Annotated in this window: 80 protein-coding genes and 1 tRNA gene (2 of these 81 cut by a window edge); 32 read left to right on the forward strand and 49 right to left on the reverse strand. The window is 28.5% G+C overall.

Going from position 1 to position 115,343, the window contains the following annotated elements; translation table 4 throughout:
* The 3 genes in view from VBN07_RS01215 to VBN07_RS01225 are tightly spaced (at most 31 nt apart) and all read right to left on the reverse strand, a layout consistent with a single transcriptional unit that may run on beyond the window.
* Nucleotides 1-352, reverse strand: partial view of an RNA polymerase sigma factor gene (locus tag VBN07_RS01215; protein ID WP_323177507.1) — the beginning only. The gene continues 1,139 nt to the left of window position 1, outside the view; only the first 352 of its 1,491 coding nucleotides appear in the window; its start codon is at nt 350-352; its stop codon lies off the left edge, out of view.
* A gap of 3 nt (nt 353-355) precedes the next feature.
* Nucleotides 356-2,227 (reverse strand): DNA primase, encoded by a 1,872-nt coding sequence (dnaG, locus tag VBN07_RS01220; RefSeq protein WP_323177508.1) that lies wholly within the window; start codon nt 2,225-2,227, stop codon nt 356-358.
* 31 nt (nt 2,228-2,258) lie between these two features.
* On the reverse strand, nt 2,259-3,605 hold the full coding sequence (locus tag VBN07_RS01225; protein WP_323177509.1) for a glycine--tRNA ligase: 1,347 nt from the start codon (nt 3,603-3,605) through the stop codon (nt 2,259-2,261).
* 384 nt (nt 3,606-3,989) lie between these two features.
* Here VBN07_RS01225 and VBN07_RS01230 point away from each other — a divergent pair, with 384 nt between their 5' ends.
* From VBN07_RS01230 to VBN07_RS01250, 5 genes are all read left to right on the forward strand, one after another.
* On the forward strand, nt 3,990-5,228 hold the full coding sequence (locus VBN07_RS01230; protein ID WP_323177510.1) for an MAG3090 family protein: 1,239 nt from the start codon (nt 3,990-3,992) through the stop codon (nt 5,226-5,228).
* 97 nt (nt 5,229-5,325) lie between these two features.
* Nucleotides 5,326-6,336, forward strand: coding sequence for a glycosyltransferase (locus tag VBN07_RS01235; RefSeq protein ID WP_257089694.1), 1,011 nt, complete (start codon nt 5,326-5,328; stop codon nt 6,334-6,336).
* Nucleotides 6,337-6,501: 165 nt separating this feature from the next.
* On the forward strand, nt 6,502-7,137 hold the full coding sequence (locus VBN07_RS01240) for an RDD family protein (RefSeq protein WP_323177511.1): 636 nt from the start codon (nt 6,502-6,504) through the stop codon (nt 7,135-7,137).
* Nucleotides 7,128-9,335 carry an ATP-dependent helicase gene (locus VBN07_RS01245; protein WP_323177512.1) on the forward strand — a complete coding sequence of 736 codons (2,208 nt, stop codon included), beginning with the start codon at nt 7,128-7,130 and terminating at the stop codon, nt 9,333-9,335. The genes VBN07_RS01240 and VBN07_RS01245 overlap by 10 nt, the downstream gene beginning before the upstream one ends.
* Nucleotides 9,335-10,999 carry an MHO_4530 family protein gene (locus tag VBN07_RS01250; RefSeq protein WP_323177513.1) on the forward strand — a complete coding sequence of 555 codons (1,665 nt, stop codon included), beginning with the start codon at nt 9,335-9,337 and terminating at the stop codon, nt 10,997-10,999. Before VBN07_RS01245 ends, VBN07_RS01250 begins: the two co-directional genes overlap by 1 nt.
* 57 nt (nt 11,000-11,056) lie before the next feature.
* Here the strand turns inward: VBN07_RS01250 and VBN07_RS01255 are convergent, their stop codons facing one another.
* From VBN07_RS01255 to efp, 5 genes are read right to left on the reverse strand one after another with little or no spacing between them, the layout of a single operon-like run.
* Entirely contained in the window at nt 11,057-12,076 is a 1,020-nt protein-coding gene (locus VBN07_RS01255; protein ID WP_323177514.1) for a nicotinate phosphoribosyltransferase, read from the reverse strand.
* 51 nt (nt 12,077-12,127) lie between these two features.
* Nucleotides 12,128-13,114, reverse strand: a complete 987-nt coding sequence (locus tag VBN07_RS01260) for an MAGa3780 family membrane protein (RefSeq protein ID WP_323177515.1) — start codon at nt 13,112-13,114, stop codon at nt 12,128-12,130.
* 15 nt (nt 13,115-13,129) lie between these two features.
* Nucleotides 13,130-13,474: a hypothetical protein gene (locus VBN07_RS01265; RefSeq protein WP_323177516.1), complete on the reverse strand. Its 345-nt coding sequence runs from the start codon at nt 13,472-13,474 to the stop codon at nt 13,130-13,132.
* A complete protein-coding gene (locus tag VBN07_RS01270) occupies nt 13,474-13,782 on the reverse strand; it encodes an MMB_0454 family protein (RefSeq protein WP_257089681.1) in 309 nt (102 codons plus the stop codon). The genes VBN07_RS01265 and VBN07_RS01270 overlap by 1 nt, the downstream gene beginning before the upstream one ends.
* A complete protein-coding gene (gene efp, locus VBN07_RS01275) occupies nt 13,782-14,345 on the reverse strand; it encodes an elongation factor P (protein ID WP_323177517.1) in 564 nt (187 codons plus the stop codon). The genes VBN07_RS01270 and efp overlap by 1 nt, the downstream gene beginning before the upstream one ends.
* Nucleotides 14,346-14,622: 277 nt before the next feature.
* Between efp and rpsF the strand changes: the two genes are divergently transcribed.
* Genes rpsF through rpsR form a run of 3 tightly spaced genes read left to right on the forward strand, consistent with a single transcriptional unit; the run spans nt 14,623 to nt 15,876 of the window.
* A complete protein-coding gene (rpsF, locus tag VBN07_RS01280; protein WP_323177518.1) occupies nt 14,623-15,030 on the forward strand; it encodes a 30S ribosomal protein S6 in 408 nt (135 codons plus the stop codon).
* Between the two features lie 38 nt (nt 15,031-15,068).
* The gene (locus VBN07_RS01285; RefSeq protein ID WP_323177519.1) at nt 15,069-15,602 is read left to right on the forward strand and encodes a single-stranded DNA-binding protein; all 534 of its coding nucleotides are present in this window, start codon (nt 15,069-15,071) and stop codon (nt 15,600-15,602) included.
* Between the two features lie 10 nt (nt 15,603-15,612).
* Entirely contained in the window at nt 15,613-15,876 is a 264-nt protein-coding gene (gene rpsR, locus VBN07_RS01290) for a 30S ribosomal protein S18 (protein WP_257089673.1), read from the forward strand.
* Between the two features lie 84 nt (nt 15,877-15,960).
* On the opposite strand, the gene VBN07_RS01295 is transcribed toward rpsR, so the two are convergent.
* A complete protein-coding gene (locus VBN07_RS01295) occupies nt 15,961-16,818 on the reverse strand; it encodes a hypothetical protein (RefSeq protein ID WP_323177520.1) in 858 nt (285 codons plus the stop codon).
* A gap of 179 nt (nt 16,819-16,997) precedes the next feature.
* The gene (gene trmB / locus VBN07_RS01300) at nt 16,998-17,609 is read right to left on the reverse strand and encodes a tRNA (guanosine(46)-N7)-methyltransferase TrmB (RefSeq protein WP_323177521.1); all 612 of its coding nucleotides are present in this window, start codon (nt 17,607-17,609) and stop codon (nt 16,998-17,000) included.
* A 71-nt stretch (nt 17,610-17,680) separates the two neighbouring features.
* Here trmB and rsmD point away from each other — a divergent pair, with 71 nt between their 5' ends.
* Together rsmD and rlmD are read left to right on the forward strand one after the other, a co-directional pair.
* Nucleotides 17,681-18,223 carry a 16S rRNA (guanine(966)-N(2))-methyltransferase RsmD gene (gene rsmD, locus VBN07_RS01305; RefSeq protein WP_323177522.1) on the forward strand — a complete coding sequence of 181 codons (543 nt, stop codon included), beginning with the start codon at nt 17,681-17,683 and terminating at the stop codon, nt 18,221-18,223.
* Nucleotides 18,211-19,539: a 23S rRNA (uracil(1939)-C(5))-methyltransferase RlmD gene (rlmD, locus tag VBN07_RS01310; protein ID WP_323177523.1), complete on the forward strand. Its 1,329-nt coding sequence runs from the start codon at nt 18,211-18,213 to the stop codon at nt 19,537-19,539. Before rsmD ends, rlmD begins: the two co-directional genes overlap by 13 nt.
* 14 nt (nt 19,540-19,553) lie before the next feature.
* Here the strand turns inward: rlmD and VBN07_RS01315 are convergent, their stop codons facing one another.
* The 12 genes from VBN07_RS01315 to VBN07_RS01370 all read right to left on the reverse strand — a co-directional run bounded on the left by VBN07_RS01315 (nt 19,554) and on the right by VBN07_RS01370 (nt 30,235).
* The gene (locus VBN07_RS01315; RefSeq protein ID WP_323177524.1) at nt 19,554-20,348 is read right to left on the reverse strand and encodes a hypothetical protein; all 795 of its coding nucleotides are present in this window, start codon (nt 20,346-20,348) and stop codon (nt 19,554-19,556) included.
* Nucleotides 20,349-20,413: 65 nt separating this feature from the next.
* Nucleotides 20,414-21,226, reverse strand: a complete 813-nt coding sequence (pgsA, locus tag VBN07_RS01320) for a CDP-diacylglycerol--glycerol-3-phosphate 3-phosphatidyltransferase (protein ID WP_323177525.1) — start codon at nt 21,224-21,226, stop codon at nt 20,414-20,416.
* Nucleotides 21,198-21,770, reverse strand: coding sequence for an MHJ_0274 family protein (locus tag VBN07_RS01325; protein WP_323177526.1), 573 nt, complete (start codon nt 21,768-21,770; stop codon nt 21,198-21,200). The genes pgsA and VBN07_RS01325 overlap by 29 nt, the downstream gene beginning before the upstream one ends.
* A gap of 12 nt (nt 21,771-21,782) precedes the next feature.
* Nucleotides 21,783-22,115 carry a hypothetical protein gene (locus VBN07_RS01330; protein ID WP_257089647.1) on the reverse strand — a complete coding sequence of 111 codons (333 nt, stop codon included), beginning with the start codon at nt 22,113-22,115 and terminating at the stop codon, nt 21,783-21,785.
* Nucleotides 22,116-22,124: 9 nt separating this feature from the next.
* Nucleotides 22,125-23,594, reverse strand: coding sequence for a magnesium transporter (gene mgtE / locus VBN07_RS01335; protein WP_323177527.1), 1,470 nt, complete (start codon nt 23,592-23,594; stop codon nt 22,125-22,127).
* A 1-nt stretch (nt 23,595) separates the two neighbouring features.
* Entirely contained in the window at nt 23,596-24,186 is a 591-nt protein-coding gene (locus VBN07_RS01340) for a diadenylate cyclase (protein WP_257089643.1), read from the reverse strand.
* Nucleotides 24,186-24,425, reverse strand: coding sequence for a hypothetical protein (locus VBN07_RS01345; RefSeq protein WP_323176435.1), 240 nt, complete (start codon nt 24,423-24,425; stop codon nt 24,186-24,188). The genes VBN07_RS01340 and VBN07_RS01345 overlap by 1 nt, the downstream gene beginning before the upstream one ends.
* 265 nt (nt 24,426-24,690) lie before the next feature.
* Nucleotides 24,691-25,950, reverse strand: coding sequence for a cell division protein FtsZ (locus tag VBN07_RS01350; protein ID WP_323177528.1), 1,260 nt, complete (start codon nt 25,948-25,950; stop codon nt 24,691-24,693).
* Nucleotides 25,951-25,961: 11 nt separating this feature from the next.
* The gene (locus tag VBN07_RS01355) at nt 25,962-27,179 is read right to left on the reverse strand and encodes an MAG3720 family protein (protein WP_323177529.1); all 1,218 of its coding nucleotides are present in this window, start codon (nt 27,177-27,179) and stop codon (nt 25,962-25,964) included.
* A 10-nt stretch (nt 27,180-27,189) separates the two neighbouring features.
* Nucleotides 27,190-28,098, reverse strand: coding sequence for a 16S rRNA (cytosine(1402)-N(4))-methyltransferase RsmH (rsmH, locus tag VBN07_RS01360; RefSeq protein ID WP_323177530.1), 909 nt, complete (start codon nt 28,096-28,098; stop codon nt 27,190-27,192).
* Nucleotides 28,085-28,519 carry a cell division/cell wall cluster transcriptional repressor MraZ gene (locus tag VBN07_RS01365; protein ID WP_323177531.1) on the reverse strand — a complete coding sequence of 145 codons (435 nt, stop codon included), beginning with the start codon at nt 28,517-28,519 and terminating at the stop codon, nt 28,085-28,087. Before VBN07_RS01365 ends, rsmH begins: the two co-directional genes overlap by 14 nt.
* A gap of 504 nt (nt 28,520-29,023) precedes the next feature.
* The gene (locus tag VBN07_RS01370; protein ID WP_323177532.1) at nt 29,024-30,235 is read right to left on the reverse strand and encodes a hypothetical protein; all 1,212 of its coding nucleotides are present in this window, start codon (nt 30,233-30,235) and stop codon (nt 29,024-29,026) included.
* 168 nt (nt 30,236-30,403) lie between these two features.
* Between VBN07_RS01370 and VBN07_RS01375 the strand changes: the two genes are divergently transcribed.
* Both VBN07_RS01375 and VBN07_RS01380 read left to right on the forward strand, forming a co-directional pair.
* Nucleotides 30,404-31,591, forward strand: coding sequence for a phosphopentomutase (locus VBN07_RS01375; RefSeq protein ID WP_257089628.1), 1,188 nt, complete (start codon nt 30,404-30,406; stop codon nt 31,589-31,591).
* A gap of 438 nt (nt 31,592-32,029) precedes the next feature.
* The gene (locus tag VBN07_RS01380; RefSeq protein ID WP_257089626.1) at nt 32,030-32,380 is read left to right on the forward strand and encodes a hypothetical protein; all 351 of its coding nucleotides are present in this window, start codon (nt 32,030-32,032) and stop codon (nt 32,378-32,380) included.
* Between the two features lie 620 nt (nt 32,381-33,000).
* Here VBN07_RS01380 and VBN07_RS01385 read toward each other — a convergent pair.
* Nucleotides 33,001-33,324 carry a hypothetical protein gene (locus tag VBN07_RS01385; protein WP_323177533.1) on the reverse strand — a complete coding sequence of 108 codons (324 nt, stop codon included), beginning with the start codon at nt 33,322-33,324 and terminating at the stop codon, nt 33,001-33,003.
* A gap of 864 nt (nt 33,325-34,188) precedes the next feature.
* Nucleotides 34,189-35,046, reverse strand: coding sequence for an MAGa3780 family membrane protein (locus VBN07_RS01390; protein ID WP_323177534.1), 858 nt, complete (start codon nt 35,044-35,046; stop codon nt 34,189-34,191).
* A 130-nt stretch (nt 35,047-35,176) separates the two neighbouring features.
* On the opposite strand from VBN07_RS01390, the gene VBN07_RS01395 reads away from it, so the two are divergent.
* The 18 genes from VBN07_RS01395 to VBN07_RS01480 all read left to right on the forward strand — a co-directional run bounded on the left by VBN07_RS01395 (nt 35,177) and on the right by VBN07_RS01480 (nt 56,014).
* Nucleotides 35,177-35,253 (forward strand) — tRNA-Arg (locus tag VBN07_RS01395).
* Between the two features lie 109 nt (nt 35,254-35,362).
* Nucleotides 35,363-37,168, forward strand: a complete 1,806-nt coding sequence (locus VBN07_RS01400) for an ABC transporter ATP-binding protein (protein ID WP_323177535.1) — start codon at nt 35,363-35,365, stop codon at nt 37,166-37,168.
* Nucleotides 37,169-37,183: 15 nt separating this feature from the next.
* Nucleotides 37,184-39,061, forward strand: coding sequence for an ABC transporter ATP-binding protein (locus VBN07_RS01405; RefSeq protein ID WP_323177536.1), 1,878 nt, complete (start codon nt 37,184-37,186; stop codon nt 39,059-39,061).
* A 114-nt stretch (nt 39,062-39,175) separates the two neighbouring features.
* Nucleotides 39,176-39,853, forward strand: a complete 678-nt coding sequence (locus tag VBN07_RS01410) for a hypothetical protein (RefSeq protein WP_323177537.1) — start codon at nt 39,176-39,178, stop codon at nt 39,851-39,853.
* Between the two features lie 84 nt (nt 39,854-39,937).
* Complete coding sequence (locus VBN07_RS01415; RefSeq protein ID WP_323177538.1) at nt 39,938-40,228, forward strand: hypothetical protein; 291 nt, start codon at nt 39,938-39,940, stop codon at nt 40,226-40,228.
* A gap of 44 nt (nt 40,229-40,272) precedes the next feature.
* Nucleotides 40,273-40,542, forward strand: coding sequence for an HU family DNA-binding protein (locus VBN07_RS01420; protein WP_323177539.1), 270 nt, complete (start codon nt 40,273-40,275; stop codon nt 40,540-40,542).
* A 3-nt stretch (nt 40,543-40,545) separates the two neighbouring features.
* Nucleotides 40,546-40,857: a hypothetical protein gene (locus tag VBN07_RS01425; protein ID WP_323177540.1), complete on the forward strand. Its 312-nt coding sequence runs from the start codon at nt 40,546-40,548 to the stop codon at nt 40,855-40,857.
* Between the two features lie 11 nt (nt 40,858-40,868).
* Nucleotides 40,869-42,107: an Mbov_0396 family ICE element transmembrane protein gene (locus VBN07_RS01430; protein WP_323177541.1), complete on the forward strand. Its 1,239-nt coding sequence runs from the start codon at nt 40,869-40,871 to the stop codon at nt 42,105-42,107.
* Entirely contained in the window at nt 42,107-44,755 is a 2,649-nt protein-coding gene (locus VBN07_RS01435; protein WP_323177542.1) for an Mbov_0397 family ICE element conjugal transfer ATPase, read from the forward strand. Before VBN07_RS01430 ends, VBN07_RS01435 begins: the two co-directional genes overlap by 1 nt.
* Before the next feature lie 118 nt (nt 44,756-44,873).
* Nucleotides 44,874-49,430 (forward strand): Mbov_0399 family ICE element protein, encoded by a 4,557-nt coding sequence (locus tag VBN07_RS01440; RefSeq protein WP_323177543.1) that lies wholly within the window; start codon nt 44,874-44,876, stop codon nt 49,428-49,430.
* Nucleotides 49,431-49,441: 11 nt separating this feature from the next.
* Nucleotides 49,442-50,221, forward strand: coding sequence for a DNA methyltransferase (locus VBN07_RS01445; RefSeq protein ID WP_323177544.1), 780 nt, complete (start codon nt 49,442-49,444; stop codon nt 50,219-50,221).
* 113 nt (nt 50,222-50,334) lie between these two features.
* Nucleotides 50,335-50,535, forward strand: a complete 201-nt coding sequence (locus VBN07_RS01450) for a hypothetical protein (protein WP_323177545.1) — start codon at nt 50,335-50,337, stop codon at nt 50,533-50,535.
* 18 nt (nt 50,536-50,553) lie between these two features.
* Entirely contained in the window at nt 50,554-51,198 is a 645-nt protein-coding gene (locus VBN07_RS01455; protein ID WP_323177546.1) for a hypothetical protein, read from the forward strand.
* Nucleotides 51,199-51,226: 28 nt separating this feature from the next.
* Complete coding sequence (locus tag VBN07_RS01460) at nt 51,227-51,547, forward strand: hypothetical protein (protein WP_323177547.1); 321 nt, start codon at nt 51,227-51,229, stop codon at nt 51,545-51,547.
* 11 nt (nt 51,548-51,558) lie between these two features.
* A complete protein-coding gene (locus VBN07_RS01465) occupies nt 51,559-51,927 on the forward strand; it encodes a hypothetical protein (RefSeq protein ID WP_323177548.1) in 369 nt (122 codons plus the stop codon).
* A 127-nt stretch (nt 51,928-52,054) separates the two neighbouring features.
* Nucleotides 52,055-53,662: a hypothetical protein gene (locus VBN07_RS01470; RefSeq protein ID WP_323177549.1), complete on the forward strand. Its 1,608-nt coding sequence runs from the start codon at nt 52,055-52,057 to the stop codon at nt 53,660-53,662.
* Between the two features lie 108 nt (nt 53,663-53,770).
* Nucleotides 53,771-54,961: a hypothetical protein gene (locus tag VBN07_RS01475; RefSeq protein ID WP_323177550.1), complete on the forward strand. Its 1,191-nt coding sequence runs from the start codon at nt 53,771-53,773 to the stop codon at nt 54,959-54,961.
* A gap of 426 nt (nt 54,962-55,387) precedes the next feature.
* Complete coding sequence (locus VBN07_RS01480) at nt 55,388-56,014, forward strand: hypothetical protein (protein WP_323177551.1); 627 nt, start codon at nt 55,388-55,390, stop codon at nt 56,012-56,014.
* A 468-nt stretch (nt 56,015-56,482) separates the two neighbouring features.
* Here VBN07_RS01480 and VBN07_RS01485 read toward each other — a convergent pair whose 3' ends face one another.
* From VBN07_RS01485 to mip, 11 genes are all read right to left on the reverse strand, one after another.
* Nucleotides 56,483-57,700, reverse strand: coding sequence for an Mbov_0401 family ICE element transposase-like protein (locus tag VBN07_RS01485; RefSeq protein WP_323177552.1), 1,218 nt, complete (start codon nt 57,698-57,700; stop codon nt 56,483-56,485).
* 1,050 nt (nt 57,701-58,750) lie between these two features.
* Nucleotides 58,751-62,641, reverse strand: a complete 3,891-nt coding sequence (locus VBN07_RS01490) for a hypothetical protein (protein ID WP_323177553.1) — start codon at nt 62,639-62,641, stop codon at nt 58,751-58,753.
* Between the two features lie 124 nt (nt 62,642-62,765).
* Nucleotides 62,766-64,124 (reverse strand): MSC_0618 family F1-like ATPase beta subunit, encoded by a 1,359-nt coding sequence (locus tag VBN07_RS01495; RefSeq protein WP_323177554.1) that lies wholly within the window; start codon nt 64,122-64,124, stop codon nt 62,766-62,768.
* Nucleotides 64,124-65,671 carry an MSC_0619 family F1-like ATPase alpha subunit gene (locus tag VBN07_RS01500; protein ID WP_323177555.1) on the reverse strand — a complete coding sequence of 516 codons (1,548 nt, stop codon included), beginning with the start codon at nt 65,669-65,671 and terminating at the stop codon, nt 64,124-64,126. Before VBN07_RS01500 ends, VBN07_RS01495 begins: the two co-directional genes overlap by 1 nt.
* A gap of 9 nt (nt 65,672-65,680) precedes the next feature.
* Nucleotides 65,681-67,639 (reverse strand): MSC_0620 family F1-like ATPase-associated subunit, encoded by a 1,959-nt coding sequence (locus tag VBN07_RS01505; protein ID WP_323177557.1) that lies wholly within the window; start codon nt 67,637-67,639, stop codon nt 65,681-65,683.
* Nucleotides 67,630-68,088, reverse strand: a complete 459-nt coding sequence (locus VBN07_RS01510) for an MSC_0621 family F1-like ATPase epsilon subunit (protein ID WP_323177558.1) — start codon at nt 68,086-68,088, stop codon at nt 67,630-67,632. Before VBN07_RS01510 ends, VBN07_RS01505 begins: the two co-directional genes overlap by 10 nt.
* Nucleotides 68,088-68,972 carry an MSC_0622 family F1-like ATPase gamma subunit gene (locus VBN07_RS01515; RefSeq protein ID WP_323177559.1) on the reverse strand — a complete coding sequence of 295 codons (885 nt, stop codon included), beginning with the start codon at nt 68,970-68,972 and terminating at the stop codon, nt 68,088-68,090. Before VBN07_RS01515 ends, VBN07_RS01510 begins: the two co-directional genes overlap by 1 nt.
* Nucleotides 68,962-69,444, reverse strand: a complete 483-nt coding sequence (locus VBN07_RS01520; protein WP_323177560.1) for an MSC_0623 family F1-like ATPase-associated protein — start codon at nt 69,442-69,444, stop codon at nt 68,962-68,964. Before VBN07_RS01520 ends, VBN07_RS01515 begins: the two co-directional genes overlap by 11 nt.
* A gap of 21 nt (nt 69,445-69,465) precedes the next feature.
* Nucleotides 69,466-70,950: an MSC_0624 family F1-like ATPase-associated membrane protein gene (locus VBN07_RS01525; RefSeq protein WP_323177561.1), complete on the reverse strand. Its 1,485-nt coding sequence runs from the start codon at nt 70,948-70,950 to the stop codon at nt 69,466-69,468.
* Complete coding sequence (locus tag VBN07_RS01530; protein WP_323177562.1) at nt 70,928-73,240, reverse strand: putative immunoglobulin-blocking virulence protein; 2,313 nt, start codon at nt 73,238-73,240, stop codon at nt 70,928-70,930. The genes VBN07_RS01525 and VBN07_RS01530 overlap by 23 nt, the downstream gene beginning before the upstream one ends.
* Nucleotides 73,241-73,259: 19 nt before the next feature.
* Entirely contained in the window at nt 73,260-75,596 is a 2,337-nt protein-coding gene (gene mip, locus VBN07_RS01535; RefSeq protein ID WP_323177563.1) for an Ig-specific serine endopeptidase MIP, read from the reverse strand.
* Nucleotides 75,597-75,935: 339 nt separating this feature from the next.
* Between mip and VBN07_RS01540 the strand changes: the two genes are divergently transcribed.
* Complete coding sequence (locus VBN07_RS01540; protein WP_323177564.1) at nt 75,936-76,766, forward strand: MAGa7180 family putative nuclease; 831 nt, start codon at nt 75,936-75,938, stop codon at nt 76,764-76,766.
* Nucleotides 76,767-76,895: 129 nt separating this feature from the next.
* Here VBN07_RS01540 and VBN07_RS01545 read toward each other — a convergent pair whose 3' ends face one another.
* The 10 genes from VBN07_RS01545 to VBN07_RS01590 form a co-directional block, all read right to left on the reverse strand.
* Entirely contained in the window at nt 76,896-84,716 is a 7,821-nt protein-coding gene (locus VBN07_RS01545; RefSeq protein WP_323177565.1) for a hypothetical protein, read from the reverse strand.
* 424 nt (nt 84,717-85,140) lie between these two features.
* The gene (locus tag VBN07_RS01550; RefSeq protein ID WP_323177566.1) at nt 85,141-85,353 is read right to left on the reverse strand and encodes a hypothetical protein; all 213 of its coding nucleotides are present in this window, start codon (nt 85,351-85,353) and stop codon (nt 85,141-85,143) included.
* A 57-nt stretch (nt 85,354-85,410) separates the two neighbouring features.
* Nucleotides 85,411-87,519, reverse strand: coding sequence for a C1 family peptidase (locus VBN07_RS01555; RefSeq protein ID WP_323177567.1), 2,109 nt, complete (start codon nt 87,517-87,519; stop codon nt 85,411-85,413).
* Between the two features lie 452 nt (nt 87,520-87,971).
* Nucleotides 87,972-89,075, reverse strand: coding sequence for a variable surface lipoprotein (locus tag VBN07_RS01560; protein WP_323177568.1), 1,104 nt, complete (start codon nt 89,073-89,075; stop codon nt 87,972-87,974).
* Nucleotides 89,076-89,120: 45 nt separating this feature from the next.
* Nucleotides 89,121-90,446 carry an ABC transporter ATP-binding protein gene (locus VBN07_RS01565; protein WP_323177569.1) on the reverse strand — a complete coding sequence of 442 codons (1,326 nt, stop codon included), beginning with the start codon at nt 90,444-90,446 and terminating at the stop codon, nt 89,121-89,123.
* A gap of 3 nt (nt 90,447-90,449) precedes the next feature.
* Nucleotides 90,450-91,700, reverse strand: coding sequence for an ABC transporter ATP-binding protein (locus VBN07_RS01570; RefSeq protein WP_323177570.1), 1,251 nt, complete (start codon nt 91,698-91,700; stop codon nt 90,450-90,452).
* 9 nt (nt 91,701-91,709) lie between these two features.
* Complete coding sequence (locus tag VBN07_RS01575; protein ID WP_323177571.1) at nt 91,710-92,768, reverse strand: ABC transporter permease; 1,059 nt, start codon at nt 92,766-92,768, stop codon at nt 91,710-91,712.
* Nucleotides 92,768-93,817 carry an ABC transporter permease gene (locus VBN07_RS01580; protein WP_323177572.1) on the reverse strand — a complete coding sequence of 350 codons (1,050 nt, stop codon included), beginning with the start codon at nt 93,815-93,817 and terminating at the stop codon, nt 92,768-92,770. The genes VBN07_RS01575 and VBN07_RS01580 overlap by 1 nt, the downstream gene beginning before the upstream one ends.
* On the reverse strand, nt 93,817-96,873 hold the full coding sequence (locus VBN07_RS01585) for a hypothetical protein (RefSeq protein ID WP_323177573.1): 3,057 nt from the start codon (nt 96,871-96,873) through the stop codon (nt 93,817-93,819). Before VBN07_RS01585 ends, VBN07_RS01580 begins: the two co-directional genes overlap by 1 nt.
* 13 nt (nt 96,874-96,886) lie before the next feature.
* Complete coding sequence (locus VBN07_RS01590) at nt 96,887-102,415, reverse strand: PDxFFG protein (protein ID WP_323177574.1); 5,529 nt, start codon at nt 102,413-102,415, stop codon at nt 96,887-96,889.
* Nucleotides 102,416-102,578: 163 nt separating this feature from the next.
* On the opposite strand from VBN07_RS01590, the gene VBN07_RS01595 reads away from it, so the two are divergent.
* A complete protein-coding gene (locus VBN07_RS01595) occupies nt 102,579-104,837 on the forward strand; it encodes a hypothetical protein (protein ID WP_323177575.1) in 2,259 nt (752 codons plus the stop codon).
* A gap of 45 nt (nt 104,838-104,882) precedes the next feature.
* Here the strand turns inward: VBN07_RS01595 and VBN07_RS01600 are convergent, their stop codons facing one another.
* The 4 genes from VBN07_RS01600 to VBN07_RS01615 form a co-directional block, all read right to left on the reverse strand.
* Complete coding sequence (locus VBN07_RS01600; protein WP_323177576.1) at nt 104,883-108,155, reverse strand: hypothetical protein; 3,273 nt, start codon at nt 108,153-108,155, stop codon at nt 104,883-104,885.
* A gap of 145 nt (nt 108,156-108,300) precedes the next feature.
* Nucleotides 108,301-109,182 (reverse strand): translation elongation factor Ts, encoded by an 882-nt coding sequence (tsf, locus tag VBN07_RS01605; RefSeq protein ID WP_323177577.1) that lies wholly within the window; start codon nt 109,180-109,182, stop codon nt 108,301-108,303.
* A gap of 33 nt (nt 109,183-109,215) precedes the next feature.
* Entirely contained in the window at nt 109,216-110,037 is an 822-nt protein-coding gene (rpsB, locus tag VBN07_RS01610) for a 30S ribosomal protein S2 (RefSeq protein ID WP_323176468.1), read from the reverse strand.
* A 241-nt stretch (nt 110,038-110,278) separates the two neighbouring features.
* Nucleotides 110,279-115,343, reverse strand: partial view of an SGNH/GDSL hydrolase family protein gene (locus VBN07_RS01615; RefSeq protein WP_323177578.1) — the final stretch only. The gene runs 5,381 nt beyond the window's last position; the window shows 5,065 of its 10,446 coding nt (coding positions 5,382-10,446); the start codon falls outside the window, past its right edge — the gene reads right to left on this strand; the stop codon is at nt 110,279-110,281.

The following is a 115,343-nucleotide window of genomic DNA, read 5'->3' on the forward strand; positions in this document are numbered from 1 at the left end:
CAGAATCAAAGCCACCATCAAAGTCAGGCTCCTGGTCATCAAGGTCAGTTAATTTTTCGAAATCATAGTCATCTAGACTTTTTTCTTTTGTTTTCTTAGATTTTTTTGATTTTGCAGGTGCTACATCTTCAAAATCAGCTTCTGTATAGTCATCATTGTCACCAAAGTCAACATCATCAATAATAATATTGTTATCTTTTAATTCTGACATAAAATCATCAATAGTGTCTTCATCAATAGATAAACCTTTTGAGCTTAAGATATCAAAGACTTCTTCTTGAGTTAAGTAATCTTTGTGGTGCTTTTTAAGCTCTCTCTTCATATAATTAATAATCTCTTCAAATTTATACATAAATTATCTTCCTCTCTTCTTATCAGGTTTATTTGAGTTAAGTTTTTTCAAGTTATTTATTGTGTCAACAAGATATGGTGGCAATGCATCTCCCTTAGGTAAATCTGCAATTGTTTGTTGTATAAATGGTTCTTGTTCTACTATATATGAATTAAACGAAAGCATACTTGTCTCTGTAAAGAAAGTTGTTTCTTCATATAACTCATGTAAATAATTTTCAATAATTTCTGAATTAACTTCAGCTTCAGTCATTCCACAATTTTTAAGTAAATATTGCTTGAATATGTCTAAATAATTTTCATTTAAATATTGTGTGGTGTTTTTCATGACTTCTTTGTATAGTCTGCCAATTTGAGTTGGGTAGCTAAAAACAGCACCAATATGTTCAGTTTGTTTTAGGATATCCAAAATATGAGGGTTCATCATAGCTTGAGTTAAGATTTTCAATCTATTTTGAATACCTAAAGTAGTGAGCTTGCTGTAAAAATCTTTTTCATCAAACCTAACATTGTTAAGTGCTTGAACAAATCCATCATATGGATCAATAGGTGCATATAGGTCATTTGCAACAAATTCATCATACTTGGCTTGTTCTTGGATTTGTCTTTTAGGAACAATTTTTAGTTCGTAATTAAATTCTCTTTGTAATTGTGATTTTAAATATTGTTGTTCTTTTTCACTAAATAAATCAAGGTATTTATTAAGTTCAATGATAAACAAGTTAAAGTGATTAAAATCATAATTATCACTGCTGATTTGATGTTTGATTTTTAAACGATTGTAAAGAAAGTCAATAGCAGATATTTGTGAATTGTTAATCAAGTCAACTAAAGTTTGTGCACCATATTCATTTAAAATTTCGTCAGGGTCTTTTGAATAAGTGTTATTAATAATAGAAACATCAAAATTGTGTTCTAATAATCTACTTAAACTTCTAAATGTTGCTTCAATTCCTGCTTTATCATTATCAAGGAACATTAAAACTTTTGTGTTTTTAATAAGTGCTAAATGTTCTTTAGTAAGAGCAGTCCCCATAATTGCAACTACGTTTTCAATTCCTGCTTTATAACAAGCGATAACATCCATATAACCTTCAACAATTACAACTTGTTTTTTAGTTCTAATTGAATCTTTGGCATTATGGTAGTTATATAAAATTCTCGATTTATTAAATGCAACAGTTTCTGGAGAGTTAATGTATTTAGGCGAATTAGGATCATTGTTATTTAGTTTTCTTCCACTGAATCCAACAATGTGTCCGTGTTCATTAGCAATACCAAAAGTTACTCTATCCCAGAATAACTCGTGCATATCTGCATTAACTAATCCTGCTTGTTGCATTTGATGTGTTGAATAATTTAAATTAGTTAAATAATTAACCAAAACATTTTTAGGTGCATAACCAATGTTGAATTTTTCTCTAATTTGATTGTCAATTTTACGTTTAGCTAAATATTCTTTAGCAGCTTGATTGGTTAAATATTGAACTTTGTAAAATGAGTTAACAATGTCTAAAACATCAGTTATTTCAATTACTTCTTGAGAATAATTTATTGTTTCAGTTTGCTTATATTGTTCAAAATCAAGTTCAATATTTGCTCTTTTAGCTAAATATTCTAATGTATCTACATAAGAAATACTTTTGTATCTTTTCACAAACTCAATTACGTCACCAGCAGTTTCACAAACAAAGCATTTGAAAATTTGCTTAGCTTGAACAACACTTAAACTAGGTTTAGTATCTTGGTGAAAAGGACATAGTCCAACATAACTATTTCCCTTTTTATGTAATTGAATAAATTCAGAAATAACATCAACAATATCATTTGCATGCTTAATTTGATTTGTTATTTCAGAAGTTAATCTTGCTGACATTATTTCCTCCTTTAAATTAATTTAGTTAGTTTTATTTTTGAATAAATGAAATTACTTGGTCAATTGATACTCTAACTTGTTCCATAGTATCTCTGTTTCTTAAAGTAACCGCATTATCCTCTAATGTGTCATAGTCAATTGTTAAACATCAAGGTGTTCCAATTGCGTCTTGGCGACGGTATCTTTTTCCGATTGAACCAGCTTCATCATAAGTTACTGAAATTCCAGCAGCAACTAAATTGTTGAAAATTTCTTTTGATTTTTCATTTAACTTTTTAACAAGTGGCATAACAGCAACTTTGTAAGGTGCAATTTCGTAAGGGAAACGTAAAACAATTCTTGAATCATTATTTTCTAATTCTTCTACATCATAAGCACTTGTAATTACAGCTAACATTAAACGATCTAATCCGATGCTTGGTTCAATAACATATGGAATAACTTTTGTATTAGTTTCAGGATCTAAGTAATCAAGTGATTCTCCTGTTGCATTCATATGTGACTTAAGATCGTAATCTGTTCTGTTAGCAACCCCAAGTAATTCACCTCAACCAAAAGCAAAATTAAATTCAATATCGCTTGTTCCTGCTGAATAGTGAGCTAACTCTTCTGGATCGTGAGCTCTAACTCTGATTAAGTCTTTTGAAATTCCTAATTGTTGCACAAAGTTATAAGCTTTGTTTACATAGTAGTCAAATCATTGTTGTGCTTCTTCAGGTTTTGTGAAGAATTCAAGTTCCATTTGTTCAAATTCCCTTATTCTGAAAATGAAGTTTCCTGGCGTAACTTCATTTCTAAAGCTTTTTCCAACTTGTGCTACACCAAATGGTAATTTAGCTCTCATTGTTCTTTGAACGTTTTTGAAGTTAATAAAAATACCTTGTGCTGTTTCAGGTCTTAAGTAAACTTTTGATTTAGCACCCTCAACAACTCCTTGAGAAGTTTCGAACATTAAGTTAAATTTCTTAATGTCTGATCAATCTGTTTTATCTCCCTCATATTCTTTGATGTGCTCTCTTACAAAAACAACCATTTCATCAAAGCTCATTTTTTCAGGAATTAAATCAGGATTTACTTCTTGAATTAATTTGTCTGCTCTATATCTTTTTCCATTAACTTTGTTTTCGATTAAAGGGTCAGAGAAGTTAGAAACGTGACCACTTGTTACTCAAACTTGTGGGTTCATTAAAATTTTTGAGTCAATTAAGTAGTTGTTAGTTTCTTTGATAACAAATTCACGTTTTCAAGCTTGCTCAATGTTATCTTTTAAAAGTGAACCAAGCGGTCCATAATCTCAAGTATTTGACAATCCTCCATAAATTTCACTTCCTTGAAAAACAAATCCAGAGTTCTTCAAGTGATTAACAATATCATTCATTTTATTTTCTCTATTATTTAACATAATTGTAATTTTATCACTAAACGCTTAATAAAAAATTTATTTTTTATTATCATAATTTGATGAAATTCAAAGAAAAAGGCAAAAATTTTTGAATTTTGTTACACATTTGATTTTTACACTTTACTATTAAGTTCAAAATATGTTTACCCCTTACACACTATGGAAAACATCAAAAAAATAGCTATTTTTTCTTAATTTTTGTGAAAAAAAAGCAAAAAAATACCGTTTTTCCCTAAATTATAGGGTTAGAAGTAGACAAATATATCATCATTATTTATAAAAAGCATTTATAATTAAGAGGAACGAAAGTTTATTTTATATAACGTTATACAAAATTACTTATTTAAACAAAGGAGATATATGAAACGTTTACAATGTTTATATAGACCTAACAAGGATAAAAACTACCCTTGAGCTCTTAAACACCCAAAAGTTGAAAGTCCTTTAGCTCTATTCAAAACTCGTAAAGACGCTATGACCTGATTCTTATCATTAGGTTACGAGTGTGCAACTTGATTCCAAACAGATAAAAAAATCTGAGGGGGAATCGTTATCGAATTCAATGATAAAGATTCAAAAGGAAATATCGTTCCTGAATTCGAACTTAATGTTGATAAATTCGACGGTGGTTTAGATTACGAAGAAACAATAGAAGAATTAGCTATTGATCCAAAATCAATGAAACGTGATGACAAAACAGCTAAAAGAAACTTCAAAGAAGTAGTTGATTTCAAAATCATTAAAGATCACGAAACATACTTCCCAGCTGATGATGATTACGTTTACGAAAGAAAAAAATCTGCTAAAGACTTAGAAATTGAAAAATTACAAAACGAATTAAGCAAAAAAGAACAATTAGAAAAAGAAGTTAACGAACTTCAAGAAAAATTAGCTAACTCAGTTACAAAAGAAGTTTTAGTTGAAAAATTTGTAGAAAAAGATGTTGAAGTTTTACCAGTGTGTGAAGATAAAATTACAGAATATGCATACATTAGAGACTTAATGATTTCTGAACAAATCAAAGTATTAGCAATCTACGCTAGAAAACTTCGTTTAACAGCTGCTTCATTACCAGAAACATTAACATCAATAGAAGACATCAAACGTATTGAAACAAACTTTGAAAATGTTTTAAAAGCTGCTAAAGCTCTTAAAAAAGATGTTAAAGGAAATGAAGAATACAAAGAATTATTAGCTGCTATTGTTGCTACTATTTCTAAAGCAATGCAAGAATTTGCTGACAAAGTTAAAGGAAGCGAAGAAATCGAATTCAATGCTGAAACAGAAGTTTACTCAGTATGTGAATTAGTCGGAAACATTACTTTAGCACAAAAAACTTCATACGTATTATTCAACAACTTACACGTTGGATTTGTTAAAAAAGACAGCTACGACTACTCAATCTTCTTAGGTGAAGAAGCTCAAAGACAACACTTCTTAGTATTTGAATCTGTATTATCAGATGGTGTTGTTTCAGCTGAAGGCCAAGTCGTTACAACACGTTCAAGAGCTAGTCTTTTAGCAATTTTCTTAATTGTTTTAGGATACTCAATCTTAATCGTGTTAGCAATCTTATTAGGATTAGGATACATCATTTAGTTTTAATCGAATACGCAAGGCTTAAACGCCTTGTTTTTTTATTCTCTGAATGTGTTAAAATTTATATAAATATAAATTTAAGACAAGAAGGTGTAAGATGAGACTATCATTAATTTCATTAAAAAATAACTCAGTTGAAAAAGTAAGAGAATACTTAGAAAGATTAAAAGATCAAAGTGCACAAAACTTTGAAGTTATTCTTTGTTTAACTGAAAATTCAAAAGCAATTTTCAAAGTTGCTAAAGATTACTACCAATTTTTCGGTAACAGACTTATTATGATTTTCAACACAAAAAGCACTTCATATCAACACAATTTAATTAGTGCATTTAGAGTTGCGAAAGGTGAATTTATTACTGTTTTAAATTCAGATTCAACATTTAGAGATAGCTATGTTGAAAATATTTTAGAACAAGCACAACGTTGAAATGTTGATGTTTTAGAATTCAAACCGAAACTAATCGGTTCAGTTAGATTCAAACCAAAAGAAAGAGCTGAAATGAGCCAAATGTTTGATTTAACTAAAAATTCATTACCATTAGCGTATAGTTTCCCTTTCATCTTCAACAAAGTTTTCAAGAAATCGTTAATTAAAAAATTCATTAAATATAGACCTCAAATTTCAAACGATTCAATTATGTGTATTGAAGTTACATACAGTCTTTTAATGAATGCTAAAAAATATAAATACCTTGACTATAAGGTTAAAAGAGATTTTATTTCATCAGATATTTGACTGAACACACAAAATTATGTTAAATCATTTGACATAATTAAACAAATAGCAAAGAATCAGAATTTAAAGATTAATGAAGAATTAGAATATGCAAAATACTACTTCTTAAAATTGCTTCTTTCAGGTTTTTTAAAAGCAAACTACTTCTTCTATAAATTGTTCAATGTTCAAGATGATGAAGTTAGCGAAAAACGTAGTTCATTCCTAAATGATAAACACGCTGAAACAATTAAGAAAATCGAAGATACAGCAGATTTTCAAACATTTTTAACAACCAACTATTATGTTCTACTTGATAATGATGAAACTAAATTACTAAAAACTAAATTTTCTAAATTAAAGGCAGATAAATTATTAAAAGGGCTTGAATAATTAACTTTCCATATGGGCTTTCTCATATGGTTTTTTAATGCAAAAAGTCAAAAATGCGCCATAAAATTACTAAAAATTTTATTTATCAATAGATGTGCTAAAATTTATATATATTAAAAATATATATAAAGGAGAATTTACAATTCAAATTGTAATCAAGTACAAATGTATAAAAATGCATCTTTTTTCAAGAGGTTTTTTTTAAATGTCTTCGACAACTTTTTGTTTATAGCATTTTCTACAGTTATCTTCTTGATAATACTAGATCACGCTAATCAAACATTAACTCACAGAATTGTTTCTGTTGTCTTAGTTTGCGTTTGAATGAATGTTTATTTCTTGATTTTACCTTTATCACTAAAAGGCAAAACACTTGGAATGAAACTATTTAAACTCAAGCTCATAGACACAAATTCAAAACAGTTTAGTTATAAACTCATTTTCAAAAGAAACATAATAGGAATATTTATGTTGCAAGTTATATTCTTACTCACAATTATTCCAATGTGTCTTCAAAAAGAAATGACAATCAAGGAATTTGAAAAAACAAATGAATTTAAATCATCCAGTGCATTTATATCTGCACTAATGACTGCATGATTAGCAATTCACACAATAGGTTACACAATGTTAATTTTTTACAAGAAAAAACTAACATTAGTTGACTTAATGATTAATACAAGGATTGTTGAAGATAAGCAAATACAACAAGTGCTTGAAGAAGAAATTGTACTTTTACCTTTCTATAATAAAGGACGTAAATATCGTTACGTTAATAAGGAGGAGAATTTATGGGATTAATTAAACCTGATTTATTAAGTGACTTAAACGAACAGCAACGTGAAGCTGTTGAATATTTTGACTCACCTTTAAGAATTATCGCAGGTGCTGGTTCAGGTAAAACTAGAGTTCTTACAAGAAAAATAGCTTACTTAATTAATGACTTAGGTGTAAGCTACAAAAACATTTTAGCTTTAACATTTACAAATAAAGCTGCAAATGAAATGAAAGAACGTGTTTTACAATATTGTTCAAAATCAGTTGATAGCGATCAACTTAAAATCTCAACATTCCACTCATTTTGTGCAAAATTATTAAGAAGAAAAAGTAAATTAATTGGATTTAGAGAAAACTTTATTATTGTAGATGACCCTGACAAAATCCAAATACTTCAAGGTATTTATGAAAAAAGAGGAATCACATCTCACGATATTAGTTATAAAACAATGATTGAGTACATTTCTTGAGCTAAAAACTTCCAAATTCAATCAGGGCCTGAATTAGCGAAAATGCTAAACAAGTCACCTCAACACATCCTTGCAGTTGTATATCAAGATTACTTAAACGAATTAACTTCAAAAGGTGCTGTTGACTTTGATGACTTAATCATCTTTACAAAACTTTTATTCGATACACATCCTGAAGTAGTTGAAGAACTTAAGAAATTATTTGAATATATGCTTGTTGATGAGTTTCAAGATACATCAAAACTTCAATATGAAGTTATTAAAAAAATCATTGGTCCAAATACACACTTTACAATTGTTGGAGACCCTGACCAAACAATCTACAACTGACGTGGTGCTGATGTTAACTTAATCTTAGACTTTGATAAAGATTTTGAAAACGTTAAAACAATCGTGCTTGATACAAATTACAGATCAAGTAAGAAAATCTTAGATGCAGCTAACAATCTTATTATTCATAACTCAAACCGTGTTCATAAAAATTTAATTACAGAAAACGAAGAAGGTTTAGAAATTGAGTACTACCACGGATTCAATTCAGAAGCTGAAGCTAGATGAGTAGTTCAAAAAATTAATGAACTTAAAAAACAAAAACAACAATTAAAATCAATTGCAATCTTATATCGTGCAAACTACTTATCAAGACCAATTGAAGATGCACTTATTTCAGAAAACATTAACTACAAAATCTTTAATGGAATTAAATTCTTCCAACGTGCTGAAGTTAAAGATGCACTTGCATTCTTGAAGGTTTTAGCAAACCCTAAGGATGATATTTCATTCGAACGTGTTATTAATGTTCCTAATAGAGGAATTGGTCCTGCTACTCTTAAAAAACTTAAAGACCACGCAGAAAACATTCACGATAGTTTATTTAACATAATGATTAGAGATATTAAAATTCTACCTATCTCAAAAGAATTAATTGTTAAATCAATCTTCCCATTCTTATCAACTATTCGTAAATACCAAAAAGCTTTATCAACAAATAAAATAAGCTTAACTTTGAATAAATTCCTTGAAGAAATCAAATACTATGAACACATCGAAATGAATAAAAACCTTAGAGGGTCAGCTATTGATAACGTTAAGGAATTAATTAACTCAATTCAAAACTGGGAAAGCAACAATCCAGATAAGTCTGCTATTGACTACTTAAACGAAGTTGGGCTAACATCAATTGAAGATGAATATGATAACCTTTCTAACTACGTTTCACTTATGACAATTCACTCTGCTAAAGGATTAGAATTTGATAACGTTTTTGTTATCGGTATGTCTGAAGGAGTTTTTCCTAACAAGCGTGCTTTAGATAGAGAGAAAAATAAAAAACAATCATCATCTCCATTAATTGATAAATACAACGATACATTAGAAGATGAAAGACGTTTAGCTTATGTTGCAGTAACCAGAGCAAAACAACGTTTATTCCTAAGTGACTCACGTGGAAAACTTATTTCATCTGATATTGATAAGAAACCTTCAAGATTTATTGGAGAAATGGGAGTTGATATTTCAGACTTTATTATCAACTACCACGGAAGAAAATTTGATGATCCTACATTCTCACCTGATGATGAAATACCTACAAACAATAACATTGTAGTTGGAGACATTATTTCTCACGTTATGTTCGGTGAAGGTGAAGTTGTTGAAGTTAAAGGAACAGAAATTGTTATTGACTTCATTAAAGATAGAAAAATAAGAACCCTTAATAAAAATCACCCTTCAATCAAAGTAATCACAAGATAATGAATTTAACAGCTATTATTGTAATTTCAATAATCTCATTAATATTACTCTTTGTATTATTAATGGGATTTTGATTAATTATTTACTTATATTACATAAGATCAACAGCTGGAATAATTTTGTTTGAAATTGATTCAGTTAATAAAAAAGTTCTTAGATTTTCAAAAAGAAATCAAGCATTATCAACTTTATTTGATGCTAAAAAATTAGGTTTCAGAACATTTAATTTCATTACATTACAAACCTTTTTTAGCTTCCTTGATGAAGGAAGTAGAAAAAAACTAAATGAATTCTTTGACTTAGTTAGTGATTCAGTTAAAACTTCTTTTGAAATTAAACTGAATCCAGAATTTAACACATCAAACCTTACGTTATTTGAAAAAATAGCTTACTTGCTTGATAAATCAAATAAAAGACTTAATTCATCATATATTCTTAAAATCAAACCTATTGAAAATAAAAAATTCATTTGTACTATTAAGTGAGAAAAAAATCGACTTAAATACAAATTTAATCATCATAATTCAGAGCAATCATTAAAAGAATTCGAACAAAAAAACTTCAAAAGCAACAAACATTCTGTTTTAGCTTTTGCATTTAAACCTTACTTTATAAACAAAGAATTTGACAGCATCCAAATTAAATCAATTTTTGATAACTTAAACATTTCAATATCAAAAACACCTTTCTATATTATTGATGGAATTCTGTTTATTGTTAAGAATAAATTATCAAAATTTGGACACAAAAAGTATCTTAAAATGATTAATGAAATTAATGATAATAGGATGATTAATAAATTCTTCTTATGCGCTTCATTAATTAACGAAAATAAACTAAATAATAAAGCTGATAGACTTAAATTAATCAATAAAGTCAAATTTTCATTATTTAATTTAACGATTAATCCTAAAACAAAATCAACATATTCAAATATTCCTGCAACAATTACTCAAGATCCTAAATTCACAGAATTTGTTAAGAGATTAAATGAATATGTGCAATGAAACAATACTTTAAGTTCTAAAAATGCAACAATTAAGAGTACAAACATCTTTGTTTATGAAACTAAAAAAGCTTCAAACATTGTAATCAACTCATTGCAAAAAATAACTAAAGACGACGAAGACAAATATTGAACTGACTTCTTTCGAAAAATCCCACATTTAAATTACTTATATGAGAAAAAATGATACGACTTCATCACACAAAATACTGAAAAACTTGATGAAACCGGTAATGTTAAAAATATGCAGAGATTGATAAAAATATCTCAAGAGACATTTTTACAATCTAACTTCATTCTTGAAGAAAAGAAACCGATTTGTCTTATTTATGCATACAATAATACATTTGACACATATCATTTAAGACAAAAAATCAGTAACAACTACAAGAAAAAAATACCTACAGCTTTATACATTGACACCATTGATAAATCTCTTATCAATATCATCAACGATACAAAACTGCAAGCTATTGTAATTGGAGAAAAGATTTCAAAACAATTAAACAATACAAAGGTATTTTTAAACTGTTTTAATATTGTGAACTTAGCTACAAATAATAACATTAAGACTATTTATGAAGGTGCACCTGATTATTTAGACCCACTTACAATTAAAAAGGCTAATGTTAAAATTTCATATAAGAATGATAATTAAAATATCCTGATCAGGGATATTTTTTGTATAAAAAAATCAGCTTTTAAAGCTGATAAATTATTTATCTGACTTGTACACTATTAAATTAGGATTTTCTCTGTACCCTCTTCCTTCTTTAGCTTCAGGATTACCATTTAAAATAGTTGCGTCAGCTGAGAAAGAATTGTTAAGTTTGAAAATGCTTTGACCAACTCCATAATAGTCTACAGGGACATTTAATGATTCAAATAATTCTATTTTTTCTGCATTAAATCCGGATGAAACAACTATTTTGTAGTTAGTTGCTCCAGCTTTATCTAATGCTTCACGTAATCTTTTAATTTGTTCTGGATTAACTCCATATTGCTTTTCTTCATCATTATCAAACATATGGTCAATCATATTCTTTGAAGTGTCAATTCTAACACCTCAAACAAGATTTCCGAGTTCATTTCAAACTTTAAGAGATTCACTAATAATATTATTATGATAGTCTACAAGAGCTATAAGTTTATTTTTAGGGAAAAGCTTATGATAAGCCTTAGTTGCAGCGACTGTGTCACCTGCAAAACCTTGAATTAAAACGTGAGGCATACTTCCAAAAACATTTTCATCATTAACTTCGTTTTGATCTTTTTGAGCTAATGTAGAAACAGCTTTAATTCCACCAACTCTAACTGCATAACCATCCATTTCTTGATTAATGTAGTGGTCTGCTCTGTCTCCCATAAAGATGACTTGTTTATCTTTTGCAGCTTGCACGCAGTGGTAAGCATTTGTAGCAATTGATGTATTTCTAGCTAAAATACCATCAATCATACCTTCTCAAATGCCAAAATCTTGATAGTGTCCTTCTAATTGTAAAACAATATCTAAATTATTAATTTTTGAACCTTCAGGTAAGTATTTAATTGTGTATTTTGATGTGTCTGTTTGTTCTTCTAAAAGAGCAAGAACTTCATTAATTCCACATAAAATTGAGTTGTCTTTTCTTTGAAAAAATTGCATAACAATCTTATTGTTAGGTTTAAAGGTTTCTAAGATTTGTTTAGTTTTTTCAAAGTAAGATGCAATATAGGATTTTTTATCTTTGCGCATTTTTACCACCTGTATAATAAAACAAACTACAGCAAATAGTTTGTTGTTAAATTATTTTTGCTTATTAAGTTTTTGTTCTTTTCTTAGTTGTTTTACTTTTTGTTTTTTAACTTTGTATTCTTCTCTTTGTTTGTTTAATTGTAATTTTTTAAGTCTAATTGCTTCACGTACTTTTGGAGAAATAAAGTAAATTTTAGGAAGCGCTTTTTGACCTGGTTTTAGGATTCTGAGTACTTTTCTTAAGAAGAATCCTAAAGCAGGTGCTGAAAACATAGCAAAGAGTAAAAGCATAATATCTAATACTACAATAACTAATGTTGAATTACCTTTGTAGTTAAATGGATGTAAATATGAAACAACTGAATAAATAGCAACACCACGTTCTAATTCAGTTCCTCCAAATTGCATAAATTTATACCCAAATGCATAAATTGCAAATGTGAAAAATAAGTAAGCAATTGGATAAATCATAAAACTTCAAATTGACGCATTTGAAATTCTGATACGTTTTCTTTCTCATCCAACAAGAGTTAAAAGTCCCAAGAATGGAGCAGCACCGTGCATAATTGATGTTTTAACTCATTCAAAAGTTTGTGAGTCACTCATTAGTGTTGGATCAGTTGCTACACCACCTCAATAAACTGCGACTACAATAATAATGTAGACCATTGAAGCAAAGTAAAATCTTTGTGCTTTTTTAGATGTTCTATAAAAAGGATATAAGAACATTGTTACACCCATAAGCACATTAGACATAAATGTAAATCAGTAAGTTGATCCACCTCAGAAAAGTAAGGTTGCATTAGGGTAAATTAATTTTTGAAGTTTAGCACTATCAAGATTAGATTCATCTAATGCCCCTTTAACTTCTAAGAATGCTTTTTCAACTGCGATACTTCTGAAGTGTCATTCAAGTAAGGTTACAACTAAATAAGTAAGAATTAAAGTTAAACCTATTGAAAATGTAATTCAATCTTTTCAATCAAATAAATTAAATTTTGCTTTTAAAGCTTTAAAAGACTTTTTCAATCCAATCACGACACCTCCTTAAAGTTAAATTATTTTAAATGCAGCTAGTAGAATAATACTTATAATAACTAGAACAAAACTAATTCCACCAAGAACAAATCATTTTGAATATTTATTCATTAAATATTTTTTCTTTAGTCTATTGAACACAAATCTATTTTCAGGTAAATATTGATCTGGAATTTTGTCTGTTTCTAATTCCTTCAGTAATTTGTTTAATTGTAAAAAATATTCAACAGTGTATTTGTTTTTTTTCTCATATGACTTGACGTTTTGTTTTTTATTTAATTCAGCACGAACTTCGTTAATAAAAACTCTTCTGTATATTGCATAAGAGTTTTTATTCAAATCTTTATAAGTTCTTCTCATTAATAAAAATCTAATAACACTACTTGAACGTTTTTAGGTTTCTTATCAATTAAAGATTTCACACCATTTTCAATTTGTGTAATTAATTCTTTAATTGTTGAATATGGTTCTTTATTTTTTTGGTTTTTAATTTTAATATCTACATAAATTTCAACGTTTGAATGTTTATCGTCAAAACTTAATCTAATCGAGTTTGAAGCTTTAATATTTTTGTATGAACTAAGCGCAATGTTTACAACATCTAAAATTGCACTTTCTTGAACTATGTAATTTTGATTTGAATTGTAAGATACATTAATTCAATTCATTATTTATTTGCTTTTCCAACGTATTTTCCAGTTTCTGTTGAAACAGAAATAACGTCATTTTCTTTAATGAACATAGGTGTTTCTAATTCAAAACCAGTTTCCACAGTTACTTTTTTCTGAGGGTTTGTTGTTGTGTTACCTTTAACTGCATCAGGTGCTTCTGTCACTAATAAATCAACGTGAGCAGGTAATTCGATATCTAAAACTTCTGATTCAAATTTTCTAATTTGAACTTCTGAACCTTCTTTTAAGAAGTTTAATTCTCATTCAACTACTGTAACAGGAATTTCAACTTGTTCATATGTTTCATTATCCATTAAGATAACGTTTTCTCCATCTGAGTATAAGAAGTTCATTTTTCTTTTATCGATGTGAGCTGGTTTAACTTTATCACCACCTGTGTATGATTTTATGGTTGTTGAACCTGTTCTTAAGTTTTTAACTTTAGCTTTAACGTTTGCTTGTCCACGTCCTTGTTTTGAGTGTTGAGCATCTAAAACTACAAAAATTTCACCTTCGTCTTGGAAAGTAATACCTGGTTTAAATTCATTAACATTAATCATAAAATTCTCCTTAGTAAATTATTTGTTTAATTATATTAAATAATTAAAAAATTGCATTTAAATAGTTTAAAAATTCAAATTTTGCTTAATTTGACACAAAAAAACTAAAATTTACTAAATTAGCTAGTCTGCTAGGTGTAAAAAATATTTTTAAAAGTGTGTAATAGTCTTAAAAGTTTTTGGTTAGATTTTACACTCTTGTATAATATACAAGAGTATATAAAGATACTCCTTGGCTATAAGATTTTTAGCCCAGAAACGACCATAAGGAGAGAAAATGCAAAAATACGAAATTATGTCAATCGTTAGTCCAAAAGCAGACGTTCAAGTTTTAGTTGACTTATTAAACGAAGTTTTTGGAAAAGAAAACATTTCTAAAGTTGAAAAACTTGAAAGAAATGAATTAGCTTACGAAATCAACAAGTCAAAACACGGACAATACGTTTTAGCATTTGTTAATGCTAAAGGTTCAGACATTGCTGAATTTACACGTCGTTCAAATATTATTAAAGATATCTGAAGAGCTTTAGTAATTAATTTAGACACAGAAAAAGGTCTTAACGGAAAAGAATCTGTTAAAGAAACTAAAAAACCAGTACGTAGAACAAGAAAATCAACTGCATCAGCAGAAGAAAAAGTTTCAAAACCTCGTACAAGAACAGTTAAAGCAAAAGCATCTGAATAATTAAATGCTTAAAAGTTTAGTTATTCACAGGGGGTATTATGTTTAATAAAATTACAATAGTAGGCCGTATAACATCAGATAATGCGATAGCACATACATCACAAGGTGTTCCATACGTACGTTTCACAGTAGCAGTTAATAGAAGAAACTTTTCAGCACAACAAAATGAAGTTACTGACTTTATCCCGGTTGTTGCTTGAAGATCAAATGCCGAGTTCATAGCGAGATATTTGAATAAAGGGTCTCTTGTTTTAGTTGAAGGATCCTTACATTCAAATCAATATCACAGTAACCAAACAAACCAAATAGTAAGAACGTTAGACGTTACTGCAGATCAAATCGTCGCTCTAGAGTCAAAAAGTGTCAGAGAAGCTCGTGGTGGTTCTTTAAACGCAACTCCTTCTCCGGTGTCTGCGCCCCAAACGTATACTCCGACTTATAAAGCATCACAAAGTGTTGTGAATCGTAATACACCTGCGAATGCTACATTTGAAAATACTAATCCAAAAACCGGTGCTACTAAATTACACGATTTAGAAGATCTTTTCGCAGCACCTGAGGATTTAAATTAAGGAGATAAGAATGGCTTTTTACAAAAACAAAAAAGGTTTTATTAACAGAAGAAGATCATGTGAATTCTGTGATAACAAAATGACATATGTTGATTACAAAAACGTTGATTTATTACACAAATATGTAACAGCAACAGGACAAATTAAAGCTAAAGCTGCAACTGGAACATGTGCTAAACACCAAAGAAAAGTTGCTAACGCAATTAAAAGAGCACGTTTCATCGCTTTAATGCCTTACCACGTTGTTCGTCCACGTATTCAAAAATCAAACTAATTTATATACTATTACACCACTTGTGAAAACAGGTGGTTTTCTTTTTGCAAAAAAACAAAAACACCATTCCTGTGGTGCTTATGGTTAAATTGAATTGGATTGTCTCTTTATTTTTTTATTGCTTTTTTGTTCAATTTCATTAATGTAGTAAAAGTATATATCTTTATAAATCTCTTTATTGTGATTTCCTACAAATTCTTCAATGTCATCAAAGTTATACAAGAAATAACCTATATCTTCTGCTTTCTTATAAATAAGTCACGTATTAGTTATGTAAAAATACTTTTTCTTGGTTTTCTTTTTATTTTCAAAATTATTATCACTTACATCTACATCTCATGATGGAATTATTTTTAACTTCTCTAATTTGATATCAACTTTATTTTTTATTTTCAAATTGTTATCTTTTTTGAATAACTCACATTCATAAGTTCAATTTATATCTTTAAAATTATTGGTTATTTGTTTTAAAAAATCATTTCAATAACTAGAATATTTTATGAATAAATAACGTTTTCTAGAGAAACTGAAAGAAGTTCCAAGTGATATAGATGATACAACAAACCATACAAGAGGAAATGGAAAACCGATACCTGCCTCCTCTTTTTTAAGAAAATTACTAGGAGGATAGATTCATGCAAAAAAGAATGATAAAGAGATTAGAAAATAAATTAAGCTAAAAAATGAAAGAATTGACAATGATGTTTCATATCTTTTGTATAAGGTTTTTAATGCTATAAAACCATCTAAATACTTTTTATTAATTGTTGCATTATTGCGATTTCAATATTTTAATTGCTTTCACTTGTAGTTTTCAACTTTGCTAAAATTTCTACCTATCGGTAAATAGAAACAGTAAAATAAAATCAGAGAAGATAGAGTTAATAAAACCCCAATAACAATTCATAGAATAAAAATTATTCAAATCCCTGTAGAATTCATTGTCATTAACCTTGATTAAAAATGTAATTTTCTTTTTTATTTGCTGTTCTTCTATTATTCTTCATCAATACCTCTAATTCACTTTAAATTACTTATGTATTTAAATTATAAAACTAAAAAGCTTACTTTAATAAAATAATAAAAAATGAATACTATTATAGTATTCATAATTTTAAACATTATTTATTTGGCTTAGCGATTAAGAAATTAATGTTTTTGCCAAGTGAAGATCATTTTTGCTCATATCCTGTTTGAACATTAGTTTCATTATACTTTGATGAATGTAAATCAGTTGTCATATCAATGATATCTCAATTATTTTCATTCAATGATTCTATTGAAAATTCAAATAACTTATCATTATCAGTTTTAAAGTATAAGCAACCTTTTTCAGATAATAATTGTTTATATTGATCTAAAAATGTTTTGTATGTTAATCTTCTTTTTTCGTGAGCTTTTTTAGGTCACGGATCTGAAAAAGTTAATCAAATTGTGTCTATTTTACCTGTAAATAATTCAGTTAAATTATTTGCGTCTTTAGTGATAATGAAAAGATTTTTTAAATTAAGTTCATTAATCTTCTTAAGAATTTTATTAGCTACTGTTAGGTATTTTTCAAAAGCATAATATGTAATATCAGGATTTTGAAGAGCTAATTGAGCAATCATTTCACCTTTACCTGCTCCGATTTCCAAAACATCGTTTTCTTTTAAGTTAACTGGAAATTCTTTAATTAAAAAGTCAGAATTTACTAAATTTGCTTCAGCATTTTTATCATATCTCAATCTCATGGTTTTATTATAATGTATAATTTAAAAATCACTATATGAATAGTTAAAAAGAATTTTTATAAGGAGCTAAAATGAGAATAATAGCAGGTAAATTACGTCACTTAATAATAGAACAACCAGATTCGAAATTCACTAGACCTACAGGAGATAAAGTCAGAGAAGCTGTATTTTCATCAATTCAATTTGAAATTGAAGAAACAACTTGTTTAGACTTGTTTTCAGGTTCAGGAGCTTGAGCAATTGAAGCTATCAGCAGAGGCGCTAGACATGTTGATGCAGTCGAAAAACAAAAGCAAGTTTTTACTGTTACTAAATCAAATGTCGCTAAAACTAAAGCAGATAATCAAATAAGTTTATTCAATGATGATGCTTTACATTTTTTAAATAAAACAAATAAAACTTATGATTTTATCTTTATCGATGCTCCATTTGCTGAATATGAATTAGTTAATAATTCACTTTTAACAATTTCACAAAGAAGTTTACTAAATGAAAATGGTGAAATTATTTTAGAAACTGACAAACCTAATTTAATTGTCTTACCTGACAATTTACAAGTTTATAAAGAAAAACAATATGGAAAGGTACATATCTTAAAAATATGTCTAAAATAAACAAATATACCTTACACCAAGAGTTAAAAGTTAGATGCAGTGAAATTAGTTACGAAGGTTATGGTGTTTATAGAGATGAAAATAACTTCCCTATTTTCATTAGTGATTTATTACCTAATGAAGAAGCGATTGTGAAAATAACAAACTTATATAAAAATTATGCATTTGGTTCTGTTGTTCAATATTTAACACTTTCTGATGATAGAAACTCTGAATTTCAATGAACTCCATCGTCTCCATTAGTCACTTTAAAATATCCGGCTCAAATCGAATTTAAAAACAACTATTTCTATAACTTGCTTAAAAGAAACTTACAAAACATAAATGTAGATGAAATTTATTCTCAATTTACTCAATCTCCAATTCAATTTCAATATAGAAATAAAGTCTCTTATAAATTAAGTGTCCAAAATAATCAGTTAACTATCAATGAAATTAATCAAAAGTCTAATGAAATAACAGATGCTAATAATTTATTTTTAGTTAAATCAATAATAAAAGAAACAATTAGTCAAATTTTAGACATAATTAAAACATTTCTTGAAAATACTAACAAACTAAAGAACTTGAAAATGTTTGAAAAAATTACATTAAGAGCAAATTCACAAAATCAAGTTGATGTTTGTTTATCAATTCACTCTGATTATGATTTACCTGCTAAATTAATCAAATTGCTTAATGAAATTACACAAGTTGTTTCATTAAGTATCAACAAAAAGCATAGTTTACAAGTCTTATTTGAAAAAGAGCAATTCAAAATGCAGTTGAATGATAAAGAGTATATTTGTAGCATTCAATCATTCTTTCAAGTGAATGATATTGTTGCATCGATGATGTTTCATAAGATAAAAGAGTATGTAAATAGCAAAAACAATGTTAAAACTATTCTAGATGCATATTGTGGAGTTGGTACAATTGGTCAAATTGTTACAAACAAAAATAATTATGTATATGGTTCAGACATTGTTTCGAGTGCAATTGAAAATGCAAATAATAACAAACTTTTAAACTCTGTTAGTGGTGAATATAAAACAATGTCTTCTGATGTTTATTTCACTAAGAATGTTTCTAATTTAGAGGATAGCATTTTAATTCTAGACCCACCACGTAGTGGAATAAGTAAAGAATTCATCAATTGAATAATTGCAAAACAAATCAAAAATATTGTTTATATGTCTTGTGATGTTAAGACATTAATAAGAGATTTACAATTAATTTTAGAAGCTAATTCTTATAAAATAACTTACATTCAAGGTTTCGATATGTTTCCTAACACACCACATATTGAAGCACTTGTTTTTATCGAAAAAAAATAGTCTTGCGACTATTTTTATTTTGCGATTACATATATTCCTGAAAGTATCATTGAAATCAAAATATATGTTGAAGCAACTATTCCTGTATACAATAAGTTTTTGTGTCAATTCTTTTTATTTGTGTGTAATGAAGCAAAGAATGAACCAGCACAAACATAAATGTTTGTCGGGAATGAAAATTCATTAAAGACTAATGAATAACCTAAAAGGGCTACATAAGTTGTTAATCCAGCTATTGTATCAGCCATAACATATGAGTTTAAGTTTTCCGTTATTGTATGTTGAATGACGAATAAGACTGATGCAAATATTATTATTTGTGTTACATCTTTAAGAGTTGAATAAGTCTTTATTGAACTCTTATTCATATTCGAAACTTGGAGTTTTTTATATTTTCTTGATATTAATCCTCAAACGTTTCCTGAAACAATTGAAGCAAGCATGTGTGCTAAAAATAGCAAGAATAAGTTAAGAAATAATATTGTTTGATTATTTAAGTTTTTGTTAAATAAGTAAATAAAAACATAAAAAAGAGATACAACTGGATTTATAACTGGAGGAACATTTTTACTAATGTCGTTGTATAAATCGTTTTCAAATTGGTAAACAAGCCCTCTAAGAATAAAGTATGAAAACAATCCTGCAGTAAATGTAGCTAAACCATATGTAAATGAAAATATAAATTTTAATTTAGCATATTTTTTACCTACATAAGTTAGTAGCAGTGACATGGTTGATAAAAATGTAACTGCTAAAAACTCTGCAACAAATAGTTCTCATAAAAATTTCTTTGTTAATATAAATTCCACCGTAAATCCTTAATATGTTCACTGATATTTAATTTAAGTTTTATTTAAATTAAATTATTGTTTATTTACTTCTTTTTTGATTTTTCAATTTGTTCTGGTTGTTTTTCTTCAACCACTTTTGTTTGTGTAGTTTTAACTGTTTCTGTTGTTGTAACTAATTTAACAGCTTTAAATGCTTTTCTTACATAGAAAATTCCTGAAAGAATTGCAAATACTAAAGCTACGTAAATTGGGATGTTTAAAATGTATCTAACAATTTGTTGGTGTGATGTTGCATTTAATGTTGCATAATGCAATCCAACTGTAACAGTTAATGTGATTGTAAGTCCAATAGCTAAAACAAATGTTTTAATTTTTCCTCATTTACCTGCTGATACATCGTATCCTTTTGATGCTAAAAATACTCTAACACCATCTACAATAATATCTCTTAATAAGAAAAGTGCCATAGCTCAGAAAGGTAAAACATTAATTACAGCTAAATAAACAAGTGTTAAGTTAACCATTAGTTTATCTGCAATTGGATCTCAAACTTTCCCAAACACAGATACTAAATTACGTTTTCTTGCAATTGCTCCATCAAAGTAGTCTGTGACCATAGCTCCAATAAAAATTGCAAGGATTAATAAATTAATAATTGTAAGTGCAATTTTGTATCCTAGAACGCTACCTGAATTCTGTAAATTTTCTAATGCAAAATATGATGCACCACCTTGCCCAGTTCCTAAGTAAATTAATAAAATGCTAATTGACATTAATAGAAGCATTGGAACAACTAAAATAATTCTAATTAATGTAAGCAAGTTTGGTAAACTGATTTTTTTCTTTTCTTTTACAACTTTTACTTTTTTAATTTTCTTTTCCTTCGTTGAATTCATTTTTAAAAATCTCCTCTATTTTGCTGTGTAATTCATCTTCTTCTTTATAAATTTGATTAATTGAGGCTTCATTGTATTTTTTAACTTCTGCAAAAGCTTTTTCTTGATTTGTGCCAAAGTATTCTAAAACATTAGGGATTTTTTTAGCTCATAAGTTTGAGTTGCAATCTCTAAGTTGTTCTAAGTTTTTAACAAAAATTTCGTGAGCAGGGTTTTTGAATAAGAATTCTCTAAATTCAGGTGATTTAAACACTTTAACAAGAATATTTCTAGTGTTATTGTTAATTTCTGACATTGTGTATTCACCAATTGATGGTACAAATTCATCGTGTTTTACTTTGTTAAGTTTGATTAATTTGTTAATCATAACGTTAAGTTCATAAACATACACAATTGCTTCTTGTGTAAATTCAAAGTGCGCTTGTCTTTGTTTTTTCTTTGCAATTTTATCCTTAATGAACTGGTATAAGATGTATGATGCTAAAGCAAGTAAAACAACACCAAGGATAACTCAAATTGCTATATTTAATTTATTATCAGGCATAACATCTCCTTTCTATTTTGTAGTTATTTTTAATTTTCATTTAGGTTCTTTTGCTACTACGTATTCTTTGATTAAATCTTCTAATTCTTCAGGTGTAAAAGTTCTTCCTTCTAACATCGATTGATGTAAGAAGTTTCCATATCCTCTGTAGTCAAATGAATTAGCTGGTTGATATAGTACGTATGAAATTTTTCCACCAGTTGATAATGTTCTTGAAATTTCAATGTCTACATCCTTTAGTTCTTCTTTGATTAATTTTAAGTTTTCATTTGCTTCTTTTTTAGCATTCACATAGTTTTCTGCTAATAAAACGATTTTTTCAATATCAATTGTTTCGTGTTGCATAAATTCTCCTTAAATTCAATGAGCACTGTGCGCTATGAAAAGAACTAAAATGTTAAGACCGAAGAAAATCAATGTTGATAAAGCATCTGATAATGTCGCTAAAATTGGAGCAGACATAACAGCTGGGTCTTTTTTAAATTTAATAGCTACAAGAGGAATAATTGTTCCTAAGAATTTAGCAAAGATAACTACAAAAAATAGTGATAATGAGCTTGCTAAAATAACAAATGAAAGAACTCCTCAACTTGCTGTTTTGCCATCACTTTCTCTAAATGATGGAATTGCAAAGTAAATATAAAGTCTGGCTACATTGACTACGAACATAATCGCACCAATAATAGCACCAATAGATACTTCACGACCAACTACTTTTCACATATCTTTAGTTCCAATTTCACCTAAAGATGCTGCACGAGTAATTGTTGTGGAAGATTGAGAACCTGCGTTTCCAGCAGCCCCTGAAATAATCGGAATAAGTCCAACTAAGATAGCAGAAGAAATTGCAACATTAATTCCGTTAACAAATCCTTCTGAAACGTCAGTGAATTTTTGAATAATAAATTGAGATAAAGTAGCTGAAATCATTAAGATAATTAATCATAAAACACGAGATTTAACAATTTGCATAATTGTTGTTTTAAGATAACTTTCTTCAGCAGCTTCAGGGTTAATCCCGGCAAGCTTATACATATCCTCTGTTGCTGAATCTTGAATAACATCAATAACATCGTCAGCTGTAATCATACCGATAAGGTATCCATCAGCTGTAGTTACTGGAAGTGTTGATCTATCGTGGTCAGCAAATATGTTAGCTGCATTTTCTTTTTTATCATTTGGATGAACTGTTGTAACAACGTTGTAAAGTTCATCTAAAGTTTCTTTTTCGTCATCTGCAAAGACTAATTCTTCTAGCGTGATGTCTCCAAGTAATTTCTTTTGGTCATCTACAACATAGAAGTTGTGTGTAAGTTCAATGTTGCTTCTATAGTCTTTTTTGATTTTTGAAATAGCCTTTTTAACTGTTCAATCAGATTTAAGAACAGACATATCAACGCTCATAATACTTCCGATGCTATCGTCATCGTAAGATAAAATGTTATTTAATTTTTGTCTTTTTTCTGCATCTGTTTTAGACAAAATGTATTTTGTAATGTTAGCTGGTAATTCTTCAAGAACGTCGGCTAACTCGTCAGTTTGAAGTTCTTGTAAAACTTCCATACCTCAATCTTGAGTGAATGATTGAGCTAAATTAACTTTTGTATCATCATCTAAATAAGCAAAGACGTCAGCAGCATCTTCAGTTTTAAGCACCCTTAAAATGTAAAGTTGCTCATTGATCGTTAATTCACCAAGTGCCTCAGCAAAGTCTGCAAGAGGATATTTTTCAAGCAACAATCTAACGTCTTTAATTTTTTTAGCAGCAATGAGAGTTTTTAAATTTTGTATTAACTCTAATTTTTGTTCTTCTGTGAAGTTCATATTACTCACTTAAGTACTTAATTAAATCTTCTTGGAAATGATCTAATTCAGTATCTATCATTGCTCCGTTTTTGATGATTTTAATTTGTCCATTTTCTTCTGAAACTACAATTGTAGTTGCATCTGATTGTTCAGAAATTCCCAAAGCAGCTCTATGTCTTGAGCCATAATTAGCTTCAAAACTTCTTTTTGTTATTTTGTAAAATGTAGCTGCATAGTAGATTTTGTTATCTCTAATAACCACAGCACCATCGTGCAATGGAGATGTTTTATTAAAAATCGAAATAAGCAAACTGCTTGAAATGTTTGCGTTAACAACAACACCATCAGTTCTTAAGTTATCAATGTTGTCATTGTTTTCAATCGTAATAAGAGCACCAATTTTGTTTTTTGATAAGTAATCAACTGTTTCTCTTAATTGGTTAATTAAACGAATTTGACTACTTTTTCCTAATTTTTCATATTTTGATTTTCTGATTTTATTTCCAACAAATGTAGAAATCATTGGTTTTAAGAAGTAACCCAAAAGTCCTAGGATTGCTATAAAAGTTAAGCAGCCTATAACTAATGAAATGATTGCAACAACATTCATTATGCACCTTTAACAAAATATGCGATTAGGATGATTAGCACCATTACAAGTAATGTGAAAACTATTCCAAGAATGTTAAAAGTCAAATCTTTTTTGTATCAAGGAAGAGCTTTTTGTGATTTTTTGTGTTCTAAAGCTTCTTTTTCTGCTTGCGCTTTAACACGAGCGTTATTTATCTCATTTTTTCTAAATTCAACTAAGTCAATGAATTTTCTTTTTTCTTTAGTTTTCTTATCCATATTGACTCCTTTTGTATATTTACTTTTTTAATTTATATAATTTTAAATTGTTTTTTTTAAAAATAAAATTTTTAAACTAGTTAAATAAGCATTACAGAAAGTAGTTTTAGTTAATTGACAAATTAATTTTTGATTTTGATATCAACTAAATTAGCTAATTTTAAATTATGCAATTGCAAAAATTGCATAAAAAAACAGTTCTTTAGAACTGTGAAAAATTAGCATATTTTTGTGATTAAAATATTCTTCAAAGACATCGATTATTTTAATTAAATCATACCTTTGTTTTTGAATCATCTACTTCATTTTCGTTTGGAATATTGAAGTAGTTTAATAATTCTATAGAAGGATTTTCTTTTGATGTATCTGCAGCATCTTCTTCAACTTTAAGAATTTCTGTATCTTGAGTTTGTAACTTGATTTCTTGTTCAATAATAGCTTGGGCATCTTCAAGAATAATTGTGTCTTGTCTGATGTCTTCTAGCTCATTGATTTGTTCTATAACTTCAACTTTTTCTTCTTGCACATAGATGTTTTTGTTAACTTGCTCATCTTCACCTGAACCAATTACAGTGATTTTGAAAAATCCTGCATTGTGTGGTGTATTGATAATTTCTTGACCTATTTTGATAGCTTCTGATTCATTAGCTTCATCGATGTTTAGTTTTTTGTAAACACCCATAATTGCTTCTTGAATTTGAGCTGATGTCGTATTCTGGTCATATTGCAAGTTAATTAATAATCTCGAAGGTGCAAATAATGGATAATCATAATAGTTTGGTTCAAAAAGCTTGTTAAGCGCTTTTGAAACTTTTGATTCTCCTGAACCTTGTGTAACGTTAATGATTGATTTACCTGAATTTGTCAATGCATTTTTAAAATCAGCAAAGTCAATGTTGATAAATCCTACTTTGTTTAAAATGTCATTAATTGCAACTACAATATTTTTTAAACTTACGTTAGCTAATCTGTATAAGTCTGCACTCGGAACTGATGGGTTCAATTCTGAAATTTTTTGGTTTGATAAAACTAAATATGCGTCTGTATTTTGTTTAAGATTTTCAATACCATTTGTAGCTATTTTATTTCTTGCTTTACCTTCATATGCGAATGGTGTAGAAATGATACCTAATACTAATGCACCTTGCTCCTTGGCAATTTGAGCAATTAATGGTGCTGCTCCAGTACCTGTTCCACCACCAAATCCAGCAGTTACTATTACAATTTTTGAACCGCTTAATTTTTCTTTAATATCTTCAATACTTTCTTTAGCAAGTTCTAATCCAAGTTCTGGATTTGAACCGGCACCAAAACCATTGTTACTTTTTCCAAGAGTTAATTTATTTTCGCATTTACTGTATTCTAATGCTTGAGAATCTGTGTTTGCAGCTATGTAATTGATGTTTGGCAAATTTTCATCAATCATCATATTTACTGCATTATTTCCTGCACCACCAACGCCAATGATGGTGATTTTAAAGTTCTCTCATTTTTTATATGGACTATTTTGGGTTAATTGATCCATTTTTTAACTCCTTATTTATGGTTAAAAAGGTTTGTAAAGATTCTTGCAAAGATATTTCTTTTTGATCTTGAATAATCTATTCTACTAATAATAGTGTTGTTTCGATCCTTTTCAATAAGCATATTGTTACTTTGTAAAATAGCTTGCTGAATTAATTTGTTTTCTAAAGTAAATAAAGTAAAAACGTTGTCAGCTAATAAATTTTGAACACGTAGCTGATTGAAATTGTTGCTAAATGATTCTTTTAAATCATTTGCGATAAATTCATTTTCTGAATTTACAATTAAGCTTTTTAAGTTTGGTAAATCTAAATGTTTTCTATTTAGATTGTAAAAATCTAAAACTAAGTTTGATAAGTGTTTTTTAAATTCATTGTATTTTGCTACAACAAATTTGTAAACTTCAGCATCTTCATCAAATCCATTTGAAAATTCATCTAATCTTGTGTGGTAATCAATCATATTGGCAACTAGTTGATTATTTACCTTAAGATGATTTGCTAATTTATTAACTAAGTAATTTAATGAAATATTGTCATATTTTTTGTAGTTGAAAATTTTTCCATTTTTAACAACAAAAAGTGATAAATAATTTTTGTTTAAGTCTACAGCAATGCTTTGAACAGCTGTATCTGTAATTTTACTTGCAACTAATTGTGACTTAAGATAGAAAGTAACTCTTAAGTTTGTTCCTGAATAAGGTTTAGTGAACATTTCTTTTAATGTTTCTAAGTTTGTTCTATCTAAACCTGTGTCAAATAATGAAAATACCTGACTAATTTTTGTGTACTCTCTATCTGTAGGTACATTTGCATATTCTTTGCTAATATCACCTTTAACTGTTGTTCAGTTAATTGTTGGTGAAGAAATGAAATTCTCTAAGTTTGAGAATTTAATGTGTTTTTGCATTAAGTTTTCAAGTGATTTTTCAACCTCTGAAGAGTTAATTAGATTGTTGTTATTATCTAATTGGTTGATAAATCTTGAAAATGATAAGTTTTCAAATAAATTGTCATCAAAAATTACATTTAGCTCTAGCTCACTATCATTTACAACTGTTTTTGTTGCTACAGCAGATTGCTGATATCACGCATCAAAAGTTATAATGTCAAATGAGTTATATTCTGAAGTACGACTTAAAACATTGAAGTAATTATCATTTTGATATTTAACAAGTACAAATTCTGCATTTGTATCTGTTATATGATAGTTTGCTATGTACTTGCTCATAATTACTCCTTTATTTTAATTTTTTAATAATTCTTAGTTTTGCACTTCTTGATCTATTGTTTTCTTCAATTTCTTGTCTAGAAGCTTTGATTGATTTAGTTATAAATTCTTTTTGTTCTTGAATTGGCATTTTTGATGGTATTTTAGATTTGGAAACTTCTGCAAATGCATTTTTTACCATTTTATCTTCGATAGAATGGAATGTAATAATGCTTAAAGTTCCATTTGTATCTAACATACCAAGTGCATTTTCAAGTAATTGTTTTAATGAATCAAGTTCATTGTTAACTTCAATTCTGATTGCTTGAAAAATTGCTTTAGCTGGATTTTTTTCTCTAAGTAATGCGGCTGGATATGCACTTTTTATGACATTAACTAACTCTAATGTAGTATTAATTGGACGATTATTACAAATGGCCTTCGCAACTTTTTTATTAAGTTTTACATCAGCGTATTTTCATAATATATCAGCCAATTTATCTTCATCATAGTAGTTAACTACATAATAAGCATCAAGTTCTTGCGCTTGATTCATACGCATATCAAGTTTTGCATCCTTGTTATATGAGAATCCACGTTCTGCTTGATCGATTTGTGGTGATGAAATTCCTAAGTCAGCAATAATTCCATTGACTTTAAAGATATTTTGTTCGTGTAATTTTGAAACAAAATCTTTAAAGTCACTTTTAATAAGTGTGAAATCATTACTTATTTTTTCAAGTCTTACTTTTGATTGTTCTAAAGCGTAATCATCTTTATCAAAAGCATATAAGTGACCTGTTGTAAGTTTTTTTAATATCTCCGATGAGTGACCACCCATTCCTACAGTTAAATCAACATAAATTCCATCTGGTTTTATATCCAGTGAATCTACTGTTTCGTTTAATAGAACTGAATAATGTAATTTACTTTGTTCCATGACCTGAAAGGGTTTGAGCGATATTTGCTATATCATCAAGAGAGTATTGATAGTTGAATTCATCGTATTTTTCTTTTGATCATAGTTCAGCAATTGAACCTACACCAATGAAAATAACTTCTTTTTTGATGGATAGTTTCTCAATGATAATTTTTGGTAATGAGATACGGTTTTGATTATCAAGGTCGATTTCGTAAGTGTTTCCTAAAATGTATCTTGCAAGAATACGTGCATTTCTATCAAAACGATTATTTTCTTCAATCATTCTGATGTAAGCTTTGTATTCTTCGATTGATCTAATTTCAGCATTACCATCAAAACCGATGGTAACAAAAACTTTCGAACCGAGTTCATCTCTGAAGACCGGTGGAATGACCACACGGTTCTTATCATCTATGTTTCTTGAGTATTCGCCGTACATATTTACCACTTCCTCCCACTATCCACCATAATTCTACACCAAATTACACAAGCATTCAAAAAATATTTATTTTTTTACCAAAATTTTTTAGATTTTTCATAAATGTGAAAAATTCAAAAAAATCAGACTTACCAAAATCTGATTTTTTTGAATTTTTGATAGTTTTTATGGAAAAAGTGCTCTTTTTCCATTTTTTACTAATTTAATAAATTAAATTAATTAAGCAAAATTGATGAAAATTAGTCAAAATTTGCAAATATTTGAAAAATTAGTGGGAGGAATTTTAAGAAAAAAATATTCAGCTTAATAATAAGTCGTGATTTTCATGGAAAATTGAAAAAAATTCTGATAATTTGCTCGATTTTTCTCAATGAATTTAACTTGCTTTAAATGAATCATAAATAACTCTTTGAAAAAGTTTAAAAAAGAAAGTTTAAGGTCGTATTTTTTAATTTTTGATAAAAAAACCTGCGCAATAAAATTGTGCAGGACTTTGAATTATTATTAATTTGTTGGAGCAGTTAATTCGTTTGAAGATGAGTTTGCAGCTTGTTGCTTTTTACGTTCCTCTTCTTCTCTTTTTGCTACTAATTCATTGATTTTGTTATCTAAGTAATTATCTATTTGATGAACATATTCATTAGTTTCAAAATCAATTCTACCGTCATAGTATGCAGTTAAATCAATCTCTTTAAGTGAAACTTTAGATAATTGAACACTCATTTCCCTATATGTATCTAAAGGTTTTTTGATGATATTATCCTTAATCATATTTGTATGTTCACCATCTAACAACTCGTTAAATTCATATGTCTTATAGAATGAAGAATAAATTTTTCTAACAATATCATTAATTGAATAATTTACAACTGCGATCATATTTAAGTTGTAGTTCAAAATGAATTTAATCTTTTCAATTATAGGTGCATATTCAGCCTCTTTTGGATTATTAATTAATGAAGCCGAATATAAATTAGCTTGACTTAATAACATATTGTTATATTCATTGAATTTTTCCTGTTCATCTTTCTTTTGTAAGTCTTTAAGAATTTTGTGTGAATATTTCTTTTGCTTGATTTCTTCGTTAATTCGATCAAATTGAGCTTTGTTTTCAGGATTATTAGGAAAAACTGCATCAATGTTCTCTTGATTATTTAAAAATTTAGAAACAACATAAAGGTTATTTGCAATGTTATTAATTAACTCTGTTGCTTTTGAACTTTGGATATTTGTATTTACATATTCATTTATTAAATCACTAACTTCAGTAACATAGTTTCATTCTCTTGGATTTATACCGTAAATATATAAATAAAGTCCTAGAACAGGAAATTCATCAGAACTTGCTAAAGTTGGTTCTTTTCTAAAAAGATCTGCTTGTGTATTAACTTGATTAATTTTAGCTTTAATTGTAGCTGTTCATTTTTCATATTCAATAGCAGCGAATGTTTCGCCTTCATCTCTTTTTTTAGCTAATCTTTCTTTAACAACTTTATATGAATCATTTGCATTTTGCACAGCTTTTAATAAGTAGAATAACTCAGTTTGGTTTTCATTATTTACTTTATTTTCAAGATATTTTGTAAGTTCATCAAATCTAGAAACTTGATATTCAAAGTCATCTACTGAACCACAAGAAACTGATGCAACAATAGGAAAAGCAACAACTGGAGTTGCTAATAATGATAAAAATAATTTATTTCTCTTTTTTAACATAATTTTAAATTGTATATTATTTGAAATTTAATTTAAATAAATTAAAGTTTTGATCGCTTATATTAAAAACATGATTTAAGTAAAATAAATTAGATAAATAAAATTAAAAAAAGGAATAAAATATAAGCATATTTCATTATTACAGTTTTTTATATAAGGAGATTAAATATGGCTAAATTTAAACGTGTTTTTATGATTGTTACAGATGGTTTAGGAATCGGACCAGATAAAGATCAAAAACGTTTTGGAGATGATGGTGCAAACTCAATTAGATCTGCATCAATGGTTGATGAATTTAAAATTGACACTTGAAGAAAATTAGGTATTGGAAACATTACAGACTTAAATGGTGACTACAGACAAAAAAACCAAATGGGTTATGTTGCTAAAATCCAAGAAGTTTCAAATGCTAAAGATACATTAGCAGGACACTGAGAAATGATGGGAATTAAAACTTTAGTTCCATTTCCTACATTTGCAGAAAACGGATTCCCACAAGAATTAATCGACGAATTATCAAAAGCATTTGATGGACGTCCAATTGTCGGAAACAAAGCTGCATCAGGAACAGATATTATTAATGAATTAGCACATGAAGAAAAAGAACGTGGAGCAATCATTGTTTATACATCAAATGACTCAGTTCTTCAAATTTGTGCTCATGAAGAATGAACAGGTTTAGATAACTTATACAAATATGCAAAAGCTGCACGTGAAATTTGTTCATCACGTCCAGAATGAAACGTAGGTAGAATTATTGCTCGTCCATACATTGGAGAAGAGGGTAACTACACAAGAACATTCAACAGACATGACTACGCAAACCAACCACGTGAAATGATTTTAAATGAATTACAAAAAGCAGGTGTTGAAGTTATTTCTATCGGTAAAATTAACGACATTTTCGTTGGACAAGGTATCTCAAGACACATTCCATCCGGTTCAGATGAAAAAGGAATGGATGCTACAATTGAATTAGCTATGCAAGATGGAGAAAATCAATTTATCTTCACAAACTTAGTTCAATTCGACTCACACTTTGGACACAGAAGAAATGTTCGTGGATACGCACAAAACATTGCTGACTTAGACGTTAAATTAGGAAAATTAATCAACGTTCTTAAAGAAGATGATTTATTAATCATGACAAGTGACCACGGAAACGACCCTCTTTACCCTGGATTCAACCACACAAGAGAATACTTACCACTTACAGTTTACTCTAAATCATTCAAATCACCAAAAGTGTTACCAGTTCTTGAAGGATTAGGAACAACAGGAAACATTGTCGCTAGAAACTTTGGTGTTGATATTGTTACTGAAACAGGTGAAGATATTTTCGACAAATTGGTATAGTATTTATTCAACTCATCAAGCTTATGCTTGATGTTTTTTTATTTCAAAATTTATCTAAAATACAAAGAAATATGTAAATTTTTCACACTAAATTGCAGTTTTTTATGTTTTTCTTTCCATTTTTTTTTTTTTTTTAGAATAAGGGTTAGAAAGGGTGAAATTATTTAGTTCATAAGACCAAAAAATACACAAGAATATAACATTCCATTCTCCACAACTCAATTATTCATTTTGTTTAGATTTAAAAAAAATGATTTTCATTAAACGCCCATCTAATTAATTAATCTATCAATTATTAATTATTAAAGTTAATCTTAACTAATTGAATATAAATATTTTTCTAAGTTTCACAAGTAATCAATTGAGCTAAAATAATTTCATTCTTTCTAAATGTCAATATTTAAATTTAAAAATTACACAAAAGGATTAAAAATAAATATGCAAAAGAAATTTTTATCATTACCTATATTAGTATTATCAATTTTAAATAGCATTTTAATCTTTGTTTTAATCGGATTAGCTGCAGCAGCAGCAGTAGCCGCAGGTGCAGCAACTAGTGTTGGTGCTGATGCAGCCGCTGCTGGAGTTGTTGGTGCCGGTGTAGGTACGATTCTTGTTTCACTTTTAATGAGTGGAGTTAGTTTAGCTGTATTTATTATGCAAATCATTGCTACTATTAGAATTAAGAGCGAAAATACAACAATTATGGTTTTATATATCGTTGGATTTTTCTTCCCAATTTGTACTATAATTGCAGCAAGTATGGCTATTTACAAAAAATTATACTAATATTAAATTTATAAAATCAAATATAAAAATAGAGAATAATACAAAAGTTCTCTATTTTTAATCTGACTGTTTTCAAAGTTAGAAAATCCTCAATTAAAAACTAAGTAATTGATTCAAATTGGTGTAATTTAATAGCGAAAAATGTAAATTTTTCACATTTTTTCACATTAAATCAAAGTTTTTTAACTTTTTCTTTTCTTTTTTTTTTTTTTTTTAGAATAAGAAGTGGGAGGAATAAAACTATTAAAAAATAATATCCTAATATGTATCATAATACCAAGATTTTTTCCATTTTATTACTTACAGTAAATTACCATTTATCTTTGTTAATATTTCATTGAATCATTTTATAACGATAGTGCTATCTAACAATAACAGTAATTAAAAAATAACAACTTCATTATAAATTGCATAATGTAATGTTTCAAAAAGTCACTTCCAACATCCAATAATCAGTGATTTCTTTCACTTGTGTATGATTATTAAATTCAATATTTATTATAATTTAAAGATAGATGCATGTGATTTAGTTCAATGTTTTAAATAGTTCAATAATAAACAATTAGTTTTACTCCTTCAAAATCTAAAAGTTTTGATTTAAGCAAACTTTATAAAAAGGATTACTTCAATATGCAAAAGAAATTTTTATCAGTTCCAATATTAGTTTTATCAATTTTAACAATGGTGTTTGCTTCAATATATTTTATAGCAGCTTCTTTAACTCCCATATTATTAAACGAAGTTTCTAAAGATAAAGAAGAGGTAGCAATCATTGCCGTAATTATTAGCATCATAAGTCTTATGCCTGCTATGGGATTAGGGTTTGCTCTATTTATTACATGCATTGTGGGTGCAGTTAGAATCTCTAAATGTAATAAAGCTACGATGATCTTATATATTATAGGTCTATGTTTACCAGCTCTTTTAATACTTCTTTCTTTCATCGGTTCAATTATAGCCATTGCTAAAAAACAATATTAATATAAAAATTTATAAACTTAATATCAAAAATTGAGAACAATAAAATGTTCTCTATTTTTGTTTCATTTTTTTCTATAAATGATCTGATCATTATTAATGAATTAGGATGTTGCGAATTTTTCTATGTTTTATATATGAAATTTTAACCATTTTATAAATAACAAAAATACTTATGACATAACCTTGCATTTACTAATATAGACAAAAAACAGTATATAAATTCAAAAATGATGGTGCTATTACTATGACAATTGATGAATTAATTAACAAAGATCAAATTTTGCATCAAAAATAAAAACAGTTACTGATTTTATAGTAAGGATAATACCAACATTTAGATTTACAAAAGATGTAGATGTATCAACAAAAATTAACCCAGAAGACATTAATATAGACACAGATATTTCAATTTATCAAAGTAATGATTCATTACCAGAAGTTCAAAAATTCTACAATATCTCATATAAAGCTACAAAAGAAGATATAGATGGAGATGGTGAAAATGCATTTTATATCTATACAACACTTACATCTAAAGAAGATACAAGAATAAAACTTGTACTAATACTCACCACAGTAATTAGTGATTATGTGGAATAACAATATATTAAAAAGAGAAACAAAAAATAAAGTGTAAGAATTGTACATTATTGTCGAATTGTAAAGTGAGTCAAAATAAGGTGCACTTCTTTTTTAATCTAGTTTTTTACTTAATGTACAAAATACATCAAAAACAATTGAAATTCATCTATTTTTTTCTTTTATCACTTAATGCAAGCCTCAAAAATAAAAACACCACATATAAATTTGTGATGTTTCGGATGCTGTTAACGTCTAATTCAATCTACTTTGTCAGTTGTTTTAGTTGCGAATTTAATTCTCAATACTTTCGCTCATAAATAACCGATTGATGGAGTTAAAACAAATCCTACTCCAAAAATAACAAAGTTTAACAGACACACAATCGCTACATTTCCTCCTTTATAAAATAAAGGTTCACGGAAGTTTAAGAAACCATATATAGTCATATCAAGTTCTTTTGTCAATCTATTTCCGTTCTTAAGCTCAACATCTTTAAATTGATCATAAATTGGTGTTGACATGAAGAATGTAATTAAAGCAAAGAAGTAGTAACATAACATTGTTATAATACTTAAATAAACAGTTTTCTTTGAAATTTGAATTTCTTTACGATTTATGATTAAAATCACAAATCCTAAAATTGGTGACACTGCGTGAATTATGAACGTGTTAAAAAAGTAAAGTGGTTTAAATTCTTTTAATTCAGGTACAAAGATTAATGTTCAATATATTAAGAATGTAATTGAAATGTAAATAATTGACAAGAAGAAAGTTTGTTGTGCTTTATGATTTTTCATTTTTAATGCAAATATAACTGCAGATATTGCTAAAAATGTATTACTAAGTCACGTAAATGTCAAATTAACTCTTCAAAATGATTGAAGCATTTTGTAACCGTGAATACTTGATCTATTTAGGAGTTCAGATTTAGCTTCATCTGATAAAGTTATTAATTCTTGTGAAATTTTTGTTGAAGTTAAATGTCAGTTTATTAGTGTTGCTAATATGATGACAAATACAATACCAATTGCTAAAAAGAATGATATTTTTTGTCTTGTTGTTAGAGAAGAAAAATTCTCTTTTGTTGTTTTAATTATTTTCATAGTTTCATTATATAAAAATAAGAAAGACAACTTAGATTTATTTTTGTCTTTCTTATAATCTTAATTTGATAAATAAAATTAAATTTTTATTCTTTGAATTAACAAAAATAATGTAAAATAGTTTTAGCGTGGTCGCGTAGCTCAGCTGGATAGAGCACGAGCCTTCTAAGCTTGTGGTCGGAGGTTCGAATCCTCTCGTGATCGCCATTTTTTTTATACCTTTTTTTGACCCTTATAAATAATTGAAGATATAAAAATTAAAAATATATATAATGTATGCATTATATATAAGACAAATTAATGAAAGGAGTAAGTTATGTATAAGATGTTCAAAATTTTGCCATTTAACATTAAAATGAGATTTTTCATTGGTATCATCATTGTTATTTTAAATGTTGCTTGCACAATGATTTTGCCAATTGTGCTTAGTCAATTCTTACCTTTACTTACAAAAGGTAGTCAAGAAATATACACAATTACAATTTTTAAGAACTTACAATTGTATGAATCATCAAGCTGAACTAATGCATTTGTATTCTTATTAATTTCAATCTTAGTATTACTTGCACTTACAGCAATAACTGCTATAGCTTCAACTATGATAATCATCGGAGCTGGCGAGAGAGCTTCGAATTTTTATAGAAATGCTTTATTTGCTAAATATCAAAAACTTAGTCTCAAAGATATTTCTAATTTAACAACCGAAAGTTTAATAACAAGAATCAATGATGATGTTGCTGTCTTTTGAGATTTCTTAGTCGGTGCATCAACGTCACTTGTTAAAGCACCATTATTTATTATTGTTGGATTAGTATTTGCTTTTGCAACAGATTTAGAATTCACTTACTCGATTTTAGCCGTTATACCTTTACTTCTTTTTGTTATGGTATTTATATTCATTAAGGTAAACCCTAAACTTAAACAAAACAGAAAAAATCTTGATGCAATTACAAAAGAAGTTGACGAAACTGTAAATGGTGCTAGATTTATAAAAGCAAATAATTTACAAGAACAACAAAAAAGAAAATTCAATCACGCTAATAATCAATGAGTAAAAACTGAAAAGAATATTTTTAAATTCTTTGCAATCGGAACACCTGCATTCTTTGGAATTGTTAACTTTATTGTTGTCTTAATTTACGCAATAGGAAAAGTTAAATTAGACCAAAACCCAAGCATTGATGGTGAGTTTATCGCAAAGATTAATGTGTTCATCGAATATGAATTTGTTATAGCTGGTGGAATTATTTTATTCTCACAATTCTTAGGTTCTATGTTTAGAGCAAAAATTAGTTCAGGTAGAATAGTTCAAGTTTTAGATGCTAAATATGATGATTTATTTGTTCCAAATGGAAAAATAATTTCACAAACTAATGATGTAACTGATTATTCGGTTGAGTTTAAAAATGTTAACTTCAAATACTTTGATACAGCTGAAGATTATGCAATTAAAAACATTAACTTCAAAATTCCAGGTGGTAAAACTTTAGGAATTATCGGACCAACTGGTTCAGGTAAAAGTACAATTGTTAACTTACTTGTTAACAATATGAAATACATTCAAGAAAACGGAAATATCTTAATTAATGGTATTGAAGTCAGAGACATCAACACACATAACTTACACAAGAACGTAGCTATTGTTTACCAAGATGCGCTTTTATATTCAGGAACAATTAAATCAAACGTTTTATTTGCTAAACCTAATGCAACTAATGAAGAACTTCAAAAAGCTCTTGCGACATCTTGTGCAAGAAACTTTATTCAGACATTCGAGGATAGAGAAAATCACAAAGTCGAACAAAAAGGCAAAAACTTAAGTGGTGGTCAAAAGCAAAGAATCTCAATTGCAAGAAGTTTAATTATTGACCCCAAAATCTTAATTTTAGATGACTCAACTTCTGCTCTTGATAACTTAACCACAAAGCAACTTATTAAAAATATTAAAGAAAATTACTCTTGTACAACAATTATTATTTCTCAGAAAATTAACTCAATCAAGCATGCTGATAATATTTTAGTTCTTGAAAATGGAAAAATTCTTGACCAAGGAACTCACGAACAATTACTTAATTCTTGTCAATGATATAAAGATGTAGCAACTAACCAATTAGATCAATAGAAAGGAGGAGTAAATATGTCTGATTTAAGAGGAGAACAAAAAGAAATAGCTCAAGATTTACAAGCTAATGAGCAAGTTAAAGTGTTTAAAACACTTAAACAATTACTTTCGTACTTTTGTAGAAGTAAAAAAATATTATTTGTTGCTCTTTTATTTTCATTACTCAACTCTATTTTCTATATCATTGGTAGTTTCTTAATTGGAATAATCATACAAATCTTCTTTGAACCTTATCTTAATTCACAAACAACTTACCCTGATAAATTTAATTTAACCAACTTTATATTAATGCTATCTGCACTTACACTTACGTTTATCTTGTACGGTATTTGTAGATATGTAGAACAAAGGTTATATATCAAACTATCTTTTGAAGCTGGTGCAACGCTTAGAAAAGAACTGCTTGAAAAGATATTAAAAATGCCTGTTAGTTTTTATGATAAAAACAAAACAGGAGACTTGATATCAACTTTAATTGTTGATGTTAACAATACGGCTAACTCATTATTCCAAATGATGACACAAGTTGTAACAAGTATATTCAACATTTGTATAACAATTATTGTACTTATGTTAGTTTCATCACTTCTTACATTAATTGTTTTACCTGTTACACTGATTTTATTTGGATTAGTTTTCTTACTAATTAAAAAATCACAACCTTACTTTGTTAAAGTACAAAACTCATTTGGGAGACTTAACGCTTTTGTTGAAGAAATGTTAACAAATACAAAAGTAACTAACTCATTTGATAGACAAGCATACGTTTATAGTGAACTTGAAAAAATCACATATGATATTAGAAAAAGTGCTTACAAAGGTGATGTAATTGCTAAATCATTTGATATCTGATATACACTTATAGCAAACTTTGTTATCTTGCTTATCTCAGGTCTTGCTGCAATCTTTTATTTCAAACAAATATCTGTTTGAAACTTAATCGGACTTGGAGTTGACCAAAACGGAAATGCAACACCTGCATTTATTATCTTATTTATTTCGCTTAACTGAAACTTTATGGGACCTTTCCAAAACATCTTATCAAGTGCATTTAATGCACAAATTGGAATTGCATCTTCATCAAGAATTTTCAAACTTTTAGAAATTGCTGAACCTGATACATCAAATCAAATAATTGATATTAACTCAATTAAAGGACACGTTCAATTTGATAATGTATATTTCAAATACAATCCAGACAAGCTAGAATATCAACTAAAAGCAGCTTCATTCGATATTAAACCAGGTCAAGTTGTTGCGATTGTCGGTCCAACTGGTGCTGGTAAAACTACAATCATTTCTCTTTTATCTAAATATTATGATTACACTAAGGGTTCGATTAAAATTGATGGAAATGAACTTAGAAACATCAAAACAGATAAATTAAGAGATCATATGACAATTGTGCTTCAAGATTCGTTCTTATTTAATGAATCAATTAAAGATAACCTTAAAATGACGAATCCAAATGCAACTGATGAACAAATTATTCAAGCTGCCGAAATGACACATGCCCATCATTTTATTATGAATATGCCTCAAGGTTATGATACAATGATCGAAAACAATGGTGCTAACTTGTCACAAGGTCAAAGACAACTCCTTTCATTGACTAGAGCAATTCTTTCGAATAAAAACTTACTTATTTTAGATGAGGCCACTTCAAACATTGATTCAGCAACAGAACAAATCGTTCAAAAAGCTATGTGAGAGTTAATGAAAAATAAAACAACATTTGTTATTGCCCACCGTTTAAGCACAATTAAAAATGCTGATGTTATTATAGTTGTTAATAATGGACTTATTATTGAAAAAGGAACTCACAAAGAGTTATTAGATAAAAAAGGTTTCTACCATCAATTATATACATCACAATTTGAATTCGAAAATTAAGACAAATTCGCAAGCTAGAAGCTTGCTTTTTTTATGCGATTGATTAAGCTTAAAAAAGTTTAAAGTGGTGCTTATCAGTCAAAGGTTTTTATATTGCTCTATATAAGGAGAATTATGAGAACTTTTAAGATACCTAATGAAATAATGATTTGATTTGGAAGAAAAGAAAGTGCTTTTAACATTTACATCAATTTAATTAAACTCTTACTCACAAAGAAAGTGTCTGTAGTTAAAGCATATTTGTTTAAAAAGGAACTTAAAATTCCTAGAACAAGTTTCTATAGAGCTTTAAATGTCTTACAAGGCAAAGGACTAATAGAGTTTAAAGATGGTAATGTTTCATTAAAAAACACTTTTAATAACTCAAAAAGGTATTTTAGATTATCTAAAAAGTCTAATTTTTCAGCAATAACAAAATCAGAACCAAAGAAATTAGTTTTAGAAACTGCTTTGAATACATTTTTGCTAAATAAAGTTAATAGAACAAAAGTAAGTGTCGAAAATAAATGTAATGAACTAATACATTGAAACAATCGTAATACAAAATGTAGCTCTGAATGCTTACAGAGAACAAAAGTTTCAACGTACAAAATGACCTTTACTTACAATATTTTCAAATATTTAAACTTAAGTAAAAAGTTTATTTATAGATTTATCAAGCAAATTAAGGAAAGTTTTAATTCACTACAAACATCTATTAACTCTAAATTCAAAAGATTATCAATCAATAAGCAGTTAAAAACATATCAAATTTGAACTGTTAAGACAGCTTCTGCTAATTGCTTTGCTTAATTAGGTATCTAATTTAGTTTTTCATATTCAAATATATATACAAATAAGCACTTATTAGTTTTATAACGCAAAAGGAGTACAAAAATGTTTAACCTTACATATGTTGGTATCTCTTTAGTAGCTATTCTTGTTTTGATTGGAATATTTTTACTAGTTAGCTTCTTATTGAAGAAAAGACAAAGAAAAGATAGTCCAGAAAATTATTTAGCATCTCTTAAAAAAGAATTAATCATCAAAGTAGCTAAAAATATAGATGAAAACTATATGGACTTAATCAGAGACATTGAAGAATGCTCTTCAGTTGATGAAGCTTTCGAAATGAAAAAGACAATTAAAGAAGCTATCAAAGAACAAAGAAAACAAAAACAATCTTAAAAATAAACATTTAAAAGTAAGTGTTTATTTAAAAAGGAGACAAAATGTCTAAAGAATTAATAAAAAAATTAGCAAATAAAACATCAAAAAGTCATAAATTTACAAAAATGTTTGTAAAAGAATTTATTGAATTGCTCAAAGAAGAATTAAAGGAAAATCACAGAGTAAATTTACCAGGTTTTGGAACATTTAAATCATTACCACAATGATACGGTCCGAACTTTCCTTTACCAAATTGAGAAAAAGTGGAGTATCAGAAGATTTGTTTTAAAGCATCTAAAGGTTTCAAAAAATATATTAACGAACAGGAATAATATATGTTTTATTTAGAAAAAACACAAAGTTCTTCAGGTTCAGACCAATTAAAATCTCTATCAGATAATTTCATTAATACAGCAATGCCTATCTTACAAATAGCATTCATCTTATGTACTCTTGCTATTATGGTTGCTTTCGCATGATTTGCTATTCGGTTTGCTTTAGGTGTTAATGTTGAGAAAAACAAAAAATTAATGAAATACTCTGCTATTGGTCTATTCTTACTTTGGTTTACATTTGTGATTTTATTACCATTAATTTTTGCTACAGCATCAGGGACATCAATAACTTTAGACCCATCGGCCAGTTAAGTTAGAAACTAATGCTTAATGCTGTTTTAAAATGAATTACAGATACAATTATTACTCCAATTGCTTTTGCTTTTTTTAGTGTTGGTTGAGTAATATTTGTAGCTTTACCATTCTCTGCTGCTGAAATAATACAGGATATATCAAACTTTTTTGGTTTTAGTCTTGTTAGACAATTGTTCTTTGGTAAAGCAGACTTAAGTTCTGGTCAAATTCCACCTTTACCTTGAATGTTTGTTATTGTCCTAACATTTTCAATCTTTGTAAGTATTTTCTTACTTATTTATGGAATTTTCAAAGGGTCTTTATCACTAACACCTGATGGTAAAAGTAAATTAAGACCTGTAATTGGAAATGCGATTAAATCAGTTTTGATTTTATTAGCAATACCTATTTTATATGCTGCTTCAATCATCTTATTAGAAGTATCTTATGAAATGATTTCCAGAATCTTTGTTCAGGACAATGGTTTAAGTGAATTACAAAATGTATTCATTGCTTTAAAACCCAAAAACATTTCAGCTAATGAATGAAACAATCTTGTTGCTAGTCATTTATGAGATGTAGGAGCTATTTATAGTAGCTATAAGGAATTTAACTTTGGAGACGGTGCTTTAACAGTGCTTATGTTTGGGTCAATTTCAATTGTTATTCTTTTAGCAGTCTTAAAAATAACTATAGAAGTTGGAGTAAAAAGTATCTTAATTTATTTCAACATGTTAATTGCTCCTGCTCCTTTACTTTACTCACTTAAAGATGAAGGAAAAGCATTTAAAACATTCACTAGACAAACAATGTTAAATATTGGAGCAATCTTTGCTTTACAGTTCTTATTCAAATTTATGCTCTTATATTTCATTGCTATTTCACAAATTGACTTATCGACAAACATTAACATTGGTAATTCTCCATTTATTCAAACAGTTGTTAATTTCATTCTTAAGATGTGTTTATTAACTGCTGGTATCTATGGTATTTACAATCTGATGAAGAAAATAGACAGTATGGCTGGTTCAGCAGTAAGTAGCATGGTATCTGGTGCTAAATTAGCAGCTGGTGTAGCAACTGGAAACCCAGCAGCAATTTCATCAAGCTTAAATGAAATGAAAGCTAATAGTCAACAAGGACAAGCGGCAACTGCTGATTTAAAATCACAAAATGAGCAGTTATCGACACCGACTTATACTAACTATACCAAGGAGTTTAAAGATAAAAACAGCAATAATAACTCATTACCGAAAAGGAAGTTTTAATGAAGAGATGACAGACCAAAAAATTCAAAGAAAGTTCAAAGTTATTATTCTTTAAAAACCTTACATTCATAGACGTTAGTGTCTTTATAGTTATCTTTATTGTCTCATCATTAATCTCATTTTATGGTCTAGGAGAAATTAATAAATTCATTAAGTTAGGTGTTTTTGCCGGAATTACTTTACTTTGTTCATTTGTGCTAATTAAAAGTCCAAAACATGGAGTAAGGTATTATGTGGTCTTATGAAGATTAATTGTCTATTTAACATCAAAAAAGAAATATAACAAAAGCACAATTAGTGCTCTGATACCATATAGACTAGTCAAAAACAAAGACTATATAGCTAACAAAGAAGGAAGTACAGTCTTTAGTGTCTTACAAATTTTCGGAAAAGACATTACACAAGAAAGTGCTAAAGAGCAAGAAATTTACTTTAAGAAATTAACTGAATTGCTTAATAAAGTCGAAACTAAAATCAGTATTGTTAAATTACCAAGAAAATCTGACTTAAAAACAAATTTAGAGGACTTACAACAAAAACATTCACAAAATAATAGTCAAAACTTAAATCAATTATTTGAAGAATACAAAGAAGCAATCAATACTGCTAACACAGAAACAACTGTCGATACATACTTTATTGTAGTGTATGCTGGAAGTGAAAATGACTTATACTCTGAAATTCAAAAACTCAAAAATGAGCTTACTAACTGTAAATTAAGATATAAGCAACTTAATCAAGACCAAATTATTGCTTTATTAAATGAAATCTTTGTTTATGATGAAAACTTTTCAATGGAGCAAATAGCAAACAATAATAACTTACTATCATTCAAAAACTTAAATTTCAAAAAAGACCATTTTGTGATTGATGGTAATTATTATTCAGTCCAAACAATAATGGAGTTTCCATCATTACTCAATAATAACTATGTTCAAAAGACTTTTGATAGTCCAAGTGTTATTATTTGAAACTTAAGCAAAATTCCATCTGATGAGTTAGCTAAATTGGTTCATAAAAACTATATAAGCTCACATTTAAATATTTCAGAGCAAAAGAATAAATTGCTAAATTCTAAAAAACAAAATGATATAGCAGCTCAAGAAGAGCTTTCAGAAATAGCATCATTAGAAAATGAAAATGTATTTAAAAGCTCTATTATGATGCTCTCTAAAGCAACTAATAAACACTATTTAGACAAGATTAAGTCTATCAATATAAAAAATTTAAAAAGCTGAAATGCTAAAATAGACAACCTGATTTATAGACAATATGAAGCTTTAGGAAATGTGTTTTTTAGAAGCAAAGACATTTTAAAAGAACATCACGAACAAGTCGCATCGAATGTTGCTTACGCATGACCTTTTCTTTATGAAGAATACAATGATAAGAATTTCTTTTTAGTCGGTATTAATTCTTACAATCAAAAACCTGTTTTTATTAACCAAAAACTCAAAACAATGAATAGAACAAACCACAATATGTTTATTCTAGGAGAAACAGGAGCAGGTAAAAGTAGTTTCACTCAAAAATTGATTTTAGACAAATTAGCACAAGGAGACCAAGTTTTCATTATTGACCCACAAGGTGAATATACAGATTTTGTTAAGAAATTAGGTGGTATTTCTCTTAATTTAGGAGCTAATGGGGAAAGTAAAATCAACCCTTTACAAATCAGACATTTATTTAACCCTGATTTTAGCTCTGAATCTAAAGATACACCACTTACAATGTCTAATTCAGACTTATTACACTTACACGAAGATTTCTTTAAGCAATGAATTTGTACCTTATACCCTAGATTAACTGATAAAGATACTGTGTTTATCATTGCTGCTTTACATAAAGTTTATAAGAAATGAAACTTTATTAATAGCAATGAAGATATAGCTAATTTACCAGCTAATAAATACCCTTTAATGAAAGATTTAATTGATGCTCTTTATGAGCAATTAGTTGAATATGAGCAAAATGAAAAGATATCAGACTTACAAATCAAAGAATGATATTTACTGCTCGAAATCATCAAAACTGACTTTATAGATGGTAAATATGCTGAAAGATACAACAGCTATTCAACAATGAAGTTAGATGAGCAAATCATCAGTTTCAATGTTAGCTCATTGATGAACCAAGAAAGCACAACATTCAACTCATCATTCTACTTATTCCTTTCATACATCAAAGGGAAGATATCACAACAACATCATAAGGACAATATGATTTGAATTGTGATAGATGAAGCGCATAAATTCATTGATAGTAAAAAAGAAATAACTTTAGATTTCATCTATAGCACTATTAAGGAGATTAGAAAGTACAAAGGTGGTGTTATTATCACAACACAAAACCCTGAAGACTTTGCTAAAACAGAAAACCTTAAAGAGCAAGGAAAAGCAATAATGAGTGCTTGTCAGTATGCTGTGTTATTCAGACTTAAAGCAGCACAAATTCAAATTATGAATATCTTTTTCAGTTTAGAAAATGGACTGAGCAAAAATGAAGAAAACTCGATTTTAGCAGCTCATAGGGGACAATGTCTATACAAACTTTCTCCTGATGAAAAAGTATTCATAACAGTAAATTATTCACAAACAGAAAAAGACTTAATTTGAAAGGAAAAAACTTTAATCACACAAACAAATTAAACAATATTAGTCAATGCTTTTTAGCATTGATTTATGAAACAACTGGAGTTTTAATTTAAGTTCAATTCTTAAATGTTTCACCACAATATAACAAATAACAAAAAACAAAGGAGTTGCGATGAAGAAAACACCACTAATTTTGCTTTCGTCAAGTGTTTTAATACCAATCATACCTTTTACCATATCTGCTAGCACAAATATAAGTAGTGCTGTAGATAATAACACACAAATTGTTAATTCGAGAATTCTAATTCCTTTGGAATTAACAGGAAATTTCACTGAAAATTCTATAGATGATGTTTTATTGGAATGAGAAGATGATTTTATTGAAAAGACATATTTAGCAACAGAAATAGACAACTTAACTGATTTAAAAAGTATGTTAAATCGTTTTAGAGATAAACCTGTATCAGAAAAAGATTTTAATAACTACATATTCAAACCAGAGATATCAATTCATTATAACTACAACTATGACCCTGTAATGAATGTTAACACAGGAATTATTGATTTATGAAAAGAAGAAGAAAGAAGTTTTAAGGTAGAAGCTAAAGCTCAAAAGATTTTATCCTTTACAAAATTAGACATATTCAAGACCAATAAATTTGTTAGAAATCTTGAGTTTTATGATTTTCAAAGACCATCTCTTATAAATCGATGAGATAAAGGTTCTAAATATGAAGGTATTGAACCATATAAACATTATGTTGAAATAAAGTTTAAAGTAAGATATCAAACATTAACTGCTGCAGAATTACTTGATTGAGCTAAAGAACAGGTGAATGAAGAGCTTAAAAAGGAAAATCAATCATTATCAAGATTTAGATTAGAAAGTCAATCTGGAGAAACAAAACCATTCGGAATGGAAACTAAACCTTTCAACTCTGAACAAAGAGTAGAAAGCAATAAATCTATATGAGATAGATTTGAAAACACAATCAAAGCTAAATTTCAAGCTTTGAAAACTAAACCAGATAACTTTACCATTACTTTTGCTCCAGATAAAAGATATTCTAATAGACGAAAAATTACTTATAGATACACAAATGAGCATAGAAACATAACAACAGTGGAAGATAGCATACAAGTTGATGTTATAACAAGCTCATTGATTTCTAATGCTATTGAAGCAAGATTAAAAATCACACCAGGAGCTTATATTGATAAGTCATTTCCTAAAGACTATACACCTATTCCAGAAGAAAAAGTGGTAGATAATCTTTATGAAACATTCCCTGTATTGACTTTTTTAGCTAACCCAGATAATAATGAAATCTTATACATTAATGACCAAGAAGTACCTGTCTTAAATAACCAATATAGATATGAATTTAAAGACCTTAAAGCATCAACTATAGGAGAAACTAAATTAAGAGCATTAGAGACAGCTAAAGCTAATTTACAAAAGTTTAATGACCAAGTCGCTAAACATAATCTTAATAATGAGCAATTGTCTCAATCAGACAAGAAAAGACAAAAGCAACTAGAAGATGAACTCCAAAGAGCACAAAATGCTTATGATAGATTAAACACATACAAAATAGAAATTAAAGCATTTGATGAAACTAACCAAACAACCAGAATTGTATATTCAAAAGAAATTCAAATTCTTTCACAATTAGACCAAAAGTTTGAAGCTAAATTCTATGCGTGAAACCCTGAAGAAAACTCAAATCAAAAGGAATTATTAGAAAGATGACTTAAAGACCCTAAGGGTAATTATATTTTAGATAGCTCTAATAATAGAATTCCTAATCCTAAATATAACCCAAATATTAATGCTAAAACAGGGTCAAACATTGAGCTAGTAGTATTAGAAAAATACTCAACTCCAGGGTCAAAACACCCATGAGCTTACTTCACTGATGGATTTTTCAACTTACAAGACCCCTTAACACCTGAAGGTGTGTATAAAGAAAGAAATTGAACATCAGATAAAAGTGGTGTTAATAGCATCATAGCAGAAGCACAAGTAGTCTATGGTGGAGTGAAGTTTGATATATCAGATAACATCACTAACTTATCAGTCTATAAATTAGAAGATGGAGAATGAATATATGATGAAGAAATTGATATTGATTGAGATGATAAATTAAGCTTTTTTAAACAAGAAAATAACGTCTTTTCACAAAAAGGAGTGTGGTTGTTTTCAGTCAAATCAAATACAGGTCTAGCTAAATACAAAGTCTTTAACATCAAAGAACCCGACGCTAGAAATGAAGCTGTAAATGATGAAGTTTTCTCAAAATTAGTATCACATTCGAGAAACTTTTGAGAGCACAGTATGGGAAAACACTTAAGTGCTTACTTAAGACTTAAATACAACTATAGTATTGAGAATATTAAAAACTTAAGCTATAGTGAAGTTATGAACTATTGAAAAGAGTACTTTTCAAATATTTATAACAAATACAAAATTCCTGTAGCTGAAGTGAGATTTTTAGAAAGTAGAGTTAAAAACTTTATTAGTACTCACTATTCTCCAGAAGTTATAGTAGCTAATATTAAGAAACACAAGCAAGATAATTCATACCCATTATTACCTAACTATTCAAGGTCTGAATTACAAGAATACTTACAAATAGTTTCTGAATTAGACACAAGCTATGAAAAAGAAGTCAGCGAGATATGAGTTAAGTACATTACTAAACTAATGGATTTTGTACTAATCTCGTACCCTGAATATTTCCAAAAGAAAGTTTTACCAGCAGATGTTCAAGAATATAACATTACTGAAAAAATCAAGTTAGCTTTTATGGTAATTAATGAATTATCTATCATTGATTTTAATGATACTGTCTTTACAGTCGAAGAGTTTTGAAATTCAATTGATTTTTACAAAATAGTACCTGAATTATTAGGAAACAATCTTAAGAACTATTTAATTAAAAATAAAATCACTGAAAGATTTGATGGTATTGAGAATACCTTATGAGACCCACAGAAACACTTTTTCTATGATATTAAGGGTAAAAACATTTATAACCAATTATTTATTGAGTATGCTGCTATTGAAAAAGTAGAAAACTCAGAAACAAAATATAAACTAACTCTCAATTTCAAAGTGAAAGACAATAAAAGAGATACAACAATCATTGAGTTTGATACTGATGCTTACTTAAAACATAATAAAAGCACCAGAACGAACCCATTTGTAATCACATTAGAATATGACCTTTCAGAAGACATATCAGGAGCTAAAACATCATTAGCTTTATTATTAAATAACAAAGAATTAGAAGACTATTTGAAAATCAATCAAATAGATGAAAACTCATTTAACAGCGAAACAAAAATAAATGAATTTAAACAATCATTGCTAAATCAAGAATATGCTTTCTTTAATGATGAAGTTTATAAATATGCTAACTTACTTAACTTTAGCATTAAACCTGTATTTATAGCGTCTGCTCCAAGAACAAAACGAATCAATATTAACTTTGAGCTCAAGGATGAATACAAAGAGCAATACGAGCTTTTAAACTCAACAATTTCGCTTAAATACAATTTAGATGAAGCACCAACAATCAATAAGAAATATGCTCCTTTTCATTTAAATGTTGAGCATTTAGAAGACTATTTAATAGCAAATAAAATCACAGAAAGCACATTTGATACACCAGAGAAACAAACTGATTTTAGATTGCTATTAAACAATCCAAGAATGAATTTCTTTACAGAACAAAGTTATGAATATGTTTTAGTAAGTAGTTTTAAAATTGAAGCTAAAGACCCACAAAACCCTAACATTAAGACTTTAACTTTAAAATATGACTTACAACCAGACAAACAAAAAGACTATAGATTATTACCATCTATTCAAAGAATTCATTACAACATCAATGAAGAAAGAGAGTTTATTAATGAATATAACATTAATGGTATTGAGAACATCAAAGTTATTCCACACATTGATATTGAAGGTGAAACTGATTTAAATGTAGCAAGAAACTTTATTAAAGACAAAATAGTTGAAGCTAACCCAACAGTAGATAAAAACATCTTATTTATCTCTGATACTGATATTCGAAGAGTTATAGCTAACAAAAACATATCAACAGTTATTAAAGTTAGAAACAAAAGTAGTTTAAACTCTAACTCATATAAAGAAATACAAGTATTTAACACTGTAGATGAAGAGTTAGCAAAGATTACAAACACTAATTTAACTCAAATCTATATTGAACCCTTAAATCTTAAGGGTATCACAACAAAAAGTCAGTTAAAAAACACAATTATCGATTATTTAAATGCTAAATTAGCTAAACATCATATTATCTTTGAAAGAATGCTCAAGTTTGAAAACGAGCTATACCTAAATTCATTATTAAGACCTAACAATATCAATAGATTATCTTTTAAGTTTTTACCAAAAGTCAAAAAACTAACAGATCATCTATCTGTGATTGTATCTAATGATTTAACAGGAATTACCACAGTAGATGAATATAATCCTAATTTAGATATCTCTAAACCTAAAAGTAATGCTGGATTTTCTGATAAAGAAACAATTTTTGGTGAAGTTGAAAATGATGAAGATGAAAACATCATAGAAACAGTAGAACAAGAACAAAATAGCACACAAATTTGACTTACAGCTATTTTGTGTGTAGCAACAATTCTTACATTCGGTGCTGTCGGTATTTGATGAATTAGAAAAAGAAGAATTAGATAAAGGAAACTTACATGAAGCAAACAAAACAAAAACTAATTGTGTGAGCTTTATATGATGATGCTGAAAGCTCATATAAAAATGCTATTGCTAATCATTGAGATGATGAACTCTATGATTTACAAGTCCATAGTATAGGAATTAACCCTATTTGTTTTCCAGAGAGCAATAAGTATTTCTATCACAGAATTGATTTATCACTTATCAACTCTAATTTAATCAAACAACTCAAGCAATTACCTAAACCAGACATCATATTAGCATCTCCACCCTGTGAGAGCTGGTCTGGTGCTGATTGTAATGGAAAGATGTTTAAAAGCATAGATAACAATGGTAATTGAGTTATTAAAAACTCTAAATTCTATGATGAATATAACCAAAACTGCCACCCTGTTAAAAGAAGATTTTTCGAACAAAAAGAAAAAACCAGAATCAATGGAGAAGCAACTATAGGAGCAACAATTAAAATCATCAAAACTTTTAAACCTAAAGTTTGAGTTATCGAAAACCCTACAAGGTCAAAGATTTGAGATTTCCAAAGAAATCATTGAAACTTTGAAGGTTATGAGAATAAATCAACTTATAGCTCTTATGATGATAACTTTTCACTTAAACCAACTATCTTTAAGTCAAATATAAAGTTTGCTTTAAGGAATAATACAGAGAAAACTAAAGCAAAAAGTAAGCATATGTCTGGGTCATATTCACAAAGAAGCAAAATACCACATCAATTAGTAATCGAGATGCTTAAACATATAACTAATTGAATAAGAGAGCACAACAATAACGATTAAACAAAGGAGTAAAAAATGAAAGAAATAAAACACAAAACAGATTTCCTATATGAATACGAACCAATTTTTGAAGCATATAAAAAATTAACAAAATCAGAAAAGAAAGACTAAATATGACTCAAATGGTGCTATTTAAACTAGCAGAACAAGCAAAGGAAATCAAGAGCTTAAGACGTCAACTAGAGCACAAGAAAAAGCAATTATCTAAAGCAAAAGATGCTCTTAAATTTATTGCTACTTTATATAACAAGAATAATCAAGAAGATTTAAATAAATTGTTAGCAATCATTGCTGATGAATACAAGAATTCTTAATGAAATTTAAAGGAAAAAATGAATAACATAACAAAAACACAAAGTGATTTTTACAAATTATCAAGTTTCTTTGCTTCTAAATTAGGTGAACTTATCAATTTACCATCTGTTAAATTCTATAATGCTTATCTACAAATGAATGATAGAGATAAACAAATGTTTATTGAAAAATTAGAATGACTCTATAAAAACATCAAAAAAGCACTAAAAATTGAAGTGTTTTATGATGTTATAACAACATTAATAGCAGATAGTTTTAAATTACATGAATATGAACCTGCTTATCAATGAGTTAATTGAATTTATAGAACTATTAGAAATGCTGAAAAAGAAATTCCATACATAGGAGATAAGTTATTAAAAGAATGAATGGAAGAAAATTTGATTTTTGATAGAGATATGTATTTTGAAAGAATAACCAAAGACATTGAAGAAAACAAAGAACAGAGTAAATATCGACCTATTTATTCAAAGGTACAAGCAACACAATCTAAATATATTCATGTGTTTTTATATACCAATAAAGTTTCACCAATTGCTAATTCCAAACAGGAATTACTCAGAGAACACTTTTATAAGTATTTTGAATTAGAATACAAAAATATTATTACTAAATACTGAAGAAAGTGAATTCCACCAGTTTTTACTGAAATAAAAACATAAATAACAAAAAAACAAAGGAAGATAAATAATGAAAAAACAAATTCAAACACGATTTACACATTCATATGAATTAACTAAATACTTTGTAAATCTATTTTATGAAGATGAAGAATTCCAAGACTTTTTACATGAATATGGTGTCTATCATTCAATGGAATTATCAGAAATAGTTGATGAAGATTTAAAACAAAACGGTATAGGAAGTAGATATTATGGAGAATCAGAAGACATTGTTAGAGAAGATGATTGATTATTCTACGAAACTGAAATTATTGTAAGCAAATTCAAATGAGATGATTACCAATTTTACTTAAATAGATATGCTGAATACATCGATGAAAAAGAATAAGGAGATGAATAATGAAACAACTAATACAAACAGAATTTAAATCTAAAAATGAATTAATTGATTACTTTGTAAATCTATTCCAAGAAGACGAAGATTTCCAAACATTTTTAAGAGAAATGGGTGTCTATCATTCATATGAATTATGAGACATTGTTGATGAAGATTTGAAGAGAAACGGTCTAGAAAGTAGATATATCGGTACAACAGAAGATTTTGTTAAATATGATATTACCTTATTCTATGAAACTGATATCAATATCAAGTTATTCAAAGAAGAAGATTACCAATTTTATTTAAATAGATATGCTGAATTTCTTAAAGTATGAGAAAAAACTGAACAAGAAATTGACCTTTTAGAAAAACTTACATTAGCTAATTAGATAATAAAAAAATTTTAAAAAGAGATAAATTTAATTTAGATACAGCACCTTAAAAAGGTGTAAAATAAAAATATAGCTGAACTTTATTTTTTATGAATTAAAAAATCTCTTTTAGAAAGAAACACTTATGAAAAAGATAAATAAATTTATAAAAAGTATAAGTTTAGGAGCAATTGCTGTGCTCCCTTTTTTCACAGTTTCTTGTCTAGACAAGATTATTAAAGGAGTTATTCCACAACCATACAAAGGTGGTGGTGGAAATTACTTTGATAACTACAAATCAAGACCAAAAACTGATGTAGAAAAAGCTATATTAGCATCAGCATATGGTAATTACGACCTAAGATATTCTATTAATAACAGTGATGCTCCACAAATTGAACCAACAAAGTTTGAAGATATCGGGAAATTCACTGATTATCACTTTAGATTACCTGAATTAATGTATGAATTTACAAAAGTAAACGGTATTTTAGATTATCAAACTTTCATTAGAGATGAAATTACTAATAGATTGTATGAAGATGTAAGTGCTGCTACATCAACATCAAATGCTTTCTTCTATGAAGGAAGTTATAAATCTATTTGAGAAACTAAACCAGCTAAATTAGCAGAATTTGAAGATTTAATTAAAAATCATATTCTTAAAGACCAGTCAGTAGAGCAAAGGAATGATAACTATAAATATCATTTAAGTTATGATATTTACTTTGCTAATCAAGAAAGACAATTTATGAAGAGCGACGAAATCTTTATGAATGAAGATTTGAACAATTTAGCTGAAACAGGAAAAATAGATGATGATGAAAATGATGGTGTCCAACATTTTGCTGTTAATTTCTATGCTTCCATTTTAGGAGATTGATATAGAGAACTCTTATTTAGAGACTATATCAAAGCATTAGATAATTATGCTCAATTAAGAACATGACTTTATAAAAACTTAATTCTAAAGCTAAATGATGAAACTAAATCAGCTGAAGAACAGTTAAAAGAAGTGTTTTTAGATAAAGAAAATACTAAAGAAGACATGAAATGGTATTTAAATAAAGCAATTTCAGCAACATTAGAATTCTTACACCCGGCATATTACCCAGACTTAAACTTTGGAGACCCTGAATTTCTTAAATTAATTGGTTTCACTGATTATTTTGAAGAAACACGGGTAAAGTCTTGAGATGATGAAACATACAATTTAAAATATCGAAACAAAAGAGTTTTAGTACCTTTCTGAACTAATGAGAAATATACTAATTTAGATGCTGCTAAACTTTGAGATGAAGCTTATAAATTCTTAAATATTCTATTTGCTTTCTATGTACTTGTAAATGATAACAATGAGAAAATACAACAACAATTTGAAGCAATATTTAAAAAAGCAGATGGTAAAGTATCTGATAGCAGTGGAAAAAGATTTGATAAAAAATCATTTGACTGCTTTGGAGATAAAACTTTTGCTAACAATGATGGTACAGTTTTATATCAAAATTGAAATAACTTACTATCTTTCTTTAATAGAAAAGAAAACTATTATGCTATTGAAGTTTATGAAACATCATCATCTGACAAAGTTAATTGAACAATGACTAAAGAAGAAGCTATTGATGTTATTAATTCATACTTTAATCAAAACATTTCAAACAGTAATTTAAAGGACATCTTGGGTCTTAAATATAGCAGTTTTGATACAAAACCACTAGACACATTGACTGATGAAAGTGAAGAACAAGAATAAAATGAAAAAACACTGATTTAAGTTATTGTGTTATATTGGTGGAACAATTGCTATCATCGGCTCTACAACTTATGCCGTTATCAGAAATAGTGTGAATAAGGAGTAAAAATGAGATTAAAACATTTAGCAATATTCGGGTCTCTTGTTATAGCACCACTCATCACTTTTTCTCTCACATCTGCTTGTGAAAAGAAAGATGAACCAAAAGACCCTAAACCAATTGACTCACAACCTACTACTGAACCTATTACACCAAAAGACCCTGAACCAATCTCTCCAACTCCAGAACCATCAAAACCAGTTTCTAAACAATATGAATATGGTAATTTCAATTGAGAATACAAACCTGATGGATTCGAAGCCACAACACAGAATACTGGAGAAAATTTCTTATATCATCTCAATTTACCATTAATTCTTTGAAAATATAAGCAGCAAAGTGGTGGAGCATATGACTTTGTCCCTTATATGATGTCTCAACCTGAAAATAGAAGAATTTATGCAGCAGTCCAGTTTCCTGAATTTACAGACAGTAGCACAAGATACAAATGATTAGAATTTATTGAAAAATTAGAAGACTCAGTTTACTTATATTCTTCTCATTTAACCAAATTATCAAAATGATTTACAGATGAAACTAAATCTCTTGAAGAACAATTAGAAAATGTTGTGTTATTCAAAGGAGGCGATTATAATAAGTTTGATTGAATACCTGAAGCAGTCCTTAATAATATAGATTGAGATAATGATTGATTATTCAAAACAAAAGACCCAGAGCAAATGATACCTTATGGTGGTGTAGAATTAACTGAAGATAAGAAAACAGCATCTTATATTCCTGATGAATACAAAGAAAAATACAAAGATACATTAATTTACCCTTTCTATTCTCCAGAAGAAGTGCCAAACTTATATACAGCTAAAATATGAGAAAAGCTTTATGATTTACATAGACTTTTCAAAGCTCTATCAGTATTGAAACCAAATAAATCTGAAAGAAATAAAGAAGAAAGATATGATATGTATTTCCACTCTCCATACGGTCACATCTATTCATATCTAGATAGAGATGTCTATGAAAATGGAGAAGTGGTGTATCATACAACTGATAAGTATGCACCATACACTTTATCTAAATCAGAAGCTGTTAAAATCATAGACGAATGATTTAACACAGAACATGTCTATGATAAAGAAACCGGTGCTACAACCACATACAAAGAGATGTTTAATATTAGATATTCAACAATAGCTAAAGAAGAAACATCAGTAGAGAGCACAGCAGACAATTCAAATTAAAATTAATACAGAAAAACCATCTACATATTCAGTTATGTAGATTTTTTCTTTTCTTTGTATCTGGACATACTCCTAATTGACCCAGAAATACCCTTAAAACTCACGGAAACTGTTTTTGAATACATTAGGTTTCGTATTTGAGTTAGACATTTTAAACATAAATTGAAATAGGGAAATCAAGCAGTTAATTCTACTTAGTTTTTGCGTAAAAATTATTTTTTTAAAAAAGGAAAAATTAAAACTTTTGTAAAAAAATATTTTTATAATAAGCGGAAAAAATATGCTAAAATATAAACGAGTGAATAAATCACTTATACGAAAGCCGTCATAACAAGCGACCTTATCCAGGCGTATTAAAATAATAATAGGTGTATTTCTTATTGTGCCTAGCGGTTATGCGTAGGGCGCTATTTTTTTATTAAAATTATGAAAAAATTAGACACAGAATTTTATAAATTAATATCTATTTTTAATTCCATTTTTAAAACTTTTGAAAATGAAAACAAAAAACTTAATTTTCATTTATCAAATAATAAATTGTTTTATATAAATAGGGAAAATATCTATCACATAATTGGAATGCATTATATTTCTAATGCATTAGGTTATTCTAAAAAACAAGATAACATTAAGAAAATTAGAAGATTTATTGATGATATTTTAAATCAAAAACTTAATTATTATAAATTACAACAATCATTTAGAAAAAATATCAAATCACTAATTACAGCAAAATATTTAAAGAATAATCCTAATGCTTTTTTTAAATTAATTGTAGAAAGAATAGAAACATTCGTTGAAATTTGCACAAAAGATTTTGAAAACGAAGAAGAAATAATGATAGGCAAATTACCAAATGAAGATATAACATATCTTTGTGTTAAGAAATTTTCCAAAGATCTCTATGGTACTATTGGGTTTAAAAAAATTACTCGTAATGGTTATTATTATGATACTTATATCTCTCAAACAATAAAAACAATTAATAAAAAACATATGACTTTTGAAATAGAAAAATTTAAATATAGAACTTTTAACCTTAAAACCAAGTAGCAATTTCTGCTTGGTTTTTTCATTTTTTCCAGTTTTAAATAGTCCAAATTTCCGTTTTTCTTTTATTCATATTATCGTAAAAATATAAAAAGAATTCGTTTTTATAGTGGGTAAAAATGAATACAGAAAACCATCTACATATTCAGTTATGTAGATTTTTTCTTTTCATTGTATCTGGATATACCCCTAATTGACCCAGAAATACCCTTAAAACTCACAGAATTCTTTTTGAATAGAAAACCATATGGAAAAGATTTCTGCTCTTTTAAACACATTTAAAACACAAATTTCAAAAAGAGCACAACAAAATACACCTACACACATAAAAGATGTAGATTTTTTAAGAAATTTTGTTTTTTATACACTTTTTAAGTGTCTTTACATAGATAAAAGCTTTTTAAGAATATATTTTTTCTTCTAAAAGATTGAATTTGAAATTATTTTTATTCTTCAATATTTACTTTGCTGTTAATTTGTTTCTATTTTTTCAATGAATTTCTCATCTGGTTCTTCATCGATGAAACCAAAACTTAAATTTTCATTTGAATTGAATAGTCAAATTTTTTTAAGAGTATCAATTGAAAATATTGTGAATTTTCTTGTTGTATATCTTTTTACAACATGACTAATTCATGTTTCAGCATGAGACCCAATGTAATACTTATTGTCTTTGTTTGTAGCAATTGAATTGTTCTTCAGATAAATTGCTAAACTTCTTAGTTCCTTTTGTTTTCTTTCCGATAACAAGTGATTGTATTTTTGAATTTGTTTGACTAATTCAAGGGATTTATCAAGTTCGAATTTATCAGTATATTGCTTATAAGTTTTATAGAAATTGATATTTAGTATCTTTTCTATAGGTCTTAATTCATCCAAATTCCTTTTATAAGTTTTTGTATTACAAAACAGAGTTTCATAACCTTTTTTCATCAAATGGTAATGGTCTATGATGTAATCAGCATTTAAATGTTGTGCTAAACTTTTGATTCATTTAGCACCATCTCCAGAAACTAAAATCTTCATATTGTCTTTACCATACACTTCTTTGATTTTGTCTTTGATGTAAATAGACCAAGATTTCATATCTTTTTTAGCATTTTTCTTACCAATTGCTGGTGTAATCTCTAAAATAGAGTGTTTCCCGAGAATTTTGCTATTTTCATCTTTACCAAGATGTAGCATAATAGATCTAATATTCTGTGTCTCAATTGTTCTTTTTTGTATTCTAGTTTTCAAAAATGAATCATCAGCATTGATATAGACAACTTCTTTGTCTTTAGCTAATTCTTTATGAATAACAGGTTTAATTTGATTTCTTAATTTCTTTATAGTTAAGAAAACAGACCCTTTGCTAAAGGTGTTTTTGAAATATTCAACAATGTTTTTAGCTGAAAACTCCCTTAAGTATTGATTAACGATTTTTTCTTTAAGTTGAATACTTACTCTTTGTCTTTTGTTTTCTCTTAAATAGTCGTTTTCAAATTGAGAAACAATTTTCTTACCATTAACAAACTTATAATATTTGGTTATAAAGACTTCTAAAATTCCAAATTCGGTAATTAGTTTTCTTCTAACTTTTGAATGTACAAATCACTTATTTTGTTTTCTTTCAGATGAAATTTTGTATTCAAAATCAGCTCTTTCTATGTTCTTTTTAAGTAAGTTTAAAATTAATCCACTCTTCATATTACTCCTAAAAGTGATTAAAACGCATAATCATCAAATTAATATTTGTTTTACAAAAAAATTATTTTGATAACTACTTAAAACTGTATATAATAATTTTAAGACAAGAAATTTCTATATTCAATCTGAATATTAAAATGTTTAAGGGTATAACAATTTCAGATGGAATAGGACAATTTTTGTGAAATCATTTTGAAGGGTAAAGACAATTTTTACCTTATTTTGTGTTTTTATTTTTTTAAATTTAAACTTTTTAGTGTATTTTTTTATTTTGATTTTTGAATTTCCATTTAATAGACATTTAAATACAGATTCAATCTGTCTTAAAAAGTCTCTAATTGACCCAGAAATGCCCCTAAAACTAACAGAAACTGTTTCAGGGTAGTATTCTTCATCTTCCTGATTTCTGTGCTTTAAAATGCGTTTAAAATCAATAGCAATTTTTGATGAGTTTAATGAAATTAGTTGATTTCATCACTCCAAATGTGTGATTTTGTATGAAACATTCAATGCTTTTTTAACACAAGTCCCACATATGTCCTGTAGATATAAATATTAAAATATTTAAGGGTATATATATTAGATATATATGTAATATATAACTAATATAGAGTATATAGTTAGAGTAAGTAATTAAATAGTCTATTTACTTTAATAAGTATGTATGTGATTTAATTACTTAACTTTATAAGTTTAGTGTTGATTTGTTTGAAATTTTGATATACTCAAATTAAGTGAGTAAAATTCTTTAAAACAGAAAAAGTTAAAAAATGTGTGGTTTTTCAATACTTTTTTGTATGTTTTCAGAAAAAAATTAAAAAATTTACTTGACTTGCTCTTAAAAATATGTTAGAATTATTTTGAGCAATATTCAGACTGAATAATTCTGATATATACCACTTATAAGTTTCTACTACAATAAAGAATGACCATATCTTTGATATGGTTTTTTCTTTTTTTGTAAAAAAATCACAAGCAAAAGCCTGTGATTGAATCATAAAAGGGGAATATTACAACTTCTTAATGAAGTTGGTTATTTTCTATACCTAATTATCCTATTGCTACTTTCGAACCAGCTGTATAGACTAAAACGTATTTTCTATCTGATTCTGGAATATCTCATTTATTTAATACAAAGATTGGAAGGATATGACTTTGCGTTCCATCTAATGTAGAAGCATTTCAAATGAGATTATCATTTACATAAAGTTTAAGTCTTAAATCTCCATAGTAACTTGCATTAATTGGGAAGTAACCATTAAAATTGTAAGCTTTTGCAGTTTTTGAAAAGTCTCCTAAGTTATTTGAAATAACTGATGGTAATGTATTTCCTGGAATACTTGGATGTCAAGAACGTGAATTATCTAAATCAAATTCAAGTCTAATTTTGTCTCCAGTTACAAAATCAATGTGTCTTGCAGTTGATGAGTCAATTAATTGTTCAAAGAATGCTCCACCAATGTTTGCAAAATCTCTTGTTGAAGAGTTTTTAGACGCAGTTGCGTTTAAAACAAATGTAAATGAGTTGTCTTCTGTAAATGTTTTTGTGAAGACTGATGTATTTTTATCAATATTAAACTTATCACTTGTTATATTTGTTTTAACAAATGCTTGAAGCAATGCAACTCATAAAGCGTTTTGATAATTGAATGCTGTGCCGTCAGAAATCTTGTAATTTCAAGCACCGTTTGCATAGCTGTTAATTACATTATTTAATCAGTTTTTATTCACATTATTTGTTCCATCTTGTAAAAATCTTTCTTTATATTTGATTTCATATTTTCTAGGAAATAATCAATAATCATCAAGTGAATTAGGAACAATAGTTGAAGCAGCAGGTGTTAAATCAGGAACTACACCTGTTTTAACTCAATAGTTTGCTATTGGGCTTTTATCTTCTTTAACAAATGTTGTTGCTAAATAAGGATAGTTTCCTTGGTTATTTAAAATTTCTAATTTAAGAAGCCTCTCTTCATTGTCATCGTGATTATATTCAAATGTAACAACTTCATTATCATAATCAATTGAACTTTTATCTAATCTAATGTAAGGATCATTATTGCGTCCTCTTAAACGAGTTTTGTATTGAAGTGTGATTAGACCTGAATCAAATAAAGGTTTTAAATCACGGATTGAAAGAGTTTGATATTTAGATGTGTTATCAATAGATAACAATTTGAATGATCCTTCAAATATTTTTCTAGGACCAATTACATAATCTGCATATCCATCATCAGCATTATTTAGACAATTCAATACTAAATATGTTGCATATTGCATGTTTGTTGTTAAGTAATTTAGTAAATTACCTTTATCAATTCTTTCATCAATATTAGCTTTAATTTGTTTAATTTCATCTAATCTAGAAATAAAGAATTCAACCTTATCTGTGTCATGCTCAAATTTGTATGATAAGTTTTCTTTATCAGCCAAGAAATCTTTTAAGTAGTACTTAGAATTATCTGGATTGTTAGAGATTTGAACAATTTGCTCAAATGCATCATTAACTTTTTCTGTTGCAATTGTATTAGCAACATTAAGGATATTTTCTACTTCATTTTTAAGAGTTTTTAATTCATCTAATGATTTATTTTCATAATCATCTAAAGTAGATAAATCAAAGTTTGTAATTTGATCTGAACCAAATAATGTTTCATTTTGTTTTACTTTATTTAATAAATTTAAATTTTCTCTTATGTATGCAACATAATCATCTTTACTTTCAGCAGATTGAGCAGCATTAACAATTATGTTTGCGACTTTATCAAATTTATTTCACTCACCACTTAATTCAAATAAGTATTTAGAATCTAATTTATTTCTGATTAACTCAATTAAATTATCTTTTGTATCTTGAGCAGTAGCTTGAATATCAAAATTATCAATTTGATCACTTGTATTGTTTTGAACAATATTAATTAAAACTATATAACTTTGTCGAGATATAACTACATCAACTTCATTATTTTGAATTTGGTCAATTGTTACTGATTGAATAACCTCTTTATTAGAATTGATTAAGACATATGAGTTAGGAACTAAATTACTTTCAATAGTAATTGAGTTTTCATCCATATTAATTTTTTGAGTAGTTGATGAAACTAAATTATTTTCTAAATCTTTGAAATTAATTGTTATCGTTTTTCTATTTTCAATAATATCAAGATTTATTGATGTAGCTCAAGGTTCAATTCCTGAAACAGATTTAATTTTTACATCTGTAGGTAATTGTTGAGTAATAAGGTCTTTAATTTTTCTTTCATCGTCTTGATAATTAACATCAATGTTAAAGTTATTAATATCTTGTCTGTGTGATTCATTATTAGCTATCACAACTTGCACACTATAGTTTTGAGGTAAAACTTTAACATCAACAGTATCATTTTCAATTTGATTTATTGTTATGCTATCTACAACCTGTTTATTTGAATTTGTTAATACATAACCATCTGGAATTAATGAATTTGAAACTGTAATTGAAGTTTCATTCACATTAATTTTTTGAGTTGTAATTTCTACAATATCGTTGTTTAAATCCTTAAAGTTAATTGTTATTGTTTTTCTATTTTCGACAATTTCAATTTGAATTTCTGAAGCTCAAGGAGTTACTCCTGAAATTGATGAAACTTTAACGTCACTTGGTAATTTTTGTTTAATAAAATCACTAATTTTTGTTTCATCATCTAGATAATTAACTTGAATTTCAAAATCTTGAATATCTTGTTTATGAGACTCGTTTTTGACTATTTTAACTTGTGCATTATAGTTTTTAGGAAGAACCAAAACATTAACTGAATTATCTACTATTTGGTCTACGACTTCACTTTCAATTGCTTCTTTATTCGAATTAACTAAAACATAAGAATCAGGAACAATATTGCTGTAGACAGTTAATTGATTCTCATCCATATTTATTCTTTGTGTTGTTGTACCAATAACAGAACCATTAGCATCAACAAAATTAATTGTTACATTTTTTCTGTTTTCAACGATATTAACATTAAATGTCTCAACTCAAGGTTTAACATCACTAATTGAACTAACTTTGACATCTACAGGAAGATGTTGCTCTATTAATTCTTTGACTCTGGTTTCATCATCTTGATAGTTAACTAAAATATTAAAGTCAGAAATATCATCTCTATGAGAGTTATTTTGATCAATATGAACTCTAACTTCATAGTTTTTAGGGAGCACAGTTAAGTTAATAGTATTATTTGTAATTTCATTCACTGTAACACTATCCAAGATTTGTTTGTTTGAATCAACTAGAACATAATCATTAGGAACTGAATCTGAACTTATAACAATTGAATTTTGTTTAGCAGGAATTCTTTCCTCTCTTTTTTTAATAACACCATGTGAATCATTAAAGTAAATTGTTATAGTTTTTCTATTTTCAACAATTTTAATTTGAATTTCTGAAGTTCAAGGAGTTACACCTGAAATTGATGAAACTTTAACGTCACTTGGTAATTTTTGTTTAATAAGTTCACTAATTCTTGTTTCGTCATCTTGATAATTAACTTGAATTTCGAAATCTTTAATATCTTGTCAGTCATGGTCGAATTCATTTCTTGCTATTGAAACTTGTACATCATAATTTTTAGGTCATATTTTAATAAATTCATTTGATATTGGAGCTTCATCTCTTATCAACTTATCAACCACTCCCCCGTATTTATTCAATAAAACATAGTTTTCCGGATCAGGATTAGTGATTTCTCATTTACCATTGATTTTTTTTGCAATACTCTTAAGAGTTTCAGGTTCTTCATCCCTGGTATAAGCGTTTCTTAATATCACTTTTACAGTTTCTTCAGTTTTATTTGTGTATTTTAGACCAAAATACACAGCAGGTGCAGTTACTGCTCCAAGTACTCCTGTGAATGCTAAAAGTATAATAATCTTTTTATTTCTTTTTGAAGTTTTACTAGTCATAAATTTGTCCTTTTTATTATTTTTAAATATACTAAATTAACACTTTTATATTATTAAAAAAATAAAATAAATTTTGAGCTTGAAATCAACAAAAAAGCAAGCTAAAAGTAGCTTGCAAATTTGATTATTTTTTAAGGTCGTTTACTGAACCAATGTAAGCGAATTTTTCTGGATTTACATCAATAAATTCACCATTAATAATTCTAACAACTGAATCTACAGTTTGATCTAAAGGTACAAAAACCCCTTTTCTTAATGTGAAATGTTCAGTCATAAAGAAGTTTTGTGAGAAGAAGTTTTGTAACTGTAATGCTTTTTTAACGATTGTTTTTGATTCGTCATCTAACTCATCAAATCCTAAAATAAGCATAACATCTTCAATTTCCTTATATCTTTGTAAGATGTATTTTGTGTCTAAAATAGCTTGATAGTGTTTTGAACCAATAATTTCAGGATTTACGTTGTTTGATGAAGAAACCAACGGATCAAAAGCAGGGAAAATGTTTTTAGCACTAATTTCACGTGAAAGCACAAGTGAAGAGTTTAAGTGGTTAAATACAGCGACAGCTGATGGGTCAGATAAATCATCCATTGGTAAGAAGACTGTTTGAAATGATGTAATTGAACCATTTTCATTTGTATAAAGTCTTTCTTCAGCTTGTGAAATTTCAGTGTTTAAAGTTGCTTGATATCCTCCAATTGATGGTTTTTTATCAAGAGATGCAGCAACTTCATTTCCAGCTTGTAAGAAACGGAAAATGTTGTCAATGAATAATAAAACGTTTTCTTTATTGTTGTCTCTTAAGTATTCAGCAGCAGTAATTCCAACTGGTACAATACTCATTCTTGAACCTGGGTTTTCATTCATTCTTGAAATGTACATTGTTGAGTTTTGCATTAAGTTAGATTCAGTTAAATCATTGTATAACTCAATAGCTTCTCTTGAACGTTCTCCTGAACCAATGAAGATAGCTGATGTATTAGTTTTTTGTTTTGATAGGTTGAAAATAATTTCCTTCATTAAAACAGTTTTACCAACTCCAGCTCCACCAAAGATACCGATTTTATCTCCATCTAAAATAGGAACGAAAAAGTCGATAGCTTTAATACCTGTTGTTAAAAGCTGTGCTCTTTTTTCGTAGTTTGTATTTGTTACAATTGTTGAATCCATTTCAACTGTTTTTGTAACTTTTGTTTGAGGTGAGCTTAAGTTATTTCCAAGCACATCGTAAATGTGTCCTTTTGCTTCATTTCCAACAGGAACCATAAATGAATGGTTTAATTTTTCAATCTTATCATTGATTGACAAGTTATCTTTTAAGTCTACGATAACTGCTAATAAAGTATTTTCATTAAGAATTCTTTTAACTAATAAATATGAACCATTATCACTTTTAAGAAGCGAATTAATAGCTGGTAACTTTTCATTTTTGAATTGAATTTCAATTACGTCACTTCATAATTTTGTTATTTTAGCGCTCATTATTTACTTCCTTTTAATTCATTTTTAATTTTGTTGTGAATTTGTTCCATTAGTTTTTCATCAGTAGTTAAGAATTCTTTAGCAGTAGGTAATTGTCATTGTAGATTGAATTTATTTGAATATTTGTTAAGTAAGAATGCAAAGTAGTTTTTAACTAATTCAGGATCTTTAGTTGTATCGTTAATTAAATCTTCAACAACTTTCTTGCAAGTTGCATTAGATTTTTCGTATTCAATAATGAATTTGATTGCTTGATTAATTTGTGAATCAGATAAGTTATTTAATAAGTTTCATTGAATGATACGTGAAATTAAGTAAATGTCTTTTTCATCGTATGATGAAACACCTTTTTGATTAAACATTTTTTCAATTTGGATCCCTCCTAACATAAGTGAATTAATGTCATCATTAAGGTCGTATTTAACAGCAAGTAGTTTAGCTTGTTTTTTGAATGATCTGTATAACTTACCAACAATTTTTGCGCTTTGGTTCATTAATTTGTTTTGAACTCCACCACCAATACGTGAAACTGATAAGTTAACATCGATAGCTGGATATTTGTTAAGTGCAAATAATTCTGAGTTTGTAACAATTTGACCATCTGTAATTGAAATAACGTTTGATGCAATTAAAGATGTAATGTCGTTATCAACTGTTTGAATAATTGGAAGAGCAGTAATTGATTTTCTATTATGGAATTTACCACTTCTTTCAAGTAATCTAGCGTGTGCATAGAACATATCACCAGGGAATGCTTCTTTACCAACTGGTTTGTTGATTAATAAAGCAATTTCTCTAAAAATGTTTGCATGTTTTGTTAAGTCATCAAACACAATTAAAACATCATCTTCATAAGATACATTCTCAGCGTGAGCCATAGCAATATATGGAGCTAAATATTGTTCATATGGTTTATCACTGCTTGCAGTTAAGATGATTGTGTATTCATCAGCACCATGTTCTTTAAGTAAATTGTAAACATTTGCAATTTCGCTTTGTTTTTGTCCAATTGCAACATAAATACATTTAACATTTTTATCTTTTTGGTTAATGATTGTGTTTAAAGCAATAAATGTTTTACCAGTTTTTCTATCACCAATAATAAGTTCTCTTTGTCCTTTTCCAACAGGAATAAGCAAGTCAATTACTGAGTAACCTGTTTTTAATTGCTCATCAAGAGGCATATAAGACATTAAGTTGTTATTAACATTAAAGATTTCTGAAGTTTGCTCATAGAATTCAAATTTTTCTTTAGTAACTTCAGGGAATAAAATGTCACCGTTAATGTCAACGATTTTTCCGAAGTAGTTTTTTGCAGTTTTAACTTTTGTATCAACTTTAGCTCTAATTACTTCTGTACCAATTTTATATTCTTCAGGATTTTGTTTAATTAAACAAAAAGCACGATCTTCTGTTCCTGAAATCACCATCAATAAAGCATCTTTGTTATCTTTTAAATGGTAAATTTCATTTTGTTTGTAATTTGTTTGGCCACTTATTTCAACAACATAGTCATAAATGGCTGATATGTATAATTTATTTTCCATGTTCTTCCTTTACTTTAAATTAGCTTTCTTTTTGTTTAAAGTGCTAATGATTATTGTTCCAATTAATAAAAGTGTAATAAGTGTACCGATTGTAATTAAAACAATGTTTGTGTTTTTTGTTGATTGTAAATTTTCTTTAAGAATCAATTCATTGTAAGCTTTTTGGTATTGTGCTCTGATGTTTTCACTTTCATTAGTGATGTCTTTATTTCGAGTTACGATACCTAAATTAATGAATTGTTTTTGAACTTGTTCTAACTTTACGTTGAAAGTTTGAAATTGTTGATTTTTAAATGTGCTTACTTGTTCAATTCTGTCTAAGTCTAAAATTAAGTCTCTTAAAGTTGATAGCGCTTCGTTAACATCGCTAAATGTGAAATTAAAAGAATTTAAGTTAGCTTCAATAACTGATTTAATTTCAGGTACTGAAATTTGTTTTGAAAACTCGCTATATAAGTCTTTATATGCAGTTGTCAATAAATTAAAGTAGGTTCTTCCTTTAATTGTTTGTGCGTGAATAGAGTTAGTGAATGCATCTTTTGAGTCTTCTGATAATGATAAGTTGATTAAATCACCTTTATCATTTTTAAAAGTTACATCCTTGTAGTATTCAACTGCATCATTTATGATGTTTGAGAATTGTTGATTGTTAATAATTTTTACTGCAACAAAGATTTGGTCAAAGACAATTTCTTGAAGTCTTCTATTTCCAAGTTTTTCAAAAACTAAATCTTTGGTAATTCCAAGTGCATCATAGTAACCTAACATCGAAGATTCGATTGCATTATTTACAACTTGCATTGATTGAGCATATTGTGCATCTGAATATCTAGTCACTTCACGTTCATAAGATGTTTGTTTCTCATCTGATGTATTTGTTAAAGTAATTGATGCAATTAACTTACCACCTTCTTCTCTTAAGCCTGTAACGTTGTATTTAAGTAATTTTAATAATGGATTAAAGAAGAAAACTGCTTCATTATTGAATTTAGCATTTTGTGAATTTACTAAACTAATTAATTCTGCATTTGAAGTGTTGATGTAGTCACCTGTAAGTATTGGAGAAAGTCTAGGAACGTTTTCTTCAGCAACTGAAACTACAATTGGGTCTTCTTCAATTTTTTCTTCAGGCAAGATTGGAAGAGTTGGTTCTTCAACTTCATTGAATTCTTTGTTTTTCTCAATGTCGAATTTCATAGTTCTCTTATTAAGAACTGATAAGAAATAAGCATCCCAAGTTTCAAAACCTTTAGGTACATTTAAATCTAATTTTGCATTGTCATCTAAGACTTTGAAAACTTCTTCATCTTTTGCATATTTTGGAAAGTCTTCTTTTTCTAAAAGAATATCTCTTCAAGATGAAGATAGCGATTCAATATAGCTATTTATTTGGTTTAAAATCGCACTTTGAGTAAGTTGATTATTAATTACTTTTGCGTCTTCAGGAATGGCAACTTTTCCTTCTGTGTCTATAGCACTTACTTTTTCATAGTTATCTGGTGTAGCTTCACCAATCATAACTGGTCCAAAATCATTTTTAAAGTAAGTAATATCTCCTAATTTGTAAGTTTCATTTGTGAGTAAATTAGGGAAAATGATGTTAAATCCATTTTCAATTGGATTTGAAACTATTTGATCTTTTTGAGCCTTTAAATAATTTACAAACTTTTTATAGTAAGTAATTCTTTTTAAATGTTCAATATTTGGTTCTGCTAAATTTTGCTTTTCATAATCTGCTACTTCTAATTCAAGCTTTTTAATATACTCTTCAAGAACTAATGGTAATTTTTCACTGAAAATGTTTTTTTGCATTTCTTTTGTTTCAGGAAAATTGGCAACAGGTTCTTTTTCTGTTTCAGTTGTATCGCTTGCTGTTTCGTTTTCAGTTGTAGTTGCTGAAATAACCAAAAGCGGTAATACTAATGAAGAAGAAATAGCTCCTAATTTAAGTCATCTTCTTATTTTCATAAATCCTCGTTTTCAAATAATGAAAAGTAAATTTGAGCTTTAAGCTTGAATGCTTTTCTTTTTAGTTTTTCTAATCTGTTGATTAAATCAATGTCATTAGAAGCATATAAAGCAAATTTTGTTTTTAGCAGTTCTTTTTTAATTTCTTTGTATTTTTTATTTAATGAATGTAATTGGGTTTTATTTTTGTCATCTTGGGCAAAAGTATCAAATGAATTATTGTAGAAAAGGACAATTTGATTTTCATTACTTTGGACAAATAATGAATCAAATATTAAAAAGTATTCTTTTGAATTTGTTTTAAGTGAGCATAAAACTTTTTTGTGACTTGAGATTGTATTTTTCTCAACTTTTTGTCAACTATCTTTTAACTGATGATTGATTTTTAATTCAGAAATCTTAAGATGTCTTTTAACATTTTTAGCTGATACTAAAGTTAAATCGATCATTAGTTACCCTTTCTGATTTCGTGTAATAAGTCTTTTTTCTTGCTAAGCATTGAGATTTGTTCAATTTCTTTTTCTCTTTTAACTTTTAAGAATTGTCTTTTTTGGAATTTAATTTTTTCTTCTAAATCATTAAGAGTACTATTTTGAGCAACTAACTTATATTTTTCATAAATCAAAGCTGACTCAGTTAAAAGTGAAGAAATAGCAAAGTTTAAGTAAGACTCAGTTTCTGAATCGATAAACTCATTTAAATCTTGTGAGATTTTATGAGTGTTGATATTTGAGTTCAATAATTGACTGTTTTGATGGTGTTTAAGTGTGAAATTATTCATATTTACAGGAAGAAGTTGAATATGTTTTTCTTTAATCTTTGTTGAGTTAATTACAAAGTTTAAGTTTGCATAATCATTAATTTTGAAGTTGTTAATAATGATTTTTGGAAGTAGTTCATTTAAGTAATCAACTTCATTTTTCTCGAAGCTAAATAAGATATTAAATCCGTTGTCACTAGCAAACTTAATTGCTTTTTGACCGATAGCAATAATACTATCGTTAGATTTATTGATAGCTTGGAGCAAGTACTTTTCATGTTTTTGATATGAGTTAGTACTATATTTTTCTTCTTCTGTAATGTAAATTCAAAGTGTTTTTAATCCACCTAAAGTAAGCAAGTCACTTTTTTTATTAAGAGCAAAATCATTGATTGAATATTTATTAATAATTTGCTCAATTATGAATTTTGAATAGTTAGCTCTATCTAAACAGTAACCAATTTGTTTAGATAGTCTAAGTAAGTTAACTAAAGTAATATTTTTCTTTGATTCAACGATTTTATAAATCTTTTTAAGAGAATTATATTTTGATTCAATGGTTTTACTGTTCATTAATGATTCCAGGACCTATAAATAATTTATAAACATTGTTTTCTTTTAATAAAAGAACACTCGGTATAAATTCGATAATGTAATTCTCTTCAATTAGTTTATTTATGTATCCATTAAAGTCTGAGTTCAATTGTGAAACAGAGCTTCTAAGTATTGTATCTGATACAGAAACATTTTGTTTTTGTTCAGTTTTAGGAATTTGATCATATAAACTAAATTTTGAATCAATAGTTCAGGTGATAACAAATTTATCTAATAAAAGATTATTTTTTCTGCTAATTCATTTTTGAATACTATCTGTTAAAGGCTTTAAATCTTTTTCAGTTAAGTTGTATTCAATTAAAAATGAATTTCAGAAACTTTCATTTGAAACATAAGTCGGTTTGCTTTTAAATCTTTCAAAGTCAGCAAATAATTTTGATTGATAAACTTTTGCTTTTTCTAAGTATGCTAAAAGCTCTTTATTTTTCATTTTATTTTTCTTAAACATAAATTATTTACCTCTCTTTGTAAAGTGTTTTCTTTTTTCATAAAACAAAGCAAATATCTTGATAAATCCAGTATATGCTATAGATGAAAGTGCAAATAGAATATAAAGCATAATTGTGACTAGTGTAAAAATTGTCACTATATCTCAATTCTTTGTAAGCACTAATAATGCTCAGTTATCATTACTTAATGTAGCGTGTAAGGAAATGCTAAACACTAATGAAATTGTTAGAGAAACTAACATAGCTAAAAGCATTGCATTTTCTAAATTATTTAATTTATTAGCTTTATTGTATTTAACTAATCCAAAGTTAATTACAAATAAAACAAAGAATAACAAGTTAATAATTAATCTGTGAAAGTAGTTTAATTGAGTGTTTGCAACTAATAAAACAAATAATGAAACTAACTCTAAAATTACAAATGCTGTTTTGTTTGTTAATAATTGATTTTTGAATTTTGTAAATCTACTTGCAATTACAAGTCCATTTAAGATTACAACTAACGCAATGAACACAGCAAATAAAGCAACTTTTATGGTTGTATCTTCGCTAATATCGATTGGTTTGTAAGCATATTTTGCAAGTGTGTAAATCGCAAAGAACATTACAGGTAAGATGAATGTAAGAATTAATTTTGTAAGTGATGCAAATAAGCTGTTTCTATAAACCACACTTGATAAGTTAGAAATGTTTGAGTAAACTTTTAAACTTAGAAGTAAGATAAGTGCAAAAACTAATCCAAAAATAGATAAGTTTTTGTAAAGTGCATTTTCACTGAAAATTCTAGTTAGTTTATTAATGTAAACGTTGTTCACAAAAATACCAACAATTCTTTGTGTTTCAATGCTTCCATCTTTTGATTTTGAAACTTGAACGTTATTAACCATTAAAACAAGCATTGTTAATCCAATTCCGAGTAAAACGTATTTGGTTATAGTATAGCTTCAATCTAAAACTAATTTCTTGATGTTAATTGAAAAACTTCTTGATTTTTTAACTTGTGTATATACATCAAAAGTTAAATCAATAACTAAAAGTGGTATAAGTAAAAATGAGTTATAAATTAATCATTTTGAAGAAGTATCTTTTGTAGTAGTTATAAAAGTAAAAGTATAAAATCCAAATGTAATAAGTGCATAAGTAATGTATGCAACATATCAGTAGATGTAACTTGAAAACTTCAAGTTATTTTTGTTTATGACAAAATAACTTTTAGTCATAGCGATAATAATTAGCAATGATAATAAAGTTAAGTTGAATAAAACAAAGAAGTTAATACTTGAGTTTATTTTGAAACTTCTATCAAACAGAATCGAATAATCAATTCCTGTTTGATCGCCTTTGTTAATAAAGTAATTGAAAACAATTCCGATTGAGCTTATTAACAAGAATGAAAGTACAAGTGAAATTAATTTAAGAACATTTTCTTTACTTCAGTTTAACTGTAATAAATTGGTTTTACTATTAACTGAATGAGATTTCTGCATCGCCACCTCCACTTGGATCAAAGTTAGCTGATTTAACTACTGCTGTTTTACCAAATTTAGTAAATGCTTGTGAGCGATTTAATCTGTCAGCCATTGTTTGGTTATCTACGTAAATTGTTCTAAATACATTCTTACCTGATTCAATTAATCCGTATAATTCTGGACCTCAGTTATCGTCTAAGTCACGTGCATTACCTTGAATGTATAATGTGTTAACTTCTACAGGACTAACAAAATGTAATTTAGGTCTTTCAGGCCCTTTGATAAGCATTGCAGATCATTGTTGAGCTGCTAACGTGTCAGCATTAACTGTGAATGTATTTGTGTTATTGTAAAGAGTTAAGTTTTTGAATACTCTATTGTGGAAACGCATTCCTTCAAGACTTCTGATGTTTTTGTTTAATGAGAAATCAAGTCAAGTAGGTCAAGAACCATCTCCGAATTCTCCTTGGAAAATTCTTTCATTGTATCTATCTTTGAAAGCAATATCAAGACCTTCGTTAATTTCTGCTAATGTATCATCTTTATCAAATCTAAGTCTGTTAAATACAATTGAACCTGGCATATTCGTGTTATCTTGCATAGCTGCAAATGTGTAGTCAAATGTAATATTTTTTACACCACGTAATGCAATAGGGTCAATTCCTCAATCTTTACTTAATAAGTCATTTGAACTGTAAAGATCTAATTCTTGGATTCTCTTATCTTTAAGTGCAATAAGTGAAGTTGTATCTTTACCTTCAAAGAATAAAGTTAATTTTTGAATTGATTCAGGAAGTTGTCTTAAAATGTGTCTAAATTCTTGACGTTTGTCTTTAAGACCCATATTTTTAATTACAAGTACATCAATTTGTTTGTTAGCTTTTTTAACTTTATCTAAAAAGCTTAAGAATGAATTGTAACCTTTTGTGTTAGCTGCATCAAGAATTGCCATAACTTTGTTTGTTTTGACTTTTTCTTTTGCAATAGCACTTTCTGGTTTGTATTCATAAATTTCAATCCCTTTATCAGCACCTGCTCCATATCTTGAATATTCAGAAGTTTTATTTTGTTTAGAGAACCCTTCATATTCAAAGTTTCTAATTTGTTTTGAATTTCTGTGATATTGTGATTCGTAAGCAAAATATGAATTTTTATGTCTTGCTATGTATTCATTACGAACAACATTATCTTCTAAGTTAACATGTGCAAAGCTACCAAATCCTGTGTCACCTCAATGGAAACCTGGGACCATACCTTTGTTAAGGTAACTTTCAAGTTCTCTATTTATAGTTTCAAGCGATATCTTAAATGCGTATGCTTGTTGAGGATCTTTAAGTAATTTAAAAAGATATGAGAAATCTGCGTTATCTCCATAATTAGTTTGAGGATTGTTATTAGCAATCTTAATGATACTCTTGTTTAAAAGCTCTTTATCAGCTTCTGTTAAATCATTTGGATTTTTGTCAAATATGCTTTTAATAACAGAAAGATTTTCTCTAATTTCTCTTTTCATTTCCTCTTTGACTTTTGTAACTTTGTCAATAGGTTTAGGTTTCATTGTTGCAAAATCTAAATCTTTTGCAGCTTCTGGGTTAGCGTAACCTTCGATTGCATTTGAAGGTTCTGTAGACGGATCTGGCTCAGGTTCAGGTTCCGGTTCTGGTTCTGGAGGAGTCACTATAATTGGTTGTTCAATAATAGGATCTGTAGGTTGCTCAGGTTCTGGTTCTGGATTTTTAGGTTGTTCTGTATAAACGCCATCATCTGCTTTATCAGGATCTTCTGGTTCAGGTTCCTTTGGTTGCTCTGGCTTTGGAGCAGGATTTGGGTCAGGTTGTGGATCAGGCGCAGGTGTTGGGGTTACAGGTTCTGGATTAGTTGGTTCTGGATCAGGTGCAGGAGTAGGATCAATAGGTTCAGGTTCTACTGGATCTGAGTTTGCTGGTTCAGGGTCAGGTACTGGTTGTTCTGGATCTGGCTCTGGATTAACAGGTTGCTCTGGTTCAGTAACAGGATTTGTTGTTTCTGGTTCTACTGGTTTTGGATTTTCAACAGCTGGTTTTTCTGGTTCGATTTTGACTTTAATTTTTAAGTTATTATCTTTGTTTGAAGAATTTTTATCACTATACAAAACATCATTTTCATTGATGACTGTAGCGATTCCACGTGACTGAGTAATAACTCCTAAGTCTTTTGTTTTTGGTTTAGCATTATCACTAATTGTTTTAGCTGCAACAACACCTACAACAGCTAGCGCAGAAACGGCACCAATATTGATTATTAATTTTTTTCTTTTAGCTTTAATCATAATTAATACCTTTCTTTAATTATTTGTTGAATTTGTATTCTTCAGGAATTAAATTTGCCCCTTGTTTGAATAAGTAAGTTTGAATGTTTGGATATAACTCTTGTAATGCTTCACGGTATGATGATCTTTGATTTTCTCCCCCACCGTAAATTAAGTCATATTGTTCTAATTTATATTTACCATAGAAACCATCGTAAGTTTCACCTTCAGATCTGAATGCTTGAGTTAAGGCAGTTAATGACACACCTGTGGAGTCAGCTGTTGCATAGTTGATTCCAACAATTTCATTATCAATTGTTCTAACTGATGAACCTGATGCACCAAATAAAGGTTGTCAAGCTCCTATTGAGTAACCTAATCCGTAGCTTAAGTATCTATCTCCTGTGTAAGTTGAAGCAGAATCTCTAATTACACCAAATTTGTAACCTTCGTTTTTTCTTGAATTAATTAATGGAGAAACGATTGTGATGTCAAATACACCAGGCATATCAATGAAATTTCTTACGCTTAGTGATTTGTTTCATCCACTTCCGTATTCTTTTGTGAATACTTTTTTATCAACTTGTTGACCTTCTGCAACATAGACAGGTTTGTTAGTTCAAATACTTTGACTAAATCCTGAGTCAATAATTGCAACTTCAGATGGTTCTAACATCTTACGGATAAATAAGTGGTCAGTTTTAGCATCTGGAAATGCAACTGAAATTAAGTTGATTTTTGATTTTGGAATACTTGCAGTTTTATCATTTGTTAATCTAACATTAGGTATCATTGTTTTTTCATCTTGTTGATATGTAGCTTTTAAGCTCTTTGTAGCAAACTTGAATTTTTCATTTTCATTTCAGTTTGCAAAATTGCTTGTAGCTAATTTAGCTAATTCGGCAGCCGAACTAACTGATTTCCGTTCACCAAATGTGTCTTGTGGATCTCCAATAATTTTGTTATATTCATATGTATTATCTGAATTACTAAAATCAAATTCAAGAACAGCAAAATCAGCTGCTTCTTCCAATTCAGATAATGGTGAGTTTGGGTCTACGTAATCTCTTGGACTAGTTTTTAAAAAGTCAAGACCAGCATAAACTAGTTTAACTTGTGATGGTTTGAAACTAAATACATCAACTGTTGGTTGAAGTTCATTAACTCTTAATCATTGGTCAATTGGAGTTTCATCGTTAAAGTGGAATAACTGGATATTTACAGTCTCACCTATTACACCTTGTTTAAGTCAGTTTTTAGCTTCATTATATTTTGCTAATCATTTTGGACTTCATTCTTCAACTTCAATTCTTTTGGCTTCTGCATATAAAGGTGGTAAGTCATTTTCTCTAACTGCTAGAGCTTGTTTTTCATATCTATCAGCTTCTGCTTGATTACCTGCAGATAAAGCTATATATTTTTTATCTTCATATGACTTGATTTCATCGTCTTTAGCTTTAATTTTTGCATTAACTTCTTCCATTAATTTGTTGTATTCTGCGTCAGCATCTTTAACCACCTTTGTGTATTTATTGTAGCTATCTGCTTCTGCTTGTAAATCATTAATGTGTTTGAATCTTGATTGACTTGATGCATTTGCAGTTGATGCAGCAAATGCTTGAATAACGTGAATATTTGTCCCGATATATCATTTTGTTGGATATCCATTTTCATCAAGTTTGTAATCTAAAATTCAAGCAGAACCATTGTACATTCTGTTTTGTTCTATTAATGGGTTAGTGTTACTAAGTTTGATTGCATAAGATTGAAGAGCAGTTTTCTTGTACATTTCATTAGCTAAATATCTAGGTAACCCTCTGTTTAAAGGAACTGAATCTCAGTAAGCTGCTTTTGTGTCATCTCTTAATGGGTTTAATGATAAAGTTCCATCAGCATTTACAACAGAGAAGTTTCTAACAACAGCACTTTCAAATGAAGGTTGACCTGCCGCTTGAGCTTTTCGATCATATTCTTCAATTTGCTCTGGTGTTAATTTTAAGTTAGCAGCTAATTTTGATGAATAATCACCACGGTAATCTTTAAGTGCTTTTACATACCCTTGTAAATCAAGAACATTTTTTTCTGATTCTGAAAGCTTTTTATATGCTGCAGGATCGGTTTTGTAGAGCTCAGGCATACCTGGAATATTTAATCCAACACCTGGATTTGTAGGTCTTGTAGGAATTTCAGGTTCTACAATAACTTTAGGACCCTCATTACCACCGCTATCTTTTGGTCTTTCAGGATCCTCATTTTTAGGATTTGATGGATTTTCAGGTTGTGGTTTTGTTTGTCCACAAGAAATACCTAAAGATGAAATTGAAACGATTGATCCAAATGTTCCAAGCAACATTAATTTAAGTTTATTTTTTTTCATAATTTACTCCATTTTTGTTTAGCATCACTTGAAATTAAAACTAATTTTAAATCCAAAAATAAATATATAACCAATATATATATATATATATATATATATTGATGCTAACATCAAATTATAACACTTTACAATTTAATTGATTAATAAATTTATTATTTTTATGTAAATTATTCAGATATTTATAATTTATAACTTAATAATAACACATTTGAAATTCATTTATGAATTTAAAGTATATTTTTTAGACCGATTTGGACTTGTTTTATAGAAAACAAAAATTTATTAAAGAACTTATAAAATAACTTGATTTTAAGTAAAAAAATAATTTAAAATAAGAATATGGCTAGACAATATTACAACAAAAGAGATTATGAGATTGATTGAGAGAATAGTGTTATTGTTTTAAAAGATCATATGATTAAGCAACTTAAATCTGATAATAAGTTTTTAAAATACAAAAAAATCGGAGGAAGCACCGTTTCTGAGATTTTAATTAAAGATGCATTTAAGAACGAATTTAATGCATTTTGTCACATTGCGCACTTAAAATTACCAGTGTTATCGCAAAAATACATTAATGCAGGAACTATTTTAGAACCTAAAATATTTGATTTCTTAAGAAAGATGCATCCTAATGTACTGATTGAAAACTTTGTTGCTGCTGATTATGAATATAACTATTTCAAAGACAAAGATGATGTTATTATGGGAGTTCCTGATGGATACATTCCTTCAACAAATATGATTCTTGAAATTAAAACAGCACAAGATAAAAAATATGAACTTTGAGGTGACAAGGATGTTGACCCTTCATATAGAAAACAAGCGCAACTTTATTCATATTTAAAAGGTGCTAGTCATTATTCAATTATTGCTTTATTTTTAAGAGATGATTTGGGAGATTATTTAAACCCTGAAAATGTGGATATTAATCAAAGAAGGATGAAATCTTACACATTCCCAGTTAATAGAGCAGATGTTGAAGATGATATTAAAAAAGTTAAACAATGATACTATCATTACACAAATACAAATAAATCCCCTAAATTTGATCCCTTAATTAACAAAGATCAACTTGAATACTTACAATGTGAAACATTTGAAGAATGAGAAAAACTTTTAAACAAATGAAAACAAGAAGGTAAAGCAGATTTTAATGTAAAAGCTTAGCAAAAACTTATTAACCAGATAATGGTTAATATTTTTTTACACCTTTGTCAAGGTGTTTTAGTATTTTTGACTAATAAAAAAACAAAAAACTCACACCGCTTAAAATGTAAGTTTAATGTTTATGAATTTCTATTTTCTTCTAAAAATTCTCTTGAATAAAAATCCTAAACCTGTAGCAATTCCAACGATTGGTGGAACTATTACTCCATAAATTCAACCAGGAGCACCTTGTTTTTTACCTTCTTCAACTTTTGTAGGTTCTTCAGGTTTATTATCAACAGGTTTTAATGATTCATTTAATTTTTGAGCTTTTTCTAATACTTCTTTAACTTTTTGAACAGTTACTTGTCCATTAGCTTCAGAAACAAATTGTTGTTTTTGCTCACTTGTTAAGTTGCTTAACTTATTAATTTCTGCATTTACATCTGTTTTAGATGTAGCTAAATTAGCATCACCATTTAATGATTTTTTAGCTTCCACGACAGCATTAATTTTTTCGTTTAAGTCTTGCATACTATTTTTAAAGTTTAATTTATTACTTAATTCACTAGTTTTTGCTAATGCATTATCTAATGCTGCTTTTTTAGCTACATCAGCTTCTGTATAGTTAGGTGTAGATTTAACTTTTTGTGTCTCATTAAACACCTCTAATGCATTATTAACATCTGTTGCATTTGCAAGAATGTTTTCAACAACAACAACTGATTCTTGTGAATTCACTGATTCTTTAGCTTTTGTTTTTTGTTTATCTGTCAAGTTAGTTAAATTATCTATAGCATCATTAGCTTTAGCTTTTGCTGCTGATAATTTTATGTCACCATCTAGACTATTAAGGGTATCTCTTAATGCGTCTAATTTCTCATTAAGATTTTCAACTGATGTACTAAGGTCATCTTTAGTTTTAAGTTCTTGTAAAGCATCAAATGCATTTGTGAATGCAACTTGTTTTTCCTGTGAAGCTTGTGTATATTGAGATTTATTTTTTACATCTTCAGCATTCTTAACAACATCAAGTGCGCTGTTAATTGCTTTAGCATTATTTTTAATGTCATCAATCTTAGAAACTTCATTTAAGTTGTTTACTTCGTTTTTCGCAGTGTCTTTTTGAGTATCTGATAAGTTTGAAGCAGCTTCGATAGCAGCAAGCGCTTCTTCTTTAGCTGTTTTTAATCTATCAGCACCATCAAGAGCATCGTGAGTTAATTTTAATGTATCTAACTTGTTATCTAAGTTAGCATATGATTCTTCAAAGTCAAGCATTGTTGTTAAATCGTTTAAAGTAGTAACTGCATCATCGAATGCGCCTTGGTTTGAAGCTTGTGTGTATTTGATTTCTGATTCAACTTCTCTAGCAGATTCCACTTTAGCAATTGCTGCATCAATGCTTGATGCATTTGAAACCACTTTATCAATTCTTGTCTTATCTGATTTAGCTTTCACTAATTCAATAGCTTTTTTCTTTTGAGCTTCTGATAAATTAGGTAATGAGTTAATTTTAGCTATAGCATCTTCTTTTTGAACTTCAAGTAATTTTTCTTCAACTTTAGCAATTGATGTTTTAGCTTCAATTTCATTTTTAGCAGCATCTTTTTGAACTGGTGTTAAGTTTTCAAGTGCTTCGATAGCTTCTTTAGCTTTTGCTTTAGCATCAGCTAATCCATCTTTGCCATTCAATAAACCTTTAGTTTCAGATACAACTTGTAATTTAGCATCTAACTCTGCAAACGGAGTTTCAAAGTCTGTGTAGCTTGATAATCCATCTAATGCAGTTACAGCATTATCAAAGTTTGTTTTAACATCATCTGATGCTTGTTTGTATTGAACTTCTTCTTTTACTGCAACTTCGTCATTAAGTGTTTTAATTCCACTATTGACTTTTTCTGCATTAGCTGCAATCGTATCGATTTGTTCTTTAGTTGTTTTTGAATTAATTAGAGCTTTAGCAGCTGTTTTTTGTTCGTCTGATAAGTTTGTTAATTGATCAATTTTATTTTTAGCATCTTGTTTTTGAGCTTCTAATAATTTGTCAGCGACATTAGTGATAGTTGTTTGTTTTTCAACTTCAGCTTTAGCATCTCTCTTCTCATCATCTGATAAGTTAGGTAATGCATCAATAGCAGCTTTAGTAGTAGCTTTTGCAGTATCTAAGTTTTGCTGACCATCAAGTGAACTAATTGCGTTTTTAAGTTCTTCTGTTTTGTTTGTGATTTGATCAATTTGACTTGTTCTAAAATCCATAATAGATTCAACACCTTCTAAGTTATCAAATGCTGTTTGAGCAGCTTGTTTTTTACCTGAATTAGCTTCTGTAAATTGTAGTTTTGATTTAACATCATTAAATCTTTGAATTTGTTCAATAGCAGCATCAACATTCGTTGCGTTTGTTACAATGTCTTTTGCTCCTTGAACTGTTGTAGCAGTATCGATTTGACCATTTGCTTTTCTAATTTGGTCAGGACTTAAGTGTGTTAATTCAGTTAATTTAGCTTTAGCACCAGCTTGTGCTTTTTCTAAGTTGGTTTGACCATCAAGAGCATCAATAGCATTATTAAGAGAATTTGTGTCCTCTACAATATTTGCAATCGATTGGCTAAAGTCAGTTGTTCCTTTGATTGCATCAATCTTTGCTTTTGCAGCATCAAATTCTGTTTTTTTATCTGTAGGTGTTATTGATGCCTCTGTGTAGTTAGGTTTTATTTCTTCTGCGTTTGCATTTTCAAGAGCTTGTAAAGCATTATTAAGTTCTTTAGCACGTTCAACAATAGCGTTAACTTTTTCAATTGTGTCAATAGCTTCTGAATCAATTAAATTGTTAGCAGCTTCTTTTTGTGAATCATTTGATAATTTATTTAATGCTTCAATAACTTCTTTAGCTTCTGCTTTAGCATCAGCTAATTTTGTGTCACCATCAAGTGCATCAATAGCATTTTTAAGTGCTTCTTTCTTAGCGACAATATCAACAACATATGGACTTGTGAAGTTCTCATATGTTTTTGTATCTTCTAATGGTGTAAGTGCATTATTTGCGGCTTCTTGTAAGCTTTCTTCTGCTTGTGTGTATTTAGGTTTTGGATCTTCTTTAAGTTTGTTTAATGTATAGACTTGTTCAATTGTAGCATCAACATTTGTAACGTTGGCAATAATGTTTTCAACACCTTTAACTGTTGTAGCAGCATTGATTAATCTTTCAGCAGCAGTAACTTGGTTAGCACTTAAGTGTGTTAAAGTAAGTAATTTAGCTTTAGCATCTGATTTAGCTGTATCTAAATTTGTTCTTCCATCTAAATGTTTAATTGCATTTTTAAGAGTATTAATTTTATTGTCAATATCTTGAATAGCAACAGTGTTGAAATCTAAAACATCTTGTACGCCATTAAGTGCAATAACTGCATTGGTTAAATCATTTAATTTTTCTTCGCTTGCTTCTCTAAACTCAATTGTGTCTTCAGCTTTTTTAGCTAATTTTAATTGTTCAATAGCTTTATCGATATTTGTTACATTTGTAATAACAGTTTCAACTTGTTTTGATGTCGCTGCTTGATCAATTTGATTGAAAGCATTAATGAATTGGTCATCTGATATATAGATTAAATCACCTAATTTTTGTTTCGCTAATTCTTTAGCATCATCTAAGTTTTTTACTCCATCAAGTGCTCTATCAGCATTTGATAATCTATTACCAATAGAATCTAAATTAACATAATCTTTTGTAAACTCCATTGCATTTTCATAAACTTCAGCATCTTTTTTAGCTTCATTAAATTCTTTTTGAGCACCTTCTGATGCAGATGAATATCTGATTGTCCTAATTGATTTATTTGCAACTTTTAAAGCTCCTAAAACAAAATCAATATCTTCAGCATTATATGCAATTTTTTGTACCATATCTGGTTCTGTAGCTAATTTAACTTGCTCTTTGGCTTTTAATTTTTGTTCTGTACCTAAATTCTCTAAATCATCAATCGCTGTTATTGCACGTTTTTTTATTTCAATAAGCTTGCTGTCACCGTTTAATCGTGTTTCTGCATCTGACAATGTAACTAGTTTGTTATCTAAATAAGAATCAACATTATTAAAGTTATCTACTGTTCTTAAGTTTTCTAATGCACTAATAGCATTATCAAATGCTCTTTGTCTATCTATATCAGAAAGTTTGTAATTTGATGTTTCTTTAACTTCGATTGCTTTGTCCAATTTATCAATTGCACCATTAATTTTAGTTACATAGTCTTTTAATAAGTTAACATCTGCAACTGTAGTTTTAACATCAATTTGATTTTTAGCTACTTGCTTTTGTGTGTTTGATAATTTTTCTAATCTATCAATTTGTTCTTTTGCAGATAATTTTGCATCTAACAATTCTTTATTTGCTACTCCATCTAATCTAGCTTCTTCTGATGATAAGAAACTTGATAATGAGTTTAAGTTAGCAATTGGATTTGTAAAATCATTTACATTGATTGCATTAACTATTTCATCATATGCGCTGTTGTAAGAATTTTTAATCTCTTCAGTTGCATAACCGTAGTTAATTGATTGTTTAACTTCATTTGCGTGATTGATTGATTGCTTCAATGATGGGATTACATTATTTAATTCAGAAGCATTTGAAACAACTGCACTAGCATTTTGATAATTAAATGCATCTTTATTAATCTCATTAGTCAATAAACTTCTTTGTGCGTTTGATAAGTTAGTTAATGAAGCAACCTTATTTGTTAAATCTTGTTTTTGAGCTTTAACAAATTTAGATCTTACATCTGCTGATGAATTTTGATTTTGAACTTCAGAAATTAAACCATTTTTCTCTTGATCATTTAAGTTTTGTAAACTCTTAATTTGAGTGATTGTTTGTGTCTTAAGATCATTTAAGTTTTTTACTCCATCAAGTGAATTAATAGCATCGTTCATATTTGATACTAAAGTATCAATATTTGGAAGTTTATTAGCAAAACTTGTGTATGCAGCAAGTGGTTTTATAAAGTTATTTAATGATTTAATAAGTGCATCTTGTTTTCATGATGTCGCCTCTTTATAAGCGATAGTTTCTTTTGCATTTTTTGCTTGCTTAGTAACTGCTACAGCTGTGTTTAATGCAGAAGCATTTTCTTTTAATGTATTTACACTTGCGATAGTTTTTGCATTATCAATTTCTTGTTTAGCTTTTTTAGCTAAATATGCAAGTAAGTTACTCATATTTTCTATTTCAGATTTAGCCGTATTCTTAGCTAAAACTAATTTAGAAGCACCATTTAGATTTCTTTGTGCACTTATTAATGCTTCAGAATTTTCACTTAAGTTATTTGATAAGTTTTCAAAATCTGAATAAGTTTTAACACTTGATAATGTATCTAAAGCAGTATTAAATTTAGTTTGTAAATCATCATCTGCTTCAATGTAGTTTTGTGTTTGTTTTTCAGAAGCTATATTATTAACTAAGTTAATAGCTTCATTTACTTTAGAAACATTGTTTTGGATTCCATCAACTGACTCAAGTGTTGTGCAATTTTCAACTAGTTTAGTAGCTTTTGTTTTTTGTTCTTTTGATAAAGCTGAATTTTCAATTACTGCATTGGCAGCATTTTTAGCTTTTGTTAATCTATCAACTCCATCAAGGGCATTTGTTTTTGCGACTAAGTTATCTGTTAATTCTTTAAGTCCAGGAATCGGTTCTGAAAAGTCAATATTTCTATCAAATCCTGTTAAAGCATCTTTAGCTTTAATAAATTCATCTTGAAGACTTGGTGTAGCTTGTAAATAATCAACTTGTTTTATTTTATTTGCAGCAGTTTGTAATGCAGTGTATGCCGCTTCAGCTTGAAGAGTGTCCTCTAAAATCTTATTAACTTCAGCTATTTCTTGACATTGATCGATAAGAGCAATAGCGTTTTGTTGTTTATCTTCAGGTAAGTATTCTGAATTATGAATTCTTTCAATTCCATCTGATTTTGCTAAACCTAAATTATGTAAACCATTTAAGTCATTTTTAGCTTTTTTTAATTTATCTAATAAAACTGAATAACTTACTGGTGGAATTGTAAATTCTTCTGAAGATAAAGTGCTTTCAACTTCATCCAATACATTTGTAAATGCATCTTTAAATTCTTTATCAGCTTCTGTAAAATCAGGTTTGTATTTAAATTTTTTAGCTTCATTAAATTTGTAAATAAGTTGGTTTAAATCCTGAGCATTCTTCATAATTCTGTCGATTTCATCATTATCTGAAGATGCGCGCATTTGATCTTTAGCAGCTGCTTTTTGTTCATCTGATAAGTATTCTAAATTATCAATTGTATTATCTCTTAATTCAGGAACTAAATTGATTTCGTAAGTTGTATCAACTCAGAAGTCTCTTGTGTAAGGGACTTCTGACATATTTTGCATTTTGTATGTGAAGTGCTTACGTAGTGGGTGATTAGGTATTTGAGGTTTTTCATATGATTGATTTTCAACATTGACCGTAAATGTTCTTCTATTTACTTCTCTTCCAGTATTGTCCTTAAATACGTAAGTTACAGTATGATCTATTGGAGTGATTGGAATTTGGTAATTAATATTTGTATTGTGGTTAGCGTCTCTATTTAATGGGAATTTTGAAGCTATTTCTTGTGCGCTATCAACTAAACGATAGTGCTCTGGGACCATATTCTTAATTCTTTTGTAGAAACGTTCAATGTTTTGTTCCATTATTCTTTTTGGGCCTCATACATTTGAAGGTGTTCTATTTGAGAATAATTGAACGTTATATCAGAATTTTGAAACTATTAATTGATCTAGAATAGGTTGTGCTGCAATACCTTTAAATAAACTTCTACCACCTGAAGTAAAGTATTTTGATACATATTCATCTTTAAAGAAGTTAGTATCAGAGTGAGAACCTTCTCCAACATAAATTGTGCTTGGGAAGTGGCCAGGAACTTTTTTTAATGGATCATTATTTGTTCCATAATGTTGTGCTCAACCTTCTTTAATTAATCTGTCACTGATAGCCCCATAATAAGCACTTGAAATTTTTGGAGCATTAAATCCATATGCTTTAACAAAATTGTCAATACTTCTATTTTCTTGATTTCCTTTTGATCAAATAAGTGCATACTCTGAAAGATGGCCTCCTAATGAGTGGCCAGTAGAATAAATTTCTGAAACAGGTTTTTGACTTATTGTTGCTAAAGAAATTCACACATTCTCTGCTTGACCTGGTTTTTTTCATAATAAAGCTAAATCATCATCGTAATCATTTCCACCATTAGTACCTGCAATTGCTAAAACACTAATAGTGTCGTTTTCTAAGAACGGAAAATCAGATTGGTTAATTAATCAAGATGCTTGATATCCATTACTTTCATCTCAAGACTCAAACCTTTTTCAATAACGGGCCATATTTTTGTGAACTGTTTCAAAAATTTTGTCGTGCTCATCTCGCTTATTTTCTGGAACTTCACCTAAAAAATATGCTTTATTTTCTTCTCATAAATCACGATTTGTATCATCAAACTCAATATCTAAGAAAGCTTTACTACGGTAAGATAAGTTACTGAAAATTAAAGCATCACGAGGTGAAAAATCTCATTTAAGTTTATGAGCATCATTATTATCAGCAATTCCATCTCCATCTGTATCTTTTAAGAATGGGTGAGAATTGTATCCAAAATAAGTCTTACCATCTTTTACAAATGTGTAGACCTCATCTTTATTTAAAATACCATCACCATCTTCATCGCCATTAGGATTTAAAACCGGACGATCCAACATAAGTGAATCATAATAACCATCTAACATTGTTATTTCAGCATTTTTTATTTTTCTCGCTGTTTCCTCTGTCAATTTAACACGTTCTGTTCTTTCAGGAGCTTGTAAATTAGCTGCAATACCTGTTGAAATTGCAATCGATGGAATAATGATTAAAAGCGCTGATTTTAAACCAATAATTAACTTTTTATTTTTGTTCATAAACCACCTCTTCTTAATAAATAAATTGATGCTTAAATAAGACAAAACTTCTTTTTGTCTTTACAAATCTAATTATAGTTTAATTATTTACTTTTGGATTATATAATTGCAAATTAATCTGCATAATACCTTAATTTTTCACAAATGTGAAAAATATATTCTTCTGATATGAGAAATGAATTAGTAATAGAATGAAGTTAAGTAAATAATATTTTAAAGTTATTTGCTTAGAAGTCAATAAGATACACAACATCAAAAATTCTCAATCGAAAATGTTTCATTATATAAAATTAGTTTTCTTATTTTATAATTGGCATCATCTTTGTTGTAACAGTTAATTTAATTAATTCAACATTGGACAACTAAGATAGAACATTTGTCGCAAGATTTGTTATGTGCTACACGCTCACTATTGGTTATAGTATTATATTGATAGTTTCATTAGTTTGATTGTTGAATTTTCTTGGATTTCTTCGACTTTGTTCATCCTGTCAATTAATCTATTTTCTGTAAATTTATCTTTTCTAGATAATCCAGTTAAATCATTAGTTTTGAAAACTAAAAATTTAAGTAAAACTAAACTTAAGAAACAAAGACATATATAACATTCGATATGTCAATAGGTTGATAAATACATCGGTCTAATTGCTAATAAACTTTTTAACCTTCTGTAAAAGCATAAAAAAGAGTTAAATTATTTTTTAACTCTTTTTTTCATTAATTTAACAATAAAGAAAGTTGCTATACCAAAAGTTATAATTCCAGTTGTAACACCTAAAATACTTCATAAAATAACATGTGTTTTATTAGTTTTAGATTTTTCAGATTCTATTGAAACATCTTCTAATTCTTTTTTATTATCAAAATTATTCTTTTCTATAGTTGAACTTTCATTAGTAGTTGGATTTTCATTTATTACATCTTTATTTTCAGTTGCAGAATCTTCTGTTGTAGGTTTGTTATTATTTTGAGACGCTGAATCTGTTCCTGTTTCAGAGCTTGAATTAGTTTCATCTTCTGATGAACTTTCATCAGTTATATTTTTATTTTTAGTAGTATCTTCAGCTTCTGGCGAACTATTGTCTTCAACATTAGATACATCAGATTCTTTTGAAATCGGATTATTTTCTTCTGAACTTGAATCTGTTTCAGATTCATCAGTTTTTGGAGAACTTGTTTCTTCTTCTCTTGAAATCTCACTATCTGATGACTCTTCTATATTAGTACCTGTATCTGTTTCTACTTCACCTTCAGAGCTTTCTGATTCACTTTCACCGTCATTGCTTCTAGGTGGATTATTTTCCGTATCTGATTCACTAGGATTATTATTTGTATTAGTTTTAGAAATGTCATCTAATTCTTTATTTTCTTCATCAACTGCTGTGACTTTATTTAATTCATTAATTGGCACTTCAAGAGTATGAGCCTTAATTCCAAATACAACAAAACTTTTTTTGCTATTTACTCATTGATTATTATGTTTATAAAAACTCAAAATATCTCTAGTTTCATAGCTTGCCACCAAATCAACGTTTTTTTCACCTTTATTAGTTACATCAACAATGATTGAAAAATATTGATCTTTGTTTAAAATAATTTCTTCTTTTAAATCAATCGTATAAAATCCTTTATCACCAGAATTTGGAATTTGTACTTCTTGAGTTAATCTTAGTTCACCGTCTTCAGGATCAGACATTGAAGAATTTTTAACATAAATTTTGATTTCAGCAGTAATGTTTGAACCTTTAAGCGCAAAATTAATTGACTTTAATTTTTCTACAATTTCATCATTTGCTTTTTTAACTGGAAAAATATTTGCCATTGTTCTTTCGTTAGTGTCCAAAGTTGCAAATAAAGAAAATGAATTTTTTGTATCATAATAGTAAGTATTTTGATATGCATTATTATTTTCTACTTCAACTGCCATTACTTCATGAATTAAATCTAATGAATCGTATGAAAGCATAAAGTAGCCCTGAGCATGCATTTTTTTAGTTCCTCAACTATTTTTAATAATAAAACCACCTTTTTGTTTCGGTGTTTCAGGTCCAAAATTAGATGCATAATAATCATCATCTCAGCCTACAATAACTGAAGCATGATTTCTGACATGTCTTTCTTCAGGTGATTTAGTTATAATAATTGAATTTGGTTCGTTGTATCAAACCGTGTCAGGATGAAAATTCATTTCATTAAAAGCATAAGCAACTCCCACAGAACCGTATTTGGCAATCGCTAATTTAATATCATCAACAGTATGATTAATTTTTACAGCTTTTTTAATTTTGGCAATTGTAGGGTTATCAAAATTAGGAAACTCAGTTTGATTAGTTTGAGCAATTGGGGATGTATTTCTCATCAAACCATTAAATGCGTGAGATAAATAATTTCCTGTGCCTAAAATTCCCTTTCATTCTTTAGCATCGGGATTTAAATTTAACTTATCTGCTTTATGATTTCAACTATTACTTATGTAATCAATTGCATGTTCATCAATATCCAAAGAATTTTTAGTGTAATTGCCTATATTATTTTTTAAAATATTGGTTTCTAAAATTGAAGCAATTGTATATGCTCAACAAAGACCTTCATGACCTTGATTCTTAACGTCAGTAACTAAATTGTATTTTCTTGCATCAAAAAAAGGCATTCTTGCAATTTCTTCTGCACTTTTAGTTTGAAAAAGTTCTAATTTTGGTGCGTCAGAATCAGCTGATGTGCTTGTGCTTATCACACTAAAAGGTATCAATAAACTTGGGCTAACTAGTAAACTAGTTAATATTTTTTTATTTTTTAATTTCATATATTTATTTTAAATAAAAATTAATATTTTTATAAAGTATTTTAATGAAAGTCAAATTTTCCAAACAAATATTGCTTATTTTATAAGGTTTTAATCGTTAATTTAAGATATTCAAAAAAATATTTTGCTACTTTTTTAGCTATATAAGTCATAAAAAATGCTAATTTTTATAAAAAAACTCTTTAAAAATCAACTTTTTAAGAATTTAATAAACTAAAGAATATAAAAACCAGAGATCATTATTTTTAATTATCCCTGGTTAGCCCTGTTTCCCACTTTGTAGCATAAATTAGAAAACATGGGAAAAAGAATACAAAACTTTATTATTTGTTCCATTTCTAATTTTCAAATATATTTAATCACACATAACTTAAGTGCATTGAATAAACTTCAATGTGCTTTTTTGTAATAAAAAAGTAGCATAAGCTACTTAATTTTGACTTTTAAACTTACTACACAGCGTTTTTCATTTGCTCTGCTTTAGGTAAGATAGCATAATATGAATATTTGTGTGCTGGATCTTGGAACAATTTAACTTTTGAATCATCCTTTGTACCCTCTAACTCAATTAAGTACTCTTCATAAATGTTACCTGTGATAATTAATTTATCAATGATTAACATTAATTTACTAATTGAATATCTAGTAGGTGCATAAGCTGCATCGTGGTTGAAGAATTCATAAACTTTCTTACCATCTGATTTGACAATTAATCTAAAGAAAGTGTCTAGAACCTTTTGTCTAAGTTTAATCATTTTTTGATATGTTTGGAAATCACTTACAGAAAATTCAATATTATTAGGTAATTCCGGTGCATCCGCTTTGTAGTTTTTAATTGGATATGTTCTTTTTCCATCAACTAGTGGTCCTAATGTATGAACTTCATATGTGTTTTCTTCAAATTGTTTAGCTGTATCAACTATTGTGTAAGAAACTTCTTGACTTTCAGGAAGTGTGAATCATTTACCAAATCTTGTAGCTGCATCTGTATACATAGCTGGTTTAGGATCTTTTTGAACCTCTTGACCAGCTAATGCATTTTTAGCATCATTGTAAGCCGCTTTAAGTCCCTCAACATCAAAGTTTAATGCAGTTCCATTATTTGAAAAATCTAAGTAATTTACAACATTATTAACATTATTGTAAGCAGTATCGAACGCATCTTTTCTAGCTTGCTGTTCATCATTTGCATATTTGTAGCTAGCTTTAACATCTGAATAATCTGCAACAGCTTCTTTTAAACTTGAAACTAATTCATTTAAGTAATTAGCATTTGTTTGAATGTTTTTAAGTTGTTCTTGGTTTTCTGATGCTTGGATTAATTCTTTAATCTTAGTTCTTTGCTCCTCTGTTAAGTTTGAATATGATGATTCAACTTGAGAAATAGCAATTGCTTTGCTTTGCTCGAATGTAATTTCAGGATTTGGATTTGTTTTATTATTTCCCGGATTCGGTTGTGGGTTGTTTGTATTATTGCAAGAAAGAGCAACGATTGGTAATGACATTGAAACTAATGAAAGACTACCAAATAAAATTCTTTTATTAATTTTTTTCATATAGCCTCCTTTCTATTTTGTTTTGTTAGGTTATTTGAATTTAAATTAATATTTATTATTTTTTCAATCTTGAACTTCTTTAGGTGTAGCTAACACAAAGTGATTATCATTGATTTTAATTCATTCAGGTTGATAATCTTCTGTGTAATTATGCATTGCAGGATTATATTCATATCCTAGCAAGCTACCTTTATCAGAATCGATTGATGGAACTGACTCGAGTAATGATTTCGTATATGGATGAAGTGAGTGCTTCATAATTTCTTCAGTTGTACCAACTTCAAGTAATCTACCTTTATTCATAACAGCAATTCTATCCGAAATATATTCAACCATACGTAAGTCGTGAGCAATGAACACAATTGTAAGATTATATTTTTCTTTAAGTTCATTAAAGATGTTTACAACTTGTGCTTGGATAGAAACGTCAAGCGCTGAAATTGGTTCGTCAGCAATAAGTAATGTAGGTCTAAGCACAACGGCTCTAGAAATCCCGATACGTTGTTGTTGTCCTCCTGAGAATTCAAGTGGATAACGTTTTAAAACTGATTCATCAAGTCCTACACTCTTAAGAATGTCTTTAACTAAAATTGTTTTACATTCATTTTCAGTTAATTTATTTAATTCTTCACGTTTTGCTTTGTATTCAGCTAATTTAGCTGAGACTTCTGATAAACCTCAAGTTTCATTTATTGTTTTTTCAAAGTCCACATATAAAGCATCATACGCAATGTTCTCATTGATTGAAATTTTGTGATCTAATTCTTCTTTGAACTTTCCAAATAAAGAACGATATTCTTTTTTATCAATCATTGAGTATAAATGTTTAACAACCTCTTGGTCGTAGTTAAATAAGTAAATTTCTTTAGAGTTCTTTGTATTCGTTAAACCTTCAGAAACAACTGTTTCAATATTAACGTGTGGATTAAGTGAGTTAGCTGGATCTTGAAAAATCATTTGCACTTTATTAACCATAAAGTTAACGATTTCTTTATATTCTTTAAGTGATTTACCAAGCTTAAATCCTCTAACCATTTTCTTAGGTAATAATTTATCAAGAATTTTGATTTGGCCAAAGCTGTGTGGTGTAAGTCCGATAATAGCACGTCCAATTGTACTTTTACCTGAACCAGATTCACCAACGATACCTAAAACTTCACCTTTGTAAATATTTAAGTTAAAGTCTACTACAGCTCTAAATGCTTTTGAACGAGAACCATATGTAACATCCACGTTTCTTAATGTTGCTAAAACTTCCTTACCTTGAGGAACTTTTAACATTTCATCTACACCTTTAATGTTATATCTTATGAATTCTTTTTTTCAGAAAAGGAATTTTTTTTGTGTTTCTATGTAATAGTCTTTTTTCATAACTTATTTTTTAGAACTTGCTAAAAACTCCTTTCATAATTTTGCAATGTGTGCAGGTGGTGTATATTTAGGTGCTTTTTTATCTAAAAGTGCTGATTTAACTCTATGTGTTTCTGAAACATAGTAAAAGTCAGGTTCAACTTCAAAATCTCTACCAAGTGCATAATCATTTCTAACTGCAAAAGCATCTCCAACAATATTATTTAAGTTAGATGGAACTGAACCTCTAATTGTTGAAAGTCTTTTACCATTATTAACGTCAGGCATACTTAAGATTAAACCTCAAGTATATGGGTGTTGTGGATATTTTAAGATTTCTCTTGTAGTTCCTTCTTCAATGATTTGACCTGCATACATAATTGAAATGTAGTCAGCTATCGAAGCAACAACTCCAAGGTCGTGAGTAATAAACACGATTGACAATTTAAGTTTTTCTTGTAATTCTTTAACAACTTCAAGAACTAAAGCTTGAACTGTTGGATCAAGCGCTGTTGTAGGCTCGTCCATTACTAAAATTTTTGGTTCAAGCGCAACAATAGCAGCTATAACAACACGTTGAATCATACCTCCGGACATTTCGTGTGGGTATAATTTCATAACAGCTTCAGGGTCATTAATTTTTGTCAATTTAAGGAATTCTACAGCACGTTCGTATGCTTCTTTTTTGTTTTTAACAACTCTGTTAACAAGCATACCTTCCATAATTTGTGCTCCAACTTTCATAGTTGGGTTCAATGTAGACATAGGGTTTTGGAAGACAGCTGAAACAACTCTTCCTCTATAGTGTGAACGTTCTCAATCACGCATTGAGAACTTTTCAACGTGATTATTGTAAAGTTTAATTTCACCACTATCAATTACAGCATTATCTCCTGTAAGTCCATAAAGAAGAGATGTAATAACTGATTTACCTGAACCAGATTCACCGATAATTGCATGAACTTTTCCTTCATAAATTTGAATAGATGGTCCACGGAGAACTTTGTTCTTTTGACCTGGTACAGATGGGTTTAAGAATGATAAGTGAATGTCTTTAATTTCTGCAGCAATTTTAAGTTTTGTTCCATCTGAAAATTCTTTGTACTCAACATTTTCCATAAATGTTTCTCAATCAAACATATTTTTTCTGTTCCCTAATCCAATACCAGAAAAAGCGTTTGTGATTGCAACATTTATTTTTCTTTTAAAGTGTTCTCATTTAGACTTGAATGATTGTTTTTCTGATTGATTAGATAAGTTATTATCTTTTTTCATAAAACTCTCCTATCTTTGTCTTCTTAATGCATCTTGAACTGATGCACCAATTAATTGAACACTTGTTGTAATTAAGATTAAGAATGTTGAAGGAACAAATACGTATCTTAAGTAATCAGGGAATAATTTTTGACCTTCAGAAATTAAGTTTCCTAATGTAGGAACATCATCGATAGCAAGACCAATGAATGCAAGTGATGTTTCTGATAAAACAACACCAGGAATTGTGAATACTAATTGAGTAATTAAAATAGGTAATATAACAGGTACATAGTTTTTAAGAATTTTTCAAGTTGGTGTACCTAAGATTTTTGATGCTGATACTCATTCAAAGTATTTAGCACGCTTAACTTGAGCTCTAATTTGGTTAGCCATACCTGTTCAAGATGTAAGTGAAAGTGAGAATACAACAACTCAGAAACTAGGTTTGATAATAATAGTCATTAAGATAAGGATGATAATTGTAGGAACAATTGAAATAACTTTGATGATGAAAGTCATAATTTTGTCAAAGAATTCAAATTGACCCATCATAATTCCAATTGTAAGTCCAATAGCAACCTCAATTGCTGTTACAACAAATGCAAGTGCAATTGAATACCTAAGTCCTCATCATAATCTAGCTCAAAAATCTCTTCCTAAGTGATCTGTTCCAAGAATATGGAATACACCCTTGCTATCTACTGTATTGAAAATAAGTTTTGAATCATCAACACTTGTAACGTTAGGATCTTGTGATGTAAATGGAATAACAATTGCTAATAAGATTAATGAAACTAATGTAACAAAACCAAAAACTCCAGCAAAACTTCTTGAGAATCTGTTAATAAATTCTTTGAAAACTCTTGGTTGAGCTTGCATATGCATATCAGTTTGGAAGTCTACAATTTTTCCGACAATTTTTCAAGACTGATACACAAATGGTTGTGTAATTGGGTTTGGTGCTGTTGCTAATTCTTCTTTAGACATTGAAGCAGTTGCTTCACGCCCTTTAATTTTGCTTGCTGTCTTTTCGAAGAATTTCTTGACTGATGAATTAAATTTGTGTAAATGTTCTTTAAATTTCATTAAGCACCTCTCCTTCTAATTCTTGGGTCAATTGCTTCATAAAGAATATCTCTGAATGCATATGATAGAACTGTAAGAAGTGAGAACATAACAATTAAAAATAAGATAACATTGTAGTCTTTTGAAGTAATAGCATTAAGCAACATACCTCCTGAACCAGGAATTAAGAAAATTTGTTCAATGAAGATACTTCCGATGAATGATCCAAAAATAACAGCAGGGAAGAATGTAGCAATTGGGAATAGTGCAGGTTTAAGTGCGTGTCTTCAAACAAATCTGTTTCTTGACACACCTTTTAAGTAAGCAAACTTAGCGTGAACTGAGTTAAGCTCTCTGTTAAGCTCTGTTCTAATATATTTAATATAAACAATGATGCTTCCTAATGAAAGCGCTAGACCAGGCAGTATATAGGTTGCAAAATTATACTGGTCAAATACATAAGGTATTCCGACAACACGTCCGATAAAGACAAGAAGTAAAGCGAAAATAATAGAAGGAACAGATGAGAAAATTGAAACAATAACAGTTGAAACGTTATCAACAAGTCCTCCTGGATTTTTACCAACTCAAATACCAAGCGAAATACCGATTGTAACTGTTAAGAATACTGAGAAAATTCCAACTAAGAATGATTTGTAAAATCTATCTCAAATAAATTCAGTAATAGGGCGCTCAGGGAAAAGTGAATAAGAAATACCAAAGTCACCGTGGAATAGACCATTTAAGTACTTAAAGTATCTTGTAAGTAAAGGTTGGTCCAATCCATATTTTGCTTCAATAATTTTTCTTGCAGTTTCATCCTTGCCTTGTGTAAGTGGGTTTTCACCTGGAACTGAGTTAATTAAGAAGAATGTAATTGATATAACAATAAACCCGATAACAATAAATTCAGCAATAATTTTTAAGAATTTTCAAGATGTTTTTAAGAATGGTGAATCAATTGAAAGAAGTTTATCTTTAAGTTTTAATTCAACATTTCTTTTGCTTCTGAAGATAACTTTATTATCGTTCAGTTCATAAGTTTTATTATCTACTTGTACTTTTTTCATTAGTTCCCTTCTTTAGTTCTTGGTAATTTTGCCATTGGTGGTCTTGTCATATCGTATGCATATTGAAGTGAGAATCTGAATAAACTATCAACCCCTCCAACTTTTGTAATTTCTCAGTTTGTATCAACTTCCATAAGTGGAATTACAACCGCTGTATCTCTGATAACTTTTTCAAGTCCTGCGATAAATAAGTAAACTCTTGTTTGAGATCAGTTTTCTAAAAGTTCCTCATCTGTGAAGTTACCTGAGAAGAATGAGTTAATTCTTGAAGTGTATTGTGAAATCGATTCATCTGGATGTTGAAGTGATAACTCAATGAATTTATTTCAGAATACTGGAATTGCATCATCTGGTTTTGCGCTTTCGCTTCTTAATAATTCTTCTTGGTTAAATTGTAATCTTTGTTGTGTTTCATTTGTTAAGTTAGCTATTTGTTCTGTTGTAAATTCAGTAGCTAAATATGTAATAAATGCATTGTTGATTCTGTTTGTTTTAATGTTTTTGTCATTAATAATCATATACCCAAGTAAGTTTTCAACATATTGCTCTGAATATCTTGCTTTTTTAACTTCATTTAAACTTGCAAGCGCAAGCGAAACTGGTTTTGCGTATTTTTTAACAAATGCTGCTATTTCGCTGCTACTTTGTGAAGCTTTTGCTGAATTATAATCTGATGCAATGTTTACATAGTCCCCTGATAATGAATTTGAATTAATAAGCGTATTAATTCAATTAATGTCAGATTGCATTAATGAAAGTTTTGAAACACTAGCATCTTGTTTTTGAAGTTGTTCAATAAATAATTCACCTATGTAGTCACCATAAATGTATGAACCAACAGGGTTATCTTTGAAAGCAATTGTTTTTTGGTTGATTGTATCAACTTCATCACGTTTGAAGAATACTGATACATAGTCCTGTGCTCCATTACCACCTAATCTATCGTAGTTTTGATAAATAATTTGGTATGCGCCTTTTTCAATAAAGCTTGCATAGATGTTTTCAGGTAATGTTTTTGTTTCAATTGAAATGTAACCATTTGACATAGTTTCAAGAGCACCTTTTAAGAATAAACCAGCGTTCTTTTGTTCTTCTGAACCATTGTTTAAGAATTCAAATTTAACTGATTGTAATTCTGGATGTTTTGCTTTGAATCTATCTAAATAGTATTTTGCTGTTTGAATATCGTAAGTTAAATCTTTACGTTCAGTTTTTTCAAATGTGAATGACTTAGCTAAGTGAACAACGAATTCGTAGTTTTGTAAGTCAAATTCTTTACCATTTTTAGTTGCAGATTTTTGACCTTCAAAGAACATTTCAATGTTTTTACCATCGAATGTTTTGTATTGTCCATAAGATGTTCAAGTGTTAACAGGGAATGAGAAATCTCATCCAACAAATTTAAGAGCTTTTTCTCTGTTAACTGCAAAATACATTGCATTTCTTAAATCTTGATCTTGTAAATATGAATTTCCATTTGTTTCGCTATCTAAGTTGAAAGCAAACGCAATTGTTCCATACCCTGTATTTTTGTTAAGGTATTTTTTCATTTTAGGATCAGATCAATAAAGGTTCATTTTTGAAGCAGGAATATATGTTTGTGAAATTAAACCATCTTCAAAGAATAATGAGTTTGTGTTCTTGTTAGTTGAGAACATAATTTTGATTTTGTTTGAAATTGTGTTTTCAGCGTCAAAGTAATCTTTATCTTTTTCAAGAATAATGTAACCGTTATCTCCTAAAAGAATACCTTCACCATTTTGTGCAATTTTAAATGGACCTGATGTTAAGAATGTTTTAGGTTCTGAACCATATTTATCAATTCCACCAGCAACAGTTTCAACGTGTTTTCTATTGATTGGGAATAAGTTGTAAAGGATCGTGAATAATAAATATGATAAATCAGGTGTTTTGGTGTCATCAAAAATCATTGTGAATGAGTTTTCGCTACTTGAAAGTGCTTTGATTGTTCCTTGTAAGTCTTTGTTTGTTTTATTAAACTCTTGGTATGGGTTTACATACATATTTTTAACAATCTTAATTTGCTTTTTCTCACCATTAACTAAAACTGTAAAGTCTTGAACTTCTTTATCTAAAGCAAAAGAAGAGTTTTCAGGTAATGATAAGTGTTCTGCAATGTAATCGTTATCGTAATCTAAGAATAATTGACCTGTATAGAAACCAAATTCTAATGCAGCTTGCTTAATTGCTTCAACTTCCACAGTATCAAGTGGATTTCCATTTTCATCTTTGATTTGTGAAACAAACACTTCTTGGTTTGGATTTTGAATGTATCTGTTCAATACTTCTGATCAAACATAATCTCTACGTCCAAATGGGTTTTTATATGATTGTTTGAATTTTTGTTGGTACTCTTTTTGAGCGTCAATAAATTTATCAACTGCTCTAATTCCATATTTTCTAACTGTGTCTAATTTTTGAGACCCTGTGTTAAGGTCTAAAATGTATTCTAAGTAATCTCTAATATCATTTGAAGTTACAAAGTCACCGTTAGATCACATATTTTGTTTTTTTCTAGTGTACCCTGTAATAGCCATATAGTTATTAGGGTTTCTAGGGTTTCTGTAAGCATAAATAGTACTTTTTTCTTGGATATTTCCATCTGATAAGTCAGCTAATCCACCCACTGTTTGGAAGTTATCGATTCCATAGAATGCATTTGAAATTTTACCTTTACCATCATTATCTAAAAGTTCACTTCTAGATGCATTTAAGTAGTCAGTAAATTTAGCCGAATCTTTAACTGTACTATTTTCCATAACAACAAAGTTGTATGAAGCTTTGTTAAGTAATGATTTAAGTTGAGCTGTAGGACCTGTTTTTAAATATGAGTCCACTAATGATGGAACAATTTTGTCCATTGATTTATATCTAACATAGTTTAAGTTGTTAATCGGTTCAGTTGCTAATCCTAAATCATAATCAATTGATTTAGAGAATAATCCACCTGATTGACAAGATAGTAATGCAATTGACGAGACAACAGGAGCAGAAGCTGCTGTTAATGTCAATAATAATTTATTTTTTAATTTCATCTTCTTCTCCTTATTATCCTGAAATGTTAAATTGGTAATCTACGTAAATAATTGTTTTTCCTGTGTCGTTGTTGTTTTCGTCTTTTTCAGGCATTATCTTGATTGGTGATTGTTCATCAGCTTTACCGTTTTCAATCATTGCATCAAGGTCACCAATTGTAAATCCACCTACTGTATCTTTGTTTTCATTAGCAAAATCAATATAGAATCTATGTTTTGGTTTTAATAATGAGTTTCTATATTTAGACATAAGTGCATAATCAGAAATTCAAGATTGGTAACCTAATTGTTCAAGTGTAACTTTAGAATCTGCATCACCTTGTTTTTCATAATAGAAAATGTTGTTTGTTTTATCAATGTTAACAGGTAAGTAGTGCACTTCATTTGTATCAATGTCAGTGAACTTAATGTATTTAACTTGCTCTGCTAATTGATTTGGAATGTATCCATACATAGCAACTGCATCAAGTTTTTTATTTCTGAACATACCTGAAATTGTTCTTTCTGAAACTCCATAGTTAAGAAGTTGTGAAACAAAGAATGCTTTAGGTCTTGAAGTAATTTTGTTTCCTTCAAAGTCTTTTAATCTAATGTTGTTGTCTTGGATGGCATTTCTGTTTTCATCATAAAGTTCCATACCAATTTTTTCTTTTTCAAATCTATCTTTAAAGAATCCATTGTTATTTGAGATGAAGCTTCCAAAGTAGTTTGAATTTCTTCTTCCATCTTCATTTCTTTGAAGCATTGATGTGTCATTTCAAATTCCAAAAATCGGTTCCTTGAATTCAGTTACAAGTTTTTTATTCTTTTCAATTGATTCGTTAGCTAAATCGATATTGGTTCTTGAAAGTTCTGCTTGTAAGTTATTGAATTCTTGCTCTTTAGCAGCTAATTGTGCTTTAAGGTCAGCGATTCTTTGTTCTGTTTGATTGTATTCGTCGCTACCTTGTTGCATTGAAGCTAATTTTTGTTCTTCAGATTTAATTTGTTTTTTATGATCAGCAATTGCAGCTTCAGCAGCTGGAATTAAATTTAATTTTAAGTTATCAACTTTAGATTTGAATTCAGCAATCTTAATGTTTGTTTGAATTTGGAAGTCTAAAGTTTGTGCAATATATTCTTTATATTTATGTGATTGAATAGCTGCATAAATACCTTGCACCATATCTGATTGACTATTTTTAATATCGTTTAAGTAAGCTAATTTAGTTCCATCAACAATGTAATCAAGTCCAGTAACTGATTCATTTACTCCACCTAAGAATTTTGGTAAGTTACCAAAGTTTTCAAAACTTGGTAAGTAAGTTGTTTGAACATAATCTCTTGTTAATGTTTCAGCAATTGAGTAAATATAATCTGTGAATTTGTCATTTAATAATGGTTCAACTCTTGTTTCATTGTAGTTGAATACATCGCTTGATGGTTTACCTGAAGAGAATCCACCGTAGTAAATATCACCGATAAGAAGATTTTCTCCAATAACACCAAAGTTTCTAATAAATGTAATGTTTCCTAATAAAAGGATTAAGTCTTGAGTATCAAAATATTGTTTGTAATCACTTACGCCATATTTTGAAAGAAGTTCATTAAGGAATTCTTGTAATTTAGTTGCATCAAATTGTAATTTTGATTCTGGGTTAATCAATGAAGCGTCTTCGACATAGTTTTCTCTAAATTCAGGACTTTCAATTCTAATTCCATATTCTTTTGAGAAGAATGCTTGGTTAGCAACTAAATCAGTAGCAACATTAAAGTCTTTAACTGCAAGAAGTAAGTTTGAGTTTTTAAACGCTTTCATTGCATAGTTAGCTAAAAGTTGTTGTGATGTACCGATTTCAACTTTTTTATCTGTTGAAACTGTGAAGTCACCTGCTAATACAACTGATTTAATTTTGTTTAAATCAAATTTTGATTTTACATAATCTAAATCTCAATTGAATGATTTAGAAGCGACATCAAATGAAGCTTTTGAGTAGTCGATTGATAATAATTCCATCATTTTGTCAAGCGAAGCAAAAGCAAGTGATTTTGCAGTTTTGTTTGTATCTAATCTTGTTGCATTAACTTTGTAGTTAGCAACAAAAGCTTCAATTAAGTTTGAATCAGCTTTTTTGTAAGCTGATGAGAATGGATTAAGTCCAACATATTTCACAGTTTTATCAAAAGCATCTGGACCACTTGTAAGTAACTCACGTAAGTTTTCTAAAGTTAACATATTTTGGTCTTTGTCTAAGTAAGTAAACAAGTCTGATGAGTTGTTACCTAATCTAGCAATTCCAAGAGCATATGAAAATGCAATAGAAAAGTTATTTTGTCATCTTCCATCAACTGATTCAAGACCCAATTCAGTAGCGTACTCATTCATTGTTTGACTAAGTCTGTCTTTTGAGTATGTGTATGTACTTAAGAATGCTGAGCTTGAAACATATGGGAATGTATATTTAGTTGAGTTTTGTAAATCTCTGTAGTTTGCAAATGTTAAAACAGGGTTAATGTTTGCTCTATTTTGCATTCTGTATTCTGTATCTATATAACCATAGAATGTGTTAACAATATCTCTAAGTGAACCTTGTAAACTTGAACGAAGTGATAAGTATTGTAATGCTTCTCTGTGTTGTTCAGGTGCATCTTGACCTGGTTGAGCAAAGTTTGCTAAAACAGAGTTGTATTGTGGATCGTATTCAATTTGGTTTCCTCTGTTTTTAAATAATTTAAAGTAGTCATTTAAATCAACTGCATTAAATAAGTCTTTAAGGTAAATTGCAAGTGAACCACCTAATCTCGTTGCATTAGTGTTTCATCCTGAATCAAATAAGTCAGCTTTGATAACTTCTTGAAGTGATTGAACAATTAATCTTTCTTGTGAACGAATGTAGTTTCAGCTTTCTGTATCAAGTTCAACATTTAAAGGAACATTAATAACTGGTGAACCATCTGGTTTTTTGAAGTTAACTTTTGTAATAACTGTTTTGTCGTTTACAGTTTCAGTTTCATAAACTCTAACTTTGAATTCATCATCATTGATAAAGTCAACAAATTGCGCAATAGGTTGTCCAGAACCATCTGTTAATTGTTCAATAACGTTTTTAGCAGTTACTTGTGCAAATTTAATTTCACCATTTTCGAATTTTTTGAATACTTTAGATTTTCCAGAAATTGCTGGGTTAAGTGTTCCTGATTGTTCATCAAATGAGTTTGCAATAAATAAGTCCCCTGGAGCAACTTTTCTAAGTTTAGCTGCTTCAATCATTCCTTCATAATCTTGTAAGAAACGTCTTTGTGGGTTAGCTAACACTGTGTAGATGTCTTGTCCAGCTACACCTACAGCACCTCACATTTGATTTTTAGTTTCAACTTCTTGAGAAACAACGTTTCCGTTTTCGTCAAGGATACCAAACCGGAATTTGATGAATTTACCGTTTTCAGTTGGAGCACCTAAACTGTTTGTTCTAATAACTGTAAGGTTTGTTCTAGCTTCTAAATAGTTTTTAAGAGATTTGTATGAGTAGAATGAAGAGTCGCTAGCTCCACCACGAGTTGAAAGACCACCAACTAAAATAGGGTTTTTAGAATCGATTCAAGATTGACCTTGATCAAGTGTGTAGTGATGTCCATATTCGTGAGTTGCAACATATTTTAAGAAGTCTGTTGAAATACCTTCAAAGTCTTCAATAAGAGTTCCTAAAACAAGTGGAAGTCCAATTCTATCTGATTCTGAAACACCTTTGTATTCACCTTGAACAATTTTGTATTCATATACCCCTTTAGCATTTACAGATTTTTCTAAGTGTGGTCCGTTTAATGATTTAAGTAAGTGTGGGTATTTTTCTAGAACTTTTTCAGCAAGTCCATTATAAACCTCTGTATAAACCTGGTATTTTCTTGAATCAAGTCCTCTTAATGTTTGTCCATTAGCATCTTTTTCTTCACTTGTGTAACCTAAAATAAGAGGAGTGATTGAACCTAAATATCCAGCAGCTTCCTTAAATTGAGCAAATCCGGCTGGTGAATAATTATTTGAAGCACTTGCAACAAATTGTTCACGTAAGATAAATCTGTTTGAGTCTTCAAGTTTAACTGAAAGCATATGTGTTGATTTAGAGTTTTGAATTGTAAACTCTTTAATTTCACATTCTTTAACTAACGCTTTTTGTTCTTCATAAGTTTTATCTTTTAAAGTAGGAACTTCATTGATTGCTTTAACAAATGAATCAAAGTAGTAAGTTTTATCTCCTTCTTTATAAACAAAAAGTTTTGTTCCAACATATGAATTAACGTCATAAAAATCTAAGAAGTGAATAATATCTTCATTTACTGCTTTTACAAAGTTTCTATATGTAATTGATGAAGCTTCAGAAATTCTTGTAAAGTCTAAACTTGTTCTAACATTAAAATCACCTCTAGCAGCAATAACTTGATCAAGTTTTGCTTTATCAGTTTCTGAAAGTGAATCTCTATCAAAGTTTTTAACCGCGTCTGAGTCAGCTTTATTTTTGTAATCAAAGAAGACTTCAAAAGTTGTTTTCTTTTTTTCTGTATTGTAATTACTGTTAACATCTTTAATAATAACTGGTTTGAAGTCACTTAATGAAACTGTACCAAAGTTAGGTTTGAGTTCCTCTGCAACTTTTGCAAATTCTTCAGAACTAATGTTACTTGGCAAGTAAACTGTTTGAATTTTTTCAACATCAAGTTGTGGTGCTGAACCTGGAATGTAAACTAAGAATTCTTTGTTAATTAATTTTCTTGGAATAGTAATTTCTCTAAATGCCGTATTGTTAGGCAGCATTGAAGAGTTTTTAATTGCAGTTGCTAAAGGAATGTTGTTTAAGAACATATCAACATCAGCTTTAGGAACTTCATAATTAAATGTTGAATAAGTTAACGCATCTTGTGCATTTCCTCTACCACCAACCGTTGAGTAGTAAGGTAATGAACCAAAAAATGCATCAGGGAAGAATTTAATTTCACTGTATTCTTTGTGCAATGTTGAGTGAGAACCTAAAGTAATAGCATTACCATTTTGCTCAACTCCAGGAACAATTCTAAATGAGTCTAAAGTTAAGAGGTCAGGACCTCAAGATACGTTTGACATAAATCAATTTGAAAATTCAATAAATTGTTTTGGTCTAACAGCTAAAACATACTCATTGTAAAAACTGAATGAGCCGTATTTAACTTCTAATATGAATGATTCATTGTATCTTTTGTAATATTCTTTGAAAAATTCATCAAATGAATATTTTTCTGTTTCGCCAACAAAGTTGTATTCATTGTAAGTTTCATTGTTTGAAACTACATTAGCAACAATTTTTGATTTAAGTGGATCTAAAACACAAATTTCAGGTTTAATTTGACCATTTTCATCATAGAATTTTTTAAAGTTGTTTACAAATAATTTTTGATCAACTGGATTTGTCGGTCCATTCTTTTCGTCAGAATTATTTGCATATCCGTAAATTGAACCAACAGCAATACCGGACGCTCCAGCTAATATACCTAATGCTAATAAAACTTTGTATTTTAAAGCTAAATTTTTCATATAGTACTCCTTTATTGAATTTCAAATTTTGATTAAAAATCCTTATTTATATATAAATATATAAATAAATTCAATTTTACATTAAATGTAGATTTTTCAAAAGCTTATTATGTTCTTTTTTAGTTCTTTTTTGATCATTTTTACTAATAAAGTGAGGAGAAAAATGAAGAAAATAAAAATATTTAAAAATAAATGACTAATAATTTTGGGTTCACTAATGGTCGCAGGTTCAATCGGTGTAGTAACTTGATTAATTGTAAGAAATATTCAGTCTGCACCAGTGTCTAGTGAACCAATCGAAAAGAAAGAAAATAAAAGCAAAATCAATGTACCCATTGTGCAACCTGCACCTATTTCTAATACTCCTGTAGGCGTAAATGAATCGAGAGTATTGTCAAACACTGTAAATTATGAAGATGCAATTTTTAGCAAATTTAATGCACTAACAGAACTAAATCAATCAAACCTTAGTTCATTTACTAATGCTAATTCAAATACTTGAATAAATTATGTAGCAAGCATTTTAAGTGCTCAAGCAAAAATGCATTTATTAGATTTCCCTGACCTTAAATGACATAATTCAACCTTATTGCATGGTAGAAATGTTTACAAAGACTTTTTTATTCAAGAACCTCAAAATATGAATAAATTTTTAGAAAACATAAAACAATATAGAGAATTTGTTGTAGGACAAATGAAATCATCAATTAAGTGACTTAAAGAATTTAAAAATTTATGAACTAATTTTGAATTTCACAATTTAAACACAACAGAACAAGAAGTGTTGAATAAAATAAATAACATTGTTGAAAGTCATATTTTAGAGTGTGAAAAAATCATAAACTTCCTTGAAAATCACATATTAACAAAAGCAAATGTAGAAGAGTTTGTTCCATTAATTGAGGATTTATGTTTTAAAAATGACCAGTTATGAAATAACTATCACGCTGAATTAGAAGGTATTAAAAGTAATTATCAATATTTAGATAAGTTAGATAATGAATTAATTAGTTTGAATTTATCAAGTATAAAATTGATGAGTCTGAATTGACAAATTCAATCAAATTTAATTCAAACTAACAACTATTTAAGTGCTCATTTCAAGACAGATACAGAATTACTTTCAAGACTAAAACACCTAGCAAATAGTGAAATTAGGAATAAATTTATCGAATATTCAACTCAGAAATACAACAAATTTATAACACTTTTCAACTATATGAAAGGTTATATTAATGAAACGAATTCAGATGAGCTCAAAGATATAATAGATGAAACTATCACGAAATATAATCAAATTATTGATGAAGATCCTATTGAACAAATTTATAAGACAATAACATTTGTAGCTGATAGTTTACAAATTATCTACAATAAAGTTCTTGAAATGCAAACTGCAAATATAAACGTGCTTAATAGAGCAACAGGTTCATATCAATCTTACAAAGACTTTTATAACAATAATTTCGACAGATTAGAACCATTATTAATTGAAAAAGCAAAATTAGAACTTCAGGATTTCTTTTTAGGTGAACAACTTTGAATGATCGCTAAAAAAACCAAAGAAGCAAATATTGCTCATAATGAATTCATTAATTCAAGTTACTTTAATACTAATAAAGAAGAAAAAATTAAATTTTGATTTACTCAATTGCAAACAGCAAAAGAAACTTTAGAAAGTTTAAAGCAAAATTCAGATTTTAGATTGAACACTGTTAAAAATGAAATATTAACTATAAACAGTTTTGAACCAAATTATGATTTTGCAAAAATTGAAAGCAATAATAGTCAAATTACATCAGTCCAAGAAATGTTACTTAAAGCATTTTCAAGCATTAATAATTTCGTAATTAACACTTTCTGAGAAAACAAATTAACCCTTGCTGACTATAATGAAAGTTGAATCACTGATGAAACCAGACAGCAAGTTAATGATTTTAAAGAAGAATATAAAGCTAATTTAAAATCAAACTTACAATTGAATTTTCAAATTAATGTTTCAAAATTCACTAAAGTAAATGAATTTCTAACAAATATACTTACAAATCTGAAAAATGATTCAAATAGAAAACAAAATATCAAAACATTCTTAACAACCAAGATAAGTGAAATCAATAAATTAGTTGATGATAATTTTAAATGTGTAGAGAAAGCTAAGAAAGACATTAAAGAAGCTGAAAAAGACCCTGAGAAACTTAGACAATACAAAGAAGATGGTAGATATGAATTAGATTTAATGGCAATTGATTACCATGGTGCTGAGTATAAAAGATACCTAAGTTACAAAGAAACCTTGGACATAGCTATAAAAAGATATGTGACTGATCCTGCGAACATTGAAAAGTTATTAGAAAAACAAATTTCTGATAATCAAAAATTAACTGAGGATTTAAACCTTATTAAGTTCAAATTTAGTAATTAAAAAAATTAAAAACTGGTTTTTGATACCAGTTTTTAACTAAATAAATTATTGATTGTTTTTAATGTATGTGTTCTCAACGAATCTTAATAATTCAATTGAACCATCGTATTGAGCAAATAATAATGCTAAATCAAATGGTGTAAATTCACTATCATCGTCATATGTTTTATAAACGTTTAAATTGAATTTTAAGTATGAACTTCTTGAAATTGAGAAGTTATCTGAATTTAAGAAGTTGTAGTAAGCTACTCTAGCTTGTTGTAATTGTTCTTTTTTCTCGTTTTTTGAACTATCATCAGCTTTTAAGTACGCTAAGTTAGCTTGATAGTAAGCTGATTCTAAATTCATCATTTCTGTGTATAACTCTGATTTAGGTTTTCCTGATGCTTCTTGTTCATCTGTTAAGTATTCAAAACCATCAGCGTTAGCAAAAATTATGTTTCTAAATGTTAAATCTTTTTTAACTAAATTATCAATAGCTTTGTGTGTTGCGTCATAAACAACTTTATCTTGGTGATCTTCGCTAATTGAAGTTTCTGATAATTCGGCTGAAACTGATTTATACATTTGTCTAATGAATGCATAAATTTCTTGACCTGGAACAATGTATAAACTTTGTTTTGCTTTCTTATCTTGTCTTCTAAAGTTTTCAATGTTTGAGTTTTCTGTTTCAATATCACCTGCAATAAGTTTCATAAATGTTTCACCAGCAGCTGGTAATTTACCAAAGTTAGCTGAATATTCAACGGCTTTTTCATTAAGTGAAGCAACTTTAGAATTTAAGTCATCAAGAGACATTGAATCATAAGCGTGATCTCTGAATGTAGTTGCAAATTCACCTCATTCATAGTCTAATTCGCTTGTGAATCCTTGGTAATCATCTAATGCATAAAATACTCCACCTTCTTCTCTAGCAGCTGTCATTTTTGCATTTAATTGCTCAAATTGTGAGTATTTTTCGTTTAAGTATGCTCTAGCATCTGTTTCATTTGCAAATTCACCGTGTTTTAAAGAGTTAGCAAATGCTGTATATTCATCTAATAAAGCTAACCCATTTGTGTATTTATCACCTGATCTGTTGTCTTGGTAAATGTCAGCAAATTTTACGTAAAGCATATCCATGTTACCATCGTTTTCATCACCAACTTTTTGTTCTAATACTGATTTGAAGTCAGCTAAAACTTTGTAAGTTTCTGCAAAACCTTCTGTATTAGAATCAGCAACAAATTGATCTCATTTATTAATAATTGTTCTGAAATTATCTACAGCACTATTGAAAAAGTCTGTAATTTCGCTAAATGTAAATTCAAACATTCCATCAGTTCCTGTTAATGCTGAATATGTATCAATAACCGCTTGAACTTTAGCTTTATCTTCATTTAGAGTAGATGAGTATTGTTCGATTGTTGTGTAACCTGGATGGTTAATTGTATCTAAATTGTATGAACTTACTAATTCTTTTAATTTTGCTTTGATAGCTTCTAAATCAGCGATTGTATCTTCTGCAGTTTTAATTCTTGCTTGATATTTTGAAGCTGATTTTGAAAGTTGTAAAACAGCTTCCATTTCTTCTGATTTTGGATCAATCCCTTGAAGTTTTCAGTATTCAAATAAGTTAACTAATGTGTTTAATTTAAAGTCAAAAGCTTTAATTAACATGTATCTATCAACTGCTGAAACGAATTGTTCTTGTGAAAGAGCTTTAATTTCACTCATTTGCTTAACAGCTCATGTATTGAATTTTTTATATGATTTGTAAATTGCTGAATTTTCATCTCCATCATACATTTGTTCATTTCATTTTGCCTTAACTTTTCTATTGTATAGAGCGTATGTGCTACCGTTGTAGGCTCCATCATACATTTCGTTAGCTTTTGCGTTAATATCAGCAAGAATTTGTGTTGTATCAATATTGTATTTTGATAAATCATTTTCCGATTTTGAAAGAACGTATAATAACCCCTCTAATGTGGTTTGTTTAGGGATAAATTGGTATCTAATAACATTGAAAAGATCATCACGGAATTGGTTGTAAAGATTTGTGTAGTAAACTGAAGGTAAGTATTTAAACCCTGTGTTTTTGTAGAATTCTGAGAACTTGTCTGCGATTTCTTTAGAAACTGGTTTTAATTGCTCTAAAACTTCTACATCAATGATTTCATTTGATAATGGGAACTTAGAAATTCTTAATGAAGGAACCATTAATGAAGGTTTATATTCATTGAATGAATTTGTGTTGTAAATGTATTTGCTTCAGAATTGAATTTCTAATGCTTGGAAGTTAATAAATTGTTCGTCTAAGTTTGTAGATGTATTTAATGCTTCTTCATAGTTTGTTTTAACACCATTAACTAATTGAATGTTTTCATCAACTTTTGCACTTTCTTCAGCTGATAAAGTTGAACGATCCATACTTGATAAGTTAACTGCAACATTTTCTAAATCTTTAATTCTTCATTGGAATAATGAATTCATGAATTCTTCTTTAGGAAACGGCATTTCAACTTTAGCTTCAGGGAAGTAATTTTTAATAATTGTATATCAGTTTAAAGCATACATTGTTTGAGCATAGAAATAGTTAATGTTATTGTAGTCATCTTCTTGAGCTTCATATTCTTTACTACTTTTTTCTCATGTTGAAACAGCTCCATCAATGATTGATTGGTTTGATTTATAAAGTTCAGGGTATTTTGATTTAAATGAGCTTAAGTAGAAAAGAATTGCTTTTGTGATTTTAAGTAATGATTGCTTACCTGAAGGAGCTCTCTTTACCATTTTTGACTTAACATCTTCTAATTCGTTTTTAACAATTTCTAATTGATCGTTAAGAGCCTGAATTTCTCTTTCTTTTTCTGCTAATGTTTCCTTGTTTGCGCCTTCAGTGTCGGCTTTAAGATCTTCTAATTCCTTTTTAGCTGCTTCAAGTTGTTTTTCGATTGCAACAACTTCTAAGTTTTTATCAACAAATCCACGTAATAATACGTCTGCAGCTTGATCTTTTAATGTTTGTAAAAAGTCAGCTAATTTCTTAACGTCTGAATCTGATAAAACTTCTTTTTTATCTAATTCAGCAATTAAAGCAAATAATTCATTTTGTTTTTTTGATACTAATTGATCTAAGCTGTCTCCAGATTTAGCAACTGAACTGTATTTGTTAAATTCAGCTTGAATATCTGTGTTTAATTTTGCTTTTTCTGCTTTAAGTTCTGCTTGACTTTTTTGTGAGCTTGATGAGTTATTACATGATACTAATAACATTGGTGAAAGTAATGCTGCACCACTTAAACCTAAAACTAATGATTTTAATCTTGCTTTCATATGATTTATCCTTTGTTTTATTGATTTTTTTAGTTAATTTGATTTTATAAGTTTTATTATAAATTAATTTATTAATTTATAAAGAAAAACGCACATTCCAAGTGATTAGAATATGCGTTATATCAAAATAGAAGTTAAGTAAGAACTACTTAACAACCATTCCAGCTACTTCGTCAGCAAAGTTTGATTGAACTTTTTCAATACCTTCACCAACTTCAAATCTAACAGCTGAAACTAACTCATCATTGTGATTTGATAAGTATTTTTCAACTGATACTGAATCGTCAACAACAACAGGTTGTTTAGCTAAAACGATTTCTGATAATTGTTTGTTTAATCAACCTTCTGTAATTTGTTGTTGTATTTTTTCTGGTTTAGAGTCAAAACCATTTGGTTTCTCAAATCCTGCTTTGATTTCTTCTAATTTTTCTGCAGGGATATCTGAAACTAATGTGAATTCAGGATTCATAGCTGAAACATGCATTGCCACGTTTTTAGCAGCTTCTACATTGTTACCTTTAACTGTAACTACTGCTGCAACTTGACGGTTAACATGAACGTATATACCTAAAACTTGGTCTTCTTCAGCAACTACTCTTTGAATCCGACGAAGAGAAATTTTTTCTCCAATAACTGATGTAGCTTGAATTAAAGCTTGTTCAACAGTTTCGTTGTCATTCATTTTTGTAGCTAAGGCTTCTTCTAAGGTGTTAGCCTTTGATTTAAAAACTGATTTTGTAACTTCGTTTAATAAGTTAAGGAACTTGTCGTTCTTAGCAACGAAATCGGTTTCTGAGTTAATTTCAACCATAACAGCTTCTTTATCTGTTCCATGAGCTGAAACTGCACCTTCAGCAGTAATACGACCTGCTTTTTTAGCAGCTTTAACAATTCCATTTTCTTTTAATCATTGAATAGCTTTTTCAATGTCGTATTCTGTAGCTTCTAATGCTTTTTTAACATCGATTAAGGCTGAATTTGTTCTAGCTCTTAATTCTTTAATTTTTTCCATTTTCATGTCTGCCATGATTACTCCTTAATTAAATTATTTTGTGATTAATTAGTTGTTTGAGTTTTCTTCTTGTTTTTGGAATGAAGGTAAAACAACTTTATCGTCTTCTTGGTATGCAAATTTAACTTGTCCACCACGTGCTTTAACAATAGCGTCAGCTAAAATTGTCATAATTAAAGCGATTGATTTTGAAGAGTCATCGTTTGCAGGAATTCCGAAGTCTAATAAATCTGGGTTAGCATTTGTATCTAAAATACCAATAACTTTGATTTTCTTTCTTTTAGCTTCTTTAACTGCGATTGCATCTTCATTTGGATCAGCAACAATCATTACTTGTGGTAATCTGTTCATGTTTCTGATTCCATCTAAGTTTTTGTGTAATTTATCTAATTTCTTTTGTAAGTCTAAAGCTTCTTTCTTTGTGTATCCAGCAAATCCGTTAGCTGCTTTAGCTTCTAATTCTTTCATTTTGTTTACACGTGACATGATTGTTTGGTTGTTTGTTAATGTACCACCTAATCATCTTTCTGTTACGTATAATGAGTTTGTTCTTTCAGCTGCTTCTTTAACTGCTTCTCTAGCTTGTTTTTTTGTACCAACAAAAATAAATTGTGCATTTTTAGATGCTAATGTGTTTACTAATGAGTAAGCGTATTCTAAGTATTTTTGTGTTTTGATAATGTCAATAATGTGTGATCCTTTGTTCTTTTTGTTTGGAACAATGTAATCTTTCATTTTTGGGTTTCAAGCGTGAGTTTTGTGTCCGAAGTATGCTCCGGCTTCTAATAATTTTGTTTTTGAAACAATTGGTGTTCTTTGTTGTTTTTCAACAACTTTAACATTTTCTTTTTTGTTTTCTGCGTTGTTCATAATTTTAATTTCCTTTTAGTTTGTTTTGCTACGTAAATATTTCGAGCACCTAGCACTATGATTAGCACACCCAAGTGAATCCATACTTACTGATATATTTGTTAATTTTTGTAAGAGTAGTTTTAAAACTCTTGTAATCTATTGTATTACATTTTTCATTATTTCAAAGTTAAAAGTTTTAGGGTCAAATCTATATTAAAAAGCGCTACACAACTGATGTGTAGCACTTTGAAACTAGAGATTAATTTTTATTAATGTATCCATCTCTAAGCATTTCGTAAAGAATTTCTGTTTTAGTTTTTCTTGTGAATTTATCAATAGGTTTTGTTTTTCTATAGTAGATGTAAACTAAAACTTGATCTTTTCAATAGTTCGAGTTATTTGTACTGTTAGATCTGTTTCCAACTATAAATTCATAGTTGTAACCATTTCCTCTTTCCGCTTTACCAAATGCACGTTTTTGCTCTTCTGTTCATCTATTGAATTCTTGAGCGTGTCTATTTTTAACTGTTGTTCAAGCCATTTCAGTTCCATCAAGGAAGATGTTTTCGAGTTCAAGAGTTGTTCCGTTTCAGAATAAGAAATCTGAAATATTTCCTTTTTCTTTAGCGGCTCATAAAGCAAATGTCGTAAATCTGAAAACTGCTTTATATGCATCATTTTGTTTGTAAGCATTATTTCTAAGACTTGTGTTATATCTACCTGATTGAATTTCTTCAAACATATATTCTCAGATAGGAATGTAAAGTTCTTTAATAAATTCTTTAACTCTACCCACAATTTCAAAAATACTTACGTCAAACTCAAATTTGTATTTTGGTGATGATGAGCTTCCTTGATTATTGTTAGATGAAGATGATGAGGATGATGAAGATTGATTTGGATTCATCAGACCATCAATAATCTTGTAAATACCAGTTTTTTCAGGTTGTAATGTTGAGCTTTCAAACAATCTGTTGATAAATTTGACAAAAGTACCATTACCCATATTCTTGATAATTTTTCCAACGAATGGTCCTTTTTCGAGAATTTTATTCATTGAAATGTTTCCATTTTTATTCAAGATGATTGACATAATACCATGAATAACAATATCTTTAAGAGCTTTAATTCTGTCTTCGATTTGTTCAAAGTCAGTTTTTTGAATTAATTCATAAATATTGTCAACAATAGTTCTAAGTTCATCTGAACCTCTAAGAGTTTTGAATAATCCTGAAACCATGTTGTCAAAGATTTGTGAATCTGAATCATTAAATGCAAATCCCATTCCTTTGAACATATTTGAAATAATAAGTCCTATACCATGAGAAATTTCAGCATCTTCATTATCTAAAATGTGGTTAACTCATTGAACAATATATTGCTTAATTTGAGGTGATTTAGGTGAAACAAAGATTTCATTAAGCACAGATGAGAATGAATTACGTTTAGCATAATCTTCTGATCTATCAAGTACATCAGTGAATACTGTAACTAATAAGTTAATTAAGTTTTCGTTTCCTAATGCATTAACAGCCATATTGTTAATTGCTGTGTCATAATCGTTTGTACCTAATAACGCTTTTCCTAAACCAAATTGAGAAATAACTCTTGTTAATTTTTGTTTATTATTAAGCATTTGTGTAATGATGCTTCTGAATAAGTCGATAATTTTTTGTTTATTATCTTGAATAAATGGATCAAGAAGAATCTTCTTAACTGTATTGAATGTTGTAAAGTCAATTCCTTTAACAACTGCTCCTACAACACTTGAACCAAATTCACTGAATGAAGCAGATTTTTTGTATGTTGAAACAATGCTATCTACAACTGATCTATAAATTCCGGCACGTTGTAAGATAACTGGTAAGTTGTCGATTAATGTAGGAATAAATTCTTCAAGTTCACTTGTTCTTGGAATTTCAAGGAAGTTGATAAATCTATTAAGTAATTTTTTAACAACACCTTTACTAATGTCATTGTTAAGTGTTTTAACAATTATTCCCTCAACTAAATCACCAAATCTTTTAACATTTTCATTTACATTTAAGTAAATCTTAAGAATATCGTAGAAAGTAGTTGTGCTTTCTAGGAATTGATTATTTTCAACAATGTAACTTGAAACTTCTGTGATTAATGCTTTTAATTCATCAGAAGTTACAACTGAGTTAACTAACTGTACAAATGAATCTTGAGAAATAACTTTTTCTCCTAGGTAACTATGTGTTTCATCATCAAAGATATTTCAAATAATTTCACCTAAGTTAATTCTGTTCTCAAATAAGTGAAGTGCATTTGTAATGAGTGAATATAAATCTTGTTGATGATTTGCTTGTTTAAGTGAGTTGATTACTAAGTTAAGCAATCTGATTGCTTTTTGTTCAAATCCTTCTTGTTTAGTAATTGCACCAAGTGCATTTGTAATGGCTGAAGTAATATCTGAAGTTGTGATATTAGTTTGTCTTTGCAATAATAATTTAACTATAGAATTTGCAACTTGCTCAATAATGTTTAATTCATTATCGAATCCTTCAATGTTAGCTAAAAGTGATTTAACTAAATGCGTAGGATCGCTGATGTCATTGAAAATTGAAGCATAAGGTGATGATTGAAGATATCTTACAACTGCAGTCGCAACCATATCTTGAACATTTTGATCTCTTGTGATTGTGTAAATAATTCTAGAAACTAAGTTTGTAATTGATTCTTTAAGATCAGGTGTTTCTAAAATAATCACAATTAATTCATCAAATGAGTTCGCATTAGCTCAACTTGATCAGTTTTTGAATAAGAATCTTAAGACTGTGTTGATTAAATCCTTAACTTCAGGCATTTTTACAACTAAATCATAAGCTTGTTTGATTTGGTCTTTTGTAATACCGAAGCTTTCAAGCAATTTATCTAATGGTAACTTAGAAATGATTGTTTCTTTAAGTTCGTCATTAACTTTAATAGTTTCAATTATTGCATTAACTAATTTAATAACTTCATCTTGGTTAACTGCTAATGTTGAGAAGTGTTTGAATAATGATTTAACAATGTTGAACGCATCTGATTTTAGTAATCCTTTGATGTATTCAACTACAGCACTTATAGTTTGGTTTGTATCTTTAGTTGAAATAAATGTGTCAACAAAGATATTTGCAACATTAGGTAATAATTTAGCAGAGATTGCAAATGAGTTTAAGTTTTGTAATAAGTCACCTACAACTTTATCTAAATTAATTCCAGCTAATTGAATATTGTATTTTCTACCAAATGTATTGATTAAATCTAAAACAATAACTTTAGTTGAGTTAAACTTGAGTGTTTTTTCAATGATTAATTGAATTTTTGATTTAAGTGATTCAGTTTTTTCTGAGTTAGTCTTGAATTTTTCAATTACATCAAGTGGTAAATTGATGTAATTTGTTCAAGATTTATCCTCAAGTAATCATGGAACAAACTCAATAAGTAAATCATCTATCTCACTAATTGAAATAAGTTCATTTACAAAGTTTCCTAAATGTTCTTTAGTTGTGTATTTGAATAATGTATTTGAATCAGAAAGCTTTTTGATTTGTGAATTTACAAGTTTTGTAATTGTTCCATTATTTCTTAACGCAATTATTACTTTAGGAATTAAGTTAATAATTGTTTCATAGTTATCAGTAACAACGTCAAGATTAATGATTCTGTCAACAAATCCTTTAATATCTGAGAGAACTTGTTTGTTAATTAAATCTGACAATGCTTGTGGAATTTGACCTAATATAGCTAAGATTTGTTCATTTTCAGCTTGTGAGGCTTCTGTCAACTTATCAAAGAAGATATCCAAGGCAGGATTTACAAGTTCGAGAGAATCAATAACTGATTTTAAGTTATTTGATAAATCTCTGAACAATTTATCGACTTCAGGAGTAACTTCAATGTTTAAGGTTCCGAATAATTTCACAAGTGATTTATAAACAAAATCTTTTGTAACTTGGTTAGTTAATAATCCGTTTAATAATCCGGTTGTATCTTCTTTAACTGATTGAGGATTAATTAAAACAAACGCTTTCTTGATAATATCAATGTAAGAAGTTACATCAGCAAATTCGTTTGCTCTTTTAATTGCATTAGATGCAATCTTTTCAAATAAGTTCTTAAAGTGTTGATTACTTAAGACAAATCCAAGAAGTGAAATTAATTCATCTCTAGAGAAGTAGTCTTCAAATGAATTTCCTGCTTTTGACATTATTTGGTTAACAATACTTGTAGCTAATTCATTAGCAGGAATTACATTGAATATATTGTCAATAATTTTTAGTAAATCATCCTTGCTCTTTGTGAATAAGTCAGAAGTAATGATTTCTTTAAATGTCGAAACAACTTTTGTTTCAAATGCAGATGGATCTTTTGAAATTCTTTCCTTAATTGTTTTAGTAAATGAAGAAAGAACTGATGAAATTGAGAAGTTTGTAATTCCTGATTTTTTAATGTAGTTAATTAAAGCATCAAAAGCGATTTCTGAAACACCAAAGTTTCTATCGATAATTGAGTAAATGTTAATAATGTTTTTAGCTAATTGCTCAGGTTCTTGAACACCTGCAAAATATTTTCCATAATCAGGGTTCTTAATAAATGCTGCTAAAGCTTGTGAAAGTTTTTCAATTGCATTTGTTCCTGTCATTACCTGTTCAATTATGTTTAGAACTTTTGGTTTGATTGAAGCAACAAAGTTTTCATTTGAAGCTATAGCAATAGCTAATTGATCAAATGAGTTTGCTTCTCTTAGTGTTGAATTATTATCAATAATAAAGTTTTTTACTAAATTAATAATGTCTTTAGTATTTTGTGACTTAAGAATATCAATAAATAAGTCTGATAAAACTTGAGCATCAATTCCTAATTTATCAGCAATTGATGCAACAGGTATCATTGCTGCAACTTTTTGGATATTTTCATCAACATAGTATTTGGAAATTACATTAGAAACTAATTCTTTGATTTGATCTGAGTGATTTCAAATGTTTGAATTTAATAATGTTTTAATGTATCCAAATTCTTTAATGTTTAATAATGATTTTACATTTGAAGTAATGTACTTGATTAACTCATCTAAACTGTTTGACTCTTGTAGACCTGCATTAACGATTTCAATTAACTGATCAACCATTGTATTTGTAGGGTTGTAGTTAATTAATTGATTTAATGTTTGTTTAAGTGCTGTATAGAATTCAATTGGTAATTCTGAAGATAATAAACCTTGATCAGCAAGCATTTTATTTAATGCTTTATGCATTAGTTTATCTAAACCATTTGAACTTAAAATTGTATGAATAACACTTGCAAGTTCATATTTG

The organism is Mycoplasma sp. 4404 (assembly GCF_034863325.1).
Lineage (GTDB): Bacteria > Bacillota_I > Bacilli_A > Mycoplasmatales > Metamycoplasmataceae > Mycoplasmopsis.